Source organism: Williamsia sp. Y844, from assembly GCF_056786475.1.
The window spans coordinates 2,335,839-2,448,446 of record NZ_JBXCJB010000001.1; the positions used below are offsets into that span (position 1 = coordinate 2,335,839).

114 protein-coding genes, 1 tRNA gene and 3 pseudogenes (1 of these 118 cut by a window edge) are annotated in these 112,608 nt (G+C 63.0%); 42 read left to right on the top strand and 76 right to left on the bottom strand.

The window, feature by feature from the left end; translation table 11 throughout:
• Positions 1–1,585 precede the first annotated feature (1,585 nt).
• Together AC1TQG_RS10605 and AC1TQG_RS10610 are read right to left on the bottom strand one after the other, a co-directional pair.
• Positions 1,586–2,296: a lipoprotein LpqH gene (locus AC1TQG_RS10605; protein ID WP_482136871.1), complete on the bottom strand. Its 711-nt coding sequence runs from the start codon at positions 2,294–2,296 to the stop codon at positions 1,586–1,588.
• The gene (locus AC1TQG_RS10610; protein WP_482136872.1) at positions 2,296–3,441 is read right to left on the bottom strand and encodes an ATP-binding protein; all 1,146 of its coding nucleotides are present in this window, start codon (positions 3,439–3,441) and stop codon (positions 2,296–2,298) included. Before AC1TQG_RS10610 ends, AC1TQG_RS10605 begins: the two co-directional genes overlap by 1 nt.
• Before the next feature lie 203 nt (positions 3,442–3,644).
• Here AC1TQG_RS10610 and AC1TQG_RS10615 point away from each other — a divergent pair, with 203 nt between their 5' ends.
• Positions 3,645–4,397, top strand: a complete 753-nt coding sequence (locus AC1TQG_RS10615) for a hypothetical protein (protein ID WP_482136873.1) — start codon at positions 3,645–3,647, stop codon at positions 4,395–4,397.
• Between the two features lie 58 nt (positions 4,398–4,455).
• Here AC1TQG_RS10615 and AC1TQG_RS10620 read toward each other — a convergent pair whose 3' ends face one another.
• Complete coding sequence (locus tag AC1TQG_RS10620) at positions 4,456–5,943, bottom strand: PIN domain-containing protein (RefSeq protein WP_482136874.1); 1,488 nt, start codon at positions 5,941–5,943, stop codon at positions 4,456–4,458.
• 346 nt (positions 5,944–6,289) lie between these two features.
• Here AC1TQG_RS10620 and AC1TQG_RS10625 point away from each other — a divergent pair.
• From AC1TQG_RS10625 to AC1TQG_RS10635, 3 genes and pseudogenes are all read left to right on the top strand, one after another.
• A pseudogene (locus AC1TQG_RS10625) lies at positions 6,290–6,553 on the top strand (DNA cytosine methyltransferase); the annotation flags it as partial.
• Between the two features lie 54 nt (positions 6,554–6,607).
• On the top strand, positions 6,608–7,813 hold the full coding sequence (locus AC1TQG_RS10630) for a DNA cytosine methyltransferase (RefSeq protein WP_482137321.1): 1,206 nt from the start codon (positions 6,608–6,610) through the stop codon (positions 7,811–7,813).
• A 756-nt stretch (positions 7,814–8,569) separates the two neighbouring features.
• On the top strand, positions 8,570–9,325 hold the full coding sequence (locus AC1TQG_RS10635) for a TIR domain-containing protein (protein WP_482136875.1): 756 nt from the start codon (positions 8,570–8,572) through the stop codon (positions 9,323–9,325).
• Positions 9,326–9,338: 13 nt separating this feature from the next.
• Here the strand turns inward: AC1TQG_RS10635 and AC1TQG_RS10640 are convergent, their stop codons facing one another.
• From AC1TQG_RS10640 to AC1TQG_RS10655, 4 genes are all read right to left on the bottom strand, one after another.
• Positions 9,339–9,557, bottom strand: a complete 219-nt coding sequence (locus AC1TQG_RS10640) for a hypothetical protein (RefSeq protein ID WP_482136876.1) — start codon at positions 9,555–9,557, stop codon at positions 9,339–9,341.
• 8 nt (positions 9,558–9,565) lie between these two features.
• Positions 9,566–9,781, bottom strand: a complete 216-nt coding sequence (locus tag AC1TQG_RS10645) for a hypothetical protein (protein WP_482136877.1) — start codon at positions 9,779–9,781, stop codon at positions 9,566–9,568.
• A gap of 64 nt (positions 9,782–9,845) precedes the next feature.
• The gene (locus AC1TQG_RS10650; RefSeq protein WP_482136878.1) at positions 9,846–10,130 is read right to left on the bottom strand and encodes a hypothetical protein; all 285 of its coding nucleotides are present in this window, start codon (positions 10,128–10,130) and stop codon (positions 9,846–9,848) included.
• Positions 10,131–10,144: 14 nt separating this feature from the next.
• On the bottom strand, positions 10,145–10,399 hold the full coding sequence (locus tag AC1TQG_RS10655) for a DUF6349 family protein (protein ID WP_482136879.1): 255 nt from the start codon (positions 10,397–10,399) through the stop codon (positions 10,145–10,147).
• Between AC1TQG_RS10655 and AC1TQG_RS10660 the strand changes: the two genes are divergently transcribed.
• Together AC1TQG_RS10660 and AC1TQG_RS10665 are read left to right on the top strand one after the other, a co-directional pair.
• Positions 10,297–10,524: a tyrosine-type recombinase/integrase gene (locus AC1TQG_RS10660; RefSeq protein ID WP_482137322.1), complete on the top strand. Its 228-nt coding sequence runs from the start codon at positions 10,297–10,299 to the stop codon at positions 10,522–10,524. The genes AC1TQG_RS10655 and AC1TQG_RS10660 overlap by 103 nt on opposite strands.
• A 152-nt stretch (positions 10,525–10,676) precedes the next feature.
• Positions 10,677–10,976 carry a putative quinol monooxygenase gene (locus tag AC1TQG_RS10665; RefSeq protein ID WP_482136880.1) on the top strand — a complete coding sequence of 100 codons (300 nt, stop codon included), beginning with the start codon at positions 10,677–10,679 and terminating at the stop codon, positions 10,974–10,976.
• Between the two features lie 97 nt (positions 10,977–11,073).
• Here AC1TQG_RS10665 and AC1TQG_RS10670 read toward each other — a convergent pair.
• From AC1TQG_RS10670 to AC1TQG_RS10680, 3 genes and pseudogenes are all read right to left on the bottom strand, one after another.
• A pseudogene (locus AC1TQG_RS10670) lies at positions 11,074–11,328 on the bottom strand (Tn3 family transposase); the annotation flags it as partial.
• Between the two features lie 81 nt (positions 11,329–11,409).
• Positions 11,410–11,613 carry a hypothetical protein gene (locus AC1TQG_RS10675; RefSeq protein WP_482136881.1) on the bottom strand — a complete coding sequence of 68 codons (204 nt, stop codon included), beginning with the start codon at positions 11,611–11,613 and terminating at the stop codon, positions 11,410–11,412.
• A gap of 16 nt (positions 11,614–11,629) precedes the next feature.
• A complete protein-coding gene (locus AC1TQG_RS10680) occupies positions 11,630–12,073 on the bottom strand; it encodes a hypothetical protein (RefSeq protein ID WP_482136882.1) in 444 nt (147 codons plus the stop codon).
• A 29-nt stretch (positions 12,074–12,102) separates the two neighbouring features.
• Here AC1TQG_RS10680 and AC1TQG_RS10685 point away from each other — a divergent pair, with 29 nt between their 5' ends.
• From AC1TQG_RS10685 to AC1TQG_RS10720, 8 genes are all read left to right on the top strand, one after another.
• On the top strand, positions 12,103–12,381 hold the full coding sequence (locus AC1TQG_RS10685; protein ID WP_482136883.1) for a hypothetical protein: 279 nt from the start codon (positions 12,103–12,105) through the stop codon (positions 12,379–12,381).
• Between the two features lie 307 nt (positions 12,382–12,688).
• Complete coding sequence (gene nrdH, locus AC1TQG_RS10690) at positions 12,689–12,931, top strand: glutaredoxin-like protein NrdH (RefSeq protein ID WP_482137323.1); 243 nt, start codon at positions 12,689–12,691, stop codon at positions 12,929–12,931.
• A 226-nt stretch (positions 12,932–13,157) separates the two neighbouring features.
• Positions 13,158–13,784 (top strand): DnaB-like helicase N-terminal domain-containing protein, encoded by a 627-nt coding sequence (locus AC1TQG_RS10695; RefSeq protein ID WP_482136884.1) that lies wholly within the window; start codon positions 13,158–13,160, stop codon positions 13,782–13,784.
• A 6-nt stretch (positions 13,785–13,790) separates the two neighbouring features.
• On the top strand, positions 13,791–14,003 hold the full coding sequence (locus AC1TQG_RS10700; RefSeq protein WP_482136885.1) for a hypothetical protein: 213 nt from the start codon (positions 13,791–13,793) through the stop codon (positions 14,001–14,003).
• 79 nt (positions 14,004–14,082) lie between these two features.
• Entirely contained in the window at positions 14,083–14,460 is a 378-nt protein-coding gene (locus AC1TQG_RS10705; protein WP_482136886.1) for a hypothetical protein, read from the top strand.
• A 340-nt stretch (positions 14,461–14,800) separates the two neighbouring features.
• Positions 14,801–15,328 carry a CPBP family glutamic-type intramembrane protease gene (locus AC1TQG_RS10710; RefSeq protein ID WP_482136887.1) on the top strand — a complete coding sequence of 176 codons (528 nt, stop codon included), beginning with the start codon at positions 14,801–14,803 and terminating at the stop codon, positions 15,326–15,328.
• A gap of 463 nt (positions 15,329–15,791) precedes the next feature.
• A complete protein-coding gene (locus AC1TQG_RS10715) occupies positions 15,792–16,382 on the top strand; it encodes a hypothetical protein (RefSeq protein WP_482136888.1) in 591 nt (196 codons plus the stop codon).
• Positions 16,383–16,426: 44 nt separating this feature from the next.
• A complete protein-coding gene (locus AC1TQG_RS10720; protein ID WP_482136889.1) occupies positions 16,427–22,171 on the top strand; it encodes a DEAD/DEAH box helicase family protein in 5,745 nt (1,914 codons plus the stop codon).
• A gap of 58 nt (positions 22,172–22,229) precedes the next feature.
• Here the strand turns inward: AC1TQG_RS10720 and AC1TQG_RS10725 are convergent, their stop codons facing one another.
• The 7 genes from AC1TQG_RS10725 to AC1TQG_RS10755 form a co-directional block, all read right to left on the bottom strand.
• Positions 22,230–22,880, bottom strand: coding sequence for a hypothetical protein (locus tag AC1TQG_RS10725; protein WP_482136890.1), 651 nt, complete (start codon positions 22,878–22,880; stop codon positions 22,230–22,232).
• Between the two features lie 433 nt (positions 22,881–23,313).
• Positions 23,314–23,634, bottom strand: coding sequence for a hypothetical protein (locus AC1TQG_RS10730; RefSeq protein ID WP_482136891.1), 321 nt, complete (start codon positions 23,632–23,634; stop codon positions 23,314–23,316).
• An 86-nt stretch (positions 23,635–23,720) separates the two neighbouring features.
• Positions 23,721–23,912: a hypothetical protein gene (locus tag AC1TQG_RS10735; protein ID WP_482136892.1), complete on the bottom strand. Its 192-nt coding sequence runs from the start codon at positions 23,910–23,912 to the stop codon at positions 23,721–23,723.
• Complete coding sequence (locus AC1TQG_RS10740; RefSeq protein WP_482136893.1) at positions 23,899–24,294, bottom strand: HicB family toxin-antitoxin system; 396 nt, start codon at positions 24,292–24,294, stop codon at positions 23,899–23,901. Before AC1TQG_RS10740 ends, AC1TQG_RS10735 begins: the two co-directional genes overlap by 14 nt.
• A gap of 32 nt (positions 24,295–24,326) precedes the next feature.
• On the bottom strand, positions 24,327–24,533 hold the full coding sequence (locus tag AC1TQG_RS10745; protein WP_482136894.1) for a type II toxin-antitoxin system HicA family toxin: 207 nt from the start codon (positions 24,531–24,533) through the stop codon (positions 24,327–24,329).
• A gap of 46 nt (positions 24,534–24,579) precedes the next feature.
• Positions 24,580–25,392, bottom strand: coding sequence for a hypothetical protein (locus tag AC1TQG_RS10750; protein ID WP_482136895.1), 813 nt, complete (start codon positions 25,390–25,392; stop codon positions 24,580–24,582).
• A 233-nt stretch (positions 25,393–25,625) separates the two neighbouring features.
• Positions 25,626–26,480, bottom strand: a complete 855-nt coding sequence (locus AC1TQG_RS10755; RefSeq protein ID WP_482136896.1) for a hypothetical protein — start codon at positions 26,478–26,480, stop codon at positions 25,626–25,628.
• 339 nt (positions 26,481–26,819) lie between these two features.
• Between AC1TQG_RS10755 and mobC the strand changes: the two genes are divergently transcribed.
• Together mobC and AC1TQG_RS10765 are read left to right on the top strand one after the other, a co-directional pair.
• Positions 26,820–27,269 (top strand): plasmid mobilization relaxosome protein MobC, encoded by a 450-nt coding sequence (gene mobC / locus AC1TQG_RS10760; RefSeq protein ID WP_482136897.1) that lies wholly within the window; start codon positions 26,820–26,822, stop codon positions 27,267–27,269.
• Positions 27,266–29,173 (top strand): relaxase/mobilization nuclease domain-containing protein, encoded by a 1,908-nt coding sequence (locus tag AC1TQG_RS10765; RefSeq protein ID WP_482136898.1) that lies wholly within the window; start codon positions 27,266–27,268, stop codon positions 29,171–29,173. Before mobC ends, AC1TQG_RS10765 begins: the two co-directional genes overlap by 4 nt.
• Before the next feature lie 30 nt (positions 29,174–29,203).
• Here AC1TQG_RS10765 and AC1TQG_RS10770 read toward each other — a convergent pair whose 3' ends face one another.
• From AC1TQG_RS10770 to AC1TQG_RS10885, 24 genes and pseudogenes are all read right to left on the bottom strand, one after another.
• Positions 29,204–31,348, bottom strand: a complete 2,145-nt coding sequence (locus tag AC1TQG_RS10770) for a translocation/assembly module TamB domain-containing protein (protein ID WP_482136899.1) — start codon at positions 31,346–31,348, stop codon at positions 29,204–29,206.
• 402 nt (positions 31,349–31,750) lie between these two features.
• Positions 31,751–32,128 carry a hypothetical protein gene (locus tag AC1TQG_RS10775; protein ID WP_482136900.1) on the bottom strand — a complete coding sequence of 126 codons (378 nt, stop codon included), beginning with the start codon at positions 32,126–32,128 and terminating at the stop codon, positions 31,751–31,753.
• Between the two features lie 33 nt (positions 32,129–32,161).
• Positions 32,162–32,536 carry a hypothetical protein gene (locus tag AC1TQG_RS10780; protein ID WP_482137350.1) on the bottom strand — a complete coding sequence of 125 codons (375 nt, stop codon included), beginning with the start codon at positions 32,534–32,536 and terminating at the stop codon, positions 32,162–32,164.
• A 110-nt stretch (positions 32,537–32,646) separates the two neighbouring features.
• A pseudogene (gene nrdH, locus AC1TQG_RS10785) lies at positions 32,647–32,892 on the bottom strand (glutaredoxin-like protein NrdH); the annotation flags it as partial.
• Positions 32,893–32,910: 18 nt separating this feature from the next.
• Positions 32,911–33,633, bottom strand: a complete 723-nt coding sequence (locus tag AC1TQG_RS10790) for a hypothetical protein (protein WP_482136901.1) — start codon at positions 33,631–33,633, stop codon at positions 32,911–32,913.
• A 77-nt stretch (positions 33,634–33,710) separates the two neighbouring features.
• A complete protein-coding gene (locus tag AC1TQG_RS10795; RefSeq protein WP_482136902.1) occupies positions 33,711–35,030 on the bottom strand; it encodes a hypothetical protein in 1,320 nt (439 codons plus the stop codon).
• 88 nt (positions 35,031–35,118) lie between these two features.
• Positions 35,119–35,853, bottom strand: coding sequence for a DUF4913 domain-containing protein (locus AC1TQG_RS10800; protein ID WP_482136903.1), 735 nt, complete (start codon positions 35,851–35,853; stop codon positions 35,119–35,121).
• Entirely contained in the window at positions 35,850–37,616 is a 1,767-nt protein-coding gene (locus AC1TQG_RS10805; RefSeq protein WP_482136904.1) for a type IV secretory system conjugative DNA transfer family protein, read from the bottom strand. Before AC1TQG_RS10805 ends, AC1TQG_RS10800 begins: the two co-directional genes overlap by 4 nt.
• Positions 37,617–37,652: 36 nt before the next feature.
• Positions 37,653–38,225 carry a hypothetical protein gene (locus tag AC1TQG_RS10810; protein WP_482136905.1) on the bottom strand — a complete coding sequence of 191 codons (573 nt, stop codon included), beginning with the start codon at positions 38,223–38,225 and terminating at the stop codon, positions 37,653–37,655.
• Positions 38,225–40,222, bottom strand: a complete 1,998-nt coding sequence (locus tag AC1TQG_RS10815; protein WP_482136906.1) for a transglycosylase family protein — start codon at positions 40,220–40,222, stop codon at positions 38,225–38,227. The genes AC1TQG_RS10810 and AC1TQG_RS10815 overlap by 1 nt, the downstream gene beginning before the upstream one ends.
• 29 nt (positions 40,223–40,251) lie before the next feature.
• Positions 40,252–40,614, bottom strand: coding sequence for a hypothetical protein (locus AC1TQG_RS10820; RefSeq protein ID WP_482136907.1), 363 nt, complete (start codon positions 40,612–40,614; stop codon positions 40,252–40,254).
• Positions 40,611–42,617: a hypothetical protein gene (locus tag AC1TQG_RS10825; protein ID WP_482136908.1), complete on the bottom strand. Its 2,007-nt coding sequence runs from the start codon at positions 42,615–42,617 to the stop codon at positions 40,611–40,613. Before AC1TQG_RS10825 ends, AC1TQG_RS10820 begins: the two co-directional genes overlap by 4 nt.
• Positions 42,618–42,675: 58 nt before the next feature.
• A complete protein-coding gene (locus AC1TQG_RS10830) occupies positions 42,676–43,668 on the bottom strand; it encodes an SCO6880 family protein (RefSeq protein ID WP_482136909.1) in 993 nt (330 codons plus the stop codon).
• Positions 43,669–43,731: 63 nt separating this feature from the next.
• Positions 43,732–43,992 (bottom strand): hypothetical protein, encoded by a 261-nt coding sequence (locus AC1TQG_RS10835; protein ID WP_482136910.1) that lies wholly within the window; start codon positions 43,990–43,992, stop codon positions 43,732–43,734.
• A 34-nt stretch (positions 43,993–44,026) separates the two neighbouring features.
• On the bottom strand, positions 44,027–45,523 hold the full coding sequence (locus AC1TQG_RS10840) for an SCO6880 family protein (protein ID WP_482136911.1): 1,497 nt from the start codon (positions 45,521–45,523) through the stop codon (positions 44,027–44,029).
• Between the two features lie 59 nt (positions 45,524–45,582).
• Positions 45,583–47,130: a TrbL/VirB6 family protein gene (locus AC1TQG_RS10845; protein ID WP_482136912.1), complete on the bottom strand. Its 1,548-nt coding sequence runs from the start codon at positions 47,128–47,130 to the stop codon at positions 45,583–45,585.
• On the bottom strand, positions 47,124–48,029 hold the full coding sequence (locus AC1TQG_RS10850; protein WP_482136913.1) for a DUF8175 domain-containg protein: 906 nt from the start codon (positions 48,027–48,029) through the stop codon (positions 47,124–47,126). The genes AC1TQG_RS10845 and AC1TQG_RS10850 overlap by 7 nt, the downstream gene beginning before the upstream one ends.
• Before the next feature lie 2 nt (positions 48,030–48,031).
• Positions 48,032–48,724 carry a DUF8175 domain-containg protein gene (locus AC1TQG_RS10855; RefSeq protein WP_482136914.1) on the bottom strand — a complete coding sequence of 231 codons (693 nt, stop codon included), beginning with the start codon at positions 48,722–48,724 and terminating at the stop codon, positions 48,032–48,034.
• Positions 48,649–48,918: a hypothetical protein gene (locus tag AC1TQG_RS10860; protein ID WP_482136915.1), complete on the bottom strand. Its 270-nt coding sequence runs from the start codon at positions 48,916–48,918 to the stop codon at positions 48,649–48,651. The genes AC1TQG_RS10855 and AC1TQG_RS10860 overlap by 76 nt, the downstream gene beginning before the upstream one ends.
• A 27-nt stretch (positions 48,919–48,945) precedes the next feature.
• Positions 48,946–49,236, bottom strand: coding sequence for a hypothetical protein (locus tag AC1TQG_RS10865; RefSeq protein ID WP_482136916.1), 291 nt, complete (start codon positions 49,234–49,236; stop codon positions 48,946–48,948).
• A 45-nt stretch (positions 49,237–49,281) separates the two neighbouring features.
• Complete coding sequence (locus tag AC1TQG_RS10870; RefSeq protein WP_482136917.1) at positions 49,282–49,920, bottom strand: hypothetical protein; 639 nt, start codon at positions 49,918–49,920, stop codon at positions 49,282–49,284.
• A gap of 38 nt (positions 49,921–49,958) precedes the next feature.
• A complete protein-coding gene (locus AC1TQG_RS10875; protein WP_482136918.1) occupies positions 49,959–51,275 on the bottom strand; it encodes a hypothetical protein in 1,317 nt (438 codons plus the stop codon).
• A 17-nt stretch (positions 51,276–51,292) separates the two neighbouring features.
• Positions 51,293–52,315, bottom strand: a complete 1,023-nt coding sequence (locus AC1TQG_RS10880) for a DUF8176 domain-containing protein (RefSeq protein ID WP_482136919.1) — start codon at positions 52,313–52,315, stop codon at positions 51,293–51,295.
• A 280-nt stretch (positions 52,316–52,595) separates the two neighbouring features.
• The gene (locus tag AC1TQG_RS10885) at positions 52,596–54,191 is read right to left on the bottom strand and encodes a cutinase family protein (RefSeq protein WP_482136920.1); all 1,596 of its coding nucleotides are present in this window, start codon (positions 54,189–54,191) and stop codon (positions 52,596–52,598) included.
• A gap of 1,001 nt (positions 54,192–55,192) precedes the next feature.
• Between AC1TQG_RS10885 and AC1TQG_RS10890 the strand changes: the two genes are divergently transcribed.
• Entirely contained in the window at positions 55,193–55,645 is a 453-nt protein-coding gene (locus AC1TQG_RS10890) for a helix-turn-helix domain-containing protein (protein WP_482137324.1), read from the top strand.
• Between the two features lie 112 nt (positions 55,646–55,757).
• Here AC1TQG_RS10890 and AC1TQG_RS10895 read toward each other — a convergent pair whose 3' ends face one another.
• Positions 55,758–56,771 (bottom strand): GAF domain-containing protein, encoded by a 1,014-nt coding sequence (locus AC1TQG_RS10895; RefSeq protein ID WP_482136921.1) that lies wholly within the window; start codon positions 56,769–56,771, stop codon positions 55,758–55,760.
• A 794-nt stretch (positions 56,772–57,565) separates the two neighbouring features.
• On the opposite strand from AC1TQG_RS10895, the gene AC1TQG_RS10900 reads away from it, so the two are divergent.
• Positions 57,566–57,937 (top strand): hypothetical protein, encoded by a 372-nt coding sequence (locus tag AC1TQG_RS10900; RefSeq protein WP_482136922.1) that lies wholly within the window; start codon positions 57,566–57,568, stop codon positions 57,935–57,937.
• Between the two features lie 91 nt (positions 57,938–58,028).
• Here the strand turns inward: AC1TQG_RS10900 and AC1TQG_RS10905 are convergent, their stop codons facing one another.
• The 10 genes from AC1TQG_RS10905 to AC1TQG_RS10950 all read right to left on the bottom strand — a co-directional run bounded on the left by AC1TQG_RS10905 (position 58,029) and on the right by AC1TQG_RS10950 (position 65,986).
• On the bottom strand, positions 58,029–58,565 hold the full coding sequence (locus AC1TQG_RS10905) for a glutathione peroxidase (protein ID WP_482136923.1): 537 nt from the start codon (positions 58,563–58,565) through the stop codon (positions 58,029–58,031).
• 87 nt (positions 58,566–58,652) lie between these two features.
• A complete protein-coding gene (locus AC1TQG_RS10910) occupies positions 58,653–58,964 on the bottom strand; it encodes a hypothetical protein (protein WP_482136924.1) in 312 nt (103 codons plus the stop codon).
• A gap of 181 nt (positions 58,965–59,145) precedes the next feature.
• A complete protein-coding gene (locus AC1TQG_RS10915; protein ID WP_482136925.1) occupies positions 59,146–59,691 on the bottom strand; it encodes a phage tail protein in 546 nt (181 codons plus the stop codon).
• Positions 59,692–61,629 carry a putative baseplate assembly protein gene (locus AC1TQG_RS10920; RefSeq protein ID WP_482136926.1) on the bottom strand — a complete coding sequence of 646 codons (1,938 nt, stop codon included), beginning with the start codon at positions 61,627–61,629 and terminating at the stop codon, positions 59,692–59,694.
• A 5-nt stretch (positions 61,630–61,634) separates the two neighbouring features.
• Entirely contained in the window at positions 61,635–62,096 is a 462-nt protein-coding gene (locus tag AC1TQG_RS10925; protein ID WP_482136927.1) for a GPW/gp25 family protein, read from the bottom strand.
• A gap of 7 nt (positions 62,097–62,103) precedes the next feature.
• Positions 62,104–62,385 carry a PAAR domain-containing protein gene (locus AC1TQG_RS10930; protein ID WP_482136928.1) on the bottom strand — a complete coding sequence of 94 codons (282 nt, stop codon included), beginning with the start codon at positions 62,383–62,385 and terminating at the stop codon, positions 62,104–62,106.
• Between the two features lie 11 nt (positions 62,386–62,396).
• A complete protein-coding gene (locus AC1TQG_RS10935; RefSeq protein WP_482136929.1) occupies positions 62,397–64,103 on the bottom strand; it encodes a VgrG-related protein in 1,707 nt (568 codons plus the stop codon).
• A 5-nt stretch (positions 64,104–64,108) separates the two neighbouring features.
• Complete coding sequence (locus tag AC1TQG_RS10940; RefSeq protein ID WP_482136930.1) at positions 64,109–64,876, bottom strand: CIS tube protein; 768 nt, start codon at positions 64,874–64,876, stop codon at positions 64,109–64,111.
• Positions 64,873–65,313, bottom strand: coding sequence for a phage tail protein (locus tag AC1TQG_RS10945; protein WP_482136931.1), 441 nt, complete (start codon positions 65,311–65,313; stop codon positions 64,873–64,875). Before AC1TQG_RS10945 ends, AC1TQG_RS10940 begins: the two co-directional genes overlap by 4 nt.
• 43 nt (positions 65,314–65,356) lie before the next feature.
• Positions 65,357–65,986: a hypothetical protein gene (locus AC1TQG_RS10950; protein ID WP_482136932.1), complete on the bottom strand. Its 630-nt coding sequence runs from the start codon at positions 65,984–65,986 to the stop codon at positions 65,357–65,359.
• Positions 65,987–66,287: 301 nt separating this feature from the next.
• Between AC1TQG_RS10950 and AC1TQG_RS10955 the strand changes: the two genes are divergently transcribed.
• Both AC1TQG_RS10955 and AC1TQG_RS10960 read left to right on the top strand, forming a co-directional pair.
• A complete protein-coding gene (locus AC1TQG_RS10955; protein ID WP_482136933.1) occupies positions 66,288–66,707 on the top strand; it encodes a hypothetical protein in 420 nt (139 codons plus the stop codon).
• 135 nt (positions 66,708–66,842) lie between these two features.
• Positions 66,843–67,463: a hypothetical protein gene (locus AC1TQG_RS10960; RefSeq protein ID WP_482136934.1), complete on the top strand. Its 621-nt coding sequence runs from the start codon at positions 66,843–66,845 to the stop codon at positions 67,461–67,463.
• Here AC1TQG_RS10960 and AC1TQG_RS10965 read toward each other — a convergent pair.
• Genes AC1TQG_RS10965 through AC1TQG_RS10980 form a run of 4 tightly spaced genes read right to left on the bottom strand, consistent with a single transcriptional unit; the run spans position 67,429 to position 70,027 of the window.
• A complete protein-coding gene (locus tag AC1TQG_RS10965; protein ID WP_482137325.1) occupies positions 67,429–67,644 on the bottom strand; it encodes a DUF6760 family protein in 216 nt (71 codons plus the stop codon). The two genes, AC1TQG_RS10960 and AC1TQG_RS10965, sit on opposite strands and share 35 nt — an antisense overlap.
• Entirely contained in the window at positions 67,584–68,015 is a 432-nt protein-coding gene (locus tag AC1TQG_RS10970) for a hypothetical protein (protein ID WP_482136935.1), read from the bottom strand. The genes AC1TQG_RS10965 and AC1TQG_RS10970 overlap by 61 nt, the downstream gene beginning before the upstream one ends.
• On the bottom strand, positions 68,008–68,460 hold the full coding sequence (locus tag AC1TQG_RS10975) for a phage tail protein (RefSeq protein WP_482136936.1): 453 nt from the start codon (positions 68,458–68,460) through the stop codon (positions 68,008–68,010). The genes AC1TQG_RS10970 and AC1TQG_RS10975 overlap by 8 nt, the downstream gene beginning before the upstream one ends.
• 34 nt (positions 68,461–68,494) lie before the next feature.
• Positions 68,495–70,027: a phage tail sheath family protein gene (locus tag AC1TQG_RS10980; protein ID WP_482136937.1), complete on the bottom strand. Its 1,533-nt coding sequence runs from the start codon at positions 70,025–70,027 to the stop codon at positions 68,495–68,497.
• Between the two features lie 188 nt (positions 70,028–70,215).
• Here AC1TQG_RS10980 and AC1TQG_RS10985 point away from each other — a divergent pair, with 188 nt between their 5' ends.
• Positions 70,216–70,833 carry an eCIS core domain-containing protein gene (locus AC1TQG_RS10985; RefSeq protein ID WP_482136938.1) on the top strand — a complete coding sequence of 206 codons (618 nt, stop codon included), beginning with the start codon at positions 70,216–70,218 and terminating at the stop codon, positions 70,831–70,833.
• A 5-nt stretch (positions 70,834–70,838) separates the two neighbouring features.
• Here AC1TQG_RS10985 and AC1TQG_RS10990 read toward each other — a convergent pair whose 3' ends face one another.
• Positions 70,839–71,810, bottom strand: coding sequence for a cation diffusion facilitator family transporter (locus AC1TQG_RS10990; RefSeq protein WP_482136939.1), 972 nt, complete (start codon positions 71,808–71,810; stop codon positions 70,839–70,841).
• Positions 71,811–71,967: 157 nt separating this feature from the next.
• Between AC1TQG_RS10990 and AC1TQG_RS10995 the strand changes: the two genes are divergently transcribed.
• From AC1TQG_RS10995 to AC1TQG_RS11010, 4 genes are all read left to right on the top strand, one after another.
• A complete protein-coding gene (locus tag AC1TQG_RS10995; RefSeq protein ID WP_482136940.1) occupies positions 71,968–72,123 on the top strand; it encodes a hypothetical protein in 156 nt (51 codons plus the stop codon).
• A gap of 131 nt (positions 72,124–72,254) precedes the next feature.
• Positions 72,255–72,779, top strand: coding sequence for a DinB family protein (locus tag AC1TQG_RS11000; protein ID WP_482136941.1), 525 nt, complete (start codon positions 72,255–72,257; stop codon positions 72,777–72,779).
• A 37-nt stretch (positions 72,780–72,816) separates the two neighbouring features.
• Positions 72,817–73,209, top strand: coding sequence for an SRPBCC family protein (locus AC1TQG_RS11005; RefSeq protein ID WP_482136942.1), 393 nt, complete (start codon positions 72,817–72,819; stop codon positions 73,207–73,209).
• Positions 73,210–73,434: 225 nt separating this feature from the next.
• The gene (locus tag AC1TQG_RS11010) at positions 73,435–75,330 is read left to right on the top strand and encodes a hypothetical protein (RefSeq protein WP_482136943.1); all 1,896 of its coding nucleotides are present in this window, start codon (positions 73,435–73,437) and stop codon (positions 75,328–75,330) included.
• A gap of 5 nt (positions 75,331–75,335) precedes the next feature.
• On the opposite strand, the gene AC1TQG_RS11015 is transcribed toward AC1TQG_RS11010, so the two are convergent.
• The 6 genes from AC1TQG_RS11015 to gad form a co-directional block, all read right to left on the bottom strand.
• Positions 75,336–77,375 carry an ATP-binding protein gene (locus AC1TQG_RS11015; protein WP_482136944.1) on the bottom strand — a complete coding sequence of 680 codons (2,040 nt, stop codon included), beginning with the start codon at positions 77,373–77,375 and terminating at the stop codon, positions 75,336–75,338.
• Positions 77,372–77,980: a Pvc16 family protein gene (locus AC1TQG_RS11020; RefSeq protein ID WP_482136945.1), complete on the bottom strand. Its 609-nt coding sequence runs from the start codon at positions 77,978–77,980 to the stop codon at positions 77,372–77,374. Before AC1TQG_RS11020 ends, AC1TQG_RS11015 begins: the two co-directional genes overlap by 4 nt.
• A 3-nt stretch (positions 77,981–77,983) precedes the next feature.
• Positions 77,984–78,610, bottom strand: coding sequence for a response regulator transcription factor (locus tag AC1TQG_RS11025; RefSeq protein ID WP_482136946.1), 627 nt, complete (start codon positions 78,608–78,610; stop codon positions 77,984–77,986).
• 50 nt (positions 78,611–78,660) lie between these two features.
• Positions 78,661–79,956 (bottom strand): trypsin-like peptidase domain-containing protein, encoded by a 1,296-nt coding sequence (locus AC1TQG_RS11030; protein WP_482136947.1) that lies wholly within the window; start codon positions 79,954–79,956, stop codon positions 78,661–78,663.
• A 48-nt stretch (positions 79,957–80,004) separates the two neighbouring features.
• Complete coding sequence (locus AC1TQG_RS11035; protein WP_482136948.1) at positions 80,005–81,057, bottom strand: DUF6777 domain-containing protein; 1,053 nt, start codon at positions 81,055–81,057, stop codon at positions 80,005–80,007.
• A 127-nt stretch (positions 81,058–81,184) separates the two neighbouring features.
• Entirely contained in the window at positions 81,185–82,555 is a 1,371-nt protein-coding gene (gad, locus tag AC1TQG_RS11040) for a glutamate decarboxylase (RefSeq protein ID WP_482136949.1), read from the bottom strand.
• A gap of 133 nt (positions 82,556–82,688) precedes the next feature.
• On the opposite strand from gad, the gene AC1TQG_RS11045 reads away from it, so the two are divergent.
• The 6 genes from AC1TQG_RS11045 (at position 82,689) to AC1TQG_RS11070 (ending at position 89,420) form a co-directional block, all read left to right on the top strand.
• A complete protein-coding gene (locus tag AC1TQG_RS11045) occupies positions 82,689–84,047 on the top strand; it encodes an MFS transporter (RefSeq protein WP_482136950.1) in 1,359 nt (452 codons plus the stop codon).
• On the top strand, positions 84,047–85,540 hold the full coding sequence (locus AC1TQG_RS11050) for a pyridoxal phosphate-dependent decarboxylase family protein (protein ID WP_482136951.1): 1,494 nt from the start codon (positions 84,047–84,049) through the stop codon (positions 85,538–85,540). The genes AC1TQG_RS11045 and AC1TQG_RS11050 overlap by 1 nt, the downstream gene beginning before the upstream one ends.
• A 54-nt stretch (positions 85,541–85,594) precedes the next feature.
• Positions 85,595–86,848 (top strand): alpha/beta fold hydrolase, encoded by a 1,254-nt coding sequence (locus tag AC1TQG_RS11055; protein ID WP_482136952.1) that lies wholly within the window; start codon positions 85,595–85,597, stop codon positions 86,846–86,848.
• 98 nt (positions 86,849–86,946) lie between these two features.
• Entirely contained in the window at positions 86,947–87,927 is a 981-nt protein-coding gene (locus AC1TQG_RS11060; protein WP_482136953.1) for a hypothetical protein, read from the top strand.
• Between the two features lie 13 nt (positions 87,928–87,940).
• Complete coding sequence (locus AC1TQG_RS11065; RefSeq protein WP_482136954.1) at positions 87,941–88,693, top strand: class I SAM-dependent methyltransferase; 753 nt, start codon at positions 87,941–87,943, stop codon at positions 88,691–88,693.
• A gap of 175 nt (positions 88,694–88,868) precedes the next feature.
• On the top strand, positions 88,869–89,420 hold the full coding sequence (locus AC1TQG_RS11070) for a putative glycolipid-binding domain-containing protein (protein ID WP_482137326.1): 552 nt from the start codon (positions 88,869–88,871) through the stop codon (positions 89,418–89,420).
• A gap of 30 nt (positions 89,421–89,450) precedes the next feature.
• On the opposite strand, the gene AC1TQG_RS11075 is transcribed toward AC1TQG_RS11070, so the two are convergent.
• The gene (locus AC1TQG_RS11075; protein WP_482136955.1) at positions 89,451–90,410 is read right to left on the bottom strand and encodes a prephenate dehydrogenase; all 960 of its coding nucleotides are present in this window, start codon (positions 90,408–90,410) and stop codon (positions 89,451–89,453) included.
• A 94-nt stretch (positions 90,411–90,504) separates the two neighbouring features.
• Here AC1TQG_RS11075 and AC1TQG_RS11080 point away from each other — a divergent pair, with 94 nt between their 5' ends.
• The 4 genes from AC1TQG_RS11080 (at position 90,505) to AC1TQG_RS11095 (ending at position 92,093) form a co-directional block, all read left to right on the top strand.
• Positions 90,505–91,014: a tRNA adenosine deaminase-associated protein gene (locus tag AC1TQG_RS11080; protein WP_482136956.1), complete on the top strand. Its 510-nt coding sequence runs from the start codon at positions 90,505–90,507 to the stop codon at positions 91,012–91,014.
• A gap of 15 nt (positions 91,015–91,029) precedes the next feature.
• On the top strand, positions 91,030–91,488 hold the full coding sequence (locus AC1TQG_RS11085; RefSeq protein WP_482136957.1) for a nucleoside deaminase: 459 nt from the start codon (positions 91,030–91,032) through the stop codon (positions 91,486–91,488).
• A gap of 226 nt (positions 91,489–91,714) precedes the next feature.
• Positions 91,715–91,924 carry a CsbD family protein gene (locus tag AC1TQG_RS11090; RefSeq protein ID WP_482136958.1) on the top strand — a complete coding sequence of 70 codons (210 nt, stop codon included), beginning with the start codon at positions 91,715–91,717 and terminating at the stop codon, positions 91,922–91,924.
• Positions 91,925–92,002: 78 nt separating this feature from the next.
• Positions 92,003–92,093 (top strand) — tRNA-Ser (locus AC1TQG_RS11095).
• Between the two features lie 62 nt (positions 92,094–92,155).
• Here AC1TQG_RS11095 and AC1TQG_RS11100 read toward each other — a convergent pair.
• Entirely contained in the window at positions 92,156–93,148 is a 993-nt protein-coding gene (locus tag AC1TQG_RS11100) for an NAD-dependent epimerase/dehydratase family protein (protein WP_482136959.1), read from the bottom strand.
• Between the two features lie 176 nt (positions 93,149–93,324).
• Here AC1TQG_RS11100 and AC1TQG_RS11105 point away from each other — a divergent pair, with 176 nt between their 5' ends.
• The 7 genes from AC1TQG_RS11105 (at position 93,325) to AC1TQG_RS11135 (ending at position 99,825) form a co-directional block, all read left to right on the top strand.
• Entirely contained in the window at positions 93,325–93,939 is a 615-nt protein-coding gene (locus AC1TQG_RS11105) for a TetR/AcrR family transcriptional regulator (RefSeq protein ID WP_482136960.1), read from the top strand.
• Between the two features lie 332 nt (positions 93,940–94,271).
• Positions 94,272–95,618, top strand: a complete 1,347-nt coding sequence (locus AC1TQG_RS11110; protein WP_482136961.1) for an aromatic ring-hydroxylating oxygenase subunit alpha — start codon at positions 94,272–94,274, stop codon at positions 95,616–95,618.
• Positions 95,619–95,647: 29 nt separating this feature from the next.
• The gene (locus AC1TQG_RS11115; RefSeq protein WP_482136962.1) at positions 95,648–96,127 is read left to right on the top strand and encodes a hypothetical protein; all 480 of its coding nucleotides are present in this window, start codon (positions 95,648–95,650) and stop codon (positions 96,125–96,127) included.
• Complete coding sequence (locus AC1TQG_RS11120) at positions 96,124–97,410, top strand: cytochrome P450 (protein ID WP_482136963.1); 1,287 nt, start codon at positions 96,124–96,126, stop codon at positions 97,408–97,410. Before AC1TQG_RS11115 ends, AC1TQG_RS11120 begins: the two co-directional genes overlap by 4 nt.
• On the top strand, positions 97,407–97,616 hold the full coding sequence (locus AC1TQG_RS11125) for a ferredoxin (RefSeq protein WP_482136964.1): 210 nt from the start codon (positions 97,407–97,409) through the stop codon (positions 97,614–97,616). Before AC1TQG_RS11120 ends, AC1TQG_RS11125 begins: the two co-directional genes overlap by 4 nt.
• A gap of 41 nt (positions 97,617–97,657) precedes the next feature.
• Positions 97,658–98,413, top strand: a complete 756-nt coding sequence (locus AC1TQG_RS11130; RefSeq protein ID WP_482136965.1) for an SDR family NAD(P)-dependent oxidoreductase — start codon at positions 97,658–97,660, stop codon at positions 98,411–98,413.
• 44 nt (positions 98,414–98,457) lie between these two features.
• Entirely contained in the window at positions 98,458–99,825 is a 1,368-nt protein-coding gene (locus AC1TQG_RS11135) for an ABC transporter substrate-binding protein (RefSeq protein ID WP_482137327.1), read from the top strand.
• Between the two features lie 435 nt (positions 99,826–100,260).
• On the opposite strand, the gene AC1TQG_RS11140 is transcribed toward AC1TQG_RS11135, so the two are convergent.
• The 11 genes in view from AC1TQG_RS11140 to nuoF are tightly spaced (at most 48 nt apart) and all read right to left on the bottom strand, a layout consistent with a single transcriptional unit that may run on beyond the window.
• On the bottom strand, positions 100,261–100,740 hold the full coding sequence (locus tag AC1TQG_RS11140; protein ID WP_482136966.1) for a carboxymuconolactone decarboxylase family protein: 480 nt from the start codon (positions 100,738–100,740) through the stop codon (positions 100,261–100,263).
• Positions 100,737–101,834 carry an NAD(P)H-dependent amine dehydrogenase family protein gene (locus AC1TQG_RS11145; RefSeq protein ID WP_482136967.1) on the bottom strand — a complete coding sequence of 366 codons (1,098 nt, stop codon included), beginning with the start codon at positions 101,832–101,834 and terminating at the stop codon, positions 100,737–100,739. The genes AC1TQG_RS11140 and AC1TQG_RS11145 overlap by 4 nt, the downstream gene beginning before the upstream one ends.
• A 48-nt stretch (positions 101,835–101,882) precedes the next feature.
• Entirely contained in the window at positions 101,883–103,490 is a 1,608-nt protein-coding gene (gene nuoN, locus AC1TQG_RS11150; RefSeq protein ID WP_482136968.1) for an NADH-quinone oxidoreductase subunit NuoN, read from the bottom strand.
• Positions 103,487–105,052, bottom strand: coding sequence for an NADH-quinone oxidoreductase subunit M (locus AC1TQG_RS11155; protein ID WP_482136969.1), 1,566 nt, complete (start codon positions 105,050–105,052; stop codon positions 103,487–103,489). The genes nuoN and AC1TQG_RS11155 overlap by 4 nt, the downstream gene beginning before the upstream one ends.
• Positions 105,049–106,932 (bottom strand): NADH-quinone oxidoreductase subunit L, encoded by a 1,884-nt coding sequence (gene nuoL / locus AC1TQG_RS11160; RefSeq protein ID WP_482136970.1) that lies wholly within the window; start codon positions 106,930–106,932, stop codon positions 105,049–105,051. The genes AC1TQG_RS11155 and nuoL overlap by 4 nt, the downstream gene beginning before the upstream one ends.
• A 6-nt stretch (positions 106,933–106,938) precedes the next feature.
• Positions 106,939–107,238: an NADH-quinone oxidoreductase subunit NuoK gene (nuoK, locus tag AC1TQG_RS11165; RefSeq protein WP_482136971.1), complete on the bottom strand. Its 300-nt coding sequence runs from the start codon at positions 107,236–107,238 to the stop codon at positions 106,939–106,941.
• The gene (locus tag AC1TQG_RS11170; RefSeq protein WP_482137328.1) at positions 107,235–108,011 is read right to left on the bottom strand and encodes an NADH-quinone oxidoreductase subunit J; all 777 of its coding nucleotides are present in this window, start codon (positions 108,009–108,011) and stop codon (positions 107,235–107,237) included. Before AC1TQG_RS11170 ends, nuoK begins: the two co-directional genes overlap by 4 nt.
• 42 nt (positions 108,012–108,053) lie before the next feature.
• Positions 108,054–108,635 (bottom strand): NADH-quinone oxidoreductase subunit NuoI, encoded by a 582-nt coding sequence (gene nuoI / locus AC1TQG_RS11175; protein WP_482136972.1) that lies wholly within the window; start codon positions 108,633–108,635, stop codon positions 108,054–108,056.
• Positions 108,580–109,818 (bottom strand): NADH-quinone oxidoreductase subunit NuoH, encoded by a 1,239-nt coding sequence (gene nuoH / locus AC1TQG_RS11180; RefSeq protein WP_482136973.1) that lies wholly within the window; start codon positions 109,816–109,818, stop codon positions 108,580–108,582. Before nuoH ends, nuoI begins: the two co-directional genes overlap by 56 nt.
• Positions 109,815–112,220, bottom strand: a complete 2,406-nt coding sequence (locus AC1TQG_RS11185; RefSeq protein ID WP_482136974.1) for an NADH-quinone oxidoreductase subunit G — start codon at positions 112,218–112,220, stop codon at positions 109,815–109,817. Before AC1TQG_RS11185 ends, nuoH begins: the two co-directional genes overlap by 4 nt.
• Positions 112,217–112,608: the 3' portion of an NADH-quinone oxidoreductase subunit NuoF gene (gene nuoF / locus AC1TQG_RS11190; RefSeq protein WP_482136975.1), read on the bottom strand. The gene runs 934 nt beyond the window's last position; the window shows 392 of its 1,326 coding nt (coding positions 935–1,326); the start codon falls outside the window, past its right edge; it ends in the stop codon at positions 112,217–112,219. Before nuoF ends, AC1TQG_RS11185 begins: the two co-directional genes overlap by 4 nt.

The window sequence follows — 112,608 nt, forward strand, 5'->3', positions numbered from 1 at the left end:
CCGAGCACGACCGAGCCGAGCACGACCGAGCCGAGCACGACCGAGCCGAGCACGACCGAGCCACCAGCAGTTCCACGGGGCCCTGCCGACAATACGATCGCTGCCGCCGTGACTGAGCCGACCGCTCCTGTGCGAACTACCTCAGATGAGGGTCTATTTTTCGGTACGGCGCGTGCGCTTCTGTGTTCTAATAAGCCGCTGAGTCGGTTCGTCGGAAAGCGTTTCTTTACATGCGGCGTCTCGGGTTGGAAGTTCGTGCTTCGGGTGAAGACTCAGGCAGGGATAGAGGACGTCTATTGGGCAAAGGGGTTCTTCTATTTCGACCAACTGTCATTTGCAACCTCCATGAAGTCAAGTGTCCGAGTACGTATTTCGCAGCGTGTGTCGGCAGGGGTCCTTCCTAGCGGGACTCCCTTGCAAGCGACGATGCTCGCGACAGCACCGGACGGCAACAGTGTCACTCGGAGCCCGAGTACACCGGTGGTTGGTGCCGTGTCTGCCGTGTCTAGCCCGACTCAGTTGTTCGAGTTTACGCAGAATGGTGTTTCTGACACGCCAGGAACTATCCGGCACTTCCAACCGAATGTCGGAATTTCCCTGGGCGGTGATTTGTTCAGGGAGTTCAACTTCAATCAGGTTCGTTGCGACTCGCTGACATACATACGCGGTTCTGGTTGCGTAATGAGGCCCAATATTGACAATAAGAACGTCCCAGTCTTTGACTTGACCGCTGGGCCAAGTAACAATACTCAGCTCTACGACCATGTCCTTTGGGCGCAAAACTCTCTGCTAGCTGGGAACCCGGCCGCTGTAACCAACCCTTTGTCTACCGTGCGCGTTGAGAAATTGACGAGAATAATGAAGTCCGACTCCCAATACGGGAAGAATCGTTCCTACGCCTGCCCGTATAGGAAGAAATACTATAAACCAACTGTCACGCCGGTTGTAAGCTGCGACGAGTATCCTTTCGCTGCCACCAGGGAGGGAGCTGGGAAGTACTATCCAAACGGAGGCAGAACTTTCTACTTCTGCTCAATGACGAACCCACTCAGAGGACCGGCTGTGGGGCCACTCTTTCCTGATGGTGGACTTGTGGAAAACAAAGGCATACAAGGCTGGAGTTCGTGTTTCATCCCAGATTCGCAGAATAAGTCCGGCGGTGGATTAATGCCCTCCTTCTATGATAAGAACCGTGTTCTTGGTTACAATGAAGACCCGGATGGGTACGTCGTTTATGCTTACCATGCTTAACAGTTGGTAACGAAGGTGTTGGTTGATGACTTAGTCTCAACCAACACCTTTCGTGCGGTTCGGTATGAAGGTCATTGACTACTGGTGACAGCCCGGAGGCTAGCGATCCGAATGTCCACAACATCGGTGAGGGCTCGTCGCCTCGCTCACTCAACCACCAGCTCAGCAGGAGACTTCGCCTACTAAACAGGCAGGCCTGGCACTGGTTATTGGTGTGTTGCTTTGGGGGTGACCGTTGACGGCACTAGGCGGTGCAGGTTGGGAGCGCGCACGTTAGTGCGGCGCGCCGGTGCCGAGGCCAGCGTCTTGCGATGTGAAGCCCTTCGCGGTGTTTTCATGGTGTCGGGACTGGTGGCTGTTGGCACGTCGCTTTCGCAGCGACCGTTTTGGTGCGCGCGGGGTCGAAGGCATCGGGTGCGCTGCCGGTAATGGCATAGGTGTCTGGCGTTTCGCGTGTTGCGGTGGCGGATCCGGTGGGGCTCTCGCCTTTTACGTTGGCGACGTACACGATGTCGGTGACGTTAGGACCTACGGAGCGGATGATGCTGATTCGCTCGACGATCGGTGCAGGGCCAAGTAGGTCGGTCAGTTCGATCGTGAAGGTTCCGACACCGACTCCGGTGTTGTAGTCGTTGTAGCCGTAACCCTGGGTCTCGGCGGAAACGGTCACTTCGTTGCCATCTTCGCTTCGTGTGCAGGTCTGGGTGAACTCGATGAGGTTGAGTTGTTGGTTGTCCACGGTGCCTTCGACGGTTGCGCGGTGAAGCGTTGCTTCAGGGTCCGGCGGCTCGCTGGTCTCTATGTCCCATTCGACCTCGAAAGTGTTGCTTTCCGACACCTGGGGTGGTTCAGCTGGATCGCTGGTGCAGGCAGAGAGTATGCATGCCGCCGTAGCGATCGCGGCTAGGTTGAACCTTCTCATCTGATTCCCCTCAGAGACAGTGCGTATTCTGCCTGGAGCGATTATGCAGCACGCGGACTGCGGGCCGGAAAATCTTCTCCTTGTACGGTGACAAAACTGTGCCCGTTGCTGCATGCGGGTCATCAGTCTTCGTGTTGTCTTGCGATGAAGGCGGCCATGCCGGGAACCGTGAAGCTGATTCGGCCGCGTTCGGGGGCGTAGATGATGCCCTTGTCGATGAGGCTGGCTCGGTGTGGGCCGGCGGCATTCTGAGTGATCGACAGTGTGGCAGTGCGGGGTGCGGCTTCTCCGGTGTCGGCTATCGCCCGTAGATATTTGCGTTCGGCTGGGGTTGCTCGGTCCCATCTGGACGGGAAGAAGCCATGGTCGAGTTGCTCTGTGCCGATGTCGATGGCTGCCTCGGCATCAAGGCGGGTGAACGGGGAGCGGGGAGCGACATCCCACATCGCTGAGCCGAACTCTTGCAGGAAATAAGGGTATCCCTCGGTCGCTTGCACGATCATTTCCAGAGCATCCGCGCTGTAGCTGCCGCCCATTGACTCGGAGGGATCAGCGAGTGCATGGCAGGCCTGCGCGTGGTCGAGAGGGCCGATGGTGCGATACAGAAAGAGCCGTTCTGCGTAGGAGCGTGCCTCCGCGAGCACCGATGGCAGGCTCGGTAGTCCAGCTCCGATGACGTAGAACGGCCAATCTTCTTGGTTGGCGCGGTGCTGGGCTACCACGAGGGCAGACATCAGATCCTGATCGAGGTCTTGCATTTCGTCGACGAAGATCGCTAACGCTGTGCCGGTGCTGCGTACGGTCTCGCCGATGGATTCGATGATCTCTTCGATGTCGAAGGCCACGTCCTCGCTGGCGTGGGAAGGAGCGGCCATCGACACGCCGGCCACAGACAGCGAGGAACCCTCGATCAGGCTGAGAATCTTGTCGGCGCCCTGTTTGAAGGCGTGTTTGCGACTGTAGCGACGTAGCCCTTGCCGTAGTGAGGAGGCGAGTTGGCGGTGGTTGGTGCGGGCACCCGCTGAGGTGCTCTGCGCCTCCATGGCCACGGTGTACCAGCCGTGATGTTCAGCGTGACCGCGCAGGTGGGTGAGCAGGGCTGTTTTGCCGACCCCCCGAAGACCATGGAGGACCATTCCCCGCCCGTACTTGCGGGACTTCGCTCGAGCCACGAGCAAGTCGAAGGCCTCGATTTCGTGATCGCGACCCTGTAGAGACGGCGGCTTACGCCCGGAACCGGGTGTGTAGGGGTTCAGGGCTGGATCCATGGCGTCACTGTAACACTCTGTAACCCTGTATAAGCAATTCATTACAAATGCCTATATAGTCTTACGGAAGCAGAGTGTTGTCTCCAGGGCTATCGCAGTCTCGGGTGGTGTTCTGAAAACGAACCTTTTCGGAACGTGCCGAAGATGAGGGTCGTAGCCCCAACTTCTGGGCGGTTGCCTCGCGAGTACGGGAGAATCTTGGAATGGCAGGTGAAAGCGATTCACACGGAACAGAGGACAGTGATGGTCCTCAGGCTGGCGACGATGTGCTCTCCAACATTCCGCTTGGCACCGATGCGCGACGCAAACTATACGAACAGTTCGTCATGTGGGGCCCCGATCGCGAGGTAGTGCCGAATCGTTGGCTAATACGCCTTGGTGAGTCTGCTGAGAATCCCTCGAGCATCAAACCCTTGAGCATCAAACGCTCGCGCAGCAACCGGAGCTGGCTGAGGCGCGGGCCGGCGGCCAAGCTGCGCTCGTCTGTTGAGCGTCGGCTGGGCGAAACGCATTCCTCCAATCGGGATGCACTCATCGGTTTGGTCGCGGAGTCGGACTTACGCGCGTACGAGTGTCGACGCGCCAGCAGGCGTTGGCGACGCGCATACTTTTCGTTGGGTCTACCAGCTGCTGTGTTGGCAGGGGTCTCTGGTGCAGGGGCGTTGGCTGACGAGAGGCTGCGCATAGCGGCGGGGTTGATTGCTCTCGTTTCGGCCGGATGCTCTGCTGCTGCAACATTTTTGAGCAGTGACGTAAGAGCGGATACCAGTGATCAACTTGGAGCCGCGTGGCAGGAGCTTGCTGATGATGCGCGGATGGAAGTGCTCCGCACCAAAGGTCGGAGGGAGGCTGAGGATATCGCCGACACGCTTCTTGCTCTTCATCGACGAAAGAGCGCGTTGATGCGAGGAGATTTAGCAGTCTCCGGTCAGCCAGCCGCGCTAGCGGCCGATTGATGAGTGTGCCAAAGCGTTCGTTGATGGCACAGAGATCCGTATAGAGCCGGGTTCAGCCTCAATCCTCGGTCTCGTCGGTAGGGGTACCCGGATCAATGTTTGATGATCGATCCGTTGGACTTCCTGATGCATCGTCACTTGCGTCATCGGAGTCTTCTGTCGAACCCGCACTTTCGTCGAAGTCGGGGGCATTGAAGTATGCGGAGGTGTCGATCGGCGGCACTAGGTCTTTGAACATATGAGCGGTGTCGATCGATGGCACGAGGTCTTTCAACAGGTTGGCGGTGTTGCCGCCCAGGTCTAAGTCTCTGAACATTGCGGTGTTGCCGCCCAGGTCTAAGTCTCTGAACGCGTTGCCCAGGTCTAAGTCTCTGAACGCGTTGCCCAGGTCTAAGTTTCTGAACATTGCGGCGTTGCCGCCCAGGTCTAAGTCTCTGAACAGCACTGGATGAGTATTCGGATTCAGATGAAGGTATCTGTCGAAGAGACTGGAGTTTCGGAGCTGCTCCCATGCGGCCTTGCCGGGGTCGTCGGGGAGTGCTTCTACTGCATCGATTTCGAGTTCTTCAACGAGCCCTGTTGCATCAATGCTGACCCGAGCCGACACTCGTGACGGTTTTCGAATCTCGAAGTCGAGCGCGGCATGTACGCCGAGTTCGGCATCGGCGGCGATCTGTGCTGTCCAGGTTCCTCCTGGCCGGCGAGCCACGTCCTGGAACCGGAAGTCTGGATCGATAGCGGTTGAATCCGTGATCTGGGCAAACCTGGTGAAAAGTGGCAACGCCGCAGCCTCGGGGTCGAGCTCGAAGCGAAGCAGATGCTCCTTGAGAGTGGAGGCAAGATGATCTTTGTTCAGCTGGTCGATTAGGGCGCTGCGTCCCTGTTCGTCGAGAGGCGAGTACTCGCTTGCCAGGTGTGGCTCAAGTCGGTGGAGTCGATCTAGATACTTGACCTGGTCCTCGGTGCTGTCTGCTCGCAGATCGGCGAGCAGCTCTTCATGTAGCGGTAGAGGTAGGTCTTCGCGGCTCTTATTCCTTCCGAAATCGCCTGTGTTGTCACTGATGAACCAGACATCGCAACCGGGGTGGGTCCGCGCAACCTCGCGCACTGTATGCCAGATCAGGGCGTCGCGAAGACCATCCTTACTTCCCTTGTTATACGGCTTTCGACCGTCCGCTGCCCACTCGGCGAGCTCCATGAGCGAGATTGATTCGGGAGGTGGAACAACCTCTGCACTAAGCGCTTTCAGTTCGTCTCTGAGCTTCTCTGGATATGCCGCGACCGCGTCAGCGATGGCCTCAACCATCGAGGCTTGAGCCTCATTCTGTTTCAGAGCTTGGCAAAACCTGATGTCCGTAAGCGCTGCCATCTGCGCTACCCATTTCTCCTGTACCTTCTTGATCGTTTCCATGACGACCACTTCCGGGACTACAACGCGCAGGTTCCATTCCGCTGCGTTGTTCCGCAAGTCATCCCACTGTTTGCCGTACAAGTCGGGAGTCGGAACGAGGATGTTGGTGTCGAGGACGATGAAGGTTGGGCGCACAGTAGTAATTCTGACTCAATTGCGACAGAAGCATGCCAGTTGACTCTTCAGAGCTCGAATGTCTGCTACTACTCCGTAGTCGAGGGTGGAGTATGCAGGTCTGTCCGAGCTCCACGCCCTGGTCGATTCTCGTTCCAATGGTCGACGGTTGCGGGTAGCCAGCCGCGGTAGCGGCCTATGACTCCATCTTCGGGGGGAAGCTTGTAGCGCTTCAGGGTGTCTGGCGAAACTCCAACGCGCGCAGCGAATTCCGCCAAGCTTAAGTATCGGATCGTTGCCACAAAACAGATTCTAACCCATTGACCTTACCCCTACATAGGGTTAAGGTTGGGTCATGTTGGAACTTATGGACTGGTTTTGCGGGGCAGGTGGATCGTCGCAGGGTGTTGAGTCGGTGCCTGGTGTGCGTGTTTCGCGTGCGGCGAATCACTGGTCAAAGGCGGTCGAGTCGCATGCCGCAAATTTTCCCGAGGCTGACCACTACCTCGGGGACATTCGTCTTGCGCCGGTGGAGAAGTGGCCGGTCGCGGACTTGTTTTGGGCATCTCCTGAATGCCCGCAGTGGTCAGGGGCTCGCGGTAAGAAGCGAGACTTCGCCGACACCATGCAGGGCGATTTGTTTGACACTCCACGTGATGATGAGGCCGACCGCTCACGTGCCCTCATGGAGGAAGTCCCGATGTACCTCGCGGGCGTGATTGCTCGGGGTGGACGGGTGCGAGCGGGCGTGGTGGAAAACGTTGTCGAGGTGCGGGGTTGGGACCAGTGGGATCGCTGGATCGGTGAAATCCGGGCGCTCGGCTACCGCACTCGAGTTATTGCGATCAACTCGATGCACGCTCAGCCAGGTCGTACCGCACCTGCACCTCAGTCCCGAGATCGGCTGTATGTGGCCTACTGGGATCAGGGCCTCGGGCGAGAACCCGACTGGGACAAATGGCTTCGGCCCCGTGCGTTCTGCGACAGCTGTGAACAGTGGGTCGATGCCCTCCAGGTGTTCAAGCGACAGGGGGCGGATATGGGCCGCTACCGGCAGCAATACCTGTACCGCTGCCCAAATGTGGCGTGCCGCTACGCCGTGCTCGAACCGCCGGCGACCCCCGCTGCGCACGCGATTGACTGGACATTGCAGGGAACACGGATCGGGGACCGGGATCGACCGCTCGCGGAGAAGACCGTTGCGCGGATCAAAGCAGGCATCGACCGCTACTGGTCGAGTGATGCAGAACCGGCAGAAACCATCAGCGGGCGCAGCAGGGCACTGACAGTCCCTGTCGAGGGTCGGATCGGCAAAACCGCAGTTCCGGCGTCCGTGCCACTGCGCACCATGACCACCCGCAATGAGACCGGACTTGCCTACCCACCATTCATCACCGAATTACGTGGTGGGAGTAGTGATGTGCGCGCAGTGAGTGATCCTCTCGCCACCGTCACAGCCTCGGGCAACCACCACGGACTCATTACCAGCTACTACGGCAACGGTGGAACCGTCACTACTGCTGCACCTCTGCCGACGTGCACCACGGTCGAGCGGCACGCGCTGCTCATGCGCAACAACAACGGCGGGGCCGAGATGACCACACCGGTGACCGAAGTGGCACGCACCGTCACCACGGCCGGCCACCAATCGCTACTCGAAACCACGCACGTACCAGTGGATCTGGCTGACGTGCTGTTTCGGATGCTCGAACCGCACGAAATTGGGCGGGCGATGGCCTTCGCCGACACGTACGTCGTCCTGGGGAACAAGCGCCAGCGAGTCCGCCAGTACGGAAACGCCGTCACCCCGCCGGTCGCGGAAGTGATCGTGTCGGCCCTGGTCGAGGCAATTTCTGGTGAGACCATAGAGCGTTGGCCAGCGGTCGCTTGAGGATGTCAGACGTGCAAGATACGACGGCCCGACAATCGGCGGTCAGCGGACGGTAGGGAGGGAGCGAGGGTGGGTATGAATCTTGTTGATGTCGAGATTGGGCCTCGAAAGGTCGGAGGTCGCTACCGGTCGCACTATTGGGGGCACACCTACACGGTGCTGAGCATTGATCGGGGACCTGATCCGTCGAGCCCGACGTGGTCGATGACAGTCCGGGACGACGATTCTGGACAAACGCGCACGCACGGGACGGGATGGGATGACCGCGACACGGTGATCGCCGAAGGTCGCGGTCAGTAAGGGATTCAGAACATCGCGTGCGCTTGCGGCATGAGTCATGCCAGTCTGGGGCAGAATTGCTGCATGACTGCTCGGATGGAGCGCATCTCATGGTCTTGTCGTTGTGGCAGCAACGCGGGGAAGGTGAACAAAAGGTGCAAGAGATGCGGAACGCCGATCTCTCCATCCACCGAGACCAGGTCGCTGAAGTGGTCTGGGCATGTCGCCCCTGAAGTCGTGGCTACGGCCCTTGGCCTGCGGCAGAGTGATAATCGGGTCGAGGCGATCTTGAGTGCGAAGGCTTCGTTAGAGCGGTGTCGGGAAGAGGAAGCAATGAGAGTCGGTCTGAGGTTGTCGGGTCCGTTTAGCGCCGCGTTCAGTGGCGGGGGTGGACCGAGTCAGTCTCAGATCGACACTGCGCTACAGAGTGCGCTGATCGAATCAAAAAAGTACAAAGGAATCAATAAGCAGGCCAAAGTGTCAGGTGCCTTCGAGGACGCTGACGATGAGACAGCACGGGCGCTCGCAACGGAACTCGTTGATATTCTGCAATATCTTTTCGGTGATGATCCGAGCGACCGTGACATGCGCATGGTGAGGAAGATGCAGGCGGCTGTTAAAGCGGCCGGCGGGGAACTAACCGACTCCGGTGGACTGCGCTGGAACCATGTCGATGCTCCTGAGTCGAGCCGACACGAGCCAGTATCGAGTAGCATTACCGCTCCTAGTCGCCGTGCTGGTTCGGCGACGGTGACTGCCAGGTCCGCCCGTATAAGCGCGCCAGTGAAGGAGACCCCGACAGTGGCCAAAGACAGGATCTTCATCGTTCATGGGCACAACACCGCGTTCCGCCATGAAGTGGAGAACTGGCTGAATAACCGTGGCCTAAAACCGCTCACGCTCGCCGAAGAAGCGAGCGGTGGTAGGACTCTAATCGAGAAGTTCGAGCATTACGCAGCGCACGTCGGCTACGCGATCATCCTCGCCACTCCCGACGATGTTGGGCGGGCGGTTGCGGACACAGACCTTAAGCTACGGGCAAGGCAGAATGTAGTTTTCGAGATGGGCTACTTCCTGGGACAGCTCGGGCGAGGCAAAGTCGCTGTCATCACTGACGGCGACATCGAGCACCCCTCGGACATCAACGGACTTGTCTACATAGGCAGGCAAGGCAACTGGATGGAAGAACTGCGTCGGGAGTTCGGTGCAGCAGGCTTTATCCTGACACCCTAACGATCGCCCCTGCTTAGAGAAGGTCGTGGCGTTGGAGGACTTTGCGTAGGCCGCCGGGTGAGAGGTCGCCGGCCTTTTGGAGTTCGGTCCAGGAAGCCCCGGCCTTCTTGGCAGCGAGAATGTGGGTGTCGCGGTCTGCGAGGAGCTCGCTGACGGCTTGTTGGGCAGCTGAGAGGGCTTCGATGGAGCGGCGGAGCGCTTGGAGTTCGGTGTCTTTGGTTGCCTCGGCCACGGTGGGCACTATACCGGCCGAGTGCCTTGGTGTAGCTCGCGCGCGAGGTCGCTGAGTGTGGGGGAGCTGGTGCGTAAGGCTCGCTGGTAGGCGGCTTTGACCGCCGATGATTCGTTGATCGTCAGTTGGGCGTCGATGGGAAGCCTGGTGACCAGTGCTGCGATGGCGTCGAGGTTGAGCGGTGCGGATGGTTCGTTGATCAATGTGATCAATCTGTGGCGCATGGGTACCTCGACCGTGGATTGAGCTGGGTTGCAGAGGTTTTGAGTATCGCACCGGGATGTGACATCACCGTGTCGTGTAGGGCGGGCTGATACTCGCCTCGAGGAATGTGGCGGCAGATGATGAGAAGTCGTGGGGTTCGGGATCGGCGAAGCCAGTGTCGTGGGCGACGCAATGATGGAGCACGGCAAGCCTGGCCAGCGCGATACCGAGATCGGAATGGGTTTCGGTCCACTCGTTGACGACGTTGTCGGTCCACCACAACACGAACCCGTCCCTGGTTGGGATGACTTTCGCGAGCGTGTCGGGCAGGTCGGCGGTGACGATGGCGGGGGCTTGGCGGTAGTCCATGAAAAGTCCTTTGATCAGGCGGTATGGGCGAGGGAATGGGCGGCGACGTCGTAGCCACCCCAGGGGGATCGGCCAGGGATGGCGCGGGCACCGTTGTGATCGCGGTCGGTGATGATGGGCCAGCCTTCGGGCCGATCGCCGTAGAGGTTGGCAACGCGCCGCCGAACTGTTCGAGGCCCACACCGAGCACTACGACGACGGCCCGTACACGGTGCACCAGTTGCGGCACTCGCGGTTGACCCACGCGGCAGAGGACGGCACGTCCACACCGGTGCTGATGAAACTGTCCGGACATTCCTCGGTGCGAAGCCTCGCCAAATACGCCCGAGTGTCCGATGAGGGGTTGGTGCGGTATCAGGCCGAGACCGACCCCGCCGCGCGGCGGCGGAGGTGACTTGGCGCGCGCCCCCGCAGCGCGGCCGTCGCGCGGTCGGTCAGGTGGTTTGCGACAGTGGGCTCTGGGGCCGGTGGGAGAAGCACACTGCGCGGGCTTGAAAACGATTCCCAGGCGCGGGCAGTCGGTGGCTCGAAGTATTGTCTGACGACATGTTCATGATTCACGGTCGGCTCGGTGCCAAACCCGGCAAACGGGACGAGTTGCTGAAAGTCCTCGTAGAGGGCGAGCACACGGAGCCGATGCCAGGGTGTCGGCTCTACGTCGTTGCCATCGACGAGACAGACCCCGACGGCGTATGGGCAACCGAGATATGGGAATCCGAATCGGACCATACGGCTTCGTTGCAGCTTGACGTGGTCAGGGAACGAATTTCGCGTGCGATGCCGTTGGTCGACACCGCTGGTATCCGTCAGCAACGGCTGGATGCCCGAGCTGGGATTCCTGATTGAACCAAGGGCCCATCACGTGGCGTGGGCCGGGAGTCCGGTGAAGAGTCCGCTACTGTGCAGCGCGGATCAGAACGGATCGGCGGTCCGGTGTGGCTGGTCAGTCGTCTTCGTGAGCCTCCGGGTCGCGCAGCGGCCGGTGGTTGCCGCCGAGGTCGGGCAGATGGAAGGCGTAGTGACCGTCGATGCCGATGTGGCCGCGGATAAACGCCGACATGCGTTCGGCGTCGGGATTGAGCACCGGGTAGCCCTGAGCGCGTAGCTGGTCCAAGGCGCGGTTGCTGTAGACGGTGTTCCACAACACCACGCAGTTGAGCACCAATCCTAGCGCCCCCAGCTGGTCTTCCATGCCCTCGTAGGCTTGGAATGCCATGGGTTTCACGCTCGGCTTGGGCATCAGCGGCAGCCATGTCGAAGAGGTCGAGTTGGATGGTCATCAGTTGTCTCCATGAAGTGAGTGCAGGCGGATAGCGCGGGCGGCGTCGCTGCCGCAGGCCGGGCCGAACAGGTCGGTGTCGATCACGCCGACGACCTTTTCCCCGCTGCCTTCTTCGCCTAGGCGGGCGGCGTCGGTGGCGCTGCCGACGGTGAGGTCAGACAGGTAGGTGCCGTCGTGGAAGTAGACGCGGTAGGTGGCCATGATGTGGTCCTTTGGTTCAGTGGTCGGTGAGGGTGAGCAGGTCGAGTAGGTCTTCGGGTTGATCGATGGTGTCGATGCCGAACACTCTGCGCAGCAACTGAGTTGCCCCGATTCCGAGTGGATCGTCGCTGGCACGACACTGTCGCAGATCAGCGATCACGCTGGCGGGCAAGGAAACGGCGAATGCGGTGAGTTGGGCAGTGGTGACCACAACTTCGCCCCGGTAGGTGGGGTGGTAGTGCAGTCCGGAGGTGATGACGCCGTATGCGCAGCGGAATCCGCCGCGTAGCCAGTCCGGGCCTTCGCCCCGGCGCTGTCCGTTGGTGCTGCCGCTCATCGAGGTCATCAGTGCGCTGATGCCCCGTTTGGGGTCGATGAGGCAATCGAGCATCTGCCAACCAGTCACGGCGTAGCAGAGCCAACGCTGATCTTTGGTGAGTGTTCCGGAGGCTCTTCCCATACCGCTACTATACCAGGTATAGTGCAACCATGGAAGCAATCAAACCGACTGAGGCGTATGACTTTTACTTTGCTGCCGAGATGAGCGTGTGCCGATTTCCCGGATGCACGCATTCGGTGCCGCATGACGAAACGGCCAGATATTGCCGCTGGTGCCAGGAAGCGTATGGCCCATCGGGATTTCTCGACGATGACCTGGTGGAACTGTTCGCCGGGCCGCGCGCAGAGAGGGTGGGCTGCGAGTGCTGCGGAGAGTTGCAGATCTGCACCCTGACCGCGGCTGGATGGATGTGCATCGACTGTCAGTGATCCTGTGCGTCAATGCCGTTGGGGGTATTTCCGGATCACCCGACTGTCTCCAGGCTCCGGGGAGCGCGTCAAGCAGGCATGCGCCAATACCTGGCACGCGCTGCGCTTATTTCGCACCAGCTCTCACCGCCTGCAACTGGACACCCACCCCGGCGCCCAGAGGTCGGCATGTATCAGGAAATGACAGCCCTGAAATGCCCTCTGTGCAGGGATAACTCTAGTGAAAGTGGTTGCGGCACAACATAATTCACGATATCATGGATACATGAAGCAGGGCCAGTCGCACGAGACCGAAGGATTCGACACCATGACTGATGCAGCGATCACCGTCTACAGCAAGCCTGCGTGTGTGCAGTGCAACGCCACCTACAAAGCCCTCGACAAAAACGGGCTCGACTACCAAATCGTCGACATCACCGAAAACCCCCAAGCACGCGACTACGTCATGAGCCTGGGCTACCTCCAAGCCCCCGTCGTCGTCACCGGAAATCAGCACTGGTCAGGCTTCCGCCCCGACCACATCAAAAACCTGACCCGCACCGCAGCCTGAAAGGACACTGGAAATGGCTACTACAACTCCGGGGACGATGAATCCTGACACCAACGATTGCTGCCCCGTCTGTGGAGAGCACTTCAGTGATCCCCACGCTCCAGGCTGCGCGAACACGCCGGCCGACGAGGATTTCGACACAGAGGTCGACACCGCAACCAGCGGTGGGCGATCAACGCACTTACCGGCGTAGACACCGACACACACCACAGCAGGGAGCGAGACGATGGGCAATACGGCGAAAGGCTCCGAGCCCGAGCGTTCAGCGCAGGTGTTCGATCTGTACACCGGCGACCCTCCGGGACCGGAACTGGTCGACAGCAATGATCCTGCTGAGCAGGCCGAATCGTTCTTTCTATGCGCTTTGATGTGGGCAGACCGTGACACGGCATTGGCTGCCACCGAGTACGTGCGAGCGAGCGACTTTTACGGGCAGAGCGCGGCGGTGGTGTTCAGCATCATCCGCCAGATCCTCACCCAAGGCGGGGAAGAATCCCCCCATACCGCAGTCGCTGTGCTGAGCGAATTGCGCCGACGGGGACAGGCCCACACCGCCTCCCAGCTGACGATGCTGCTCAGCTACGTCGCAGACACTGCCACCGCCGCAAACCCCTGGTCACAAGGCCCTGCCATTTCAGGAGTCCAGGCCCCGGCCTATGCCGCCGGAGTTCTTGCGTTGGCGTACCGGCGGCTCTATCGAGCAGCAGGCGAAGGACTCATCCACGCCGCTGAAACCCTGCCCGAGGATCAACTGTTCGAGTACATGGCCCAGCATGGCCGCAAGGCCCGCGATGTGCGTGACCGGCTTGCAGCCCTGCGAGGAAACCCCGACGACATGCCAGCGGAGGGTTAGGCCGCAATGACCACCGGAGACAGCTCGCTCTACGCGCACGAAACCCCTGAAGACCGGGAGCGCATGGTCTACGACCTGCACTGCGGTGGCCGGCCATTGTCGGACCTGGCTGACATATTTGAAGCCAATGAGGCAGAGGTTCGTGCATGGATCGAGACGTACAAGACCCGCACCGACATCCAGGCGGCTGACGAGCAGCCGGGACTGTTCGACATCTGACAACCAAAAACTCACAGCTGCCGCAGGTGAGTAGTTATCCGACCCAGCCCGCGCTCTGACAAACCAGGGGGATTAAAAGATGGAATCGACGATCGAAATGCCAGGTGGCGAGGCTACCGTGACCGCGCTTGTTTACGTCATGCTTGGTACAGCTCTCTTGGTAGGGCTGTTCTGTTGCATGGTGGCGTTACGTGAACCTAACCGGGCTAAACGACATACCGTGTTCGCGCTCGCAGGTGGTGCGAGCGCGCTCTTTCTGGGCATCGCTCTTGGTGTACCGACCTTCGTCGGGAAAGGTCAGATTCCTGAGAGTGTCATCGCCCAGGTCATGATTTACGGCGCAGTCGGAGTTGCACTCTTCAGCGGTGCGGGCTGGCTTGTGACCTTGCGTAAGCCGTCACGAGAGCCATCCACGGTCGGTATGACGAAGCAACGCAAAGACGTTGGCGACGCGTGAGCATGTCGAAACGGGGAACGACGAACACCTTCCGTGGCATGTGATTCTGCGGCAAGAGCTTCGTGGTTTGCCCAGGTACTGGCCAAACGCGGTGGGGTGGGCCGCAGCATTCTGCACGTTGATAGCTGTTATCAGTGTGGGCTCGCTGGTAGTTGAGAGCTGGACAGCGTTCACCGGCGACAGCGGCACCAGTAGCGGCCGGGAAATGGCGAGCCAGGAGGCTATGGCCGGAGTATTTCTGGGAGCCTGCTCGACCGTTGGGGTCAGCGGGTTGGTGTGGTGGGACCGCCGCGTCAACAGGCTTGATCACCGCCCTCTATCTCGTCCGGGAACTCGGTGCGTGGCGACGTTCGCTGTCTTCGGCGTGGCGCTGGTTCTTGCTGCCGGGATCCAGATGTTTGCTCTTCCTGCAGGCGATGTGCCATCTGAGCGGTTGGGATGGGGAGCGGTGTGGACGCTTTCGGCAGGATTTATGGAAGAGCCCGTCTTCGCTGCACTGCCCACCGTAATTGCCAGCCGTTTTCAACGAAAGATGCTGGTTCTCGTTCCGCTCATCGCCTCTTCAGCGCTCTCGCGAGGAGTAATGCATCTGTACCAGGGATGGGAGCGAGGTGCGCTGGCCGTGGGCTGGGGAGCAGCGGCAGCGATCATCTACGCCATCGTGGGCTCATTGGTCGGACTGATCGCCGCACACCTACTCAACAACCTCACCGTCATTGCCTTAAATGTCACCGATGACTGGATCTGGGCGTGGGTGTGGGCCGGAGTTGTTGCCGCCGCACTGCTGTGGTCGATGACCCGCCGCCAAGAGCTGATCGTGGCGCTGTCGCCAAGGAGCACAACCTCGCTGGCGCTGGTGAAACAATGAGATTCAGTAGCGTTGTGCCGCTGTGCATTCGGGCGCAGTGGCTTTGATGTGCCTGCCGATCGTTGTGGCCGGGTGCGGCGTCGGACAAGTGCCGGGACCACGCCACCCCCAGTCGCTGCATCTGGGAATGGCTATTCAGCGAAGGTGATCCGGGTGGCTGACGGAGACATGACTGGTGCCGTGCTCGACTCCGGCATACCAGAACCAAAACAATCGGTACCGCAACGACTTTGAGTCTTCCGGAGTCGCAGCGCAGGCAAGGGAGGTGGGATTGTGGGGAGCTGTTGAGTCAGGCACTACACCGGGAGAGTGGTTGATAGTTCATGACGGCTGTTCGATGCTTGGGGCACTCTGCAACCAAATTGAATAGGCGTATCCAACATGGCTACCAGTAACTCTGCTGGTCGCGATGGCGACCAGTTGGATCTATTTGCCCAGCACAATCAGACAGAAAGTGGACATGATGAGCGAGGTCAGGGCAGCGGTCGAGACGAGATTTCGGACCGAGTTGGCCGAGATGGACCGCGCGACGTACGAGGACTTCGTGGTGGACAAGACCGCGGAGTTGGAACAGATGATCGCCGAGTTGACGGCGAGCACCGAGCACCAGGTGATCGCAACCTGGGAGCAGTCGATGGGACGGGCGGCGGACTATTCCGAACGGATGGGACTGCACAATCAAGCCCGGTCAGCGGCCCAGGAGCTGGTGTTGGAGCAGCAGCTGTGGGAGGGCTACCGGGCGGCGGAGGATCAGGAGTCGCCCGAGGACCAGGAACCGCCAGTCCAGTTACTACCGGCGATGGAGCGCTGGAAGCGTCCCGAGGCCAGCGAAGCGGAACCGGAGATCGAGCGGCTGACCGAGCAGGTGTGGCCGACCGAGACGACGGAGTTCCTGGGATTGGCGGGGGATCTGTTGCAGGCCCGCAGCGAGGACAACCTGCCGCTACCGATCGGCCCGGACGATCCACTGGCACAGGAACTCGGGACACTGGTGCGCGAGTATCAGGCACAACTCGACGCCGCCGTGGCGGAGCTGCGCGCGCGGCAGAGCTGACCGAAACCCAGGGACTGCTGTTTGAGTCCTTGGATGATTTTCGGATGCCGGTCGATCCGGCGGTCATCGATCCCGGTGGCACACCGTTGCCGGCCGACGCCGACCAGGTCGAGGCGTTGCCGCTGGTCAGTCAGGACGAGATGGGTGTGCCGCTCTCGCAGCTGGCGAAGGTGCGTACCCGTGAGGCCCGCCGTCCGGACGGCTCGAGGGTATGGATTCGCGCCACCCACCAGGTCAGCGGCCTGGAACCTGATCCTGATCCCATCGAGACGGCACCAGTCCAGGCCGAACCCGAGGCGTCAGAAACCCCTGTTGCGGTCGCTGAGGTGGCCACAGAGCCGGTGTTCGTACCGCCGGTACCGTTCATCCACCCTGGCGGGGTGTTGGTGCCCTCAGGGGAAAAGTCGCGGGCACGGGCCAACATTGCCGCCCTTGAAGTGGTGGCCACGTGTGAGCGCGAGGACCGCTATGCCCGCCCCACCGAGCAGCAGGTGCTCTCGGCGTGGTCGGGGTGGGGTGGTTGCCCGAACATCTTTGACACCAGCCGCAGCGAGTGGGACGCAGAACGCGACCAGCTGGTCTCGATGCTCACCGACCGCGAGTATCAGGAAGCGCGAGCCTCGACGCTCAATGCCCACTACACCGATCCGGCGATCGCCCAGGTGATGTGGGAGGCGTTGGAGCGCGCTGGTTTTGATGGTGGCCGGGTACTGGAACCGGGGTGCGGCAGCGGCAACTTCGTGGGATTGGCGCCGGAGTCGGCGACGATGGTGGGCGTCGAGCTCGATCCGACCACGGCCCGGATCGCGCATCTGCTCTATCCCGATGCCCAGATCCGCAACGAAGGTTTTGAGGTCACTCGGGTTCCCGACCACAGTTTCACCGCGACAATCGGCAACGTCCCGTTCGGATCGTTCACCGCCACGGACCCGGTCCACAACGCTGCCGGTCATCGCATCCACAACCACTTTCTGATCAAGTCGCTGCATCTGACCGCACCGGGCGGGTACGTCGCGGCAATCACCTCGGCCTGGACGATGGACGCCACCGACGACAAGGCCCGCCAGGAGATCCATCAGATGGCCGATCTGGTGGGCGCGGTGCGGTTGCCGTCCAACGCATTTGCCAGGGTTGCCGCCACCCAGGTGGTCACCGATGTGTTGGTGTTCCGCAAACGCGACGAAGGCCAAGAGCCACCGCATCCGGCGACGGTGGACTGGTTGCGGTCGGGCTCGACGATGGTCCCAGGCCGCGATGGCGGCGAACAGTTAGTGCAGGTCAACCAGCTCTTCGACCTGCACCCAGAGTTTGTGCTCGGACAGATGCGCGCCGATCGCAGCCTGTATCGCGACAACGCACTGGTGGTCGTGGCAGATGACCTCGAGGAGGTGCCACGCCAGCTCTCGAGCGTCCTGGCAGCTCAGGTCGATACCGCGCTTGGCAGGGGTCTGGGGCTGACCGCACGGCCACGTCCGGCCCGGGCGAGCACCTTTGAGGCAGGTATGGCCAATGCCCGCGAGCTGTATGCCAACCAGCGACCGATCGGGCGGGTGGAGTACGACAGCGAGAACGATCAGTTCGTGCGGCAGGGACTCGACGGCTCGGAGACGTTGACGATCCCTGGTACCCGGCGCACCGAAACCCGGCATTTGCTGCGGATGCGTGATGTGGCTGAGGCGACGATTGCTGCTCAACGCACCGACACCGACCTGGACACCCGTGAGGCGTTGCGTAGCGAACTGGGCACTTTGTACGACGCCTACGTTTCCGCCTACGGTCCGATCAACCGCTCGAAGATCACCGGCGGCAAGGAACGGACCCCGGTCGAAGCGCAAGCCAAACTCGAAGCCCTGGAACGGAAATGGCGTGAAGCCAACCGCGACGAGGACGGATTGTCCTACGAGGGGGTGTTGCCCGAGTCGGTGGCCGGCGAGTTGGAAGAAAAAGCGTGGCAGGCCTCGCCGCGGATTCGACGTCAAACCCATCTGGAGGCGTTGCGCCAAGACCCGTCGCTGGCTGCGCTGGTGGCGTTGGAACGCTACGACTCCGAAACAGGGGAAGTGTCCAAGACGGCGATCTTCTCCCGCGATGTGGTGGTGGCACCGACCGCGATGCGCTCAGCGCAATCGCCACACGAAGCAGTGTCGATCGCGGTGGGAGAGACCGGCGCAGTCGAGCTGGAGCGAGTGGCGCAGCTGCTGGGCACCGACACCGGTCAGGCCCGCGAGCAGATCCGTGGGTTGGTGTTCGCCGACCCCGATCAGAACGGAATGCTGGTACCAGCTGCGGTGGCGTTGTCGGGCAACGTCCTTGCCAAACACGAACGGGTGTTGGCAGCCGTGGCTGAGGATCCGGGCAATACCGATCTGGTCGAGTTCGAGGCGGCACTGGCGCAGGTGATCCCCGAGCAGAAACAGCCGGGACAGATCGGTGCGGTCAGTATTGGTGCGACCTGGATTGAGCCGAAGGACTATGCCCAGTTCGTGCGGGAGGTCTTCGGTGCCAGTGAGGTTTCGGTGGATCGGTCCTCGCAGGGCTGGACGGTCGATGTGCCCCGCTGGCAGCGTGATACGCCGTTGATGCGCACCGATTACGGTGCCGACAACGCCCATGTGGACAAGTCGATTGATGCGGTCGAGATGTTCGAGTTGTTGCTCAACCAGCGGCCGATCGTGGTGAAGAATCCGGCCAAGCTGCGCGAGGACACCGGAGCTCCCGAGGTTGATGCCCAGGCCACGATTTTGGCGCAGGTCCAGTCCCGCAAGGTGGTCGGGGAGTTCCGGTCGTGGTTGTGGTCGGATGATGCGCGCCGCGACCGGCTGGTCACCGAGTGGAACCGCCGGTTCAATTCGTGGGTACCGCCCAAACATGATGGCCGCTTCTTGCAGTTACCGGGACTATCCCCGGCGTTCACGCCGCACCCGTACCAGCGTGATGCGGTGGCCAGGATCGCTGCTGAGCCCACCGTGTTGCTCGACCATGTCGTTGGTGCAGGTAAAACCGGCACGATGTTCATGTCGGCGATGGAACTCAAACGCCGGGGTGTGGTGTCTCAGCCATGGATTGTGGTGCCCACACACCTGATTGAACAGTTCGGCAGAGAGGTCAAGCAGTGGTATCCGGCTGCTGATGTGTTGGTCGGCAGCAAAGGCATGTCGGCAGAGGACCGGCGCGTGTTCGTGGCCCAGACCGCGACCAGCAACTGGGACATGGTGATTGTTCCGGGGTCGGTGTTCGAGCGGATCAACGTCAGCCAGGAGCGTCGCGAAAGCTATCTGCACACTCAGCTCGCTGAGCTGGAGGACGAACTAGCCCAAGGTCGCGGTTCGATGAACCAGACCACGGTCAAAAAGATCGAAGCCGCCAAGAAACGGCTGACCAAGCGGGTCAACGATCTGCTGGCGCGTGACAGCAAGGACCAGGGGGTCACGTTCGAGCAATCGGGGTGTGACTATCTGTTCGTCGATGAGGCTCACGAGTACAAGAACAAGGCTCGGATGTGTGCGATCGAAACGTTGGCGCACACCGGGTCTCAGAAGGCCGAAGACCTGTCGATGAAGTTGGACCTGTTGCGTGAACGCGCCCAGGATCAGGCCCGCGCGTTGGGGCACTTTGTTCCCGTTGGGGCAGAGCGGGTGGCCGCGTTCTCCACCGGCACGCCGATCGCGAATAGTTTGTCTGAGGCGTGGGTGATGCAGCAGTACCTCCGTCCGGATGTGCTTGAAGCTGCTGGGGTGCGGTCGGTGACCGATTGGGCGGCGTCGTTCACCACGACCAAGTCCGACACGATTACCAATGCCACCGGTACCCAGCTCAAGGTGGTCACCACGGTCTCGGCGTTTGCCAATCCGCGTGAGATGTTCGCGATGGCAGCTCAATACACCGATGTGGTTACCCGTGCCCAGGTGCCGGCGAGTTTGCCGACCCATCCGGGACGGCAGATCGTCACCACCACACCGGGGCAGGAAGTCGCCGACTTCATCGCCGATCTAGAACACCGCCTCGAGGCGATGGACCCCAAGACGCCGCACTTGGACAACACCCTCAAGGTGCTTTCTGATGGTCGCAACGTGGCGCTCGATCCACGGTTGGCGAACCTGAGCCCGGATCCGGGCAATACCCGCAGCGATGCGGTGGCCATCCAGGTTGCCGAGGTCTATCACGCCAACGCTGACAACGAATACCTGACCGAATCGGGAACATTGTCCCCGACCAAGGGTGCGTTGCAGTTGGTGTTTTGTGACCGCGGCACCCCCAAGGCAGGGGGAGGGTGGTCGGCGTATGACGCGGTGCGTGAAGGGCTGATGGAGCGCGGAGTGCCGCGGGAGACGATCGTGTTCATCCATGATGCGAAGTCGCCGTCGCAAAAGTTGGAGCTTCAAGCCAAAGCCCGGTCGGGACAGATCGCGGTGCTGATCGGGTCGACCTCGAAGATGGGCACCGGCATGAACGTGCAGCAGCGGATGGTGGCGTTGCATCACATGGACGTACCGTGGCGGCCGGCGGACCTGGAGCAACGTGAAGGCCGAATCATCCGGCAGGGCAACCAGAACGCGAACATCAACATCTTCTCGTATGTCACCGCAGGCACCACCGACACCGTGATGTGGGCCAAGGTCGAGATGAAAGCGATGTTCATTGATCAGGCCAAGTCCGGGCAGATCGACCCGAACGTGACCGAGGTCGAGGACGTGGGCAGCGAGTCGATCGCGGACGCAGCGGCAGCGACGAAAGCCGCTGCGACTGGCGATGAACGGTTCATGACGATGGTGCATCTGGAGGACGAGGTGAAAAACCTTGATGCGTTGTCGTCAGCGCATTCGGATGCACGTCGCCATGCCCGCAGCATCGTGCGTCAGGCAGACCGCAAGATCCCGGAGTTGGAAGCTGACCGGGAGACGATGGAAGGGTTGGTCGCTGGGCATCAGGCGTGGACGGATGCGGGGAAGCCGTTCACGGTGGCCGGGGCGGCGTTCGCTGAGCGTCCCGACCGTGGCCGTGCGTTGCTGAACCGGGCTCAGCAGCTCCACACCACGCTCAAAGGTCAGGGCATGTCCAAGACGATGGTGTTGGCCGAGTTCGCCAATGGTGTGGAGGCCAAGGCGGCGCGGATCATGCAGACCGACGAGTTGTGGGTATGGCTCGATGTGCCGGGGCAACCGCAGTTCACGATGAAGCCCGAACAACTGTGGCCGCGCCAGGCCGCACTGGGTGAGGACCCGAGCGAGAACATCTCGGCGGTGGCCAGCGGGATCTGTACGCGGTTGGAGAATGCGTTCGAGCGGATGCCGGACAAGCTCGGTGGCATCGACCGGGAGATCGGGCGGTTGCAGCGCGAGATCGAAGTGCAGTCCCCGCGCATGGACGCTGTCTTTCCTCATGCCGCGCAGTTGCAGGCCAAACAGGTTCAGTTGCAGCAGTTGCGGATGGATATCCAGGCTTCGCAGAACACCCCTGAGGCGATCGCTGCGCGTGAGGCTGCCGATCAACGGCTCCTGGAGGCCGGCCGCGCACCGGGATGGTCGTTGATGCTCAACCCGACCAAGGCGATGGTTGAAGAGTCGCCGTTCCTGACCGCCGATGAGTTCACAGCAGCGGTGCAGCGATCGCACATGGTCGAAGCGTCGCGGTATGCACGCGATCAGCGCAGGCGCGGTGCGGTGCCGTCACCGTTGGAGGCGACTGCGGATCATCCACGGCAACAGTTGGAGCGGGGTGGGCCGGCGAGGGCAGTGCCGCAGGCAGATCGGTGGGAGGAACGGAACACCGGGCACAGCCCCACACGCTGACCGTACGTCGCACAAGTGATGCCCCGGCGATATTTTCGCCGGGGCATCATTGTGTTTGTCAGCGCTGTGCCTCGAGGTAACCGATCGGTCCTCCGCTGTTGACGGTGATGCGGCTGTTCATGATGGTTTGGACTCGGTCGTGCAGGCTGTCGTTCGAGTTCACGTGGATGAGCGGGTTGGTGGTGATGCCGTGGGCAGCGTGGTTGGCCGCGTAGCGGGGGCCGTCTCCGAGGCGGGCGAGTAGTGTGCCCGCGAAGTGATACCTGGAGCCGCTTTCAGTGGCTCGTTGGGAAGTGTTGATGACGCTGCGGATGTTGTACACCGCGACTGGGATGGTGGAGACGGTGACGGCGTAGAGCTGGTTGCCGATTACGCGCTCGGGTTCGCAGCGCCACCAGCGGAGCGAGGTGTCGGTGACTTCGTCGTCGGTGTGCTCGATGTGGAATCCGATCCATGTGCGGTCTTCGTCGTATGCCTCCGCGCGGGCGGCGGTGCGCAGAACGGTGAGTTCGCCGGATGCGACGGCCAGCATGGGACGGCATGCCAGTTTTTCCACAGTGTCGACGCTGATCGGTGTGGGCAAGATTCCCGCGGCGACCAGTTTGTCGAGTGAACCGCGGGAGATGCCGAGCCGTGCGGCCGCTGCATTGGGCTTGATCGTCTGGGAGAGCGATGCGGCGGTGTGGGTGTAGAAGGTGGGTAGCGCCATGATGTTGATTCCCCTTCGAGTCGGGTTGGACCTCGATGGTCCTTGCGTTGGTTCAACGCACCCCGACTGTATTGGTTCAACGCAGTGTTGGCAACTGGTCTGGCTTACTTAATAGGCAACTGATACCCGTGGCCGGGGCTTGGAGCGTCGTGGTCTGTGCAGCCTCGAGTACCGGGCCGGTTGTGTCAGTCGGTGCTCATTTCTTGATCCCAGCGCACGAGGTCAAGGGCGGAAGTGATGGCCTGGAGCGCAATGTCGGGGAGTTCGTCCACCCAACTTTGACGGATCGATGTGGCCGCTTGGTTCCCGATTAAGGCACAAAACAAGCGATGCCCCCAACCAATGAAGGTTGGGGGCATCGGCTGTTGTCTTGCAGATCCGGTTCTATCGGCGTTTCACTAGACGTGTGGGTGCCGCCATGAATGTGTTCATGTCAGAAACCTTCGGTGGTAGTGGTGTTTGCCGGTGCTGTTGCGCGGCGCGTCGTTCGACGGGTAGAACCGCCACGGCCGCGGGTTGTGCTCGCAACGGCGGGGATGCCGGCCTTTTTCAGCGCGGCGTCGGTAATGCCGAACTCGCTGGCTTGTTGGCGCAGCTGGAGATGTTTGGCCCGGGACTGTTCGAGTGCGTGTTCGCCCTCAAGAATTTCTCCGTAGGAGGCGGCGAGTTCGCGGACGACGCGTTCGCGTTCGCTTTGTTCGGCGAGCAATGTTGCTGCTGCGGCGTCGGGATCAAACCTGATTGCTGTGGACACAAGTGTCCCCTTTCACTCACTGGATCGATATTTGGTTGCAGAGATCTCCAGTGTTCCATGCCTGTCAGACATGGGGCGAGCGTTCGCTATTCGGCGAGTTGATCGACTGTGCCGCCGGTTCGGCGGGCGTAGTCGTGCGCGGCGTCGTGTTCGTCGGCAGTGAACGCCTGGACCGCGGCGGGATCGCCAGGGATACGGACGATCGCGGTTAATTCGCTGACCGGAACACGGCCGCGCTTGGGGGATTGTCGGCTGGCGGTTTGGTCAGGATTGGTCACTGGCGCTCTGGGCAGTAGCGAGTTGATGGGCGCGTTGTGATGAGATTCCGATGACTGTTCCGATGTCGCGGTAGGGGATCTCTTTGGCTGCGAGTTCACGAGCGAGCTTGCGGGTTTGCTCGCTGGCCTCGTGTTCGTACTGATCGGCCTTTGCTTTGAGTGCACGCACAGTCTCGGATTCAGAAGAGGCATCGATGCCGTCGATGACGATGTGCAGATTCACCGAGACAGTGGACTTCGCTACGTCGGTGTCGACGGCGATGTAGTCGATGGCTTCTGCTTCGGCGTCGGCGAGCCTGCGGGTTTGGGTGAGTCCGTCGATGGCTGGGATGGAGATCATCCACCACTTCCCGTCGCGGGTGACTTCAACGTCGTATGTCATTTGCTGTTCCTTTCGGTGACGTAGCGAGTCAATCAGTGGCAGTCGCAGGCGGCGATCACCTTGTTCACGTTGCGCATCACGCCAGGACTGATGCTTTTGTGGCCGTCAGGGATGGTCATGGCGTGCTGGCCGGTTGGGCAGGCCCATTTGCTGTGACTGCCTTTGGCATCACGCAGGCGCGTGAACCCGGCAGCATGCAATTGCTTGATCACTTTTCGGGTGGGCTGCTCCGCAATCATGACTATAGTCAACCCCCCTTGACTGAAACAAGTCAAGGGGGGTTGATCATCTTGGTTGATCGGCGCGTATGGAGTGTGCGAACTGAATCATGCGGTCAACAGTGTCCGCGAATTGGAGTGCTTCGGTCCGGCTGAAAGTGAGTGGGTTCTCGACGTAACGTGCGGGGTTGCGGTTTTGGTGGAGCGTTAAGAACACTCGTCCGAAGCGGGCTGGGATCTGACCGGTATCAACCTGATCTTGAACCCACTCTGCGCGCCGTCCGTGCTGGCGATTGTCGTTGAAGCCGTCGGTGTAGATCATTGTCATGACTGCCATCTCGGACGCGGCGAAGAGCGGTTCAATCGCGCTTTCAAGTCCGCCGTTCGTTAACCCCCAGATTGCAAGGTCCAGGTCGGAGCGTGCCTTGCCAAGAAGGTCGGAAACGCGCGCTGCGGTGCCTGCAAAGTCGAGCGTGACGCATCGGCCACCATCCATCGCGGTTGCGAACGCCATCCAGTTCAGTTGTGGGTCGATGCCGGCGGGGAGCAGGCTGATGATGTCGCCAACGGGAAATTCGGAGGGGGCGGCGATAGAGGCTTCGCTGCCAGCGATTGCCCAGAGGTGGACGTCGTGATTGATCACAACACTTGGTGGGTCACCGTCCATGATGACCAATGCCTGTCTGATGGCCTCCCGCGGAACGAACGCGCCTAGGGCTGGGGTGATCCAATGTTTGAACATTTGGTCTATGGCATTGGGAACGAGCATCGGCGAGAAATTTTCGTCGCCTTCTCGCGCTAGACCTTTGGTGATCACACTGAGGGGGATGTCACCACCTGCTGGCGGTGCCGGTGGGCTATTGCTCTTGCGCGCTGACATGTCCTGTACTCCCTGCCGAGTGGTCGTGCGGCCGCTAAGAGCGTAAGGGCGACGGTAGTCGAGTACCCCGCCGCTGCTCTCTTGGCCGGCGTAGGGGCTGCGATCGTTGGCCGGGTCGTGTCCGTGCCCGCGGCCAAAGGTCCCGCTTGTCCTCAGCTTGAGGCCGCGCAGCGGCCGATTCTCGGTCGCGCTTTGCGCGACCGTTTCTCACATCCTCCGCATAAATCTCCTGTTCACTCCAGGACGGATGAAGGTGCGGTCGTTGTCCGGCGGTGTGGGCGTTGGACGCCGATGAGTAGGTCGTCGTTCTCCATGCCGAAGTCTGCGGGGGCGATCTTTTCCGTGATCCAGAGAAGGCCACGTTCATCTGTGTTGAAAACGACGCAGCGCTGCAGAGTAGTTGAGGACATCTCCACCACGTCCTCATGTGTGATTTTTTGCCAGTTCGGATCCCGGAGATGCGGATTGCTGACTTTGTGCGCGACAAGTGTCAGCGTTTGGCCAGCGTCGTTGACGATGGGTCCGACTCCGGCGTTTGCAGCGCGAGTCTGTTCTTCGTCTTGCCAGTAGGGGTCGGTTCCAGGATCGGCGATGTAGAGGTCTACGTACAGACCGCCTTCGGGTGGTGCGGTAAATCTGCCATGCACACCGCGTTTCGTTGTGGTCTTTGAGAGGTTGACGGGGAGACCGTTTGGCGTGCCCTCGGTGAACATGTCGCTCGCAAAGCTGAACCGGATTACTCGCCGTACGCGCGAAGTGATGCTCGTTCCCGTGAATTTGATAGGCCAGTCGGTGTCTGTTGCAACAAGTAGGGACCCGTACGTTGCCTCGTCTTTGGCGATGAACGTGCTGTCAGGACCAAACCTCAATACGGGTGTCATGCCCTCCCGCTGATCGGGGCCGTGCAGGCTGATCTTTGTCTCGGACATCGCCTGGTTGTTGATCTTGAGGTAGAAGCTCGTCCGGTGGGCCCAGATTTTCCAATTGAAGCTGCAGTACTTGACTAACGTCGCCTCTTCTTCCCCGGTCCCGGTCTCTTGAGGGCGGTCAGTTACTACGAAGCTCACGGCCCCGATGGTCTCGTCCATTGGGCAAGTGTTCCAGCCGGCCGTGACAGTCACGCAGCGTGCGGCGCGGTTCGGCGGGCCGGGCGTTGTCCGTATGTGGCTGCGATACCCCCGGTTGTTCTTGGCCCGGAGGCCGCGCAGCGGCCGGTTCCGGTCGCGCTCTGCGCGGTCGGCCCCAAAAGATCCCGAGGTTCGGGTGAGATCTCCTCTGGACGGTAGACCACGAGAGCAAGATATGACTTAGGGGACCTAAGTCGTGGTGTTCAGCCTAGCTAGGGGCTAGGCTGAACACCAGAAGTGAAGAGGATTCCGCGCTTGGGGCGCGGCCTTCGGCACGGGACGGCAACGGTAGGGGTTTGCGTGACGGGCACAGCATCGGTGCGGCGGAAGCGTCAGGAGAACGTTCCGGGTGGGCGGACTGCGCCGCCGATCAAGGTGAAGTGCACCGATGAGCAGCGTGACTTGTTGCGGCTACGGGCAGCGGCGGAAGGTGTGTCGGTTCCTCGGTTGCTGGTTGAGTCCACGCTCAACCCGCAGTGGCGCGGGGAAGGTGTGGACGCGACGGTATCGCGACGGCAAGAGGCGTTGTCGGCGCTGGAGCAGGCGTCGGATGCGCGGAACTTGTTGGTCGCGATCGGTCGCAACGTCAACCAGATCGCTAAGCATGTGAACTCCACTGACGGTGACTTGCCGGATGAGTTGTCGGCAGCGTTGCAGTCGGTGGAGCGGGCGTGCGATGAGGTGACTCGCCGGATGCGTGAGGTTGGAGTCGGTCGGGCGAAACCGCCAGCGGGGAAGGCGAAGCCGTGAGAGGAAAGATCACACGCGGTCAGACGATGTCGGGTTTGATCTACTACTTGCAGGGGCCGGGAAAGCATAACGAGCACACCAACCCGCACATGGTGGCCGGCCGCGGTGGAGCTGTTGAGCGGTTCATGTGGTCCACCGATGGAACCGTCCGGATGCTGTCGAAAGATGACGCTGCGGCGATTGCCCAGGAACTGGACGAGCCACACGTGTTGCATGAGACAAAGGCTCCGTGGGTTGATCCCAAGCGGAAGAAAGCTGCACTCGCAGAGGGCAACAGCGAGGTTCAGGCCCGCAAAATTGCGCGGATAGAGGATGCCAACGTGTGGCAGTGTTCGCTGGCGCTGCGCTCAGACGAAGGCCCACTCGGTGATGAGGTGTGGGGCAAGATCGCCGAAGACTTCATGCGCGAGATGGGATTCGATTCGGCAGACGCGAACGATGCCGGGTCGCGCTGGGTGGCCATCCACCACGGCACCAGTGTCAGCGGCAACGACCACATTCACATCGCAGCCTCGCTCGTTCGCGACGACGGCTCGCTGGTGAAACTGTTCGTGCCGCCGGCCCCCGGAAAGAAGCCGTTGGGTGACGGACCGCGTTCCTCCCAGGTGATCCAAGAGTTGGAGCGCAATTACAACTTGCAGATCGACCGCGACGACCAATCGGTGTCACCGAGCTACCACCAGGCAGAGGTTGTTACGGCCGAAAAGATCCGCGAGCCAGCCGAAACAATCAACGAGGCCGAGCAGCGCGTGGGCGTTGACGCGCATACGAACCCGGCCGAGCAGGACAAGGCTGTAGCTCGTGGCCGCAGCGAGCCAATCCGGTTCGAGCTCGCACGGCGCGTGCGCGCCGCGGCTACAGCGGCGACAGGAGAAGCACGGTTTGTTGAGCTGATAGGCGCCGAGCCGAACGTGGTGATCCGGCCACGATGGGCAGAGAGCGGCAACCACGTCAGCGGCTATTCAGTCGGGCTGGTGCCTGCGGGCCGCGACAAAGACAGCATCGCCGCGAACGAGGTGATCTGGTACTCGGGAACGAGTCTGGGCCGCGACCTCACCATCACCCAGTTACGAAAGCAATGGGGTCAAGAAGATCAGCACCAGGCCAGCACCGCCCGCCGGCGCTGGCGCACACACTCGATCGGCGCACCCACGATTGATCCCGAGACGGCGGCCCCGGTTCGGGAAAAGTTGCCCTACACCATGCCCGAGGAACCGGAAATCGGCGTCGACCACACAGCGACAACAGATCCGATCGAAGTCCAGCGGCGACAGCTGGAACAGGCACGGCGAGAGCTGGCGGGCTGGACCGACTACGTCCGGTCGATCCCTGCCGAGGACGGTGAGCAGGTAGCGCGGGCAGCAGGCGTTGTGTCGGGTGTGTTTGCTGCGTGGTCGTCACGCACCGAAGTCGTGCCAGGACCGCTAGCCCAGGCAGCAAACACCATGGCGCGGACGGCTGGCCGCTCGTACAGCCGACCACGACCCATCATGCGGGCACGCTCATCCGGGTCGCGGGCGGCAGCAATGTTGATGCTGGCTTCAGCGCACACTGATCCGGCGATGGCGTGGGCAATGATCATGGGACAACTGTTGGCAGCGGTCGAAGCGATCGCCGACGCACAAGCAGCAGCAAACAACGCGGCCGCGGCACAACGACTGGCAGCACTCAGTGAGCAGCAACTGGCCGAACGGGCGATCCGAGTCCAGGGAGGGACAGTTGCTGTCCTTGAAGCTGAACCTGCTCGGCGCTACCGCCTGGAGGCGGACGGTGTGAGCGACTCGAAGATTTCACCTGCGGTCCGTGCGCCGCGAGGCGATGTTCCGGCATCGAGTCCGGCGGCGCGTCGTACAAGTTACGACGACATCATCCGTCGGCGCGGGGAGGGTGGCCGAACACGATGACGTGGATGCCGTGGTCGTGTGCTGCCTGGTTTATTCGGATCTTTTCAATAGCCCGGTCAGGCCAGCGATGAGGAGCGCGGCCATGACCCATGACAGCCCGCGCAGTATGAGCAGCATGGTGACGAGGATGCCATTGGTGGTGCGCCAATCGGTACCACTGGCGGGCAGAGGCAACGTGTTTGAAGCTGCAAGAGCGAGGCTTGTAGATGCGGTGAAGCAGGGATAGCTGACAGTGCCGGCCTGAAGCAGCGCACAGTCGGTGGTGCCGGTGATCTTGTCCGGTGCAGGATCGTTTGGGTCTTGCTCGTCGTGCGCTGCCGCGACGCTGTGGGCCAGCGCCGGGTTTGCGGGCACGAACGCATCTCTACTGAACCAGATCAAAGCCACCGTGCACACAAACAACACCAGCAGGACTCCGACACTGCGCAGCGGGCGGTAACCGTGTCCAGCGATCGCGTTGTAGACCGCACCGCCCCACCTGGTCGGCGATCGCCATGAGCTGCTGCGCGAGGTTTGAACCGCTGCATAGTGACGAAGCTGCCGGGCACCCGCGGGGTTGCCATGCCGGCCATACACGTCTGCGAAGGCGTGCCAGGGATCGGGATCGAATCGTATTGTCTTGCTGGTGCTGAGCCACGTCGTGAGCTTCTTGGAGTCGTTGGCAAGCTCGCCGTACAGATGACCGACACGCAATCCAGAAGCGGAAACTTCGCCGGGAGGTATGGCGGCGCCGGGAGTTGTCAAAGCGTCGATATTTGCGTTGGTGAGGCTGATTGTTGTTAAGGCAGTTGGTCGTAGTACCAGGTTGGCGATGGTTGTGGCGTTCAGGTTGACTACGTCGATCTCAGCGGATGTGAGTGTTAGATGGCCGGCAATGCGGGCGCCGGTTGCTTGGACTGATCCGGTGGCAGTGAACCCGTCGTCGACGTGCAGGCTGCCGTCGATCTTTGTGCTTTCGAGATGTAAAGCGACGCCACTGGGATTGTCGATTCGCGCCCCGCGCAGTGACAGTTGGCCGGTGATGTGGGCGCCGGTAAGTCGGATTGTTCCGGTGGCGGTGAATCCGGAGGTGGCGAAAATGCTTCCGATGATGCGGGCGTCATCGAGATGTAGTGCGGCACCCCGGTGGTTGTCGATTCGCGCCCCGCGCAGTGACAGTTGGCCGGTGATGTGGGCGCCGGTAAGTCGGATTGTTCCGGTGGCGGTGAATCCTTCGTCGGCGAACAGGTTTCCGTCGATTTGTGCGCCGTCCAGGTGTAAGGCAATTCCGCCGGGGTTGTCGATGGTTGCCCCGCGCAGTGCCAGTTGGCCCCTGATGTGGGCACCAAGGGCACGAACCTCACCCATGGCGGTAAATCCTGAGGCAGCGACGACACTGATCTGTGCGCCGTCGAGATGCAGCGCGCAACCCCGGGGGGCGTAGATAGCCGCGTCGGTTAGTGCAAGTTCGCCGGCGATGCGGGCGGCGTGAGCTCGTATTCTTCCGGCGGCGGTGAATCCGTCGGCGAACAGGTTTCCGTCGATTTGTGCGCCGTCGAGGTGTAAGGCAATTCCGCCGGGGTTGTCGATGGTTGCACTACGCAGTGCAAAGTTGCCGGTGATGCGGGCTGCTTGGGCTCGGACTGTTCCGGCGGCGGTGAATCCGGCGGCGAGCAGGTCTCCGTCGATTTGTGCGCCGTCAAGATTGAGGGCATTTCCTTTCGGGTTGTCGATGCGCGCACCGAACAGCACGAGTCGGCTGCCGAAGTGGGCACCAAGGGCACGAACCTCGCCCTTGGCGGTGAATCCGGCGGCGAGCAGGTCTCCGTCGATTTGTGCGGCGTCGAGGTGTAAGGCGACTCCGGCGGGGTTATCGATGGTTGCCCTGTGCAGTGCCAGTTGGCCCCTGATGTGGGCACCAAGGGCACGAACCCCGCCTATGGCAGTGAATCCCTTGTCGACGAACACGCTTCCGTCGATTTGTGCGCCGTCGAGGTGTAAGGCGACTCCGGCGGGGTTGTCGATGGTTGCCCCGCGCAGTGACAGTTGGCCCCTGATGTGGGCACCAAGGGCACGAACCCCGCCTATGGCAGTGAATCCGTCGGCATTGAGATTTCCGGCGATCTGCGCACGATCGAGGCATACCCCGGATGACAAGGTTCCTGGGAGATAGAGGCTGTGTAGATGACTGTCCATTGCAGTGAATCCATCACGTAATCGGCAGCGAAAAAGAGTGATCGGAAATGAAACGATCACGTTGTCCAAGTCGAGAAAACCCAAGATGTAGCCGCCGGAAATGATCAGACCTTTTGGATCCACAAACCCCGGTGGTTTGATCAGCGCTGCGCGCAACTGGTCTGCAGGGATCTGACGTTTCGCGGTAGGGAGCCCGCGGAGGCCAAGGGGAATCCCCTTGGCCATGCATCGGTGTAACTCGGCTACCCATGATGGAGTGTCGGCATCGTCGTTTGCCACGGTGTGGTGACTCCTTGGCGTTGGATGCCGGTGGTGGGTCAGAACTCTATCGGTTGCTGATGTGTGAACTTGGCAGGGCGGGGCGGTGTCGGAAACGGGAGTGTCTCCGACACCGCACCTGCCTCATCGGGAGTGGCCGCGCTGGGGAGCAGATTGCTGCAGAGCGGGTCGAGCGGTGGTGTGCGCCCGTACCGTTTTTGATTGATCGGCGATGGCGTCGAGCGCGGACGGTGGCTGGAGCGGTTTGCGGTCCTTGAGACGTTGTTGGACCCGCGATCCGAGTGTCGTGGAGAACTCTGCTTGTACCGCCAGGGCTTGGTCGAGATAGGCGCCGGCCTGTTTGCGTTCGCTCTCGGTGGATTCGGGCCGGATGATGACGTCGCTCGCTTGGGTGGAGGCGTGGTGGGCGTGTGATCGTCGGCGTTCGCTGTCGACGGATTCGGCGTTGGCCGCGGCGAGTGCCTGCTGGGCATCGCTGAGAAGTTCTGCGGAGGTGTTCACCTGGGCTACTCCTTTCTGGTTGGTGGGTGTGGGTTACGTGCTGATGCCGCCGATGAAGTACCAGCCGCTACGGGAGGGGATGGAGTTAGTGGAATAGAAGTAGTCAGTTTTCGGGATCATGGGCCTGTTGAAATCGTCCCGGCAGTGGTTGATCGTGGGGTACGGGCCGATGCCCTCGCCCTGAATGGGCATTGGAGCGGCGGCAGCGGCAACGCCGGTGCCCGCGAGTCCTGCCAGTGTGGCGGCCGCAGCTACGGCCATGGAGGCGGCGGCGGCCTTGGTGGGTGCTGTGGGGTCACCGTCCTTTCGGAGGAATTGGGGATTGGGATTGGGGTCACACTCGGCGCGGCCCGCTGTGGCGGCTTCGGTCGTCGAGTGCGGCGGTTCGTTCGATTGGCGGGGCGACAACCTGCGCCGGGATGGGGTTGTGGCCGGTGCCGGAAGCGGTGGCGCGGATCAGGTCGCCGGTGGCTTGTGCTGTCGGCCGGTGGTGATGGTGAGGCTGATCGCTGTCTGGCGGCCAGGGCCTTGATGTGGTCGGGGCGGAAGCCGGACCAGTGTTGGTTTTCGGTGACGACGACGGGTGCTTGGAGGTAGCCCAGGCTCATGACGTAGTCGCGCGCTTGGGGGTTTTCGGTGATGTCGACGATTTGGTAGTCGAGCCCGTTTTTGTCGAGGGCTTTGTAGGTGGCGTTGCACTGCACACACTCAGGCTTGCTGTAGACCGTGATTGCGGCACCTGTGTCAGCTGGTGATTGGGGCAGGGGCGCAGACACCGACCCTCACCCGCCCGCGATGGCGGCTGGCAGCAGGTCCGAGAGCCGGTGTTCGTGCCAGTCCCGGTAGCCGTGTGCGTCGAGGCAGACTGCTGTCGCGGGGTTGTCCTCGGGATCGTCGACGTGGACAAGTTTCACAGCAACCAGGTGTTTGACGCCCGCACGCGATATAGCCTCTGCATCCAGGCCGGGATGGGAGTGATGGATGATGGCCTGCACTACTTCCAGGCCCTGATCATCGCGGACTTGGCCTGCGAGCCACACGGCTTTGCGGGCGGCGTCGGCGGCGACGGCGAGTTCGTCGGTGATCTTGTCACGGTCTTTGGGGTGAACGGTGTTGTACCACACGGGATTGCCCTCGGTGTCGGTCAGCGCGAACACGGGCACGATCTCGATCTCGTCTTCGCCGTCATCGGTGCGGCGGCGCTTTTCCACTAGCTCGCCGGCGGTGTACAGCTCGACAGTGGGGGCGTCGGCGGCCGACGCCGAGAGCTGGCGCGCCTTATCTGCCACTGCCTGGGCGGCATCGGCCCGGAGCTGGTCCATGTCAACGTTGAGTTGTTTGCGGATCTCGGTTTTGACTTTGGGCCACAAGGATTTACCTGCGTGCTTGTTCTTCTCGCAGTATTTGAAGATGGCACTGGGTGTGTCGAACTGCCGCAGTTCGTCGGCGTGTTCGGCGACGAATTTTTTGGCCTTGTCCCATTCCTGTGCTCGCGATGTTGCCATGGCGGTACTTCCTTTTCACTTCGTTGGTTGCAGAGATTGCATGAGGTGCTGTGGAGGTTCTGTGTCTGCTGGGTGGTTCAGCGGGCTTGGTGTTGTTGCTTGTCGTTGATTTGGGTGAGGTTGCGGACCTGACCGGTGCGGTTAGCCGAACCGCCAACCTTGGCCGCAGCTCCAACTGCGGCCGCTGGAGGGTGGGCAGAGCTCAGGTCGGCGCTCATCCGTGCGGAGATGGCTTCCTCGGATGCGTCGGTGTTCTGGCGCACCCATGTTTCGGTGTTCTCGCGACGTTCCGCGCTGTCGTAGGGGACCGCCCGATCGCGGGCGAGCAGTGCCGCCGCCGAATCGAGCCCTGGACCTGTTGTCATCTGCTGTGCGGCCTCGGCGACGTCGCCCCAGGTGCCCTGGCCGGTGGTGGGGTCGGGCATGTTCAGCAGCGACGCAGCCAGTTCATCGTGGGTGACCGCGTCGTTGTCCTGGCCAGTCGTGTGCGGGAGATTGAGCAGCGGTGCCGACGGATCGTGTTGCTCAACCTGGTCGTTGTCGCGAGCCTGGGTGGCGGGCAGGTTGAGCAGCGGCGATGAGGTGCTAACGCCGGGGGTTTGGATCTGGCTCTTCTTCGCGAGCATTGCCCGGATTTCTTCGCGAGCCGCCACTGCCACTGGTGAGAGTTCGGCAGGGGCCTGGGAGGGTCCACCATCGGCTTCGATTTCAGCGTCGATCTGGGTGTCTTCGCGGTCGGCGTCCTTGACCAGGGACACCGCCACAGCCTGGGCAAGGGTTGAATCGGCTCCGTCGTTGCGTTGAGCGCCAGCACGTCGCTCTGCCTCGCGCTCAGCGCGTTCGCGGGGCGTCATGTACGCCTCGGCCAGTGCGGTATCGAGATCCTGGTCGGAGAGTTCAGCCAGGTCGATGCCCTTGTCTTTGCGGACGCGTTCTTCGATGACCTCGGCGGCGTTGATTGCTGCCCCTGACTCTTCGCGCCATTCCTGGGCTTGGCGGTAGGCGGTAGCGATTCCGCCGGGGGTTGCTTTGTCCCACCACGCATCTCGATCAACCCGGTTGAGTTGGTACTCGGCGATCCGGCGGGCCGTCTGGTGCCGTTCTCGGTCGGCGTAGACCTTGTCGCGGGCAGCATCGCGTGCAGCGGCAGCTTTATCCCGTGCGGCTTGCTGTAGTTGGCGTTGCTGTGCTGACTCTGCGGCGGCGAGCTCCCGCTCGGCGGCTTCGGCGGTGGCCTGGGTTTCGCGGGCCTGGCGTTCGAGTTCTTGCTGGCGTTGCTGCCGTACTCGCGCCCGATGCTGGGCCATCTGGGTGGCCATCATCATCCCCATCCGCAGCATTTTCCCTACGGTCTGGGACGCTTCTTGTTCGTGGCCGGTATCGGCTCCATCAGTCATGAGTATTCTCCTTGTGGTGTGTGGTGATCAGTGAAAACTGTTGTGAGTCAATCAATCACCTCCGATTTCTGGTGGGCTGCTTCGTGCGTCACAGGGTCAGCGACGATGGGGTGTCGGGGCGGGGATCGCCGCCGGCCGCAGGAGCGGCGGCGGGAATGGTGCCGTGGGCGCGTACGGCGTTGCTGACTTCGGCTGGAGTGGTGTCGAACAGCCCGGGTGGGGTGGGGTCACACGGCAGCGGTGGCAGCGAATCTTGGCTGTGTTTGGTGGCTTTGCAGCCCACCAGAGGCCCTGATGGGGAGGTCAGAGCGTTCATCAGGGGAAGGAGATAGTCGCGTTGCCAGACCGCTGGTCCGGTACCTGGATCGTTGCGCAGCACTTCGAACGAGAGCCACAACCCGGTCAGGGTGACTACGGCGGGCTCGTGTTCGAACCAGCGGGGGCACCAGATGTATTCGCGGCCGTTGATGACGTCGCGGCGGAATACGCGGGTGATGTAGCCGGTGACGAACGCATCGAGGGTGTCGAACTGGAGCTCGGGCTCGATGGGGTACACCAGGTCGGCGACGGCTTCGACCACGGCTTCATCGACCGCAGGGCCGCGGACTGCGGCTGCTGCGGCGCGGGCGATATCGGCCTCGAACTGGGCGAGGAGTTCGCTGCCTTCGATCGCTTCTTCGATGGTTCCTGCGGCAGCTGTCACCAGTGTCCCGGCAACGGTTTTCGCTGCCTTGGCGTGGAGCATGGTCGAGATTTGATCGGTCAGTGCTGCGACGGTGGCAGCACCAGGATCGGTGAAGGTGGCGGCGCTGAGGTCGGTCATTGTGCTGGTTCCTTGCTCAGGTCGATCTTGACTTTGTTGGCCACCGCTGCGGCGGCAGCCGCGGCTTTTTTGCCCAGGGCGGTCAAGGTGAAGTCGGTTGTTTTGACCACGACGGGTGCGGCGGAGCCGTTGAATGCGATGGCGCGGCCTTTCGGGATCGCTGCCAGTGCTGCCACGTCGAGGATGCGTTCGGTTTGGGTGCTGCGCGAGGTTGATCCGCCGCCACGCCCGGAGCTGCGCGAGACCGATTGGTACTGGTAGTTGCCGATCAGTTGGGACAGATCTTCAAGCCGGTCACGGGTTTTGGTGCCGCCGCCGTAGATGGCGATACCTGCGGCATCCCAGAGGGTGTCCCAGCCTTCTTTGCCGAACGCGGTCACGCCCTGACTCATCGACTGGAACATTGCCGACAGGAGGATGCCTCGAGAACCGTAGTGGGTGTATTTTTCGGGCATTGCTGGCCACCGGATCACGTTGCCGGCTTCATCGAGCTGGGCCACCAGCGGAACATGGAGCCGTCCGCCTTGTTCGGAGGCCAGGTTTTCAGCGGCCTCGCAGATCGCCACGGTCAGCAGTGAGGCTATGGGGCCAGCGGAGCTGCCGCCGTCGCTGCTGCCCTGGGAGAGCACGTAGGCGGTGTCGGTGGAGGCGACAAAGTCGCGGACCTCGAAGTGTGGCCGTCCATCGCGGGGATCGGTGATCCACTCTTGCACGGTGGACATGGTGAACACCGACGCCCAGTTCAGAGCGGTCTCGAACACGCCGCCGCGCTGGTCGGAAGGGGAGGCGACCGTTGCGCGTACTTCGTTGGCCAGTCGCGGCCAGCCATGACGATCGAGGATGTGCGCGGCGTCGCTCGCCGCAGTGTGGTCAGTGGTCCATTCGGCCACTACTGCCGCAGGCAACTTGTCGAGCGCGGCGGCGAGCAACAGGCTCTTGAGCAGGCGGGATGCTGCTTTGTGAAAGAACTCGGCGCTGCCTCCACCGGCGCCGGCCGATGAGGGCACTCCGCTGACAGCCAGCACGCTGACGGCTCGTTCGGCGCTGTCGTCGTCGGTGACGTACGACAAGGGGTTCCACCAAGAGTCGGGTTTGGCTTTGGCGATCTCTTGCAGGTCGAACAGCCAGATCCGGCCGCGCTGGGCACGGTAGTCGCGGGTGGCCTTGATCATGTGGTCGTACTTGTTGGAGGTGGCCAGCACCGGGCCGGGTGCGCTGAGGATGCCGGGGATGATTCGGGTGCGGGTTTTACCGCGCCGTGGACCCCATACGTCGACGGTGCAGGTTTCCCAGTTCGAGAACAGTCCACGACCACCGGTGACGGCGCGGCCTACGGGTAGTCCGGGGCCGAAAGAGGCTGGTATGTCCAGCATTTTGGATAGTTTCCGGCAGCCTTTGGCTGTGAGGAACTCGATCTCGCGGCCGCGGCCCATCAGGGGCGCGGCACGGTCAAAGACCCTGGTCATTGTGCGGCGCGAGTAGAGCCACAACCCAGCTCCGATGACAGCGAGCAGTAGCAACGTCAACAGGACGGCCACCGCAGTCATTGCGCCGGTCCACTGGGTGCGGCCCTGGGCGAGGTCGACGACCAGGGTCACGGGATTGAGCGCGGCGTCGGCTCCAGTCAGAAAGACCGCGCCGACCAGCACGAAAGCGATTGCTGCCAGCAGTGCAATCACAGCGCCGCCGAGAACGACTTCGGGTTCGTGTGTGCCAGCGCCCCTGCCAGGGGCGACTCTGCGAGGTGATCCGGTCATGCTCATGGCGTCTCCTATGGTCGATATCGTTGTCTGACAGGGCTATTGGCTGGTCGTTGTCGGATACGTGCTGACCTTCCATTGGCCGTCGGTGGCGGTCAGTTCGGTCTGGGCGGTTAGCGTGCGGTACGGGGTCGATCCACCATCGAGGTGCAGCACGGTTTGGATGACTGTTGCGCGGGCAACTGCGCGGGTCGGGTTGATGGAGGTGACCTGGATGTTCTCGACGCGGGCGGTGATCAGATCCCCGGAGGTGCGCCACTGATTCCATTCCGCAGACACCCGCACTTTGCGGTCTGGCTGTTGGGCTGAGGCCAGCGCTTGTCCGGTGAGATTCGGGATGGCGCGGGCAAGGGCGTCGGTGGGGGACTCATCGGTGACCGGCTCCCAGCTGAATACTGTTGTCAGTACCGAGGTCAGCGCAGTGTCGGGTTGCCCTTGGGGCAACCCTGGCGGCGCACTGTAGTGCTCGCCGTGCCCTGGGCTGGCGCTGTGGTCGCGGTCGTCTGGGGAGTCCGATCCGCACGCCGTCAGGGCCAGGGCTGCAAGCAGTGCCCCAAACAGCAGTGCTGCTATATGCGTTGTGTGGGAGCGGTTTTGATTCCGATTTGTCATCAGTCCAGCCCTTGATTGGAGAACTCGGTCATGTACCGCACGACCTTGGCGCCGTAGGGCCGGGTCTGGGTGTCGTAGTCCCCGCCCGAGGGTTCACCACCAGCGGAGAGGATCGCGCCGACGCCCGCGTTGTAGGACTCGGCGTAGAGCTTTTCGCGGCCTCCGTCGGCCGGTGCCTTCACCGTTCCAGCGGCGATCGCAGCATCGACTTGGCGTGCGTTGTCGCAGGAGTAGCGGCCCGCGGCCATCACGGCATCACCAATGTCGACCGGTGTAGCGGTGCCGTTGCCGTCGTCGTCTTTGGCCCAGGACGGATAGGTGTAGTTCATGAACTGCATGGGTCCTTCGGCGCCGTCCGGGGAGACCAGGGTGGCGTTGAAACCTGTTTCCTGCTTACCGATTCCGGCCAACAGCGCCGAACTGATCTGTGGGCACAGTTTCCCGGCCTTGCGGAACCACGGTTCATACTCTGGCGGCACCTTGCCCGCGACCAGGTTGTCGACCCCACCACCAGTTGTGTCGGAGGGGGCGCATTCGGTGGTCGAGCTGCTTGATCCGCCGGTGACACCGGGTGCGGTGTAGACCTCGCTGCCGGTAGGTATTCCGCCGCCAATCACGGTGATGTGCACGTGGTCGAAGTGGTTGGCGGTCTGGCCACCGCGGTCTTCCATGATGCTGGTGGTGCCATCAGCGGCGGTATAGCGCTGGCGCCAGATGGTGTACTCGACGTGGAAGAAATCCTTGTTGTCCAGCGCATACTTCTGGACCTGATCACCCAGGGCAATGCCGTCAGCCGCAGTGTAATTCGGGATCATCACGTCCACGGCCCGCCCGTACGGGTGATCAGTGAAACCGCCGCCGTCAGAACGCCAGCCGCCGATGGTTTGGACCTGTGGGAACTTCGCCGAGATCGCGCGGGCTACGCGGATTGCGTCGACCTGGAAGTGCGCTTCTGTTCCTTTGGAGGCAGGCAACGCAGGCAATGGGCCAGAGTCCTTGGCAGCGTTGGAGTCGGGTGCGCTGGCCTGTTTGGGGCCGGTGGCGGCGTTGACGAACGCCCCTGCCGGGGCCGGCTTTTTACTGGTCACCCCGGCTTCGACGGAGGTCACTGGCCATGCGGGCCACCCCTGGGTGCCCAGTACCTTGTTCGCGATTTCCATCTGTTGTTCGCGGGTGGCCTTGTCGGCGGTGGCTGCGTACTGGCCACCACCGTTCCCGGTCCACGTGGACGGGGCGAATTGGAGACCACCGAAGTAGCCATTGCCGGTGTTGATGGCCCAGTTGCCGCCGGATTCGAGCTGAGCAACTTTGTCCCAGTCCGCAGCGGTGACGATCGACGGATCAGACGGATCAGACGGTGCAGCAGGAGCAGGAGCAGGAGCAGGAGCTGGTGCGGCCATGACATCAGGTGCGGGACCGGCAACAACGGGCGTGGAGCCAGGTTCGATGCCCTCGGTGACCCACCCGGTCGGGTCGATGGCGGTACCACCACCGAAGTCGCGGTGACCGCCGTCCCAGACCGCGAAATGCAGGTGTGCGCCGCTGGACTGGCCATTGTTGCCGCGCTTAGCGATGAGCTGGCCGGCGGTGACGTGTTGGCCTGGCTTGACCAGCACACCGTCGGGCCACATGTGCCCGTACACGGTCGACCATTTGTGACCGTTGACGTTGTGGTCGAGCACGATCCACTGCCCGAAGCCGCTGGCATCTCCGGCGGCGATGACGGTCCCATCTGCGGCGGCGAAGATCGGTGCCCCTTCCGGTCCGGCCATGTCGATGCCCTGGTGGGCGGTTCCGTCGCGGGGGCCGAATCCTGAGCTGATCTGAAAGTCGGCTGTGTGCATGGGCTTGACCTTTTGGCCAGGCATGAGCGATCCGCCGGTGGGCACGTCGATGGCGGCGTCGGCAGGTGCACAGATGTCATCGTCACTGGCGACTGCGCCGAGGATAATTCCGCAGGCAGCAAGCATGGTGATCATGACCAAGATCAGGGCCATGACTCCTTTGGCTGCACCTGATTCGCCCACTATCGACCGCCGCTGGAGTGGCGGCGGGTCATGTCCGCCAGTTCACGGTTGATGCGTTGGGTCACGGCCAAGCGCGCTTCGAACTCGCGCTCACGCGAGCCGAGGGTGTCCTCGCGCCCGACGCCGGCGATCTTGCACCAGCGCAGGACAGTCGAGACGCCACACCCGATGTTGGTAGAAACATCGGTGGCCGCAGCCGAGACCGACATCCGTGTATTGCTCAGAAGCTCGCGGACCGCTGAGACCGCGAGTTGCTGTACCTCCACCGGGTGCGCGGACCTGGAGGGGTTGTGGGTGCCGAGGCGATCAGTCAAATCGGCCGATGGTTGTTGTGCGCCACCAGATGAAGGGTCGATGCTCACGCCACGGCCCCCTTGGCGATCTGCTTTTTGCTGCGACCGCGTTTGAACCGGCTGTTGGTGTTGTGCAGTTCCTCGCTGTGCTCGGTGGGGGTGAGCAACATTTGTACGGGAATGCCAGGCAGGTTGGCCTCACCGTTTTTGATGATGAACTTGCCCATGCCTGGCGGAATGGCGTGGGTGCTGCTCTGTTCGGGACGCACTCCCGAGTCCCAGTCGGCTTCGCTGACTTCGGGCACCACCGCGTCATCGACACCGCGCGGGGGAGTGGCCCATTCGGCCAGGGTCTGGGCTTCTTGTTCGTTGAGGTTGACTTTGCCTTCCATCAACCGGGCTTCTTCCATGGGCAGGGGGAAGCAGATAGTGGCGCGAGCGCGATCGAGGAATCCCATGGCGCGCTGGCGATCTTCCATCGAGTCAAAGGCTTGGAGATCTTTGACGGTGTGGGTGGTGAACAAGGTGCCGGTACCTTGTTTGCGCTGCACGCGGGTTACTTCGTCGACCCGCTGCACGATGCCGTTGCCGACTCCGAGGACCAAGGAGAACTCGTCGCACACCAGGTTGTAGTTGCGTGGTCCTTGCAGGCCCGCATCGGTGAGTTTGTGCGAGGCTTCCACCGCGGAGAATCCGTCGGACCAGCACGCCAGCAGCACTGCTGCGCGCAGGGCGTGATCGGAGTCGGGGATGTTGGACATGTCCACGCACACACCGAGGGCGTCGATGTCGATGGGTGTTTCGGTCTGAGCGTTGAAGATTTCTCCGAACTGGCCCGACACCATTTGATCGAGGGATTGGCGCAGGTTCTCGGTCAGCAGTAGGTAGCGGTCGATGGCTCGCTCGTCGCCGGGCCGGCGGCCCAGGGACCCGGAGGCGTCGAGAAGCTCTCGGGCACGCCCAAGTTCGGGATTGGTCCGTGCGTCGACCTCCATGTCCGTCTCCACGGCGTCGATCAGTGTGGTCGGTGCCTTGCGCAGCAGGTCCAGTACGTCGCCGGGGATCGGTGCGTAGGCGAGGTTGAACTCGTTGTGAGTGCTGTAGAGCACTCGCAGGGCTGTGGTCAGCAGGGTGCGTTCGTGTGGCTCGATCCGTTTGCCCGAGGAGATTTCCAGCAGGCCAATCGCCGCTGACACCTGGCGGGCGCGCATCTCGCGTTCGGCCATTTTGCGTTGCGCCGTGGGCAAGCGGGCAATCAGCTTTCCGAACGCACCCACCGCCAACGGGTTGAGCGGGTGCCCGAAACCCACCGCCGAGACCTGGGGGCCGTATTTGGCGCCGGTGTCCGGGTTGATGAGTTCTTCGCCGTGGGCATCGCGGGGAACCATTTTGCGCATGAGGTCGGTGAAGTCAGGGCGGTGATCGCCCATGATCAGCGGACGAACGCCGGTGGCCAGGTCGTACATGACTTGTCGGCGACCGAAGGTGGACTTGCCAAAACCGTTGAGGCCGAACACAAAGGCAGAGGGGGCGGTGATTTCTCCGGCCTCAAACCATTCCAGGGCCGAGAAGCCGACGATCGCACCGGTTTCCTGATGGATGCCGACCGGAGCACCGGCCAGTGGCGCAGAAGCGCCGACCGGGAACGGGTACAGGCCAGGCACTTGAGCTGTGGTGCCGCGAAACTCGGCAGGGCGCGAGACATGCGAGACCTTGCCGCCTCCCTTGCCTTCGTAGCCGCTATTGGTTCGGCGCAGCGCCGGGATATCAAACTCGATCGGCCGCCTGCTTGCAGCTTGAAGCGACTGTCGGCGGCGGGCGTCGTTGTCCAGCCGGGAGCGGGCGACAGCAGCTTTGATCCCTAACCCACCGAGCTGGGCCTGGTCCTCGAGGTCTTCGCGATGATCTTCGTCGTAGAGCTCGCGGAGCTTCTTCTTTTTGACCTTGGTTGCTGGTGGTGGTGTGGTCAGGGTGCCTGCGTTGAGTTCGAGTACACCGTCGGCCGGAGTTGGTTGGTCCTGCGGGTCGTTGTGGTGCCGTCCGCTGCGAGAAGACAGATCGGTAATTGTCATGCGGGCTACCTGCTTTCACGAGAGACCGGGGCAAGAAAGTGGGCCATGGTTGGAAGGGTTAGGACGACGCGGCGGGCCGGTGGCGGTGTTTGATGGGTTCGTCGTCGATCTGGCTGTGCTCGGGCAACAGCACCCCGATCCCGAGGCCGGCGGCGAACAGTTCGGCGTGCCGGTCGTAGCCTTTGCGGATGCCCAGGCGGGCGTAGAGCGGTAGTCCCTGCCCGGTGCCGTCTGGGCCGTGTGAGATCGGGCTGATCGACGGGGTGCGGCCCAGCGGTTCGGTGATGGTTGCGATGGCTCCGAACCGCTCCAGGCTCGGCGTGTGGAGTAGCGCTTCGGGCTGGTCGGGGTCGATGTCGGGGGACAGTCGGGTGGAGCGGTAGGTCACCGTGATCCGTTTGCGCGGCACTGCTGCGGACGGTGCAATCAGTCCCCGGATGATCGGAGCGTCGAGCACGTGCGGAGAGATGGTCCAACTCGATGAGACGAATCCGTCGTGGCACAGTAGGTTTCGCACTCGGTGTTCTTCCACGGGACCGACCTCGGGCCAGGACACCCCGGCGGTGTCGGTGATCTCGTTGTAGGCCGCGCACGCCAGGTCGAGCACGTCGCCGCTGTGCATCGGTGCCACCGACAGCCCGGTGCCCAGCAGCGAGCCGACTAGTGCAGGTAGGCGGGCTCCGACCTCGACGCCCATTTCAGCGGCCTCTTTGCGGGTGTCGTCGGCCACGGCAGCGAAAGTCACCGAGATATGGGCCCGGACAGCGATATCGGCGTCGGGATCAAGGTAGTGGTGGCCATCGGCGATGAGCCACTGCCTGCGACCGTCGATACTTGCCGGGGCGCTCTCCCACACCGCTGACAGCGCAACCACGTCCGGCGCTGAAGGCCCCATGGTGATGCTGTGATTACCGAAGAGATCGGCCCATTGCTCCGCGGTGCCTTCACAGTGCAGCAGCACCGTGTAATGGGCTGTCTGCTCGGCCTGGATCAGCGCGAACGTGTGCCCGCCAGCGGACGGGTAGTCGCCGATTGCCAGGTTCGTCGACACCTGCGGCAACCGTGCAGTAGAACGCCCCAACCGGCGCGAGCGGCGCACCATGGAAACCATCGCTCAGCCCTGCTGCGTCAGGTCGCCGGTGTCAACAACGCAGAGCCGTAGAGCCTTGCGTCCGGAGCGTCGTTGTGTGATGGCCAGTTGCACGACGTTCAGGGCTATCACCAGCAGGACGATCATCATCGTCCAGAAAGGCGGAAGGAAGGCTGTGGCCAGTAGAGAAATTGACGCTGTGAACAACAGGCTGAGAGCGTGCTGTTCGAGTAGCTCGGAGAGCGGGTGCGGGGCTGGGAGCTGGGACCGGTTGGCCGTATTCATGGTGATGTGTCCTTTTCTGTTGGGAGAGAAAGGGTTACGCGGCGAGTTTGTCGGAGACGGAGGATTCTTCGGCGAGGACGATGCCCAGGCCCAGACCAGCCTCGAAGGCTGCAAGTTGTTGGTCGTAGGCCGGTTTGAGTCGTGTGGCTGCCGCCAGACCGAGGTCGGTGACCAGGGTTTGGATTTTGCGGGTGTCTCCGTCGACAGGAAGGGTGGCGGTGACGATCATCGATACGCGGGTCAGGCCCGCACCGCGGGCCTGCTCCTGGCGGGCGGCTTCGCTGTTCTCCATACGGACCAGTGATCGTTCGTCGAGCTTGCCGACATGGGTGCGGATGGCGTTACGGGCGTCGTTGTGGTCTTTGTTGACCGTTCGCGTTGCCTCCGACGGCGTGTAGGGCTGGTAGACGAATGTGACTCGTTTACGGGGGATCTCAGCGCGAGTGTTGAGTAGATCGGTTAACACATTCGAGTCGAACGGTGCTTCGGGCTCACCGACCATGGTCCAGTTCAGTGATCGGGCAGCGTCATGCAGATAGAAACCGTGCTGGTCCGACGAGGACGCCGGTCCGCAATCTTCCCAGCGCAGCCGCATCGGCTCGCCGGTCATCAGGCCGGTTTCGAGGTCGAGTTCGTCAGAAGGGGAGAAGGATCGGCGAGCTACGGCGCACAGTTCGCGTTCGAGCATGGGACGCACCCGCACACCGGCGGAGTGCGCGTAGTCCAGAATGCGGCGGATACGCCGGGACACTTCATCGCCCATTTCGGTGGCCGAGCGTTTGCGGAACGCGGTGTCTGCCGCCCACGTGATCGCGATGCGCGCTTCGAGTTTGACCTCCGCAGACGGGATGTTCTCGACGCTTTCGATGATCACCTGGCGGGCGATGGCAGGGGCTTTGGGGTCCAGGCGCGATCGCATCAGCGTGGAGGCGCGCTGACCGGATTCGGGCAGTGTCTCGACGGTGATGGTGACCGCGACGAGGTCGGGTGATTGACCCAGGAAAGTCAGCATGTCGCCGAGGCGGGCGACCCAGCGGTCACGGGTGGACTGAACATTCCACTCCCCGCCCTGGGGCCATGACCGCAGTACCAGGGTGTAGAAGTTGCGTGCGGTCAGCTCGATCAGGGCGAACGGTGCGCTGCCATCTCCAGGGTGAAAGTCGAAGGTCCGCGATGTCGCCAATAGCCCTGGAGGTGGTGTCCCGATCGGGACTGCGCTAAACGGCCCGGACCGGTACATCGAATACCCGCGCCGCATTTCAGCGGCGACTGCGGCCTTGCCGATACCCACTTCCCAGACCGAGCGGCCACCGATGGACAACACCAGGGGCAGGAACAAGATCGCCAGCGAGAACGGGATGCCCAAGAACTTGACCAGCGGCGGCAACGGGGACATGAAACCGATAACGCACAGCAGCACAAAGCCCAACCCGAGCATGGTGGAAAACATCGTCAGGCCGAAAGCGCCCGACGAGCGGAACGCTTGGGCCGGCCGGTAGAGCAACCGTTGCTGTGATGTTTTGTCAGACATCAGTTTCCGTCCTAATGAGTGGATCGCTTGTTGGTGGTGAAGGAGCTCTAGGGAAGCCGTCAGTGGTCCATGGCGTTTTCGCCCCACCCGGACTGCATGCGCGGCTGCATGGAAACCGGGGGACCGCCGACGTCGGCCTCATTACCGATGGCCGAACCGGTGGCCCCGACTGCACCGCCGGCGCTCGAGCCCACACCCGCTCCTGTGAGGGCCTTTTGTGGTCCGCCCTGGTTGCCGTTGTCACCGCTGCTGGAGGAACCTTCGTTGCCGCCAGAGAGCGCAGGCTGAGCACCGGGACTGACCGACGGCGGAGACGACGCGGGACTGTCACCGCCGCTGGAGGAGTTGTTGGACGAGCTGGTGATTTGGCCTTGGGATTGTTGTCCGGACCTGGTGGCAATCGACGAGGTGGACGCTGCGCCTCCAGCAGCTGATGCGCCGCCGGTCGCGACAGCCCCGCCGACTGCTACCGCTGCGCCGACTGCGGCTCCGCCTGCCGCAGCACCGGAGGCGCCGGCGCCCATGGAACCGATCACCGGGGCAACCAAACGCATCAGGGACGGAAGGACCAATGCGCACATGGCCATGAGCACCATGCCCAATACGACCTGTTGATCGTTGTCTTTTTGGGCTGCACCTTTGAAGGCAATGAAGTAGACCATTGCCCCAACAGGTTTGAACAAAAGAAAAGCGACTGACCAGCTGATGAGGCGCTGGTAGGTTTGCGATCCTGGCCCGGTCCCGGAAAAAGATGCGGCCACCGGCAACACGCCGACGACCAGCACTAGCATCGCTTGACGCAGAATCAAGAACGCGATTTGAAGGAGCGCGCCAAGGAAGCCGAACAGGCCCAGCAAGCCCAGCGCGGTCGTGCCGAACGAGGAGCCGGTCAGCACATCTAGCCGGAGGAAGTTTTTGATGATGTCGCCGTCTTGACCGCTACCAATAGCTTCGCCGACGAGCCAGTTGGAGAAAGCGTCCGAGATCTGGCCACCGACGGTGATGAACAGGGGAATCACCGACATCGACAGGGCTGCGCGGAGCAAGATTTTGAAGCCGTCTTCGGCATCGTCTGCCAGGCTTCGCTTGCGGTCCATCATCATTCGGAAACCGAAAAACATCAGCGAAAAGGCCAACCCGACGACCTGGATTTGCACCATGTGGTCGTGAATGTCCTGCATCAGGCTGTTGCTGTTGTCCAGCTCAGGGGTCGGGAGTTTGATCCACCAGGTCAACGCCCAGCTCAGGACCTTCTGGTACGACTCCAGCAGGGAGTTGACGATCTTCTCGAACGATCCTCCGACCACTGAACTGGTCGCGTCACCTACTTTGTCCTTGAGGACGCCGCCAGCGAGGTCCAGGCCTTTTTCACAAGCAGCTCCGGTACCGGGGATGATGGTGCTGACAGCGGTGCACGCAGGGTTAGCAGCGGCTGGTCCGGCGCCACCGCTGACCATCGAACCGGCGGTGAACGCGAGCACAGTGACCACCAGTGCCAGGCACAGTCGACGCATCCAGCTCGCGGTACGGCATCGTTGTTGTGCTGGCTCCGCCGGTGTGAGCGCGGCCGCGGCCGGAAGCGTCGGTGCCTCGAGGGTGCTCACCATTGCGACCACCCGATCAGGTTGGACACGGTTGATCCGGTTTCGACGCCGTCGTTGGGCACCACCCATTTCCAGGTGCCGTCACGCCAGAGCACGTCGAACGCCACGGTCGTTGCCACTGCTCCGTCTGCACGGCCTTCGGCCAGCGGGACAGCGACTTGGATGTTTGCGTAATCAGCGTCGTAGTTCGAAATCTTCACCGCGACGGGCACATCAGACATGCTCAAGGGCATCTGCTGGCGCAACGTGTCGATGGAGTCGCGCTCGGGACCGAGCATGCGGTCCGCGGTGCCCTGGGACTGGGGTGTGATCACCGTACAGTCGGCCAGTAGCGCGGTGGTCTGTGCGCGCGTTCCCCAGCCAGCGCGCTGGTAGATCTGCCATACGGCCATGACCGCACCCTGTGGGGTGCGTGAGAATCCGGCGGGAACACCATCTTGGGACACGCTGGTGGGGCCGTCTGAGGTCGAGAACGGCAGCGGGAACCCGTTGACCCGCTGCCACATCAAGCCCTGGGGTGCGGCAATAGGTTCTGTGGCGGCGTCTGAGTCAGGTACTTTCGACGGTTTGTCGGTTTGCGGAAGAACCTGGCCCAGGGGATTGGTGGGGGTCTCCACCCGACGACCGTGCTGGTCAGTGCTCGGAATGCCGAAGGCGTTAGGCGGCAGCTCGGTGATCGGGGGTTGAGCTGTGGGTTGCCCGGTGCCTTGCGGGAAGCGGGGCGCCACAGCCTTGTCGTCGTCGCTGCCGCTGTTCAGTGCGACCAGGACGGTCCCGCCGATAATGGTGAAGATGATCAGCAGTGACACCAGCAGCGTGGTGCTTTTGTAGCCCTGTCGTTGCCGAACATCGAGCATTCGCTGCATGCGGGAACGGTCAGCATCAGGGTCGGGTATAGACATGGTCAGGCTCCTTCGATCCGCACTGCTGCGGGTGGAAGAGACGAGATCGACTGCACCGCAGCATCTTGGGTGGCGTCGGGAAGCAGCAGTCCCCAGTCGTTGAAACCGGTCCACACCACGGTGGTGTGGTTGACGGCCACCGACTGATCAGGGAACCGGGTGTACACATCGACGTTCGCGCGCTCATCGCTGTAATTCGTGACACTCCACCCGAGCACCACCGGCGCTTGATCTGCGGGCACGGGATCGGTGGTGGAGAGCTGGATTCGACTGGTGATGAACGCATCTCGGGAGGGTCCGGGCGCGAGTAGTGTGCGCGCGACCTGGGGCCATTGCTGATCGGTGGCCACCGACATGCGGATGGTGGCGTTGATCGCGGCCAGCGCCGCGCCTGTGGGGGAGCGATCAAACCCATGCGGGATCACTGGATCGGTCGTGATGTGCGGACCCTGGTCAGCAGCGGGGATCGACATTCCGTTGAAATTGGTCCAGGTCAGCGCCGATGGAGGAGTATCGAGCCGCACAGTGGGCGGTTGGGACGACTGCGGATCGCCGCTGCTGCCGTCGCCTCCGCAGCCAGCCAGCAGTGAGAGCGCCGCGATCGCTGCTAGCAGGGTTGCTACGACAGTGCGACGGCCGCTACGTCGCTGGCGATCGTGGCGACCCACAGACCGACGATGATTTTCGTGAACCACTCGACGCTGCCGAGGTCCATCATCGGCCGATCCCTGACCTTTTCGTAGGCGATTCCCGCGGCCAGGAACAGCAGATGCATTGCGGCGAAGAAGTTCACCAGGAACAGAACGTAGCCGCCGAGGGTTCGGATCGGATCCATCACGTCGGCGGGCACATCGACCGCTAGCACCATGATCGGTATGTCCGAGTCCATGAGTTCTCCTCGTTGTGTCGGTGTTCATCACGCCATCGCGGCGTTGATGATGGTGGTGGCCGAGGATGCGACCATCGTTCCGGCGATGGCCCCGACGCAGATCTTGACGCCTTTGCCGCCGCCGTGGTCAGTGACTTTGTCCCAGGCGAGATAGCCGCCACCGACGAGGATGGCGATGCCGGTGGCGAAGTAGACCAAGAAGGTGGCCCACCCGCCGAAGGTGTTCAGCTTCTCCGATAGTCCGGGGATCGGGACCGAGTCGTAGGCAACGTAGTTGATTTGGGTTTTGGCGTAGGCCACGGAGGTTTGAATGCTCATGGGTTTCTCTCTTTCGGTAAGGAGCGAGCCGGTGGACAGGTGTGGTCAGCGGGCAAGTGCAGCGCGGGCACGATCACGAAGGGCGCGCCCGAGCTCCAGAACGTCGTCGTGAACATGAAGGGCAGGGTCGAACTTCTTGGTGGGCAGCGCGTCAGGGCCTGCCGAGGGCAGCCCTGCAAGAGGGTGGTCGATCAGGTAGGGGTGCCAGTCGATCTGCCAAATGTGCTCGAACAGGGGCACCAGTAGGTCTCGATGCCGTCTCAACGCTGGGTCTGGTTTCCCCGCCAACTTTGACGGCTTGCGTTGTGCGGCAATCAACACCAGGCCCAGGAGCTGAACGTGACCAGGGGCGTGGCCGGTGTGGTACTGCCTTGCTGCTGCTTCTGCTGCAGCTAGGCCACGAGCTGATTCTCGAGCAACGAGAACGACAAATGGTGCCTCGTTGGGCCTGGCGGGCCACCGCTGGCCGCTGTCGCCGACGTGTTCGAGTTGGGCGGACAGCGTTGATACTCCCGCGCCGCCATGGCAACCCACGGCCCAGATCAGCGACGGCGGACCAGGGTCGGTGCGCCAGTCGAGCATGTCGCATTCAGGCGGAGGCTCTATAGCGCCCGCCGTGAACGCCAGGACCGGCAAAGGGCCAGTGTTTGGTTGCTCGGTATCGATGATCGGGGCCGTGCTCATCTACGTCATCCCCTCGTTGGTGAGGTTGCGGTGCTGGGTCATTGCTTCGCAGGTGCCACGGTCTGTGGGTAGGTGATCTGCAATCCGTCGATGACCTGGGTGAGTCCGTCGCCGACCTGTTTGGTGACCGTCGCCACCGCCTCTTTTGCCGGTTCCTTGAGCGGGCCGAGCAGCTCGTACGGTGTGGCGGCTTGCTGCGCGGTCCAGCCGAGGTTCATGTCTTGGCCAGCGACGGTGGCTGAGATGTTCACGTCCCCCACAGTGTTGACCGTGTAATCCACCGCAGGCAGACCGGCATCGGCGGCGCTGGCGGCATCGAGAACCAGCTCGTACTGGTTGGCGCCGGGATTGGGCAGGGGTGTTGGAGAGGGACCGCGCAGGAAGTCTTCCCACTGCCCGATCAGGTCATCCCACGGAGCGGCTGGGTTGGTGTCGGCGTCGCCGCCGCCGATGGCATAGCCCAGACCAACGCCGATTGCTGCGCCGATGGTGCCGGCGCCGAGTGCTGCCACGGCTGCCACTGCGGCGGCAACGCCAGCTCCAGCAGCTGCGCCGATTGCCGCGCCCGGGCCGATGTTGAAGGGGGTGGGTGGAACCACCGAGCCGATCGCGGCGCCGATACCCGTTCCGATGGGGACCGTGAACAGTGCGGTGGCGATGAAGACTGGGACGCCGACGCTGACCGCGGCGCCAACACCCCCGACGACACCGAACAGCACTGCGGTGGCCGCTTTTTGGTCCGCCTCAGCGTCTGAGAATCCGACGGAACGGTAGAACTGTGCGATCTTTGCTTCCGCCCATGCGGAATATTCGTTGATCGACACTGCGACGTTCTCGGGAATCTCTCCGCGATCGACGACCTCAGTGCCGATACGGATCTTGTCGATGGGCACGTGTTTGGGTGCCACTGGAGCGGTTGGCACTGGGGTGTGGAGCTGCGGAGCGGGTGGGGCGGATGGCCCCATGGGGGCGGGTTCTGTCCAGGCCACAGGGGGTGCTTGCTGTGGGGGTGAGGGCAAGATGCCGGTCGGGTACGCAGGTGCGGGGTCGGGTTCAGGGGCAGGGGCGGGTGCGGGCTCTGCTGTGACACCGCCCTGTTCGGGTGACGGTTCGCTGGTGACTCCACCCTGTTCGGGGTCCGCCAGGGCGGGGCCGGCGAGAATGCCGCCCATGCCGATACTGGCGACAACACCGGCGGCGATCAGACGTGCAGCGAAAGGTGTTCCGGTGCAAGGTGTGGCCGGATGCGGGGTAGAGCGGCGAGACGGTGAATACATTGCGGTGTAGTCCTTTTCAGAGGTTGTTGTATGGGTTTCGAGGCGATGTTTGTGCGTGGTGTCGAGGCCGGACGCCATGGGGCGGTGCGCTCCTTTTAGGTGGTGGGGTCTTTGGTGATGGCAGTGATGACGGTCTTGCCGTCGACCTCAGCGGTCTGGACCAGTTGTCGAATGACGACGGGTTCGCCTCCGCCAGGGGGGATCTCACTCAACTCCAGCGCCCACAGTCCGTTACCGCGTTCGGTGATACGAGTGCAGTAGAGGGTGTCGGGGGGAAGTTGGGTGTCGATGAATGCCTGCATCGACTCCGCTGAGCCCATACGGGCCAGCTCGGTGCCGTAGCTGCGGGCTTTGGCTCCGTTGCGTTCGACGTAGTAGGCGTGCTCAAACGCTTTGATGACGGCAGGGCCGCTGGTGGTTCCGCCTGGATCGCGGCCAGTGGTCACTGCCCCGTCAACACGGTTAGGACAGTCCGCGTCGGGGGCGGGCGGTGTGCTGGGTTGCGGTGGCGCGGTGGCCGATGGCGTCGGCAGTTCAGATTGATGGGCGGCAGGGCTGTCGGTGTCGCCCATCGTCACGATCGCTACAGAACCGGCGACCAGGGCGACGAGCACAACTGTCGCGAAGACGGCCGCCACGATCCATCGGCGGCGGCGCTCTGCGCGCACTGGTTTTGACCGCAGCCGACGTGGAGCAGCTGCCTCAAGCGGCTGCGCAGCGGCTACCGGCGCAGTAGCGGGGGCCGGTAGCAGCGAACCAGCGGGTTGCCCATCGTCGTGGACGACGGCAGGTAACTCCGCTGCCGCATCGGGGTCGTAGCTGTGAGCGGGGGCCTGCGAAACGGCTGTTGAGCGATCGCCGGCCGCTTCGAGATCCGCATGGGTAGTAAGCCATCCCGACACTGCGGGATCGCGTGACCACGCCGCATCAGGCGAGAGCGATGCTGGTTCTACCTGGTCTGCCTTGGGTAGGTCTTCAGGGCCCGAGACGGGAGCGTCGTCAGCGGGGGTGCTTGTATCCACGTCGGCGAGCCAGTTCGATACGGCGGGGTCGTCGAGCCAGGACGGGTCTTTGCTTGCGGGCGGATAGGAGTTTGCCGACCTGTCGCGGTCAGTCATGATCGGTAGTCCTTTCCCTGGGTCGGAGGGAGCTCAGCGCGTGAGGTGTCCGTTCTGCGACTGGAGTGGTGATCTGTTCGCCACCAGAGAGCGACCGACGTGCGTACACGCAGCGAGAACGGGCGGGGAGACAATGCACGCCGCCCGTGACCCAGATTTCCGACAACCTGATGGGTGGAGAACCGGGAGACGGTGCCCGGCAGAATCAGCTGCGACACGGTTGCGGTAAACAGCAGGTCAGCATGATCCCGATCCCGTTCGGCTCTAGCCGTCGCGCGGATCATTGTTCTGAGCCGGTGAGGAACGGGGGGAGGTCAGCGTCCAGGCTGGGCGTTGAACTGGGTACCGGCGACTTGCTACTGGACGAGGACACACCTGGGGTGGCTGCTGTGCTGCCTGTCGTTGTGGCAGGTGACCTGGTGGTGCTCGAAGGGGTGTCTCCTGCAATATCGTTGGCAGCAGCGATGATCCACTTGGCGACCAGTGCGGTTGGTGGTTCGCCACTAGGGGTTGCGGCAACTTCGCTGTAACTCGAATGCTGCTGCGCTGCATCCCAATACTTCAAAATCGAGCTGATCTGGAACAGGTCTCGGTTCGCGCCGATTTCGGCTTTGAAGGCGTCAAAGGCGTTGGTCACCCACCGTTTCTGAGTGGCCGGCGGGACAAGCGCAACGGCAGCTTCACCCAGTTTCGCGGCCAGAATTCCTACGATGGCAGGGGGATTGGTCGCTCCAGCTACTGCCAATGCAGTGATCGTTTGCGGTGTCGCAACAGTCTGAACGACCGTACGCACTGCGTTGAAACCGATAGTGCCGACCTTGATCAGCGCCGACAGCGCATCATCCATGTCAGGCAGCGGCGTGCGTGGATCAGATGCCGTCGCCAGACGCTCAGACAGAGTCTGGGACGGTTCATACGACAACGACTCCAGATTGTTCTCCGGCGCGGTGATGTCTTCGTTGATCACCGGGATAGCAGTTTTGACAGTGGTCATCGCAAGTGCTTCAGCAATAGTCGACAACGACTGAATCGGATCATCGGGGTTCAGTTCGCTCTGGCCTGCGATGTTGGTCACCAGATGTGCCAACGGTGCGCTCGCTGGTGCATCGCACGCGAGGTCGCCCTCGGTACACGAGGACAAATAGCGGCCAGCAATGGCCAGGTATGAATCGTCATCGACATCGGACTGTGGAGCGATGCCGCCGCCCGCAGGTGCCGAGTCGGGTAGAGCAGCGATCACCTGGTCGACCGCAGTCCCAGAAGTCCCTGGCACTGGAGACGGAGAAGACTGCCCAGGCTTGCCGGGAAACAGGGATGCCCCGGCCGGACGACCAGGGTCACCGAAGTTCGCCACCAAGGCGATTTGAGCGGGCGAAATGGCGGACTGTCCGGCAACGATGTTGTTCAGCAATACCCGCACGGCATGTGCGCCCTGCGAATAGCCAACGAAGCCGAACATGGTTGCCGGACAGTCGGTTACCTTCGCCTCCACGGACTTCTCGGCACTGGACACAGCGCCGTTGACCGACTCGGAGTATGGCTTCTTGCCGCCCGGTACCGCGCCACCGAACCCGGCGTCGTACGGGACATAGGCCCGGTCCATCACGTCGCCGGCCTCACGCATTGCCGGTGCAAGCACTCTCGACAAGAAACCAGCATCTTGTTTGGGGTCGGCGTCAGGGGAAGACTGTCCGGTGCCCTGGATGGCGTAGACCATGAGACCGGGGCAATCAGATGCGGCGACGGCATTACCTGTACCGGCGACCACGGCTATGGTCGTGGCTATGAGGACTGCGGCCGATGCCGCGACGACCGAGAAGAGACCTGCATACCCGCCCGACGATGACGTCTTCTTACTTGCGGTTTCGCGTTCCACTAGCTGCCCTTTCTGAGCTAGTCAGAAGCGGCGCTACGCACGCAGCGAGGGCAGAGTTCGGGTGGTTTCTTTTCAACCACCCGAACACCGCCTACGCTGGTAAGCGCTCACTTTGGTTGCAGAGACCTTGGTTCGGCCGCGAGGCCGATCAAGGAACCGATTGCTGAGCTTTCAGCGGCCCCCGGTGCGAACGCGTCGGATCTCCAAATCTCCGCGTTCGCGCCGGTGGGCTCGCCCTGTGCATCTTTGCTTTCCGCTGGGCACGCGCAGGACATATATCCAGAACGCGCACCGGCTGGGGACTTAGGCGCCGTGATGTGCCACGCCCACCTCCCCAGGATTGTTAGCCGGGGGAGTTAGTGGTGTGTGTGAGTCCTCACCAGTGCCTGACGCTAGGGCTCCGGAAGGCCAGCGGGCATGGACAACTCCTTCGGAGCAGAAGCTCTCGTGTGAGCCCGCATGCCCAGGTCTCCGACCGCACAGGACGCGAGCCTCAGTAAAGGCATCGGCGCAAATCGCGCCGCACAAGCCGATTGCATCTGCTCTGCGGTCAGTCAATGCCCGGTCCTTTGCTGTGACCGCAAGCTGGGCGACCCCACACCCTGGGCGCCGGCGCGTCGTGATTATTTGGGCTGCAAAAGGTGAGTCGCGCGGACCAGCACTGCGGAAGCGGACGCACGTATTGATGGTCGGGTGCGCTCAACGTTGGGGTGCTCCTGACAGGAAATTGGGGACGGCCGTAGGGGATTGATCGTCCGATGTCCTGCGCTACAAGCGGTGCCGAGATGGACAAGCACCGAGGACTCCTGGAGGGGCGCGCCTCTGCACTGTAAAGCAAATTGCGGAGGTTAGGCAATGGATCCACTTTCGCTCCCATTCCGTGATCGGCCTGGCGTTAGGAAACTATAACACGCAACTATAAAACACAGCACTGTCTAAGCGTATCCGACGGTTGAGTCAGACTTAGTGACGTTTCATACCTCGACCTGGAAGTGAACGAGATGCCGCGAAGTGGGGTTAGAGGATTTCGCGCGGATCGTTTACGGGACCTCAGGGTCCGCGCGGGACTGAGTGCGGATGACCTGGCCGCCAAGGTTGGCTCATCGAGGCAGGCGGTCTCGACCTGGGAGGTAGGGCGGAGCACTCCACCGCCCGCAATGTTGGGTCGGCTCGCAGATGCGCTCGATACCTCAGTGGCCGCATTGGTGCCCCTTCCGGCTTCGCAGGTCCGATTAGCTGACCTGCGCGTCCTGGCCGCCTTATCTCAAATTGAGGCAGCCAAACTGATTGATGTCTCCCCAACGCTGCTCGGCGAGATCGAGCGGGGTCGAAAGCCGCCTACTGAGGAGCGCGTCCGTGCGTTGGCGCACGCGTACGGAGTGACGGTCCGCTCTGTCGAAGATGCGTGGCAGCGAACCCAGCAGTTTCGGCAGACACGCGCTGCAAATATGTAGAAATACACGCAACTATAAAACATGCTTGTGGGTGCTGCGAGTTTGTGACGTGTATCTATTGCAGTCCACATACGTCTGTGGGCGTCTGGCAATAGTCGCACTATGGACATGTCTACGGCGGGAGACGCGTGATCGTGACTAACGCCGCCGTAGTTTGTCCGTGCAGTCGGACGGCCGTTGCGCGCAAACTGAGTGGCATCCACGATCCGTCCTCTGCTTTGAAGCGAATCCTTCCGTGGGTTTGCTCGGCATCAAGCTGGCGAGACATCTGCCGTGCCTTGAGCAAATCATCTGGATGAATGCCGGGTTCAGGTCTGCCGTCGACGCGATCCCAACAGAGCCCTGGAACGGGCGCGGAGTTGTACCAGCGCAAGAGAGTTAGCGTTCGCGGGTTGACTAAGGCTCGATAGGTTCCGGCCGGGGTCGAAGCCGTCAAAATGCGGTGTTCCAGGATGGTGGGTAGGGGTGCGCTCGCAACCATTTCGGCGGGGCCAACGTCGTGTGCGATCCCACGCATGTTGATCTCGGTTCCTTGAATGCCGCTGGTGCCGGTGGTCTCGGAGACTATTCGGCACGAAAGGCGCGTCGCACGTAGGGTTCCGTCGTCCCGTCGGATGGTCCACAACGCTTGATGCTCAGTGCCTGGCGCAGCCTGGATGATTTTGGCCAGTGCAATGTTTTCATCACGGTTTGTGACGAGCGGCAAGAACGCAGCCGCCAAGGATCGCTTCGCCTGCCAATTGAATGCCGGCGAGGCGAAGAGTTCCGAGAGGTCTTCGCTTCCACTTACTGTGCCGTGAGTAAGATTGACGACCCAAGCGCCTGCGGGTTCGCGTCTGGGCGGCTGCTCGTCGTAAGTGCCAATCCACAGCCAAATCCCGTGAAGACTGCCCGTGGACGTAAGCAGTGGTTCGGAAATTATTCGACGGCGGCCGTCGCCTATCGTTCTCTCGAGTCTTTTTGGCTGCGCCGTGACATCAGATATTGCGTGTAGTGCGGCACGCTTTGATTCGCTGCTACGGAGGATCCTGGGTAGTGGCGTGAACTTCTTAGGCGAAGAGCCCGCGGCTATAAGCGAAGGACTGCTGCCGCCAAAGGTTTCGATCAACAGCCAGTTGTTGGTCACGAAAGGTCCCCGATTGGTGGTCGACGAGGGGAACGAGGTCCATCCAACGCAAGGAAGGGTGCTAATGACGGTGTCGGCATGTGTGTCTGATGCGTCGGATGTCTAATATGTTCCGCGCCAGCGGTGGGCGATTCGAAGACTTGAAGGGGGCCCGCCGCCAGCGGAAGCGGATGAACCACGAGCGATCGATCTACGCTTCGGTGAGTTCGATGCGACTGTCGCTCAGTCATTTCGATGTGGGTGATTGACTTTCGTAGGCTTGGGGCGACGGCTCGTGGCCGCGGTCCCGTGAGCAATTGGTACTCAAGCTGAAGCCGCTGGCGGGGTCGACTCGCTGCGCTTGTCTTTTGTCGATCAGGGTGTGTCCCGCGGTATGCCTGTTCGAGGACTGCGCAGGCTGGATCACCGGCGCCTCTAGGTAGTCCTGAATGGCGCGGGGGTTTGCCGGCACATCGAGGAAGGGGGTCGCTGAGGCGGTTGACAAACGCCATAGTCGGCAACCGCCCTAAGTCGATCTACTTGCTCAACATTTACTCAACACTTTGGGTCTGGATCAGGATCGACGGTCTTGTACGGCGCCGGACACTTGATTCCCATAACTGCAGTTCACTGCTACACGGTTGGACTCTGTTGGATGCCCGCAGACGCACGAGTCGAGAACAAGAGGTTAGGGGTTCGAATCCCTTCGGGCGCACAACAGAAATCCCGGTGATGATCATCACCGGGATTTCTTGTATCTGCGACCGGGTGGGGGTCGATACGCGAATTGGTGTGATGTCAGCAACAATTGGGTGATGACCATCTATGTCTCGAGTCCGCAGATTCCCTACATCCTGACGTTCGAAGATACCGAGCGCGATGAGGTCGCCCGCGAGATCCAGCGCAGCATCGTCGGTGCCACCGAGACGATCGAGGTGCCGGGGACAACGGACTACCTCGAGGAGGTCGTACCCCCGTTGGTGATCGCACTCGACGCCCTCGATGCTGCGTTTGTCATCAACTGGGGGCAGGTGGCGTTTGTGGAGATCACCGAGGAAGATCCGAATGAGGTGACACCGGGAGCGGTCGCGCGGCCATATCTCGAACTCAGTACGTCGGACGGGGCCTTCGATGAGGGTGACGAGGAGTTCGAAGACGACTTCGATGAGGGCGCCGAGGCCGGGTAGTCCCGTACCCCGTCGAGATCGAAGCCACCGCGGTCATCAATTGACCGCGGTGGCTTCGGGTTTGAACTCGGGTGTCAGGTGACGCTTTCGATCAGGAAAGCACGCTCTCGAGATCCGCACTGATCTCTTCGGGCGTGACGGTGGGTTCGTAGCGCTTGATGACGGCGCCGTCGCGGCCGACCAGGAACTTGGTGAAGTTCCATTTGACCTCGTCGGTCCCGATTGCCTCGGGACGCGACTTCTTGACGTGGTCGTAGAGGAAGCCGGCGTCCGGGCCGAATTCTCCGGGTGCCTCGGCGCGCAGGTAGGTGAACAGCGGATCGGCACCTTCTCCATTGACCTCGACCTTGGCGAAGATCGGGAAGGTCACGTTGAAGTTGACGTCGCAGAACTCGGCGATCTCGTCTGCCGTTCCGGGCTCCTGGCCACCGAACTGGTTGCAGGGGAAGCCCAAAATCTGCAACCCCTTGTCCTTCTTGTCGCGGTACAGCGCTTCGAGGCCCTCGTACTGCGGGGTCAACCCGCACTTGCTCGCCACGTTGACAACCAGAAGAACCTGGCCCTCGTAGTCCTTCAGTGATTGTGTGCCGCCATCGGCAGTGGTGGCGGCGAAATCATGAGTGCTCATCGAGTTCTGTTTCCTCACATATGGAATCTGGTGGGCAAGTGCACTCCACGTTAGCGTGGAGTGCCCAGGTCGACGCGGCGATGCCTGTCAGCTGGGAACGAGCATTGCCTGTACGGCCGCGGCGAACTCGCGGCCGGGTCCGCCGAAGACCTTGGTTTCGGGAAAGTACATCGAGGCCAAGCCGCTCAACAGCGAACCGCATGCGCCCGGTCGCACCGCGACCGCAAACCACATCCCCATCGAACATCCCTGGATTGTTCGCGTCCAATCTCCGTGTTCGTCGATGGCGCCGGCGATGCGGAGTACTTCCTTCGGATCTTTGACCCCGGGCACCCCCTCCAGCTTCTGGACACTGGTCTGCTGGTCAGCGGGTGACGGCGGGTACGTGGTCGAGTGCATGGCGTTCTCCTGTGCGATGGAAGTCGGCCATTCGGCCAACATATTGACCGTCGCACGGGAGGGGCATGTTTGTTGCAGGTCAAGCCACTATTGATGGAGAATTAGTGCGCACTACCACGGATGTGGCTTCATTGAGCTAATAGTCACTGTGTCCAAAAGCATGGTGAATCACTAATGTTGTTCAGTTGGACTCTGAGGTCACCCGGACGTGATGGTGTATATGAGCCGGTTTCACCATCGCAACGACGGCGTCGAGACGGCGTTGATCGATGGTCGACGGGTCATCGACCCGCAATGTGACAGTGACTGCTACCTCTACGGCCGGGGTGCCGGTCGAGGTCGGGGTGGTTGAACTGACCACGCCCCCGGTCTCGTCGATCTCGGGCACCACGCCGAACGCGGCGGTCACGGAATCGCGCAGCCCCGTGACCGTCCCACGCCAGCGCAACGCCTCGGCACCTGCCGAGATCAGCTCGCGTTTTCGGTCCGCCTTTTCATGACCCTGCAGTGTCAGGCCGATCCAGCCGGCCAGCCAGCTCAGGGTGTCGGGAGGTGCGGTTGCCGGATCGAGATAGGCGGGAAAGGAATCGAGAACGAGGAATACCGGCGCGAGCATGTCGTCGAACGACTCGCAGAGTCCCTGGGCGTACCGGTCGTCGTGATAGATCCCCGGAAGCGTCCCGACAACCGGGATCGGGGTGTGGACAGATGCGAGTCGCCCGCGCATCTACAGCACCCTGGCCTGATGCTGATGTGAATGAACCAGGCCGTTCGGTGGCAGCTGGAGCCGGTCCGTCGGCTGACCGCGTCGGCCCGTGGCCGGGCCCACCGGAAACAGCTGGACGGCCACCTCGCCGCCCATGTCGATGCCGGGCACCGCTGCAAGTGTTGCGCTGATCTCCGGGATGCCCACCGGTCGTCCGACGGGCCAGCCGGTACCCGCGTGACCGCCGATGAGTGGATGCAGCATCCGGTACAGCGCGCGAAGCAAATCCTGCTGAACCACCTGCTTGTCGAAACCGGCCAGCGCCGAAACACTCACGACGGCGGTGAGCCCGATGTACTGCGGTGGCTCGAGCAGCAGGCGGGTGCCGATCAGTCGTCGGCGGTCGAGATACTCCTCGATCCGATCCATCGTCTCCGGCAGTGGCGTCAGATCCCCGAGCCGGATCTGGCCGAGCTCATCGGAGGCCACATGTGGCACCACCAGCACCCGCACCTCGCCGGCAGCAGCATCGTCGGTCAGACAGTGCACCCGTGCGATCTCCGGTGCCGCTTGACGGGTGAGCTCCTCGAAGTCCTCTGCGGTCACGGCACGTCCGCGTGATCGCAACACCACCGGTCCCCGGAGTTTGAGCTCTTCGACTGTCTCGGGTGCCGCGCCGCCGACCGCGGCGGTTCGGTTCTCCACCCGGGTGATGTACGGGACGCTGGTCTTGAGAACCCGGAGTTGGCCGGCACCGACGTTTCCGCGTGTTCCGCCACCGATCCGGTACTCGCGCAGTCCAAGGACCGCACCTTTTCGAGGAATCGCACCGAACCCGCGGACCGTGCCATCGGCGTTGCGGACCGACGGTCCGAACACGACCTCACCGGATACGGCATCGAGGTGGAACACCAAGTCGCCGTCGCCGGAATCGGCGAAGTCCTCGACCGCATGCCATTCGGTCCTCTCCTCACCATCGGTGACGGTGAGCGTCCCGGGCCGGGTGCCGGGTACGACGGGTTGTTGTTGCAGCGTGAACCGTTGTGCGGCAGTGCCGTCCGACAGTCCGAGGACCTCGCCGGTCACCGAGCGTGAATGAGCAGCGGCAACCGTGCCACCCACGGTGCACGCCGAGATCGCGTCGATGTGTGGCGATCTGGAATAGGTCGGCTGATCGGGAAGCGGTTCGAGGAGGCGGCAGCGCAGCCAGCCCGCGCGGTGGCCGGCGATCAGGGCGTTCGAATGATCCTCGGGCACATGGACGATGACATCCCCGGGCTCGTTGAATCCGCCGGTGTCGTCGCGGTCGAGGTCGCAGTCGACCCAACCCCGCTCGGTGAGCGCCTCCCATCGCAGTGGGGGCCGACGGGGGTCGACGCCCACTCCGGAAACCCGGCACGAGATCCGTAGCAGTACCGCGCAGGACGGCACCGGATTGCTCAGGCCGACGAGCAGTGCGTCGTCGGGGGTCGGCGAGGCGGAGAAGCAGTCGAACCCGCCATGTCCCAACGACAGGGTGCGGTCGATGACCTCGCCGCCCGATGGCGCCGAGAAGACCTGCTCTGACGAGCAGGGCACCACGTCCAGCGCGCGGTCGGTCGAAAACACAATGGGCTCTGCGATGTCGGTGCGGTCGGTGCTGACCTCGGTCGCAGCTCGTACGGTCACCGTTTGTGACTGCGGTGCCGACAGCCAGAACGTCACCTTGGTCCGGGCCGAGGACGCCGGACGCATCTCCAGGCCCAGTAGATCGAGGAACTCGAGGTAGTTGCGTTCGGGGACCCGGTTGAGGCGGTAGATGAGCTGGTCGACCATGTGCGCCACCGCTTCGATCAGCGTGATGCCGGGATCGGAGATGTTGTGATCGGACCATTCGGGGAAGCGCTGTCGCACCAGCCGGCGGGCGTCGTCCACGAGGTTCTGGAATCCGCGATCGTCTAGATTCGGGGCCGGGAGCATGACGGTCACCTGGCTTTCTGGCTGTCGGGGAGAGTGTCCGGGGAAACAGCAGTGGTGGAGTCTGGTTCGTCGGGGATGACATAGAACGGGAACACCAGGTTCCGGATGTCGTTGCGGCCGTGGATGCGATAGCCGACGTCGATGTAGAACGTCCCCGTGTCGGCCCCGTCGAAGTCGACGATCACGTCTTCGACGTCGATCCGAGGTTCCCAGTCCTCGAGCGCGGTGCGCACATCGCGTGCGATGGCGGCGGCGGTCGCCGATCCGGCGGGAGCGAAGATGTGATCGTTGACGCGGCAGCCGAACTCCGGTCGCATGGGGCGCTCACCAGGGGAGGTTCGCAGGATGATCTCGATGGCCTGCTCGATGTCGGTGCCACCGGTCGCCAGAGCGAACGCACCCGTCGGGTCGGTGCGGAGCGGAAACGCCCAGCCCGCACCGATGAAATCTGCTCCTGTCGTGGACATTTGAGTATCACCCGCCGATCAGGACAGTCGGGGCCCCGGCCACGATGGGTGCGCCGCACGCGGACAAGTCGCCGACCCGGGCCGCGGGGCGGCCGCCGATCAACACCGTCGGAGATCCGGGCGGAACGATGGCGCTGGGTGGATGCACCGCCGGCGGCGGGAACGAGCAGATGTGGGGTGTTCCGACGGTCGCGGCGGGGCGGCCCTCGATGAGGACGGTGGGCACTCCGGGTGGCCCGACGATCCCGGGATGTCCGGTGGGGTCTGAAACCCGTGCTGCAGGTGGCATGTTCGGTCCTCTCAGTTCAGCTTGATCGGGGTGCCGGAGATGGTGACAGGGCCCGACGCGGAGAGTTCTGCTGTGGCGCCCGCCTTCACCGAGACGCGTTGTCCACGGAGTTCGAGTTCGCCGGCACCGGCGTCGATGACCACGCCGGTCTTGCCCTCGATGTGGACCTTGCCGTCACTGTGCACGGTGACCACGGAACCGACGGCGTCGAGTTCGATTCGCACCGATTCCGAAGCGCTGGACAGGGCCACGCCTTCGGTTCGCCCGGCCTGGTCGTTCAGGTCTATTCGGTGTCCGAGGCGTGAGACAAATGAGCGGCGGTTGACCATTCCGGATCCCGAGTCGATAAGTGTGACCCCTTTGGCGTCCGGGGTGTCGACACCGTTGAAGAGGCCACCGAGCACATAGGGATGGTCCGCGTTGCCCTGCTCGAAGGCGACAAGTACCTCATCTCCGACCTCCGGAAGGATCAGCGCCCCGCGATCTTTGCCCGCACCGGGCTGGACTGTGCGGGCCCAGCCGCTCACGTAGTCGTCGGAGAGCTGCGGGAAGGTGAGTTTGACGCGGCCCGCGGACATCGGATCGTTGACGTCGGTGACCTGGCCGATGACGACGCCGTGGCCGACTCCGCTGCCGGGCGTGGCGGTCAGTCCCAACAGACTGCGATCATGACTGCTCGAGACGGTGAACGCGGTGGTGAATCCGGTTGCGGGGTCGAAACGGTGGCGGGCGCTGCTCACCACGAACTTGCCGTCGAAGGGCTGACCCAGGTTCTCCAGGGATACCGAGCTGCCCGCGCGGAGCTTCGGGTTTCCGTATGCGACGGCATCGATCTCGGCGAAAGCGCCTGCTATGGCGGCAGATCGGGCGGAGGCAGCGGTATCGGCCTCGGTCTGGGTGCGTAGACCGGAGTCGTTGCCGACGTAGACGGGGCTTCCGAAGGTCGACGCAAGTTGTGCGGGGTCGATCCCGGGCACCTGTGCGCTGGTGGTGGTGGCCTCCGCCGTCCCGATGATGGGGCGTTTGGTGGCCACGTCCCAGCCGCGCATCTCGACCTTGCTGACCTGCTGGCCGGCCGTCAGGGTGGACCGCAACCGCGTGATGTCGGTGCCGTACTGCAAGACCAGAGGATTCTCCGGATCGCCAGACGGCGCTGTGTCGGCGTGTGCCGGTGGCGCAAAGTCGAGCGCGCCGTCGCGGACGGCCACTTCGTACCCGATGTCGCGGGCCAGCGCATTCAGGAACTCCCAATCTGTCTGGCCGCGTTGCGAAATGTGCTCGAATACCGTTGGTGAGGATTCGATCCGGCCGACCTTCAGTCCGGCTCGCCGCGCGCATTGGGTGGCGGCATCTGCGGCCGTCGCCTGCGTGTACGAGGCTGTATGCCTGGCGCGAAACAGGCGGTGGGACTGGTCGTAGCCGCGAATCGTGGTGAATGTGCCCGACTTCTCGAAGTCTGCTTCCACCGCCGTCACCTCGCCGCTGATCAACTGCGCCGGTTCCGGATTGTGGTCGGTGACCACGGAAATCAGCACCACTGCGCCGATCTTCGCCCCGGCCTCGGACAGGACCGAGCGGCCCGAATCGCGGAATCTCAGCGTGAACGCGTCGGGCAACGTGGTGCTGGTGTCGACATGCGCCGACACCAGCGAACCGCTCAGGTCGGCCGGAAGTGCCGATCCGTCGATGGTGATGGTGAAGCCTCCGGTGGTTGCCATTGACGTCACCCCCGCGCCGCGGTGAGGTCGTCTTTGGCGGGCAGGCGGAGCACGGTACCGCTGGGCACCCGCATCGGATCGTCGATCTGATTGAAATCGGCGATACGCCGCCAGAGATGTTGGTCGCCATACTCGCGGAACGCCAAGCCGGCCAAGGTCTCCCCGGCGACGAGGACGTGGGTGCGGCGGGCGGAGGCCGCCCGCGACGTCGGATTCTGGCCGCCTTTGCCGCCGGGCATCTCCTCCAGTTCGACGGTGCACACGGCGCGGAGTGGCGTGCCGCTCGTCGAGAACAATGTGAACTTTGCGCTGACTTTGGTGATGAAGCCCGGAAAACTGGTCAGTCCACCCCATTTGAAGACCACCAGGGGTGGGATGGCGGTGGCCGTACCCGATGTCGACGTGGTCGGAACGCAGCACGACATCAGTTTGTCGACCTTCTCCATCACCGAGTTGTCCTGCTTCGCGCCGGCGTCGAGGAACATCTCCAGCGACAGCTTGCAGGGTTCGGCACCCATGAACTCGGCGGCCCCGGCCTTCGCAGCGCCCTTGGCGGGCTTGCTCTCCCACTTCGCCGATTTCGCGATCGTCACTTCCTTGGGATTGAACTGGAACTCGATCCCGCCGAGCTTCCCGCCCGGCTTTGCGCCGCCGGGCGCCTTCTTGGCCTCGAACAATTCGAGTTCGGCGTGCACAACGGATGGCGCGCCACCGCCGCCTGCCGAGCCCTTGGACGCCGGCGCCGCAGACCGCAGCGCGATGGAATCACTCATGCGGCACTGCCTTTCACTCCGGTGATACCGCGATGCGTCAGTTCGAGGGTCTCGGTCGCAACCTTGGGGGTGTCAGGATTCAAAGTGGGTCCCGTCCAGCGGACGGGCAGGACACCTTCGAGGGCCCACTCCGCGACGATCTCACCGGCAGAGTTCCTGGCCGCAATCGTTGCGGTTCCGGGCGTGTAACCACTCACCACATCGGTCACCCATTTCACGAGCTTGTGGCTGTCGTTCGAGACCGGCCGGGTCAGTTTGATGTTCGTGAACTTGATACGGGTCGGGAGTTGCCACACCATGCCGTTGTTGCCGCCCTCTTCACGTTGTTCCACAACAATTTCCAGACCGAGCCCCTCGCAACTCGCGAAGTCGCCGAGTGGTGCGCTGTCGACGTTGACGGTGAAGCAGACGCTCACCGCCGGATCGGTGTCGGTCATCGTCGTATTCTCCTGCCCGGTAATGGATGTCGGTGTTCGATGGTCATCGTTCGGTCAGCAATCCGCTTCTCTCGCGGTCAAGCCAGAGCTCGGCACGAAGGCGCGCGGTGAGGGGTTCATAGAGTTGCCGCGCCAGCTCTTCGATATCAGGTGCCGCGGTCGCCGGTGCGGCTGTGGGTGCGGCTGTGGGTGCGGATGCGGGAGGGGTCGCGGGAGCAGCGGACGCCGCGCTCTGCGCCACCGATCGGGCCGCGGACAGCGCTGATGCGGGTACACCCGATGCATCGGCCGCCGCCTGCGTCGCGCGATCGGTCAACCCTTCGAGTACACCGGCGGCATCGGGGATTCCCGGAAGGTCGGCAACGTTGGGAAGATTCGGGAGGTCCGGAGCCCCAGGGAGTTCGGGTATCTGCGGGATACCTGGGATGCTCGGCATACCTGGAATGTTCGGGATGCCTCGATTGCTGGGAAGGCCGGGAATGCTCGGGAGACCGGGGATCTTGGGGATTCCCGAACGGTTCAGAAGATCGGCGGGCAGGCCGCCCGGCATCTTCGGTACGTCCGGAACCGCGCGCTCCACCTGGTCTGCAGCGTCTGCCAATCTATTGGCCGGTGAGAACATCTCCGCCAGTGGGACCGGGTTCGATGGCAGCGACGGTAGCGATGGGAACATCGAACGCTGCAGGCTGGGTGCGAGACCTGATGTGTGCTCAGGTGACGTATCGACAGTCCGGGATACCGGGCGTCCGACAGTGCCTCGTCCGACAGTGCCTCGTCGACCCGGCGATGATGTCACGCGTTGAACGGACGGGATGGGGTCTGTACCTGTACTCGGAGTTGTTGGCGGGCTGCTGCTTTGAACAGGTTGCACAATAGCGGGTGGATTGAGGGGTGTATTGGAAGACGGCCGTGAGGTGGCACGCGTCCAGCTGGGTTGATACACAAGTGGGGGTTCGGGCACCGGGGGTGAAGGTGTGTCGGACGGCGATTGTGGGTCGGACGGCGATGGTGCGTCGGTCACAGTTCGCTGCATCGCGCTGCCCACTCCGCGAGAGGTGACGGGCGTGGTTGTTGTGGTGGTCGACGAACCGCCGACCATGCCGAAATCCCCACTGACCGTGCCCGAATCGCCGTCGATCGTGTGTACCGCGCTACGTGCATCGGGGGATCCGGGATGCCCCGTGTCACTCGCGGGCGTTGGTCGTGACGCAACCACTGGTGGTGGGGGAGCGAGACTGTTCATTCGAGGTGTTGCCGGTACGGCGGTGGGCGGGACCGCATCGGCGGAAGCTCGCTGGATTGTCCGGACCGACGAAGAATCGCCCGGCCTGATCGTGTGCACACTGAGCGGATCGGGTTGCGCGGTCGCAACACTGGCCCGCTGGATTAACTGATGGGCACGCTCGGCGGTCGTTGCGGCCCGCTGGAGGGTGTCTTCGACCCGATCGGTCGATGGTTGGGCCCGCTGGACGATATTTTCGGACCGCTCGATGGTCGGATCGGCACGGTCGGCTGCGGGTGTGGGGGCGGTGAAAGTTGTTGGGGCTGAGCGTTGGATGGGCAGGGTTGCCGCACGAGGCACCGGTGCGGTGCTGACCGGCAATGTGGCCGGTGCGGTGATGTCGTCTACGACCACTCCTGCCGCTACCGGTGGTGGGTTGTCGCTGTGTGGATCGAGGTCGGTTACCGTGGGCATCTCCCGGGTTGCCTGGCCTTCGGTGGGCGGCCTGGTGGTGACGGCCGGATCCGCGGGAATGGCCATGCGCTGCAGGGTCCCTCGAATGTCGGGTGCGGCCTTTGTCGATGGAGGCGACCGGAGGGCCTGCGTCGCTGTCGGTGTCGGCGCCGGTGCGGGAGTCCGGGCCGGTGTGGCCTCGGGGGCCAGCATGATCGGGTTGTCCGCCAGGTCGACGGTAGTGGACAGCGCATGCCCGAAACATGGATCTGCCGACGTTGTCAGTGATGAGGTGAACCCGCCGACGTCGGTGGTGGTAGCGATAGCTGATGTGGTCGTCGGGACCGGTGCGGGCAGGTGCAGGGCGCGCTGTACGGGGATCGCATGCACGGGCGCCGCGGGGGTGCGGGCAGTGCGCCCCCAAGGCCACCAGGTCGGCATCATCGGTTCCCTTCCTCGTTGTTCAGCGCAGTGATCTGTGCGACGTACTTCGCCCGCTCAGCGTGTTCCAGATCGAACAATTCGGCTCTGGCCCAATGGAAGTGGTAGGCAACGTACGAGACCTCGGCATAGAGTCGTTCGATCCCGTACGTCGCTATTCCCCCAGGCGCCCACCGGACAGGTCGACGGCGAACTCGGTCTTGCAGTTCGGACAGACCACGCCTGCGCGGGTGTGCCCCTCCTGGTTCACCCGCCGATACATGTCCTGCAGAAATGCCAGGTCTGTGGCAAACATGTTCTCCACCACGCCGGCGTGGACGTCGTCGATGCCACCGAGTCGGGTCACCACCCGACTGATCAGGATCACCGTGAGGTAGGCGGGGTTCTCGCGGACGCGGTCATCGCGTTGGGAGACCAGCTCGTCGCGGGCGGTTGCCAGTCGCATCGTGCCCTCGCGGTGGATGGTCCCCGCCGAATCGACAAAACCCCTCGGCAGCACAAATGCGAACTCGGTGCGCAATTCGTCGCCATCGGAGGAGTTTTCGCCGGAGCGGTCGATCACCGCGACAGCATTGGTTCTACGCACCGTCCACCTCCACGCGCTCGTAGGTGAGTACGAGCTTTTCGGTCAGCACACTGGTGTCGCCCGCTTTGAGGGAGTTGATCTCCAAGCTCTTGGGCCAGGCATTGGTGACCTTGTAACGCTTGACCGCGGTGCCCTCGTAGTCGTAGACCACGATCGCCCCGCCCTTGCGGACGTCGCTCATCTTGCCCAGTTGCGAGTCTTTGACCCACTTGTCGAAGCTGTTGTCCTCGGTGAGGGGCCGGGTGAGCGTGACTTCTCCGGCCTTCCACCGGCCGGGGAGCTTCTTGACGGTGTACTTGCCGTCGGCGGCGGTGTTCGACTTGTACTCGATCACATCCTGTTCCATCTTGAGGCCGGTGACCTCGGTGATGCTCTTGATCTGGATGCCATCGAATTCGAGCCCGAAGGAGTGGCCGACGGAGCTGTCGAATTCGGGTAGGGCCATGGTGTCACTTCTCTTTCAGCAGTGGTGAATTGGACTATTCGGCAACAAGACTGGTGCCGCCGGAGTACTGGGACAACCGGAAGATCACGAATTCGGCGGGCTTGACGGGCGCGACACCGATCTGACAGACCACCTCGCCGGCGTCGATGCCCTCGGCGGGATTGGTCTCCGAATCGCACTTGACGAAGAAGGCCTCGTCCGGCGTCCCGCCGAACAGGGCGCCGCGCCGCCACTCGTTGACGAGGAACGCGCTGATCGTGCGCCGGAGTTTTGCCCACAGCGCAGGATCATTGGGTTCGAAGACCACCCAGTTGGTGCCATCCAGGATGGACTCTTCGAGGTAGTTGAAGAGCCTGCGGATGTTCAGGTATCGCCAGGCCGGGTCCGACGACATCGTTCGGGCACCCCAGATGCGGATCCCGCGTCCGGGGAAGGCCCGAATACAGTTGATCCCCACCGGGTTGAGCAGATCATGCTCACCTTTGGTGATCTGGGTCTGCAGGGTCACCGCACCCCGGACAACTTCATTTGCAGGCGCCTTGTGGACGCCGCGGGTGTCGTCGTTGCGACCCCAGATCCCGGCAACGAAGCCGGACGGCGGGAGGAACCTCCCCTTGCCGGGGCTGACCCAGGGCCAGTACAGGGCGGCATATTTCGAGTCGTAGCCCGTGGTGTCCACACGCCATTGTTTGACCTGTTGCGCGGTGAGGTCCGGCGGGGTGTCCAGTATCGCCATCCGGTCGCCCATCAACTCGCAATGCGAGATCATCGCCAGCTGCACGGCTTTCACGGTGTCGACGTCGATGGCTCCCTGCTGATGGGCCGTCATCAGGTCTGGGATACACACCATCGTCACCTCGTCGATGGCCTCGAGTCCGGAGAAGCCGCTGCGGGCGGCCACATCGCCGACGTAGTCGTCGGTTGACAGCGTCGACGGGACGATTGCGGTGGGTGGCGGCACGACGAGTGTTGCGGTCTGGCCGGGGGATAGCTCGTCAGCTGATTTCCCGGAGACGGTGTCGATCTTGACGAGTTTCGACGCCGCGTTGACCACGGTCTTCACGCTGGTCTGCCCGCGACCGGTGGTGATCCCATTGTGTTCTTCGACAACCTCGTTACCGCGCCGGATGAGCAGCTTCATACTCCCCTCCGGAGGCGATTCGCCGTCGGCTTCGACGATGTCGACGCGCAGGCTTCCATCCACCGTGCCGGCATCGATTGCCGTCACCTTCAGATTTCCGATCTCGGCCTGCGGTACAGGCGATTCCAGTGCTCTGTTGCTGGATCCGTCGCCGTCAGACAGTGATCTTCCGATGCGGACGATGTAACAGTTGCCGCCGCCATTCTGGAAATAGGCGAATACCGACTGTGCCAGTGCGGCATTGCCGAGATATCCGCCGAACGTGTTGGTGAACTGTGTCCAGTTGCTCACCAGGGTTGGTGTGTCGAAGGGGCCGGATTCGGCGAGACCGACGAACGCGGCGACCGCGGTCCCCACCCCTTCGATGGGGCGTGATCCCGAATCGACTTCCTCGACGTACACACCGGGGGAGAGGTAGGAAGGCATTGCGACTCCTTGCTGGGCAGTTGATGTCCTGATCATTGCCGCGCTGGGTGGATGGCATAAGTGGCCTTCGGACTCCCATGAAGGCAGGACCGAGTGCACAAAAGGGCAGAGTTGTCCGACGACGTCGGACGCTGCCCGGTCCGGTCGTAATCTGGTGATAGAAGGCGACTTCGACGACTGGAGCAGTGATGGCCGATCACCACAGTGAACACGTGTCGGGTGTTGGCCCGGCCAGTGCCGGGCGACCGGAGCGGCGAGTCGATCCGGCTCGGACAGGTGGCATCAGCCGTGAGGAAGTACTGGGCAGCACCGGATTACGAGACCTGCAGCGTACCGCGGGCAATGCCGCCGTCACCGAGATGCTCGAGGGTAGGTCGCCGATCGACGGTGTCGTCGGCACGGGAGGCGGCCGGCCCTTGGAGCCTGAAGTACGGGTCGACATGGAATCACGGCTCGGTCATGATTTCGGGGATGTTCGCATCCACGACGACGGGGCCGCACATCGATCAGCGACAGCGGTCAATGCCCACGCGTACACCGTCGGATCCGACGTTGTGTTCCAGCGAGACCTCTACGACCCGAGTTCGACCAATGGGCGGGTGATGCTGGCCCATGAGCTGACTCATGTGGTGCAGCAACGTAATGGCCCTGTCGACGGGACTCCGACAGCCGACGGTGTCAGCGTCTCCGACCCTTCAGATCGCTTCGAGCGGGAAGCAGTCGCGACGGCTGAACAGGTGGCAGGGGCGAATGCGCGGCCAGTGCAGCGCGCCGGGGACGAGAGCGAGGACCTCGACAGCGATTGAGACCGTCAGGAATCAGGAATCAGATCGGGCTCGTCGGGTGTCGCGAGCGTCAACACGGCTTCGATGACACGCGGGTCGTTCTCTAGTTCGCCCTCGATTCGCCGTAGGGCGATGGCAACCGAGGATTCTTCGTTATTACCGGTGATGTCGATCGCGGCCACCAGGAATAGTGAAGCGGGCCCGGCATATTCGATGTGCAGGTAGGTGACCCGATCGACGTCGGGGTGGGCGAGGAGCCTGCGGAGCACGCGCTGGCGGGTTGCGTTGTCGACGGTCTGACCGAGTAGGAACCGACGATTCTGGTTGATGAGGACCACGGCGACCACACCCAGCAGGATCCCAACCAGGACAGAGCCCAGGGCGTCGTAGGTTGGCGAACCGGTGACCTGATTCAGGAACACGCCGAGAAATGCGATCGCCAGGCCGATCAAAGCGGCCGAATCTTCCGCGAACACGGCACGCAATGTCGGGTCTGAGGTCCGGATGACCTGATCCAGCAACCTGATTCGCCGTTTCTCCGCCCCTTTCTTGGCCTGTTGGTACGACCGCAGGAACGAGATGCCTTCGAGCACGGCGGAGAGGGCGAGAACGACGTATGCCACCCCGTATTCGCGTGCCGGCTCCGGTGACACCAGCTCGGAGATGCCGTGCTGAATGGAGACCGCCGAGCCGACGGTGAAGAGCCCGAACGCCGCGAACATCGACCAGATGTACGCCTCGTTGCCGTATCCCCGTGGATGCAGGACATCCCGGCCTCGGTGTGAGCGGCGTTCTGCGATCAGGAGCAGGATCTCGTTGCCGGTGTCGGCCCAGGAGTGCGCCGCCTCGGCCACCATGGAAGCTGATCCGGTGATCACTGCTGCACCGGTCTTCGCGATGGCGACCAGCAGGTTCGAGATGAAGGCGATGAGCACCGTCAGAAAGCTCTCGCTCTGGCCCGCTCCGGAAGAGTCGGTCCGTTCAGTGGGCTTCGCCATGTGAACCTCCCCTTCCGAGGGTATTCGCCGTCGACGGGTTGGGGAACGATCTCCAAATTTTCGACCCTTGCGCAACGGGATATGCCGAGCGGACCGGGCGACCATCTATTGACAAAAAAGTCCTTGTGCAAATAGTTGTTGGTGTTAGCGTGGCGACGTGGGTTCCTCAACGGCAGTGCAACCCTGCACCTTGAGCACCGCCCGTCTGGCCGCGATGAGCACATGGATCGACGACCAGCGCCGCGTATGGGACGACAGACTCGACGTGCTCGAGACGACCATCGACCCACGTGTCGGGGGCGAGTTCTCATGACCCAGACCGACCAGCGAGATCTGGTTGCCGAATATTCGAAGGGTTTCGCGGTCAGCCTCATAGCCCGCGTGGACTCTTACGTCGTTCCGCTTTCCTGATCCGAGGGGATCAGACATGCGGGGGAGGAGAAAATGACAAGCGCCTTGGACCCCGGCCGACCGTTCACCGGCAGTGAGCGAGAGCTGCTGGAGAACACCCTCGATCTCAATCGAGCGGGGATCGTGGCAGCCGTCGGCGACCTCACCGACAGTGAAGCGCGTGCGAAGTTGGTCCCTTCACTGACCACACCGATCTCGTTGATCAAGCATTGTGCGGCGGCCGAACGCATTTGGTTCCAACGAACACTCGCGGGCATGAGCGCCGACGATTGCGACGGCTTCGCCACCACCGGCGGAGAGGCCAGCTTCGGTGTCGCTGACGACGAAACCCTTGCGGACGTGATCGCCGAATACATCAGGGCCTGCGACCGGTCGAGACAACTCGCGGCCGGCCACGGCCTGGACGACACCGCCCAGCACCGCATTGCCGGGACGGTGAGCCTGCGATTCATCTACCTGAACATGATCGCCGAGGTCGCACGGCACGCCGGTCACGCCGATATCCTCGCAGAGCAGGTCCGTGCGCAGCGCCCCACCACCGATCGCAGTCTGGAATAGGCAAACCAGGTCCGCGCCGAAATGAAGGAGATGTGCAGTGCGTAGTCGTCACCTCAGCCGGGTGATCCCGGCCCAGCCCGCCAATGTCTACGAGTTTGCGGCCAATCCGGACAACCTGCCCAGATGGGCTGCAGGTCTTGCGAAGTCCGAAGTGACCCGTGACGGTGACACGCTGTTCGCGGACTCCCCGATGGGCAAAGTGGCCGTCCGTTTCGTTCCCCACAATGAGTACGGCGTCTTGGACCATGACGTGATCCTGCCTTCCGGAACGACGGTCAACAATCCCATTCGAGTGCTGGCCCATCCCGAAGGGTCCGAGGTCGTGTTCACCATCCGCCAAATCGACCTGAGCGACGAAGAGTTCGATCGTGACTGCCGGTTGGTGGAAGAAGATCTCGCTCGGTTGGGCGAACTTCTCGCGACCAGATGAGCTGCGCACGTGCGCTATGGGGTCCGTCGCTGAAGTTTTCGACGTAAGGGTTCAACCCCTCGGTGCCACACAAGAGCTCGAACTCCTGCCATCAGTGCCGAGAACCCTGCCCGTAAGGGCAACGTGTCTTGGCTCTTTCGTGATGGGACCACTCGTCGATGCCAGGCACGCTTGTCGCATGCGATGCGCAGAAACGGAATACCGAGTCAACGCCGGCGGTGGGCCATGAGCACCCTGGCCTGCCCAGAATGTGGATCCGGCAACGCGCCCGGCACCCAGTTCTGTGTGGAATGTGACACCTACCTGGGTTGGACGTCGGCGCGGGCAGCGGTCGCGCCATCGTCTGGAGCACCGCCCGCCGGGACCACGACGGCGCCGCGGACCTCGCCGGACGCCGGCCGAGTAGTTGTCCCGACTGTCGAAACGGGTACGACCACAGCAACTCTGGAACCTGACACCGGGGTGACGGTCGAGCTTCGGATGTACAACCCTTCTCCCATCGTCGACGGCTATCGCGTCGAGTTGCTCACGGCACCAGAGTGGTTGATGGTCGAGCATGGTGAGATCCGGCTGATGCCCCACACGGATTCGATGATCCCGGTGACGTTCGCCCTCGCCGAAGGGAGTGTTGTGGTGGCGCAGACGATCAGCGTGCCGCTGCGCGTGCGGTCTCTGACCGATCCGGAGAAGTTCACCGATGCCGAGATCGAACTCGTGATCCCGCGGGCCGGTCGGGCGGTGGTGCTCAGCGCACACCCCACGCTGGTCCGGCTCGTCGACGAGACGGCCGGGACCGCCCGCATCGATCTCGACAACACTGCCAGCAACTACCCGCAGACGGTGATGCTCGGTGGTACCGATTCCGAAGGCGTGGTGCGGTTTTCGTTCACCCCTCCCACGGTCGAGGTCCCCGCCGGGGGAACATCCAGTGCTGACATGCGTTTCGAGACCCCGGTACTCGACTACGGAACCCAGACCTCGCGCCAGCTCACGGTCACCGCCACCAGCGGCGAGGACTCGACCGATGCCCAGATCACGGTGAACCAACAGCGGTCGGCAGCCCCCGAAGACGTACCCGCGGAGCTGCGCCTGGAACCCAGCGTCCTACGGGTCACCGACTACCCGGCAGCCGACCTCGACGTGGTCATCGACAACCGGCGCGGCAGCGCCGACCGGCAACTCACCCTCGGCGGTCGGGACCCGGAGAACAAGGTTCGATTCAACTTCGCCACCACATCGTTGTACGTGCCTTCCGGGGAGATCGCGGTCGTCCGTCTGAGCGTGCAATCGACACCGCCGCCCGAGGGCGAAGAGGTCTCAAAGCCGTTCACCGTCATGGCCGCTGACGAGAATGAGGAACTGGAGGTGAGCGGCACACTGATGCTGATCACCTCGTCTTCCTCGATCACCACTGCGTCGTTACGGCTGCACCCGGCCAGAGTCCAGCGCCGGAACAGCGGATCGGCACGGTTCAAGGTCATCGTGGACAACGCCAGATCGACTCAGCCGCTCAATGTGGGACTCGCGGGATCCGATCCCGAGGCCGCGGTGCGATTCACCTTCAGTCCGGCACGTTTCGAAGTTCCGGCCGGACAATCGATGTGGGCGTGGTTGTCGGTGAACGCGAGCCAACCGGACCCGGGAGAGCAGATCGAGAGATCGTTGACCGTGGAGGCCTCGGACGGCAGGGACCGGATCACTGCCGAAGGCACACTCGTGCAACACACCTCGGACTGGATGCCGGTGGCACGGGTAGTCCTCACCATACTCGGTGGTCTCACCGCAATCATCGGTGCGCTCAGCCCCTGGACCATCAACCTGCCCGACTACTACTTCGACCGGCTCCTGAACCCGAGCGCCGAGGCGGACTTCGTCGAACAGACACAACCTGCGGCCCGCCTTGCCGTCCTCCTGCTCGCCGGTCTGATGATGTGGGGCATCACCGGGAAGACCGGCAAGCTGACCCGGACCTCGGCGATCCTGTTGGCCACCACGGTGATCGGCTACCTGGTCTACCTCACGGTGCAGTACGGCACCGGTGGACCGATGTACGGAGCCACCCTCGTGGTTGCCGGAGCGATCCTGGGCGGGCTCGGCGGACTCTGCATCCGCAATCGCTGAACGGGTCAAGGCCTGTCGGCCAGGTACCCACCGAACTCACGTTCACCGATCAAACGCCCGAGCTTACGATATTCATGAGCGATCGCCGCCACGACGTCGGCAGTGGTGATCGAACGTTCCTCCGCGGCGGCCCGATAGCCCGCCGTCACCGACGCTGATCGAATATTGCCGCCGGCCAATGTGAATGCCCGCGCGCAATGGTCCAGGTCGATATCGGGGCATACCGGTACCGGCGGCCGCAGACACCGCTGCCACAGATCGAGACGGGCGTCGCGGTCCGGTTGCGGGAAATCGATCAGGGCGTCGAGCCTGCGGGTGAATGCATCGTCGAGGTTTGACCGCAGGTTGGTCGTCAGCACTGCGAGACCGTCAAATGACTCCATCCGCTGCAACAGGTATGCGGTCTCGATGTTGGCGTACCGGTCCTGCGCGTCCCGAACCTCACTGCGCTTGCCGAACAATGCATCGGCCTCGTCGAAAACCAGCACGGCGTTGACCGATTCGGCCTCGTCGAAGATCTTGTCGAGGTTCTTCTCCGTCTCGCCGATCCACTTCGACACCACGCTCGACAACCCGACCGTGTACATCTCGAGTCCGAGGTCGGCGGCGATCACCTCGGCGGCCAAGGTCTTCCCGGTTCCGGATTCGCCCGCGAACAATCCGATCACCCCGCGACCGCGTGCACCGCCTCGGCGCATGCCCCATTCGGTCAGGACGCGGTCGCGGTGCCGCGCCCGGGCGGCGAGGTCGTGCAGCGAGCCCTCCACCGGTGCAGGCACGATCAGATCCGGCCATCCGACGGCCGGGGTGATCCGGCGGGCCAGGCGTTCGAGCCCGGCGGCGTTCTGCGCGCGGGCCCCGGCCTGCAGATGCGCCGCGGAGACAACGTGGCCTGCGGCGCCTGCTGCGACCTGTGCCGATGCCACCGCGCGACGTACCTGGACCGGCGTCAACGCGAAATGGCCGCCCACCTCCTCGGCGCGAACCGGGGCGGACGTGTCCTCGAGGGCAGTTGTCCACAGCGACAATCGATCCGACTCGGTCAGTCGGGGTGCGTCCAGGATGAGTGGAACCTCCTCGCACCACAACGGATTCCATGGTGCCCGTCCCACGATGATGACGGGGATGGTGAAGCGTGAGAGTTGTCCGAGGACCGTCGCGATGTTGTCGCCCACCGCATCGGCCGGTGCGAAGACCACCACCGCGCCACGGAGAAGGGCCTCCCGTCGGACCGCGACGAGCACTTCGGTGAGGTCCTCGGACCCGAACCGTTCCGCATCGATCCCGAGATCCCTGCGGCCGGCCGAAACCACAGCGGTTGCGGCCACCGCGGCACCGGCGCCCCCGGTCTGGTCGCGGATGTAGATGAGGGGGCACCCGCCGGCGATGGCCGCGGCAATGGTGTCGGTCATCGGGGTCGAGAAGTGGCCGAAGTCGCAGGCAACGCGATTCATGACCGGCTCGAAAGTGTTGTCGCCCAGAAGATGCGCGGTGACGCGATCGGGTACCCGCAGCGCGCGGGTGAGGAACGGCCTGCCGGTCTCTTCGACGTCGATCAGGCCGTGGTCGATCAGCGGCGCCCCGGGGGTCAGGCGCATCCGGGCCGTCACCGATATCGCCGCGACCCCGGCCAGGGTGAGGGCCAGATCAACCGTCGCCCGTCGCCGGGATACGTCATCGTTGAGATAGCCGTACAAACGCTCGAATCGTGAATCGAGGTCGGGAAGTAGGCAGATGACAAGCAGCTCGGTGTCGAGTTCGGACAGTCCTGCGGTCGTGTACAATTCACGTAGCCGGATCACCGCGCCGGACTTCTCGGCGGCCACCGCAGCCGCTTCGGCAGCGCCTCTGGTCTCGTCGTCGGCAGTGCCGGGATCCGGGTGGGGGCTCAGTAGTCGATTGACCGCGTCGTCACCGAGATACAGGCCACGAAACGGATCGTCCGGCGCCGGATCGTTGCTGCGCCGGTGGTGAACGACCTCCCGAATCCTGTTCTCCACCAGCTGTGCCCGGGACAGCAGGTAGCGTGCGCTATCGGTGCTCACGGCGACCGGCGATGGGTCTCACGGGACGGTGCGCCACCGAGGCCCTCGGCGACCACAATGGTGGGGTGGAGCACCGGCGGTCCGACAGGGAATGGGTGAGGTACCGCCAGCGGGGCGGTGATGACCACATCGAGTGACGGTTTCAGTTCTCCACCGAGCGCGCTCCACACGTCGGCGAACGACCGGTCCTCGGGAGGCGGCAGCGCCACCGACATCGGGACGGGAAGCCCGGTCGCGGCGAGGGTGCCTTCCACATGATGAGTCGGAATCGATTGGTATTGAAGGAAACACGTCAGTAACCGGGCCAACAGTCCGTGCTCGTCTTCGGCGCGTTGGGTCCATGCCGCCACCAGGTAGGACAGTTTGAAGTAGCGGGGCGGCAGGTGGCGGGCGGTGACGTGATTGCCCGAATACTCGTTGACCATACCGCTCTCCCGCCGCCGCAGATCCTCGCGAATGTCGTAGAGGAAAACGTCGACGGTGGGCCCGGTGCGTTTGCCCGCCCATTCTTTGGTTGGGGCGTCGAAGGTGACCTCCACGCCGGCACCGTGCAGTGCGTCCTCTTCGATGATGGCGCGCAGCGCCTGGTCGACATCGGCAATCACCGTTCAGATCAACCCCTCACGCATCGCATACGCGACCGCATGCGAGCGATTCCGCAGTTGCAATCGTGTTGTCACATCGTGCAATACGTTCTTCACGGTCCGCTCGGAGAAACATAGTTGACGTGCGATTGCGGTGGTGTCGAGTCCTTCGGCGACCAGTTTGAGAACCTCCACCTCGCGTTCGGACAGGCCGGAGAACCGGAGGCCGCGCGGGGCCAACACCTGGCGTTGCAACCGGCCGACCTGATCGAGCAGGCTGCCGAGCAGATCCGCCGGTACGACTCCGCCGCCGGCAGCAACCCGGCGTATCTGGGCGATCAGTGCGTCCGCGTTCGCGTCGGCGCGGCGTACCAGGCCGCTGACCCCGGATTCGGCGGCGGCCACGACGGTGGTGTCGTCGAGGACGCCGAGTACCAACATCGTTCGCGGAATTCCGCCTCGTTGCAGCGCGCGCAGGTTGCGTTTGACGGCGTCGTCGAAGCAGTCCGCGACCACAATCGCGACTTCGGCGGAATCCACGTCGGATTCGTCGACCAGTCGGATCTCTGGGCGCATGTGGAGTTGGCTGGCGACCCCGGCCTGCAGGATGGTGTCGTTCGAGTACACGTAGGTGAGGATGCGATGTTGCATGTGTCGACTCCTGGCTGACGATTGCGATGTTTGTGGTGGCTCATGGGTGGTCATTGTTGGGACTTTCCGCAACGACCGCAGAAGGTCTGTCCCAGACTGAGGTCGAATCCGCAATTGGTGCAGTGGATTCCGGAGCTCTGGGGAAGCGTCGCCGTCGATCCCGCACCACCCGGCGCCGGTCCGGCCGGAGCGGCACCCGCTATCGGGGATGGAGACGGAGGTGGCGCACCGGCAGGCAGAGCGCCCCCGGGGATATCGGCGCCTGGTCCACCGGTGCGGTGGGTGCGCAGGTAGTAGATCGATCCGGCGGCTGCGAGTCCGACCACGACAACACCGATGACCACCAGCATCCAGGGTTGAAAACCCCGAGAAGTCGTGTCGCCGGCCTGTTCTCGTTGCCGAACCGCATCGGTCCGCATGTCGAAGGCCTGTGGGTAGGTGGGTGCCAATTCGAGTGCGGAGTCGAAGTTCTCGACGGCAGCGGAGTAGTCACCTGCATAGTAGTCGTCGACCCCGGCGCGGTAACTGGCATCTGCCGGAGACAATTCGGGTTCCACTCCGGCATCGGCGAGCATTTCCAACAGTCCGCTGACCGGGGCGATGTAGTTGAAGGATTCTTCTTCACCGACGGGGGAGAAGCTGTTGATCCCCAACACCCGCCCGTCCAGGTCGACGGTGGGACCGCCGCTCATCCCTTTCGACATGGCGGCGCTCACCTCGTAGACAGGCGCCGTGTCAACCGTTTTGATCGCACTGATGGTGCCGCTCTTCGCAGTCGGTTCCAGACTGAAATCAGTCACCTCATCTGTGCTCTGGGGATACCCGACCGCCAACACCGCGGTACCGACCGCCGGATCACTTCCGTCTGTGAGTTCGGCCGACGGCAGGTTGTCGGCTTCGACCTTCAACAGGGCGACATCACCTTTGCCCAGCGGTCGTGCGTCGAGCACCGTGGCGGGAACGGGTTTGACGTTCTCGCCGGACTGGCCGGCGCCGAGTACCGAGACCGTGATGCCGCTCTGGTCTATCTCCTGGAGGACGGTGGATGAATCGGCGCCGGAGGCGTTGGCGATGTCGTCGGCGTGGAACGTGGCGTCAACACAATGACCGGCGGTGGCGATGTACCCGTCGGAGTTCACCACGAACCCGGTGCAGCGGGACACCGCCTGATAACCGCTCGCCGTCACCGCGGTCTCGAGGTAGACGATGGCGGGCCGGATCACCGCAGCAGCTTTGGTCTCCGGGGTGCTGGTGGGCTCTGCCGTAGCAGCACCGCCTCCGAACAGGCTCAGCGTGGCGGTGATCGCGGCGACTGCTGTGACTGCGGTGATCCGGTTGGCGTGCACTGGGTTTCCTTTGGCTTGTCCGGGAAGTTCTCTGCGAGAGAATGATTGCTATTCGGTGATGGGCGGTTGCTCGATCTCCACCTGCACATCGCCCTGTCCCTCGGTTCCGCCGGTGTCCGGAGATTCACTTTCTTGCCCGCCGCCATCGCCCTCGTTGCCGGATCCGTCTTCGTTGCCGGCTCCGGGAACATCTTCTGGAATGACTTCGGCACCGGGATCGTCGGCGGGTGCGTCCTGTTCGGCACTGGGATCCATCTGATCTCCGGTGTCCGCGGACTCGTCCGAATCGACAGCGGCGTCCCCTTGCTCGGCGGGATCCGGGCCGGTCTCGACGTCCGTCGTCTGACCTTCTGCGACGACGGCGCCGTCGACCACAGCAACTTCTTGGACGGTCATATTCGGCGTTGCAGTCGGAGCAGGGGTCACCGTGATGGCCAGCGCGGGGTCGAACTTCGGCCAGGCCTCGCCGACATAGGAGGCGGCCTCCCGGTCGGATTCGGGCTCGGCCAACGGATTGCCGCACTCGCATCGGACCTTGGGGGCACCATGACTGTCGACGAGGACTGCGGTCCCCGCCTGCAGAACCGATTGGAAAGGCTGTGCCTCGCCGTCGGAGTATCCGTGATTGGTCACGTTGGTGTCGGTGGTCAGGACAACGGGGGTCAACGCATCGACATAGGCCGTGGCATCGTCGGTGCCGACAACATCGGCCCAGGCCTGCGCCTGCTCCGGATTGGACGCGAGAAAGCTCTGGAGCTGTGCGCGATCGCAGACCGACAATTCGCTGGAACCGCCGTACAGGCCGGGCTCGTCGCCTGACACCTTCGAGGTGTCTTCCCCGGCAAGCGGGGTGACCGTCGTCGAATCAAGTGTGTCGGCGGTGGCGGAGAGATCAACCGGCGCGGTCACCGACTCGGTCCACGGTGAATCGCCACTGGACTGAGAGGCCTCGAGGACAACCTGATTCGCCTCGGACGGCACGTCTTTGGAACAAGCCGCGACGATCATGACAATGCCTGCGACGAGTACTGCGAGAGTCACCGTCGACGACTTCAGGAGAACCAGAAGTGACGTTTGCGAGGTGCCGGTTTGTCGGGACATGCACTGATCGTGGTCCGGCGGTGTGTCCGAAACGCGAGTAGCGCACTACCCGAATATGCGAGGGCCTCTCACCACTGGGCCGGGTATGACCGTGGCGACCCGGGTAGTCGCCGTCTGCGCGGCCCGCTCAGTGTGCGAAGTGTTTTTTCTGAGGGAGGTGGCCGCTGGCCTTGAGCTTGCGGAGGTCGGACATGACCTGGACGAGGTGTTGGTGCAGGACGCGGGCCATGTCGCGGGAGAAACCCTCACGGACGACCACTCGCAGAACCGCCAGGTCGGTGACGTTGTCGGGCATCGTGTAGGCAGGCACCTGCCAGCCATAGGCGCGCAGGGCGTGACTGATGTCGAACGCGGTGAACTCACAGGATTCGTGGAGTCTGAACGTCACAACCGGGATGGCCGAACCGTCGGTGATGATCTCGATCTCGTCTTCTTTAGCGATTTCCGCGGCGAACCACTGTCCGGTTTCGGACAGCGATTTCATGATGTCGGTGTAGCCCTGACGGCCAAGGCGCAGGAAGTTGTAGTACTGCCCGATGACCTGATTGCCCGGCCGCGAGAAGTTGAGGGTGAAGGTCGGCATGTCGCCGCCGAGGTAGTTGACCCGGAAAACGAGGTCCTCGGGCAGCCACTCGCGGCTGCGCCAGACCACGAATCCGACGCCGGGATAGGTTAGGCCGTATTTGTGTCCGGAGACGTTGATGGACACCACCCTGGGGACACGGAAGTCCCATTCGAGTTCGGGATGCAGGAAGGGGAGTACAAAGCCGCCGCTGGCACCGTCCACGTGGATCGGCACGTCCACGCCACCGTCGGCGGCCAGCTTGTCGAGGGCGTCGGCGATGGCTTTGACGGGTTCGAGTTCGCCGGTATAGGTGGTGCCTGCGATGACGACCACGCCGATGGTGTTCTCGTCGACGGCGTCGACAACCTGTTCGGGGGTGATGACGTATCGCCCCTTCTCCATGGGGAGGTAGCGCGGTTCGACCTCGAAGTAGCGGCAGAACTTCTCCCACACCACCTGCACATTGCTGCCCATGATCAGGTTCGGCGTGCCGGACGTCGCGGTGCGCTTGGCTTTCCAGAGCCACTTCAGGGCCAGGCCGCCGAGCATGACCGCTTCGGAGGAGCCGATGGTGGACGTGCCGACGGCGGTGGAGGCATCCGTCGGAGAGAGGCCCGGCGCGTTGAACAGATCGGCGACGATGGCGACACAGCGTTCTTCGATGGCCGCGGTCATCGGGTACTCGTCTTTGTCGATCATGTTCTTGTCGAACGTCTCGGCCATCAGCTTCTCGGCCTCGGGGTCCATCCAGGTGGTGACAAAGGTGGCGAGGTTGAGGCGAGAGTTGCCATCGAGCATGAGTTCGTCGTGGATGAATCGATACGTGACTTCAGGATCCATCGATTCGTCGGGCATCCGCAGGGCCGGTATGCCCGAAACCGCAAAGCGGCCGGTATAGGCGGGAGTGATCACTCCGCGGTCGTCGTCTGACATCTCAGTGAACTCCATCGTTTGGCAGATGAATGGGAAAGGCTGAGCGTCGAGCCACCCGATATTACCGCCGCCCCCGCCGATCAGCAGGGGAATCAGGCAACCGCATACCGATTTCAGGGCTTACTGTATGAGCGTGATCGTGCGACCAGAGACCCGTGTTCCCGGCCTCGACCGCGGCGTGGTTGCCGGGTATGCCGCAGGCAGTGTCGGAACAGGCGGGTTTGGTGTCCTGCCAGGACTGGTACTTGCGTACTACCTCACGGACACATTGGGTGTGGCCGCGGCGGTGGCCTCACTGGTGGTGATCATCCCGAAGATCGCCGACGTGCTCCTCGATCCTTGGATCGGAGCGATCAGCGACCGGATGGTGGGCCGCGACGGTAATCGCGTGCGGCTCATGCTCATCGGTGCACTTGCCCTGCCGTTGCTGTTCATCGCGATCTTCTCGGTGCCGAGAGTCCTCGGACCGGCGGCAGGTGCGATCTGGGTGCTGGTGGCCTTCCTGCTGGCTGCGGTCGCCTACAGCCTCTTCCAGGTTCCCTACATCGCACTGCCTGCAGAACTCACCGCCGACTACCACGAACGCACTCGGCTCATCTCGGTGCGCATCGCTGTTTTGGCCTTGACAATTCTGTTGGTGGGCGCCGGTGGTCCGGCGATCCGTGACGGTCTCGGCGGCGGCGCCGCGGGCTACCTCGTGATGGCTGCCGTGGTCGCGGCGGTGATCTGTGCGGGAATGCTTGCCGCGACACTCGGAGCGGCCCGAAAAGCATTGCCACCGACGAAGTCCGGGCCGGAAACCTCCACCTGGGTGGCCTACCGGGATGGTCTCGATGCGTTGCGCGACGTCCGGCGGTTTCGAGTGCTTGTGACGGTGTTCGTGATCCAGGCGCTGGCAACGGCCGTCATGCTGGCAGGTGCGCAGTATGTGGCGACCTATGTGCTCGACAACGAAGGCGCTCTGAGCATCCTGTTCGCAGCACTGGTCGCGCCCGCACTGTTGGTGATGCCGCTCTGGTATCGCCTGGCCCATGCCCGTGGAAAGATGACCGGATTGGTCTGGGCCTCAGCGATATTCATGTGCGCCACCATGCTGCTGACGTTGCTGGTCTGGGTACCGGGCTGGTGGGTGTATCCGGTGGTCGGCCTCGCCGGGGTGGGATACGCCGGGATGCAGGCGTTTCCGCTGGCAATGCTGCCGGACGTCATCGACGAGGATGCGCAACGGAGTGGTCGCGAGCGGGGCGGCGCTCTCGCCGGTGTGTGGACCGCCACCGAGACCGCGGGCCTGGCACTGGGCCCGGCCGTGTTCCTCGGGATCCTCGCGGTATCCGGATTCGTCTCGTCGGACGGGGACGATCCAGTCCCACAACCCGACTCGGCCGTCACGGCGATGGCGCTCGCATTCTCGTTGCTGCCCACCGCGTTGGTCGCCGGAAGTCTGTGGGTGCTCCGCGGCTATCGCGACACCACGGTGGAGGAGGGGAACTGATGACGCCGGAGAAAACGATCGCAGACCGGGGTGCGTCAGTGCTACGACGGTTGGAAGACCTGCGGGCACAAGACGCACCTACCCACGGCGGCCGGATCCTGTCCTACGTCTACGACAGCGGGCTGGCCGAACTCGACCGGATAGCCGCCGATGCCGGTCGCCAGGTGCAGCCGGTGAACGGCCTCGACCCCACGGTGTTCACCTCGGTCGCGGTGATGGAGCGCGAGTTGATCGCATTCGGCCGCAACGTATTCCATGGTGATGACACCATGGTCGGAACGGTGACCAGCGGCGGTACAGAGAGTTGCCTGCTGACGGTCAAGGCGGCCCGTGACAATGTTGCCCGTCCCCGCGGCACCGGTTCGCTGGTGATCGCGAGCACGGCGCACGCGGCCTTTGTCAAAGCTGCGGAGCTGTTGTCGCTGGAGCTGATCCGGGTACCGGTCGACCCCGGCACCACACGGGTGAGCGCTGCCGCCATCGCTGCAGCGATCCGCGAGGACACGGTCCTGGTGGTGGTCTCGGCCCCCAACTATCCAACAGGGGCCATGGACCCGGTCGCCGACGTTGCGGAAGTGACGTCGCAGCAGGGTATTCCGCTGCATGTGGATGCCTGCCTCGGTGGATTCGCCCTGGCCTGGTGGGAGACCGATGACATCCCGGTGCCACCCTGGGACTTTCGCGTCTCCGGGGTCACAAGCATCTCTGCGGACCTCCACAAATATGGCTACGCACCCAAAGGTGCATCACTGCTGCTTCACCGCGATCGCGACCGACACCGGGCCCAATACTTCGGAATCACCGACTGGCCCGGCTACCCGGTCGTCAACCCGACGCTCCTGGGCTCGAAGTCGGTGGCGGGGACGGCCGCGGCCTGGGCGATCACCCAGACACTTGGCGTCGAGGGTTATGCCGCGCTGGTGGCGGGGATCCGGCGTTGCACGGCCGCGCTGCTCGAGGCGATCGAGAGTATCGACGGACTGCGCGTGGTCGGAGAACCGTTCGGTCCGGTCTTCGCGGTCGCGGCGGACACTGCCGCGTCAGCGCCGGTGGATCCGCACCGGTGGGCAAATGCGGTGCGTGAACGCGGATTCACCCTGCAGATGCAGCCATCGTTCACCCAGGCCGATGGTTCGGTGTTGCCTGCGACCACACACTTCACGGTGACCCCGGTGACCGAAGCCGTCCTCGATGAGCTGGTCGCGGCTCTCGGCGACGGGGCTGACGCCGTGCGGGGACAGTCAGCTGCCGGGCCGCCGGAGGCGTTGCGAGATCTTGCCGCCGCCATCGACCGTGAGGACCTGGCGGTGACCGATATTCTGGCACTGCCGAGTGCTGCCGTCGGCGAGGCGCTGGCCGCGGCCGGGCTCGACCCGCAGGGCGACGGCGAGCTCGACATGGCGACCGTGCTCGCGGCCGTCGAGGCATTGCCGCGTGAGGTCACCGCCAAGCTGTTGGTGGAGTTCCTCGCAGGTCTGGTGGCCCCGAAATGATCACCGTGAACATTTCTCTTCCGGCGGGCGATGTTCACCGGTAGCGTCCACCGGGTGTCGCAGCCCAGACGTTTCGGTGCCCTGTTCGTCCTGCTCACCATCGCCGCCGCCGGGGTGATCACCGCGGCACCGCCGGTTGTCGCTGCGCCGGCGGACTTCTACGACACGAGCTCGGTGACGCCGGGTGACCCGGGGACGGTTGCGCGACGTGAGGCGCTGGTGCCGTTTGGTGGGCTGGGCTCGGGACATCGGGTGCTCTATTCGACCACCGACACCTTCGGTGCACCGATCCTCGTCTCAGGCACCTCGCTCGAACCGGATGCGGCGTGGACCGGTCCTGGCCGGGTGCCACTGGTGGTGATCGGACCCGGAACACAGGGGCAGGGCGATCAGTGCGCACCGTCGAAGAACTTCGAAAAGGGATTCGGGACAACCGATATCGGCGGCGAGACCAGCATCCAGGCCAACTATGAGGGATTCTTTGCCGCGAGCTTTCTCGCGCAGGGATTCCGGGTCTTCGTGACCGACTATGTGGGGCTGGGAACCCCCGGCGTGCACACCTATGCAAACCGTGCGGAATCCGCGCACGCGATGCTCGACGGGGCGCGCGCAGCGTCTCCCGGAACCGGTCCGGTTGTGCTGTGGGGGCATTCGCAGGGCGGAGCTGCCACCGCAGCCGCGGCCGAGCTTGCGCCGGAGTATGCGCCGGAGCTGAATATCGCTGCCGGATATGCGAGTTCGCCACCGGCAGACCTCGTAGCGGTGCAACGGCATATCGACGGCACCGGGCTGATGGCGGCAATTGGCTACACCATCAACGGATTTCTGGCGCGCTACCCGGAATTGCGCGACCCATTGGATGCGCATCTGAACGACCACGGTCGAGCCGTGCTCGCCGATGTCGCCCAGCAATGCCTGCTCGACTCCCGCAATGAGTACGGAAAACAGAGCACCGCCGGATGGACCACCGACGGACGCCGGCTCGATGAGGTGATCGCGGACCTACCGGTGGCCAGGGCCGTGGCCGACGAACAGCGGATCGGCCGCCGAACGCCCGCCGCGCCGATCATGGTCACCGGTGCGGAGAACGACGACTTCATTCCCTACGCGCAGACTGTTGCGCTGGTCCGCGACTGGTGTGCCCGAGGTGCGAACGTCGTCCTGAACACCGACCGGATTCCCGCGATCAATCCGGGTAGCGGCAACAACCACCTCGCTCCGGTGGTCGCCGATTACCCCGTTGGCCTGCAATTTGTGCGCGACCGGCTGGCCGGACTGCCGGTCGAGGGTAGCTGCGCCACCGTCTGATCCAGGTGGCGGAGTTGATCCGCATCGGCTGGGCAACGGCACAAACTTCAAGCGCCGGTAATGTCTGAACCCTGACCACCGACGTGAGGAGTGCACGCATGGGTCCCGGAAACGGAAACGATCCCGAGAATCCTGACCAGCCGACTTGGGGTGGCGGGCAGGATCCTGCGCAGCCGCAGCAACCATATTGGGGCGCGCCACCGGACCAGCAAGGCCAAGGGCCGAGCGGCACCACCCAGATGCCATCGCAGGATCCTCAGTACGGCCAAGCGCCGCAGTACGGTCAGGATCCGCAATACGGCCAGGCGCCTCAGTACGGTCAGGATCCGCAGTATGGCCAGGCGCCTCAGTACGGTCAGGATCCGCAATACGGGCAACCCCAATACGGTGGCCCTCAATACGGTGGCGATCAATACGGTGGCCCTCAATACGGCGATCAGTCCGGCGGGGACCAGTACGGTCGGCCGGTTGTCGGTGGCCAGCCCGCCTACAGCCAGCAACCCGACTACGGCCAGCAATACCCGAACGCACCGTACGGCGGAGGCGGCCCTCCCTATGGTGAGCCGCCGTACGGCGGCTACGGAGCCGGTGGTCAGCCTCCGGGCAATGGCGGAAACAAGAAGGCCGCACTGATCATTGCGGCTGTTGTGGCCGTTCTTGTGCTCGTCCTTGGCGGCATATTCGCAGCGGTGGCGTTGTCCGGCGACGACGATGACGATTCGACCGCCGGATCGTCGTCGACCGCCACATCGACCGCAACATCGGCCGATGAGACCGAAACCGACACGACCACAACAAAAACCACCACCACAAGCGAAGAACTGTCGGGCAACGTCACATATGAGGTCACCGGCAATGCCTTCGTGATCACCTACACAGATGCCGAAGGTGTCGAGCAGACAGACGACGACCCGACAATACCGTGGACCAAGTCGTTCGAAGGAAATCCGGACGAGCCTCTTGTTCTCGGTGCGATCGCAATCGATGGCAGTGATGTCACGTGCACGATCAAGGTCGGTTCGAAAACGGTTTCCGAGGAGACGGGCCCGCTGGCGGCTTGTGTGAGTCTGGACTGGTGAGGCAACAGAACTCGTGACCGATCCGGACAAGCGCGCGCAGATGTCGACCTCATTCGGGGAACAGGCGCGTGCGTACAGTCAGGGACGACCCGACTATCCGGCCGCGGCCGTCGTCGAACTGCTCAACCCGGGCGCGCGGGTCGTCGCTGACATCGGTGCCGGCACAGGCAAACTCACCGCATCGCTGATCGAATCGGGTCGGACGGTGTACGCGGTGGAGCCGGATACGGGGATGCTCGATGAATTGCGGGCGCAACTGCCCACGGTGCGCGCGCTGTCCGGAACGGCCGAGCAGATCCCGTTGGCGGACAACACCGCTGACTCACTCGTGTTCGGTCAGGCGTGGCATTGGGTCCGTCCAGACGAGGCGGTGGCCGAGGCAGAGCGGGTTCTGCGGCCCGGCGGCACGGTGGGATTGATCTGGAACATCCGCGACGAATCCGTGCCGTGGGTGCGCGAGTTGACCGCGATCGTGGCGGCCAGCGAAGCCGAACGGTATGTGGCCGCAGGCGTACCCGAACTGGGCGGTGGATTCGGGGCCTTGGTACACCGGGTCTTTCGATGGGACCGCACATTGACCGCCGGACAATTGATGGCCATGGTGGCCTCGCGTAGCCCGGTCATCACCGCCACCGGCACCGACCGGGCCCGGATATTGGCGGAGGTCGAAGTGCTGGCCGGACAGGTGGCCGATGAGACCGGGACCATCGTCCTGCCCTACCTCACACATACCTACCGTTCTGAATTGAATCCGCCGCAGGCATGAGCACCGCTCGAGCCCGATCCGGGCGACGTGTTGAGGGTCTGATCGGAACTTATCCCCGGTTGGGTCGATAACCGACAACCCGGTCGCCTACCGTGGAGTCGTGAGTTCCCCAGACGTGTCCCAAGTGCCCGCTGAGCCCGCGCCCACGGTGGCAGGCAATGGCGACTTCAAGACCATGATGACCTGGCGTGGCATCGGTGCCGAACGCCTGGAGCAGGTCCGGGTGACGGTGACCGGCAAACGGATCAAGGCCTATGGCCGGATCATTGCCGCGGCCACCGCCGATCACGAGGCATTCAGTGCGTCCTACGACCTGATCACCACGGACGCCGGTCTCACCAAGCGACTCTCCTTGCACCTGGTGCGGGCCGGTGGCGACACCCAGATCTCCATCACGCGTGATGGGCAGGACGTGTGGCTGGTCCAGACCGCTCGCGGTATGCAGCGCAGCGACTTCGGCGGTGCCCAGGATGTCGATCTGGCGTTGAGCCCGTTCTTGAACGCGCTGCCGATCCGTCGCCTCGGACTACAGAAGGCGTCCACGGCTCCCACCACGGTGCCGGTGGCATACCTCTATATTCCGTCTGGCGAGTTCTCGGCGGAATCGTTGCAGTACACCCCGGGCGAGGCCGGTATCGACATCGTCTCGCCGATGGCACAGGCCACCATCACCGTCGACGACAACGGATTCGTCCGTGACTATCCGGGCCTGGCCGAGCGCATCTGATACCGGGCACGCGACTTCACGCTTGCAGAACTAGCCGGTCCAGATGGCCCCGTCGCGGGCCGCGTTGCGCAGCTCGGCCTCCCAGCCGGGCGCTCCGATGGACACCGACGTCGGCGGTCCGTCGACTCCGTTGACCCTGTCGTAGTGTTTGCGGGCCCGATGCCCGTCGGCCACAAGTGTCTCGACGGTGCCTTCGTCGCGCAGTTGGTCGCGCGCATACGTCAGCCGATCGATGGTCTCGCTGAGCGCGATCAGCAGCTCAGTCGAATTCGCCTCGAGCATGGCCCGCTGGGCCGTCGGCGAGGTCCCGGCCACGCGGGTGACGTCTCGGAACGACCCGGCCGCCAATCGCAAGGCCAACTCGCCCTCACCCGCGCCGACGACGGCGGTGACCGCGGCCGTCAGGTGCGGCAGGTGCGAGATCCCGGCAACGGCCCGGTCGTGTTCGTCGGAGGCCGCCGCGACCACCCGTGATCCGACATCGAGAGCCAGGCGCGCGACGGTCTGCCAGACCTGCGGATCGGCGCCGTCATCGGTTCCGACCACCCACACCGCGCCGGTGAACAGTTCGGGGTCGGTGGCAGGCCATCCGGACTCGGACGTGCCGGCCATCGGGTGTCCACCCACGAACCTGTGGGCCAGGCCGTGGGCGTGCGCCGCGTCGGCAACCGGCTGTTTCACGCTGACCACGTCGGTCAGTGGACAGTCCGGGGCGTGCTCGGCCACTTGTCCGACCAGTGCGTCGATCGTCGGGGCCGGGGTCGCCAGCACGATCAGAGCAGAACTGTCCGCGGCCCGGAGTAGCGTCGCGACCAGATCGGACGAGGCGTCGAAGCCGTCGGCGACGGCGGCGTCCACCGTCTCCTGGGACCGGTTGTATCCGAACGCGGTCCGACCGGCGGCCGCCGCCGCGCGGAGGAGGGAACCGCCGATCAGGCCGAGGCCGAGAACGCAGATTTGTGGCCGATGTGTCGGAGCGGTGTGTGTCACCTGTTCAGATTCGCATATTGCGGCTTCCGGCAATGCCGGGTGGCGCTGGTCAAGGGAGTTGGGTTTACCCGCGCCGCCCGCTACCGTGACCGCTATGGCTGGTGCGCGCGCGGATGAAGTAGATGGGTTTGCCATTGCGGTCGTCCGAGAGGACGGCAAGTGGACCCTCACCGCATTGGACAGTGACTCCCTCGGTGAACTGACGGAGACCGAAAACCTCCTGCGTGGCCTGCGTAGTGCGGGCGCGGTGTTCGGCCTGCTCGATGTCGACGACGAGTTCTTCATCGTTGTGCGTCCGTCGCCGTCGGGAACCAAGCTGTTCATCTCTGACGCCACCGCGGCCATCGACTACGACATCGCCGCCGATGTGCTCGAAGTCCTCAACGTCGACATCCCGGACATCGATCCCGACGAACTCGCCGACATCGAGCCGTGGGAAGAGGGTGATCTCGCGATCCTCTCGGACCTCGGACTACCCGACTCGGTGATGAGTGTGATCGTCGGCGACACCGACCTTTATGCCGATGAGCAGATCGGGATGATCGCAGCGCGGTTGGGCTTTGCCGACGAGCTGGCGAAAACCCTTGAGCATCTGGGTCATTAGACCCCTGGGGCGAGCATGAGCACCGATGAGCAGTTGATCGAGGCCGCGCTCGCCGCAGCCGCACAGGCCGATCCGCGGGATGTCCCGGTGGGTGCGGTGATCTTTGACTCCGAGGGGCGTGTGATCGCCTCCGCGGCGAATGCACGTGAAGCCACCTCTGATCCGACGGCGCATGCCGAAGTCCTTGCCATCCGTGCGGCTGTCGCTGTGCTGGGCGATGGCTGGCGGCTGACCGGATGCACCATCGCCGTCACTCTCGAGCCGTGCACGATGTGCGCGGGCGCGATCACGCTGGCTCGGTTGGAGCGGCTGGTGTTCGGTGCCTGGGAGCCCAAGACGGGCGCTGTGGGATCGCTGTGGGACGTCGTCCGCGACCGTCGCAACACCCACCGGCCACAAGTGCGTGGCGGTGTCCTGGAGGACAGGTGCGCCGAAGTGCTGCGCGATTTCTTCGCCGCCCACAGACCTTCCTGAACTGCTTCCGGCTCGCGATCTACCTGAAACGGGCGTCGAACCGGCGTGGTCGGTTGGTCAGATCACATTCGCGGCCTGCTGTGACGGCCGGACGGTGGCCAGATCAACCCGAAGGTGGCACGTTGGAATTTGGTACCCGGGTGTTTACGGGTACCCCTCGGCTGGGTATGCGACTTGCATGCCGAAGAACACGGCCATCTGATCGAACTTCAGAGGGAGGATTGTCATGGGTGTTAGCGACGATGCAAAAAACAAGGCAGAAGATCTCAAGGGCCGCGGCAAAGAGGCCGCAGGGAGCCTGTCCGGCGATGACGAGCTGAAGGCCGAAGGCAAAGGCGACCAGGCCAGCGCGAGCGCCAAGCAGAAGGTCACCGATGCTGCCGACGCGGTCAAGCACAAGGCAGACGACCTCAAGAACAAGCTCACCGGCCACTAGAAGTCGGCGCAGACTGCAAAAACCGGCCCTGACCAGCCGATTGCAGTCCTAGGCCACCGCTGCGGTAATGTCTTCCGCGGTGGCGTGTCCGAGCGGCCGAAGGTGCAGCACTCGAAATGCTGTGTACGGTGACCCCGTACCGAGGGTTCAAATCCCTCCGCCACCGCCATAGAAATCCCCCCATCTTTCAGGTGGGGGGATTTCTTGGTTTTCAGTGCGTTCGGGGCGGGATCAGCCGATGTTGTTTGCGCGGTAGAAGGTGACGGCCTTACGTACCGAATCCTCGAATGGCGTGGTCTTCCAGCCGAGTTCGCGTTCGGCCTTACTGTGGTCCAGTGCGCACATGTAGTCCCACATGTTGAACGCCCGTCTGACGAAAATGATGTCTCGCCGGATCAGTTTTCCGATCACCTGGAGGGCTGACGCACTTGCCAAGACCACAGGCAGTGGCAATCCGAGCCACGGGGCCCGTTTCCCGCCGGCCGCTGTTGCCAGGGTGTGCAGTTCGCGCGAGGTCATGTATGTGTCAGAGATGATGTAGCGCTGCCCATTACGGCCATGGTGCATCGCCAGCACCATGGCTTCGGCGGCGTCGTCGATCGCGACGACCTCGTGCCGCAGACCGCGGAAGTAGAACGGTGCCTTGCCGGCTGAGATCCTTGCCAACATGCCGCCGTGCGGGGTCGGCTGCCAGTCGAGAGGGCCGTACGGGGTGGAGATGCAGAGCGCAACCGCAGGTAGTCCCTTGTCCGAGGCATAGCTCAGCACCAGGTTCTCTGCGTCGACCCGACACTGTGTGTACGCGCCGCCTTCGTCATACCAATTGAACGGATCGTCTTCGGTGACCGGTATGCCGTCGGTGCGTACCGCGAGTGTCGCGATGGTGCTCATGAAGACGAACTTCTCGAGGTCGGCGTCGACCGCGACATCGAGAACATTGCGCAATCCGTCGACGTTGGTGCGAAACAGCGGCGCCGGATCTCTCAGCCACGCCCGCGCATCAACAACGCAATAGAAGACGACGTCGCACCCGGCCATCGCGGTGCGCAGGGCCTCGACGTCCCAGACATCGCCATAGCATCGCTCGACGTCCAGGTCCTCGATGCCCTTCACGGAACTGGTCTTGCGAAGCATCACCCGGACGTCCTCGCCACGTTCGACCAGTTTCCTGGTCACGTTCGAGCCAACGAAGCCGCTGGCCCCGATCACCAATTTCTTTGCCATTGAACGCCTTTGCGTTGTCGATCGACCCGCGACTGGCGTGGGTCGGAGAGGGGAGGCAACACGATTTGATCGATTGATCAATCGACTGCCTATGATGCGGGTCACATTGTGACGTGTCAAGGGGTGGCGTGTGGCGGGTTCCGATCGGTCACCTGTTCGTATGCGAGGATGGGCGAATGGTCGAACGTTGGACACGCGAGCGACGTCTCGAACACACTCGTGGTCTTTTGTTGGATGCGGCCGAAGAGCTGTTTGCGCGCAAGGGTTTTGGCTCCACGCCGCTGGAGGACATCGCGGAAGCCGCGGGGTACACCAGGAGTGCGATCTATTCACACTTCGGTACCAAGTCCGAGCTTTTTCTCGCCGTCATCCAGCGTAGTCGCGAGCGGTTCCTGGATGGCTTCACCGACCTGATCGCTTCCCTGCACCGGTTGGATGATCTCAATCTCGATGTCCTCGCGGACCGTTGGCGCGAGCTGAGCCTGAGTCAAGACGGTCCGGATCGGGCCGCGCTTGGATACGAGTTCACTCTGTTCTTGCTGCGCAATCCCGATGCCCGCGAGCGCGTTGCGGCCCAGCGGCTCGAAGCGATCCGGTCCTTGGGCGAATACATCACCAGGGATGTCACGCGGATCGGCGCCACCCTGACCATTCCGGCTGAAACGTTGGCTCATGTGATCATCGCGACCAATGATGCAGTGACACTCAACAGCAGCGTCGACGACGAAGACCTCTACCGCCCCTTTTTGCAGCTGGTCGTCTCCAGCATCGTGCCGCCCAACGGCGGATAGATGCCCTGGGCCGCTGTCGGCCCGACCCGAAGTCCAGACCACCCGCGGTTCCACCGCGGGTGGTCTTCTTCTTGGATAAGTGCTTTCTCACCTGCGGAAACACTCACTCAAGAACACTCTTGCGCTTTATGTACAACTTTGTACAATAGTGCTGTGGATCACAGTCACCCCTGATCCCGGCCACAACACGTCAGCCCACGTTCAGATCGACATCTCGCCACGAAGGTTCACAGAGTGCGCACCGGCCAACTGGTGGCGCGCGATGACCGCACTCGCGTATCGATGTCGCTCGGACCGCTCGGCTGCCACCACCGACGAAGAGAGCTGAACAAATGGAAACAGCGAGGACCGGAGAATGGGTCGACGAGGCCCGCGGGCTTGCCGAGTACGAGTCCCATGGATTTCCCACCGAGATTCCGAACTCCGAGTACACCTCTCCTGAGTTCCAGGAGCAGGAGCGCGACAAGATCTGGATGAAGGTCTGGCAATTCGCCGGTCGCGTAAGCGAATTGCCCAATGTCGGCGACTGGAAGGAATACAAGGTCCTTGACCAGACCTACATCATCGTGCGCGGCAAGGACGACCAGATTCGCGGATTCGTGAACGCATGCCGGCATCGTGGAAATGTGTTGTGCCAAGGCACCGGAAACGCCAAGCGTGGATTCCTCTGTCAGTACCACCTGTGGTCTTACGACCTGGAAGGCAAACTGCGCGGCATGCTTCGCGAGAATGCGCAGGGTGACATCGACAAGGATGACCTGTCGCTGGTCTCGGTGCCGGTGGATACCTTCGGCGGCTTCATCTTTCTCAATCCTGACCCCGACGCTGCGCCGCTGTCGGACTATCTCGGCGCGGAGGTTTCCAAGCTGCTGGAGCCGTACGCACTCGAAGAGATGACCACGGTCATGAACGTGCGAGAGCGGATCAATTGCAACTGGAAAGTTGTCATGGACGCCTTCGAGGAGGGCTACCACATCTCAGGTATCCATCCCGAACTGCTGAATGTCATTGCGCTGGACCCAAAAACGAGTCGGTACCGGTTCTTCGAGAACCACAGCGTGGCCTGCGCGCCGTTTGATGTTGCCAACTCGATCTCTGCGGATGACGAGATCATGGGAATCAAGGCCCTCCCGGAAACCTTCCCGGGAACCGCGGCGGTATTGCCGCGCTTTGATGAGCTGGTCAGCGCCTACCAGGATGCGGATGGGAAAGTCAGCTTCCCGGAAGGGGTGACCGGCCGGACGATCTTGCAGCAGGCCACCCGCGACACCTTCACCGGCATGGGGCTCGATGTCAGTGGGCTCACCGACGCACAGATGAGTGACAACCACGGCTGGGTGCTGTTCCCGAACTTCTTCATGACAATTCGGGCAGGTGAGGCGCATGTGGTCATGGCGGTCCCTGATCCCGACGGCGATCCCAACAGGTGCATCTGGCACGTGGCCAGTTTCATGTGGCTGCCGGAGGAGTTGCGAGATGTGTACAAGGCAGAGCTGGTCGAGGTCGATGAACCCGGCAGTTACAAGTACTTCCTTGCGCTGCAGCAGGACTACGAGCAGATGCCCAGGCAGCAGCGCGGATTGAGGAACAAAGGGCTCAAGTACATGTCCTTGGTCAGAGAGGAAATCGTCGTATCCCACTTCCACTCTGTTCTGAACAAACACATCGCCGGTCTGTGAATTTTGAAATGCCTCGAATTGGAGAAGAAATGCCAGTGTCTTTGAAGGACGTCAATGATGTTATCGACAACTACACCGGGCTATCGCGCAAGGCTTTGGAATACGGTCTCGTCACAAAGGGGATCGTGGCAGGAGCAGCTAAGGAGCCCGGGTTTTCGGTCGATAGTTGGGCTCCCCTTGCTGACCTGATCGCGGTTGACGTCTTCGAGCGTGTGGGCAACTTCAAAGAGGTCATGAACTGGACCGACTATGTGAACTTTCTGACCGCCTGGGCCGGAAATGCCGACTGGGACTGCTCATTCAAGCGGGTCACCGAGAGCGGGAGCACCGTATTCCTGGAGCTCGAGGAGCGCAGCACGATCGGGGAGTTCAAGAGCGTGGTCAACTCCGTGTCGGTGTACGAATTCGACGACTCGGGAAAGGTCACACATATCGACGTGTATCTGCAGATGGCGCTGCCAGAGGGCGACATGTTCGGTAGCTATGAGGGGGTGACGATTTCAGAGTGAGTGCACCCGAGAACCTCGATGAGGTCGACTTCTTCATCGACAACGAACTGCTGTCGGATCCGTACGACTATCTCGCGGCTGTCCGCAGTGAATGTCCGGTACGGCGAGCGAGCCACCATGACGTGGTGATGATCACCGGCTACGAAGAGGCCCTGGAGATCTACAACGACCCCGCACGCTTCTCGTCGTGCATCTCGGTCGCCGGACCTTTCCCCGGCTTCCCGGTACCCCTTGAGGGCGATGATATTTCGGAACTGATCGAGAAGCATCGCCACCAGCTGATCATGAATGATCAACTGCCCACGATGGATCCGCCTGTTCACACCGCCCACCGGGCGCTGCTTTTGCGGATGATCACACCAAAGCGGTTGAAGGAGAACGAGGAGTTCATGTGGAGACTGGCGGATCGCCAGCTCGATGAGGTGCTCGTCGATGGCCGCTGTGAATTCAACGGCGGATTTGCCACACCGTTCGCGATGCTTGTCATTGCCGATCTCCTGGGCGTTCCGGAGGCCTCGCACGACGAGTTCCGCGACGCACTGCTCAGTGGAACGACCATCGGGAGCAGCACCGGTGACGCGATGGAGCATTCCCCGCTGGGGTATCTCTACGAGAAGTTCACCGAGTACATCGAGGACCGTCGAAGTGCTCCGCGCGGCGACGTTCTGACCGGTGTCGCCTCGGCAACATTCCCGGACGGGAGTGTTCCAGAGGTGTCCGATGCGGTGGCCGTGGCGGCGAATCTCTTTGCCGCAGGCCAGGAAACGACGGTACGTCTGCTCAGTTCGGCCGTGAAGATGATCGCCGAGGACGCCGAGCTCCAAGCCAGGTTGCGGGCCGACCGCAGCCTGCTCCCGGCATTCATCGAGGAGGCGCTGCGCTACGAGAGTCCGGTGCGTGGCGATTTCCGGTTGTCGAAGGTCCCGGTGAACGTCGGCGGAGTCGATCTGCCTGCCGGGACCACCCTGATGCTGATCAACGCGGCGTTGAACCGGGATCCCCGAAAGTTCCCCGAACCCGACGTATTCGACGTTGATCGGTCGAACGCGCGGAGCCACGTTGCCTTCGGCCGCGGAATCCACAGTTGTCCGGGCGCACCTTTGGCCCGGGCCGAGGCCGTGGTGAGTTTGGAGCGCCTACTCGACCGGACTGCTGACATCTGGATCGACGAGGAGCATCACGGTCCCCCCGCGGATCGCCGGTACAGCTACCTTCCGACGTTCGTTCTGCGTGGCCTGACCCGCTTGCACATCGGGTTCAGTCCGGCCGGTCACGGTTCGTGATCCTGCACGTCGACTCCGATCGGTGCGCCGGCCACGGTGCATGTGTTGCCACCTGCCCCGAGGTCTTTGCCTTCACCGACGACGGCTATGCGGAGGTGGTGATGGATCGGATTCCCGACGAACTCGCCGAACTGGCGGGTCAGGCCCAGAGTCATTGCCCGGAACAGGCAATTCGACCGGGACCGTCCACCGCTGGGGCGGAATAGAAAATGCTCATCCGATTCAGTGTTTGAAAGGACTACAGATCATGCCCTTTGAGGGAACCACCGCAGTTGTGACCGGCGGTGCGTCGGGTCTCGGCCTTGCCATTGCCGAGGGCCTGATCGCCCGCGGCACGCAGGTCGCCATCTTCGACGTCCAAGCCGAACAGCTCGAACTCGAGGTCAAACGTCTGCGAGAAACGGGGGCCACGGTCAACGGATACGTCGTCGACGTGTCTGATCGCGGCAAGGTCCGATCCGCAATGGAACAAGTGAGATTCGACTTCGGCCCGGTGCTCATCTTGATCAACAATGCCGGGATCGAACAGTTCGGAAAGTTCGATGAGATCTCAGACGAGTTCTGGGATCGCGTGATGGCGATCAACCTTCGCGGACCGTTCATCTGTACTCAGGAAGCGCTACCCGACATGAAGGCGGCGCAGTGGGGACGGGTTGTCAACATTTCCTCGTCCAGCGCGCAGGGCGGACAGTCGCAGATGGCGGCCTACGTCAGCTCGAAGGCCGGGTTGATCGGTCTGACAAAGAGTTTGGCGCTGGAGCTGGGCAGGTACGGCATCACCGTCAACACGGTTCCGCCAGGAATGGTGGTGACGCCGTTACTGGAGAAGGCAATAGCGGAAGGACGTTTCACCGCCTCGCTGGAACACTTCGCCAAGATCACCCCGGTCAAGCGCGCCGGCCGTCCCGAAGACATCGCGAACGCGACAGTCTTTCTCTGCCAGGACGAGTCGTCGTACATCACGGGCCAGGTCATCGGTGTCAATGGTGGTCGAAGGACATGAGCACCGTGTACATGAAAGGAATAACGAACGTGAGAAGTCATCGAATGGTGATTGCCCTGATGGCATCCGTGCTGCTTGTGGCCGGATGTAGCGACCGCGGCGGCAGTACCGAGGAAGCCGGTGGTGGAGGCGGTACGGCTGCCGCCGACACTGTTTCGAGCAGTTTCGGCGATCTGACTGATGTCTGCCAGGAAGGTGACGCGAAAGGCTCACCGACGCAGGGGGTGACCGATGATCAGATTCAGGTCGGGGTCTTCTCGGATGTCGGTTTCACCAAGAACGAGGAATTCGTCGCCGCCGCAAAGATATTCACCAGCTGGTGCAATGATCTGGGTGGCATCAACGGTCGCGAGATCGTTGCGAACATCCGCGATGCCAAACTGATGGATGTCCGCAAGCAGATGGTGGAGGCCTGCGCCACCGACTTCGCACTTGTGGGTGGCGGTGCCGGACTCGACGGTCTCGGGGTCAAGGAGCGGTTGACCTGCGGGTTGCCGACATTCACAGCCCAGGTCGCTCAAGTCACCTCCGCCGGTGCAGACCTGGAGATCAGTGCCGATCCGAGCCTGACACCGGGATACGACCCCTATTACGGATTCCGATCATGGCTCATCAACGATGCCTATCCGGAGTCGAAGAACGCGGTCGGCATCATCAACGGGGACTCACCGGTGACCAAACTGATGGGCCAACAGGCAGTTGAAGCCGTGGAGGCGGCAGGCGGAAGTTTCGTCTACAACGACCTGTATCCGGCGATGGGTGTCTCGGACTGGACCCCTTATGCGCAAACTCTCAAGAGCAAGGGTGTGAAGGGGTTGATCTGGTACGGCGAGTTCCGGCAGTTGGCCAAACTCGAAGCCGTGCTGACCTCGATGGACTACAAGCTCGATTGGATCGACACCAACAACAGTGCTTATGGCGAAGAGTTCATCGGCCTGCTGGGTACGTCTGCCGAGGCGCAGAACAATTATCTGGATTTGGGCGGCAACGCACCGTTGAACAGTGATGCCCCGGCAATCAAGGAATTGCTTGCCCTGCAGGCGAAGTACGCCCCGGACTCGCTGTTGACGCTGCCGGCGATCAGGGCCATGTCCTCGTGGTTGCTCTTCGCGAAGGCGGCGGCCTCGTGTGGCGACGATCTGACCCGAACCTGCGTCTATGAGGCGGCCAGGTCTGAGACAGCCTGGACCGGTGGCGGTTTGCATGTGCCGCAGAACATTTCCGAGCCGGTCCCACCGTCGCCCTGCTTCAACGTCGAGGTGGCACGGCCCCAGGGCTGGGAAGCCGCGGACTTCGGACCGGACGTCGATGGCCTCTACCGCTGCGATGTCCCGCCGCTGAAGTACACGACCGACTTCGGTCAGCCGATGACACTGGCGGACGTCGGAAAGAGTATGGCCGACATCAAGTAGGTGCCGAACTGTTGCAGGCAGGGGTCCTGGGCGCCGTGGTCTTGCGGTTGTCCGATTTCCCGTTACACTTGTGCTCTGCATCACAGAGGGAACGTCGTATGGATCGAATCACAGCCTGATTCTTGTCCAATGCAACCCCTGCTTTGCTCGCTCGGTGATGACTGACCGCATAGGAGAAGGTTGCAGTGGACGAACGCCTGTACTACTCGAATCCGCCGATGGATCCCTCGACCCTTGTCAGGGAGAGCGGGGCCAGGCTCCATGCCATCGTCTTGTCGCAGAAAAATCGGTGGCGTATCAAGCTGGCCAGTTCGGACTTCCGATCGATAGTCGGGCTTCCCTGGGTGGTCTGATCGCCCGAAGGCTTCGGCGTCGGCAAGATTTTGCGCGGATTGCTTTTGCCACGTTGATCGGGTGCGGCAGCAGTCGCTGAAATCAGTGGTTCGGCAGTACGCAGGCGGTGTCCAGGCCGAGAACATGGTTGAGGCGACCAAACGCCAGCCACGAACCCAGGCACATGCTCAGCTCCACGATTTCGCGCTGGTCGTAGGCGGCAGTCATCCGCGACCAGAACTCGTCGTCGAGCCCGTGATGGTCCACGGCGTACCGCTCGGCGTACTCGGCTGCCAGACGGGTCCGGACGTCGAAGGCGTCAGTGGTGCGCCAATTCTCGACCGCCTCATCGAAGGTCGGTTCGACCTTCACGCCGTCCCGCTCGGTCCGCCAGTCCTGGCAGAATACGCAACCGTTGATCTGGGCGATCCGGAGGCGGGCCGCCTCGAATTCCCGAAGTCCCAGCGTGGAATCCGAATAGACCTTCATCGAGAAGTTGGCCGCCGCCCCACCGATCGCCGGCACCATCTCACCCCACACGTAGGTGATCGGGTCTTTGCCGTCGGGTACGTCGATTCTCATGTCGATGTCTTCCTCTTCAGTTTGCCGATAGCCGGCGTGAGTGGAACGTCGAGTGCGTCGTACAGGCCGGGGCCGGCCGCGCGGAGCCAATTGATCGAGTTCACCAATCTGCCCACCGCCGTGGCATTTCCACCGGCGGCACGGTTGCCACCTTCATCGGTCGCCTCGACATTGATCTCTATCCGCGGGCGTCCTTCGATGATCACCTTGTGTGCGCCGTCCCCGCCGTCGGGTGGCATCGGCCAATCCGGTGCGCAGGAGGGGTGGATCCGGGTGATGTGTTCGATGACGATCAGCGGTTCACCGTCGGTGATGCCCTGGATCTCGAAACGTAGAGCTCCCTGGGTGCCCGCGACGAACGTGCCCATCTGCGCGGTTTCGATCGTGGTTTCCAGTGGCCGACGAAGAAGGGTTTCCCGGATCTCATCCACCTCGACCCCGAGGGCGCGGGCTATGAGCCGAATCTGTCCACCCCACACCATCGTTGGAACACCTTGCGCCACCATCGGTGGGTCGTAGTCCATCGGTTGCCCCATCCCGATGAGATAACGCACCGAGTCGGGCTGGTCGTAGGTTGTGTAGTCGAAGATCTCCTGGCAGCGGACCTGTTCCACGGTCGACGCCAAACCGCTCGCGAGGATCGGCAGGATGTCGTTGCCCCACCCGGGGTCGACGCCCGATACGAAGAGGGATCCACCGCCGTCGTCGATGGCGGCCAGTACGGGGTCGCGCAGCTCCGCGGGGGCAGAGGTGGGGTCGTAGAGCGCATAGAGCGCCGGGCTCACCACCGTCGCACCGACCCGGATCGCCCGGATGATGTCGGAGAGAGCGTCATCGGGTCTGATGTCGCCGGACGCCGCATAGACGACGGACTCGGCCCCGGCCAGGGCCTTCTCGATATCGTCTGTGGCCATCACCCCAAGGCTGCGGCCGACGTCGGCGATGTCGCCGGCGTCTCGCCCGACCTTGTCGGGGTTGTGCACAATCACTGCGGTGAGTTCGAGGTCAGGATGGGCGTCGACAGCGCGAATCGCCGCCCGCCCCACATTTCCGGTTCCCCACACCACGGTCCGTACCGCGCTCGGACTACTCATCAGGCCAGAATATAGAACACGTTCCACTTTATCCGGCGGTCCGAGATGTCAGCGATAGAACACCGCGGCATTGTCGGCGAGGTCGAGTAGCGGTTGCGGGAAGATGCCGATCAACACGGTGGCGGCGGCGCTGATTCCGATGGTCACGGTGGTCGCGAGATTGGGTGCCACCACCGTCGGGGCATCGGAATCGGGTTCGGCATCGGGCTCGGTGAAGAACATCAACCCGATCACCCGGATGTAGAAGACCACGGCAATCGCACTGCTGAGTACACCCACGATCACCAGCGGTACGGCTCCGCTTGAGGCGGCAGCTTCGAATACCGCGAACTTGCTGACAAATCCACTGGTCAGCGGGATGCCGGCAAAAGCCAGCAGGAACAGAGCAAACACTGCTGCCACCACCGGTGACCGGCGACCGAGTCCGGCCCACCGCGACATCGCGGTCACCTCGCCCGCACCGTCCCGGACCAACGTCAGTACCGCAAAAGCTCCGACCGTGCTGAAGCCGTAGGCCACCAGGTAGAACATGGTCGACGACAAGCCATCTCGGCTGATCGCGATCACACCGGTGAGGATGAATCCGGCGTGGGCCACCGAGGAATACGCCAGCATCCTCTTCATGTCGGTCTGGGTGATCGCAACAACGGAACCGAGCACCATGGTCGCGATCGCGACCGCCCACATCACCGGACGCCAATCATCTTTGAGGTCTGGTAGCGCGACATAGAAGACGCGCAGGACCGCACCAAACGCAGCGATCTTGGTGGCCGAGGCCATGAAGGCGGTGATCGGGGTGGGAGCGCCCTGATAGACATCGGGGATCCAGTAGTGGAAGGGCACGGCGCCGATCTTGAAGAGCAGCCCCACCGACACCAGCCCGGCACCGATCAGCGCCAGAGTCCGATCGGCGGTGTCGGCGTCGACGGCTGCCGCGATCTCGTCGAGCTGGACAGACCCGGCGTACCCGTAGAGGAACGCGGCGCCGAACAGGAAGAACGCTGACGAAAAGGCGCCGAGTAGAAAGTATTTGAGCGCTGCCTCCTGCGACAGCAACCGACGTCGGCGGGCCAGCGCGCAGAGCAGATACAACGGCAGCGACAGCACTTCGAGGGCGATGAACATCGTCAGCAGATCGTCCGATGCCGGGAACAGCAGCATCCCGCCGACCGCGAACATGACCAGTGGGAAGACCTCGGTCTGAATGATCCCGGCCCGCGTTGCGGTGTGCTCGTTCTCGCTGCCGGGTACGGTCGCGGCCGCAGAGGTGAACGCGTCCAGGACACCTCGTCCACCCGATGTGGCGGTGCCCACCCCGGCGGCCGCTGCGACTCCGACCGACGTCCGCTGCGCGATGAGCGGGATGACCAACACCGACACGACCAGGATGGTGCCCTGCATCAGCAGCGCGGGGCCGTCGACGGCAACGGCACCCACCGCTGCCGATGCACTGGTACCGGCAAGTGCCACAACAGCTATGAATGCCGCTGCCAAGCCTCCGATGCTCAACACCAGCTGCCCGCCATAGCGATACCGGGCCGGTGCAAAGGCCTCGACCAGCACGCCGACCACCGCCACCCCGAACACGATCAGCATCGGTGAGAGCTGGGCGTATTCGATGGACGGGGCCGGCAACACGTCTACAGCGGAGTTCATCGTGGTCCTCCGTCGGGTACGGCGACAGCGGGCGCCGGATCTTGTTCGTCGATGACGGTCAGGGTGTGGCCGACAGCGGGATCGATCACGTCCAGGACAGGTTTGGGGTAGATGCCGAGCGCCAGCAGCAGGGCGATGAGCGGTGCCACGACCATGAGCTCGCGTCGCTTGAGGTCGCCTATCCGTTCGTTGCCCTTCGACACCGGTCCGGTCATGATGCGCTGGAACATCCACAGCACGTAGAGGGCAGCCAGGACCAGGGCGATCGAGGCGCAGATCGCGGCCACCGGATAGCGGGTGAAAGTGCCGATCAGGACCAGGAATTCGCTGACAAAGGGCCCCAGGCCCGGTAGCGACAGGGTGGCAAGCCCTGCGACGAGGAACGTCCCGGCCATGACCGGAGCGACCTTCTGGACCCCGCCGTAGTCGGCGATGTTGCGGGTGCCGCGCCGGGTGACCAGGAAGCCGGCGATGAGCATGAGTGCGGCCGTTGCGATCCCGTGGTTCACCATGTACAGCGTCGATCCGGCTTGTCCCTGGCTGGTCAACGCGAAGATGCCAAGGATGATGAAGCCGAAGTGGGAGATCGACGTGTACGCGATGAGTCGCATCATGTCGGTTTGCCCGATCGCCAGGATCGCGCCGTAGACGATGCCGATCACGGCAAGGGTGATGATCAGGGGTGTGAAATACCTTGTGGCATCGGGAAACAGCTGGACGCAGTAGCGCAACATCGCAAACGTGCCGACCTTGTCGACAACGGCCATCATGAGCACGGCGCCGGCAGGTGTCGCCTGAACGGCCGCGTCGGGCAACCAGGTGTGCAGGGGCCAGAGCGGGGCCTTGACCGCAAAGGCGAACATGAACCCGAGGAACAGCGCCTTGGCCACGGTGGGATCGACGTCGAGTGCGCCCGACGAGATCGCGGCAACGATCTCGCGGAAATCGAAGGTGCCACCGCCGTGATCCACGGTGACCACGTACAGTCCGATCACCGCCGCCAGCATGACCAGACCGCCGACGAGGTTGTAGAGCAAGAACTTCACCGCCGCGCGCGTGCGTTCTCCGGCTTCGCGGGGACTCCCGAATCCGGCGATGAGGAAGTACATCGGGATCAGCATGGCTTCGAAGAAGATGTAGAAGAGCAGGATGTCGAGTGCGGTGAACGAGATCATCACCATCGCCTCGACCAGGAGCATCAGCGCCACGTAGCGGTGTGTGGCCCGTCGTCGTTCCGGGTCGGCGTCATGCCAGCCGGCGATCAGCAGTAGCGGCAACAAAACTGCCGTCAGGAGCACAAGAGCCAACGCGATCCCATCGATTCCCAGCGCGTAGCTCGCGCCGAAAGCCGGTATCCACGACCTGGATTCGACGAACTGGAACTGCGCACCGCCGGTGTCGAAGTCGATCGCGAGGCCGATGGCGATGGCGAGTACCACCGCCGAGGTGGCCAGGGCGATCCACTTCACATGCTCGCGCATCCGCGGTGGCATGCTGAGGATGATGACAGCGCCAACGGCGGGTACCGCCCACAACAGTGTCAGCCAGGGAACGTCGCTCACCACACCCTCACCACCATCATCATCGCGACCACCAGGGCGGCGCCGGCAAAGACCGACAGCGCGTACGAACGAACAAAACCGGTTTGGAGGTGACGCGCGCCACCCGAGAACGCCGACACCGCAGTTGCAACGCCGCGAACGACGCCGTCAACTCCCTTGGTGTCGACCACATCCAGTGCAGTGGTGAGCTTTTGGCCGGGACGCATGAACACTTCCTCGTTGAATGCGTCGCCATAGAGGTCCTGGCGGGCGGCCTTGGTCAACGGTGTCACGTCGTCGGGGGCGACGTCGGGAATGGTGCGCCCGGCGTACTGGCGGTAGGCGATCCCCACCCCGACGAGCACCACGGCCAGGGTGCTGACGGTGATCACCCAGACCGGCACTCCGAGGTGTCCGTGGTGTTCCCCGACAACGGGTTCCAGCCAGTCTTGCAGCGAGCTGCCGAGTACCAGGAGTCCGCCTGCTCCCGCCGACCCGAGGGCAAGCACGATCATCGGCGCGGTCATCAGTGTCGGCGACTCATGGGGGTGCGTGTCGGCTGCCCACCGCCGGTCCCCGAAGAAGGTCAACAGCATCACGCGTGTCATGTAGTACGCGGTGATCCCGGCGCCGAGCACCGCCACGGTGCCGAGAATGATGCCCTTGGCACCACCTGCCGCCCAGGCGGTTTCGATGATCTTGTCTTTCGAGAAGAATCCGGAGAACGGTGGGATGCCGATGATCGCGAGGTATCCGAGCCCGAAGGTGACAAACGTGATCGGCATCAGGGTCCGCAGCCCGCCGTACCGGCGCATGTCGGTCTCGTCGTTCATGCCGTGCATCACCGAACCGGCGCCCAGGAAGAGCCCGGCCTTGAAGAACCCGTGGGTGATCAGGTGCAGGATGGCGAACGCGTACCCGGCCGGGCCCAGCCCGGCAGCGAGGACCATATAGCCGATCTGGCTCATGGTCGATGCGGCCAGTGCCTTCTTGATGTCGTCCTTTGCGCAGCCGATGATCGCGCCGAAGAGCAGGGTCACCGCACCGACGATCACCACGCCCAGTTGGGCATTCGGCGCCAGATTGAAGATCGGTCCCGAGCGGGTGATGAGGTACACGCCTGCGGTGACCATGGTGGCCGCGTGGATCAGCGCGGAGACCGGGGTCGGGCCCTCCATGGCATCACCGAGCCAGGATTGCAGCGGGACCTGAGCTGATTTTCCGCAGGCCGCGAGTAGCAGCATGAGTCCCAGTGCGGTCAGTGTTCCTTCGCCGGCCTCGCCGGCGCCACCGAACACCTCGGAGAAGCCAACCGAGCCGAACGTCGCGAACATGATCATCATGCCGATCGCCAGGCCCATGTCGCCGACCCGGTTGACCACAAAGGCCTTCTTCGCGGCGGCTGCCGCAGCGGGCCGTTCGTGCCAGAAACCGATCAACAGGTATGACGCCAGACCGACTCCTTCCCAGCCCAGGTACAGGCCGAGGTAGTTGTCGGCGAGCACCAGCAGCAGCATTGCCGCCAGAAAGAGGTTCAAATATGCGAAGAACCGGCGTTTTCCAGGATCGTCTGCCATGTAGCTGACGGAATAGATGTGGATCAGCGACCCGACGCCGGTGATCAGCAGAACAAAACACATGGAGAGCTGGTCGAGCTGTAACCCGAAGTCGACCTGCAGTTCTCCGACCGGAACCCATGTGAACAGGGTCTGATCCATCGAGCGGTCGTCGGTGGATGTGCCGAGCATGTCGAGGAACAAGACGACACCGAACACAAACGACGCCAATGCCATCAGGCAGCCGAGTAGATGTCCCCATCGGTCGGTGCGCCGACCGCCCAACAACAGAACCGCTGCCCCCGCGAGGGGCAGTGCCGGAAGGACCCAGATGAGTTTGTCCATGGCGGATCAGAGTTTCAGCAGATCGGCGACGTCGACCGAGGTCGAGCGACGGGTGCGGAAGATCATCATGATGATCGCCAGGCCGACAACAACTTCCGCGGCGGCAACGACCATGGTGAAGAACGCGATCACCTGGCCATCGAGATTGCCGTGCATGCGGGCGAAGGTGACAAACGCGAGGTTGCAGGCATTGAGCATCAACTCGACACACATGAACACCACGACGGCGTTGCGGCGGACCAGAACACCGGCGGCCCCGATGGTGAACAGGAGCACCGAAACATAGAGGTAGTTCTCCGGATTCATGATCGGCGCTCCGTGTCGCGGATTGCGGGAGACGGACCGGTCGGGTCGCGGGGAACGAGGACGTCGCTGACCGATAGGTCGGAATAGGAACCATCGGGTAGGCGCGCCGGCATGTCGACCGCATTGTGGCGGGCGTAGACACCGGGATTGGGCAGGGGTGTGGCGCGTTCACCGTCGCGGAACCGGTTGATGGACATCTGCCGCTGGGTTGCCTTGGGGACGAGTCGTTCCCGATGGGCGAGCACCATCGCGCCGAGGGTGGCGGTGATCAGTAGCGCGCCGGTCAACTCGAATGCCCACAGGTATCGGATGAAGATGATCTCGGCCAAACCCTCGACGTTGCCACCCGCGTTGGCGTCCTCGACTCCGGCAAAGGCGGTGACCGAGGCGCTGCCGACACCGGCGATGATGAGGATCCCGAATCCGAGCCCGGCCACGATTGCTCCGAGTCGTTGTCCCCGAAGGGTTTCGACCAGTGAATCCGTCGAGTCGACTCCAACGAGCATGAGGACGAACAGAAAGAGCATCATCACCGCGCCGGTGTACACCACCACCTGCGCGACGCCGAGAAACATCGCACCCTGTGCGATGTAGAAGACGGCAAGGATGATCATGGTCATCGCCAGGAAGACCGCCGAGTACACCGCTTTGGCCGAGCACACCACGCCGAGGGCGCCGAGGACGGCGATCGTGCCGAGGATCCAGAACTGCACCGCCTCAGCGGTTGACGTCTCGGTCAGCGGCTGCGCGGCAAGTGTCGATGCGGACAACAGGCTGTTCACTGCGATTCTCCTTCGGGTCTCATCGGCGGGGCGTCACCGGGGCGTGCTCGGCGGCATCACCTCACCGATGACGTTGCCGCGGTAGTAGTCCTCGTCGGTGCTCCCGGGTGCCATCGCGTGGGGCGGTGGCGTCATACCGTCGGCGAGTGGGGCGAGCAGTTGGTCTTTGCCGTAGATCAGGTCGGCCCGGTTGTCGTCGGCCATCTCGTAGAAGTTGGTCATCGTCAGAGCGCGTGTCGGGCAGGCCTCGACGCACAACCCGCAGCCGATGCACCGCAGGTAATTGATCTGGTAGACAACGCCATAACGTTCGCCCGGTGAGTAACGGTCGTCTTCGGTGTTGTCGGCGCCCTCGACGTAGATCGCATCGGCCGGGCAGGCCCAGGCGCACAATTCGCAGCCGATGCACTTCTCCAGTCCGTCGGCGTACCGGTTGAGTTGGTGGCGCCCGTGATATCGGGCGGCCGTGGGATTCTTCACCTCGGGGTAGAGCTCGGTGTTGTTCTTCTTGAACATCGACAGGAAGGTCACACCGAAACCGGCCAGGGGCTCGAGTGGGTTACGCATCGCTGCTCTCCTTGATCGGTGGGACCGGGAATCCGCCCGCCATGGCATCGAACGGTTCTATACGTTCGACGAGTTCGGGTTCGGCGCGACGGCGGTCGCGCATGCCTCGGAAGACTCTCCACAGGACCGCGATCAGGGCCAGTGCGACAACCACCCCGGCCACGCTGATGACGGCGGTGGCGCTGCTGTATCCCTCGTTGCGGAGCGCGCGGACCGTGGCGACGACCATCACCCAGGCCAGGGAGACCGGGATGAGGATCTTCCAGCCCAGCGCCATGAACTGGTCATAGCGCAGCCGCGGCAGGGTGGCGCGCAGCCAGATGAAGAAGAACAGGAATCCCCAGACCTTGGCCACAAACCAGATCAACGGGAACCATCCCGAGTTGGCGCCATCCCAGATCGAAATCGGCCAGGGTGCATGCCATCCGCCGAAGAACAGGGTTGCCGCCAGCGCCGACACGGTGGCCATGTTGATGTATTCGGCGAGCATGAACATCGCAAAACGCAGCGACGAATACTCGGTGTGGAAGCCGCCGACGAGTTCACCCTCGGCCTCCGGGAGATCAAAAGGCGCACGGTTGGTCTCACCGACCATCGAGATCACGTAGACCACAAACGAGGGCAGCAGCAGAAATACGTACCAGGTGCCGTCCTGCGCCGCGACGATGCCCGAGGTCGACATGGTCCCGGCGTCGAGGAAGACCGCGGCGAAGGTCAGGCCCATGGCGATCTCGTAGGAGATCACCTGCGCACTCGACCGCAGGCCGCCGAGGAGGGGATAGGTCGATCCGGACGACCAGCCGGCGAGCACGATCCCGTAGACCCCCACCGACGTGACCGCGAGGATGTACAGGACGGCCACCGACAGGTCGGTCAGCTGCAGTGGTGTCTGATGCCCGAAGATCGATACCTCGGGACCGAACGGGATGACCGCATACGCCATGATGGCCGGTACCACCGAGATGATCGGTGCGAGTAGATAAATGGGCTTGTCGACCCCGGCCGGGATGATCCCTTCCTTGAGTGCGAGTTTCACCCCGTCCGCCAGGCTTTGGAGCAAACCCATCGGACCCACCCGGTTCGGACCGACGCGGGTCTGCATCCAGGCCATCACCCTGCGCTCGGCGAGTATGCCGATCAGGACGGTCAGCAGCAGGAAGACGAAGATCGCCAGGGCCTTGATGACGATCAGCCACCACGCGTCGTGGCCGAAGGCGGACAGGTCGGTCATGAGCGTTCCACCCTGGCTGCCGGAGTGATCTGGACGGACTGTCCCACAGCCGGTCCCAGGGTCGAATAGACCGAGCTGCCCGGGGAGTTCAGTGGCAACCACACGACACGATCGGGCAGGTCGGTGATCTCCAGCGGCAGCGTGATGGAACCGCGCTCGGTGCTCACCGTGACCAATTCGTCGTCATGAAGGCCGTTTTCGGCAGCGGTGGCCGCCGACAGCCGCACCACCGGACGCCGAGCGGTGCCTGCCAGGTGCGGTTCACCGTCCTGCAGGCGCCCAGAGTCCAGCAACATTCGCCAGCCGGCCAGTACCGCTCGTCCCGGTGAGGTCTCGGGTACGCAGGCAGATGCTGTTGCAGAGTGTGTTTCGAAGGCGCCGTCCCAGGCCCCGAGCCGACCGAGTTCGTCGCGTGAACTGGCCGCGTCGGGAAGGTCGATGTCCCGGCCCATCTGGCGGGCGATCGCATCGAGGACTCGCTGATCGGGCATCGCGCCGTCACTGGGCAGGGCGGCTTCGAACGAGCGTGGACGTCCCTCCCAGTCCACGAACGTGCCACTCTTGCGAACCACGGGCGATACCGGGAACACGACGTCTGCGTGGTCGGTGACGTCGCTTTCCCGCATCTCGAGGCTCACCACAAACGGTGCGGCGACAAGCGCGGCCAGCGCCGCGTCGGGATCGGGCAGATCGGCGAGCTCCACACCGCCGACCACCAGCGCCTCGACATCCCCTGCTGCGACGGCCGAAAGGATTTCGGCGGTTTCGAGCCCCGGCGTAGGTGGCAACTCGGTACCCCAGATCTGGCGCACCTGGGCGCGTGCGATCCGGTCACGGACCGGTCGGCCACCGGGCAGGAGGTTACCGATCGCGCCGACCTCGAGTGCTCCCCGTTCACCCGCCCGTCGCGGTACCCAGCCGATCGATGCCCCGGTGGCGTCGGCGAGTGCGCCCACGGCGGTCAACGCTCCCGGAACCTGGGCCAGCCGCTCGCCGACCAGGATGACCGCGCCCGGCTCACGAAGTAGGTCGGAGCCCTGAAGTTGCTCCAGCGCAGCAGGTTCGCCGCCGGGCGCGACCTTGACCAGGCCGCCCGACATCTTCCTCAGGCCATTGCCGGCAAAGGGCGCGATCGAGATCACGGTCAGTCCACGTTTGCGGACCGCCTTGCGCAGGCGGAGGAAGATGATCGGCGATTCTTCTTCTGGTTCGAATCCCGCGAGCAGAACGGTCGGCGCCTTCTCGAGATCGGAATAGGTCAGGGCCATCGGGCGGCCGGCGATCCGGGAAGCCAGGAAGGACGCCTCTTCGGCCGAATGCGCCCGGCTTCGGAAGTCGACGTTGTTGGTGCCCAAAGCCGCTCGGGCGAACTTCGCGTACGCGTAGGCGTCCTCCGCGGTGACCCGGCCACCGACCAGTACCCCGGTGCGGGTACCTGCCGACTTCAGACCGGCCGCGGCAAGGGCAACAGCCTGCGGCCAGGATGCGGCAACCAGATTGCCCTCGGCGTCTCGGATCAGCGGCGTGGTGATCCGGTCCCGCGACGTCTCGTAGGTGAAGGCCCATCGACCCTTGTCGCAATTCCACTCTTCGTTGACCTCGGGGTCGTCGCCTGCCAGCCGTCGCAGCACCTTGCCCCGCCGGTGATCGGTGCGTTGCGCGCAGCCATCGGCGCAGTGCTCGCACACACTGGGGCTGGACACCAGATCAAAAGGGCGGGCCCGGAATCGGTATGCCGCCCCGGTCAGTGCGCCGACCGGGCAGATCTGCACGGTGTTACCGGAGAAATACGATTCGAAGGGCGCATCTTCGGCGATCCCGACCTGTTGCTGGGCGCCACGTTCGAGGAAGTCGATGAACCGGTCACCGGCAACCTGATCCGAGAACCGGGTGCAGCGCGCACACAGCACGCAACGTTCGCGATCGAGAAGGACCTCCGATGACAACGGAATCGGTTTGGGGAACGTACGTTTGACGCCCTCGAACCGGGACTCGGCCGCCCCGCTGGACATGGCCTGGTTCTGCAGGGGGCACTCACCACCCTTGTCGCAGACCGGGCAATCGAGGGGATGGTTGATCAGCAGCAGCTCCATGACGCCGCGCTGCGCCTTTTCCGCAGCCGGGGATGTCAGTTGCGTCCGGACCACCATCCCGTCCGAGACCGTGGTGGTGCACGAGGCCAGGGGTTTACGTTGGCCCTCGACCTCGACAAGGCATTGTCGGCAGGCGCCCACCGGATCGAGGAGCGGGTGGTCACAGAATCGGGGGATCTGCACGCCGATCAGCTCCGCGGCGCGGATGACCAACGTGCCCTTGGGAACTTTGAGTTCGGTGCCGTCGATGGTGATCGCGACCAGATCGGTCGCGGCCGACCCCGGGGCCGAATTATTGGTCAGGGTCATGGGGCACCTACCTGGTCGAACAGCGTGGAGCCGGCCGGTTCGAACAGCGTGGACCTGGCCGGATCGAAAGGACATCGGCCACCGTGGACGTGTTCGATGTACTCGTCGCGGAAGTACTTGAGGGAGGACATGATCGGGCTGGCCGCACCATCGCCGAGAGCGCAGAACGATTTTCCGAGGATGCTGTCGGAGATGTCGAGGAGCTTCTCCAGATCAGCGGCGGTGCCGGTGCCGTTCTCCAGGTCACGCAGAATCTGGACCAGCCAATACGTGCCCTCGCGGCACGGCGTGCACTTTCCGCAGGATTCGTGGGCGTAGAACTCGGTCCAACGCAGTACCGCTCGGACCACGCAGGTGGTGTCGTCGAAGACCTGTAATGCCTTGGTAC

Excerpts from the sequence above, each read along its gene's own strand:
- AC1TQG_RS11035 (WP_482136948.1), bottom strand. The coding sequence starts at position 81,057 with ATGTCCCGACAAACCGGCACCTCGCAAACGTCACTTCTGGTTCTCCTG.
- nuoL (WP_482136970.1), bottom strand. The coding sequence starts at position 106,932 with ATGGACAAACTCATCTGGGTCCTTCCGGCACTGCCCCTCGCGGGGGCA.
- AC1TQG_RS10925 (WP_482136927.1), bottom strand. The coding sequence starts at position 62,096 with ATGTCCACGACAGGAGCAGATTTCATCGGTGCGGGCTGGGCGTTTCCG.
- AC1TQG_RS10650 (WP_482136878.1), bottom strand. The coding sequence starts at position 10,130 with ATGGACTACCGCCAAGCCCCCGCCATCGTCACCGCCGACCTGCCCGAC.
- AC1TQG_RS10890 (WP_482137324.1), top strand. The coding sequence starts at position 55,193 with ATGCCGCGAAGTGGGGTTAGAGGATTTCGCGCGGATCGTTTACGGGAC.
- AC1TQG_RS10770 (WP_482136899.1), bottom strand. The coding sequence starts at position 31,348 with ATGGACAGTCATCTACACAGCCTCTATCTCCCAGGAACCTTGTCATCC.
- AC1TQG_RS10975 (WP_482136936.1), bottom strand. The coding sequence starts at position 68,460 with ATGGCCCTACCCGAATTCGACAGCTCCGTCGGCCACTCCTTCGGGCTC.
- AC1TQG_RS10825 (WP_482136908.1), bottom strand. The coding sequence starts at position 42,617 with ATGACAATTACCGATCTGTCTTCTCGCAGCGGACGGCACCACAACGAC.
- nuoK (WP_482136971.1), bottom strand. The coding sequence starts at position 107,238 with ATGAATCCGGAGAACTACCTCTATGTTTCGGTGCTCCTGTTCACCATC.
- AC1TQG_RS11000 (WP_482136941.1), top strand. The coding sequence starts at position 72,255 with ATGACAAGCGCCTTGGACCCCGGCCGACCGTTCACCGGCAGTGAGCGA.
- AC1TQG_RS10745 (WP_482136894.1), bottom strand. The coding sequence starts at position 24,533 with ATGATTGCGGAGCAGCCCACCCGAAAAGTGATCAAGCAATTGCATGCT.
- AC1TQG_RS10940 (WP_482136930.1), bottom strand. The coding sequence starts at position 64,876 with ATGAGTGATTCCATCGCGCTGCGGTCTGCGGCGCCGGCGTCCAAGGGC.
- AC1TQG_RS10685 (WP_482136883.1), top strand. The coding sequence starts at position 12,103 with ATGGAAGCAATCAAACCGACTGAGGCGTATGACTTTTACTTTGCTGCC.
- AC1TQG_RS11110 (WP_482136961.1), top strand. The coding sequence starts at position 94,272 with ATGGAAACAGCGAGGACCGGAGAATGGGTCGACGAGGCCCGCGGGCTT.
- AC1TQG_RS10870 (WP_482136917.1), bottom strand. The coding sequence starts at position 49,920 with ATGAGCACGGCCCCGATCATCGATACCGAGCAACCAAACACTGGCCCT.
- AC1TQG_RS10985 (WP_482136938.1), top strand. The coding sequence starts at position 70,216 with ATGGCCGATCACCACAGTGAACACGTGTCGGGTGTTGGCCCGGCCAGT.
- AC1TQG_RS10790 (WP_482136901.1), bottom strand. The coding sequence starts at position 33,633 with ATGGCAACATCGCGAGCACAGGAATGGGACAAGGCCAAAAAATTCGTC.
- AC1TQG_RS11025 (WP_482136946.1), bottom strand. The coding sequence starts at position 78,610 with ATGCAACATCGCATCCTCACCTACGTGTACTCGAACGACACCATCCTG.
- AC1TQG_RS10990 (WP_482136939.1), bottom strand. The coding sequence starts at position 71,810 with ATGGCGAAGCCCACTGAACGGACCGACTCTTCCGGAGCGGGCCAGAGC.
- AC1TQG_RS10860 (WP_482136915.1), bottom strand. The coding sequence starts at position 48,918 with ATGGACTCGGACATACCGATCATGGTGCTAGCGGTCGATGTGCCCGCC.
- AC1TQG_RS10900 (WP_482136922.1), top strand. The coding sequence starts at position 57,566 with ATGACCATCTATGTCTCGAGTCCGCAGATTCCCTACATCCTGACGTTC.
- AC1TQG_RS11105 (WP_482136960.1), top strand. The coding sequence starts at position 93,325 with ATGGTCGAACGTTGGACACGCGAGCGACGTCTCGAACACACTCGTGGT.
- AC1TQG_RS11135 (WP_482137327.1), top strand. The coding sequence starts at position 98,458 with ATGGTGATTGCCCTGATGGCATCCGTGCTGCTTGTGGCCGGATGTAGC.
- nuoN (WP_482136968.1), bottom strand. The coding sequence starts at position 103,490 with ATGAACTCCGCTGTAGACGTGTTGCCGGCCCCGTCCATCGAATACGCC.
- AC1TQG_RS11100 (WP_482136959.1), bottom strand. The coding sequence starts at position 93,148 with ATGGCAAAGAAATTGGTGATCGGGGCCAGCGGCTTCGTTGGCTCGAAC.
- AC1TQG_RS10810 (WP_482136905.1), bottom strand. The coding sequence starts at position 38,225 with ATGACAAATCGGAATCAAAACCGCTCCCACACAACGCATATAGCAGCA.
- AC1TQG_RS10720 (WP_482136889.1), top strand. The coding sequence starts at position 16,427 with ATGCCGGTCGATCCGGCGGTCATCGATCCCGGTGGCACACCGTTGCCG.
- AC1TQG_RS10945 (WP_482136931.1), bottom strand. The coding sequence starts at position 65,313 with ATGACCGACACCGATCCGGCGGTGAGCGTCTGCTTCACCGTCAACGTC.
- nuoH (WP_482136973.1), bottom strand. The coding sequence starts at position 109,818 with ATGACCGACCTGTCCGCCTTCGGCCACGACGCGTGGTGGCTGATCGTC.
- AC1TQG_RS10795 (WP_482136902.1), bottom strand. The coding sequence starts at position 35,030 with ATGACTGATGGAGCCGATACCGGCCACGAACAAGAAGCGTCCCAGACC.
- AC1TQG_RS10835 (WP_482136910.1), bottom strand. The coding sequence starts at position 43,992 with ATGAATACGGCCAACCGGTCCCAGCTCCCAGCCCCGCACCCGCTCTCC.
- AC1TQG_RS10695 (WP_482136884.1), top strand. The coding sequence starts at position 13,158 with ATGGGCAATACGGCGAAAGGCTCCGAGCCCGAGCGTTCAGCGCAGGTG.
- AC1TQG_RS10850 (WP_482136913.1), bottom strand. The coding sequence starts at position 48,029 with ATGTCTATACCCGACCCTGATGCTGACCGTTCCCGCATGCAGCGAATG.
- AC1TQG_RS10910 (WP_482136924.1), bottom strand. The coding sequence starts at position 58,964 with ATGCACTCGACCACGTACCCGCCGTCACCCGCTGACCAGCAGACCAGT.
- AC1TQG_RS11060 (WP_482136953.1), top strand. The coding sequence starts at position 86,947 with ATGGGTCCCGGAAACGGAAACGATCCCGAGAATCCTGACCAGCCGACT.
- AC1TQG_RS11185 (WP_482136974.1), bottom strand. The coding sequence starts at position 112,220 with ATGACCCTGACCAATAATTCGGCCCCGGGGTCGGCCGCGACCGATCTG.
- AC1TQG_RS10915 (WP_482136925.1), bottom strand. The coding sequence starts at position 59,691 with ATGCGCGGGCGACTCGCATCTGTCCACACCCCGATCCCGGTTGTCGGG.
- AC1TQG_RS10675 (WP_482136881.1), bottom strand. The coding sequence starts at position 11,613 with ATGGCCACCTACCGCGTCTACTTCCACGACGGCACCTACCTGTCTGAC.
- AC1TQG_RS11145 (WP_482136967.1), bottom strand. The coding sequence starts at position 101,834 with ATGAGTAGTCCGAGCGCGGTACGGACCGTGGTGTGGGGAACCGGAAAT.
- AC1TQG_RS10950 (WP_482136932.1), bottom strand. The coding sequence starts at position 65,986 with ATGTTCCCATCGCTACCGTCGCTGCCATCGAACCCGGTCCCACTGGCG.
- AC1TQG_RS11090 (WP_482136958.1), top strand. The coding sequence starts at position 91,715 with ATGGGTGTTAGCGACGATGCAAAAAACAAGGCAGAAGATCTCAAGGGC.
- AC1TQG_RS10605 (WP_482136871.1), bottom strand. The coding sequence starts at position 2,296 with ATGACCCGCATGCAGCAACGGGCACAGTTTTGTCACCGTACAAGGAGA.
- AC1TQG_RS10680 (WP_482136882.1), bottom strand. The coding sequence starts at position 12,073 with ATGGGAAGAGCCTCCGGAACACTCACCAAAGATCAGCGTTGGCTCTGC.
- AC1TQG_RS10800 (WP_482136903.1), bottom strand. The coding sequence starts at position 35,853 with ATGACCGACCTCAGCGCCGCCACCTTCACCGATCCTGGTGCTGCCACC.
- nuoI (WP_482136972.1), bottom strand. The coding sequence starts at position 108,635 with ATGCCATGGCGGGCGGATTCCCGGTCCCACCGATCAAGGAGAGCAGCG.
- AC1TQG_RS10845 (WP_482136912.1), bottom strand. The coding sequence starts at position 47,130 with ATGGTGAGCACCCTCGAGGCACCGACGCTTCCGGCCGCGGCCGCGCTC.
- AC1TQG_RS11115 (WP_482136962.1), top strand. The coding sequence starts at position 95,648 with ATGCCAGTGTCTTTGAAGGACGTCAATGATGTTATCGACAACTACACC.
- AC1TQG_RS10750 (WP_482136895.1), bottom strand. The coding sequence starts at position 25,392 with ATGTCAGCGCGCAAGAGCAATAGCCCACCGGCACCGCCAGCAGGTGGT.
- AC1TQG_RS10665 (WP_482136880.1), top strand. The coding sequence starts at position 10,677 with ATGTTCATGATTCACGGTCGGCTCGGTGCCAAACCCGGCAAACGGGAC.
- AC1TQG_RS10980 (WP_482136937.1), bottom strand. The coding sequence starts at position 70,027 with ATGCCTTCCTACCTCTCCCCCGGTGTGTACGTCGAGGAAGTCGATTCG.
- AC1TQG_RS10865 (WP_482136916.1), bottom strand. The coding sequence starts at position 49,236 with ATGAGCATTCAAACCTCCGTGGCCTACGCCAAAACCCAAATCAACTAC.
- AC1TQG_RS11130 (WP_482136965.1), top strand. The coding sequence starts at position 97,658 with ATGCCCTTTGAGGGAACCACCGCAGTTGTGACCGGCGGTGCGTCGGGT.
- AC1TQG_RS11080 (WP_482136956.1), top strand. The coding sequence starts at position 90,505 with ATGGCTGGTGCGCGCGCGGATGAAGTAGATGGGTTTGCCATTGCGGTC.
- AC1TQG_RS10740 (WP_482136893.1), bottom strand. The coding sequence starts at position 24,294 with ATGACATACGACGTTGAAGTCACCCGCGACGGGAAGTGGTGGATGATC.
- AC1TQG_RS10875 (WP_482136918.1), bottom strand. The coding sequence starts at position 51,275 with ATGGCGTCCGGCCTCGACACCACGCACAAACATCGCCTCGAAACCCAT.
- AC1TQG_RS10705 (WP_482136886.1), top strand. The coding sequence starts at position 14,083 with ATGGAATCGACGATCGAAATGCCAGGTGGCGAGGCTACCGTGACCGCG.
- AC1TQG_RS10815 (WP_482136906.1), bottom strand. The coding sequence starts at position 40,222 with ATGGCCCTGATCTTGGTCATGATCACCATGCTTGCTGCCTGCGGAATT.
- AC1TQG_RS10935 (WP_482136929.1), bottom strand. The coding sequence starts at position 64,103 with ATGGCAACCACCGGAGGCTTCACCATCACCATCGACGGATCGGCACTT.
- AC1TQG_RS10755 (WP_482136896.1), bottom strand. The coding sequence starts at position 26,480 with ATGGACGAGACCATCGGGGCCGTGAGCTTCGTAGTAACTGACCGCCCT.
- AC1TQG_RS11010 (WP_482136943.1), top strand. The coding sequence starts at position 73,435 with ATGAGCACCCTGGCCTGCCCAGAATGTGGATCCGGCAACGCGCCCGGC.
- AC1TQG_RS10630 (WP_482137321.1), top strand. The coding sequence starts at position 6,608 with ATGGAGGAAGTCCCGATGTACCTCGCGGGCGTGATTGCTCGGGGTGGA.
- AC1TQG_RS10715 (WP_482136888.1), top strand. The coding sequence starts at position 15,792 with ATGAGCGAGGTCAGGGCAGCGGTCGAGACGAGATTTCGGACCGAGTTG.
- AC1TQG_RS11140 (WP_482136966.1), bottom strand. The coding sequence starts at position 100,740 with ATGAGAATCGACGTACCCGACGGCAAAGACCCGATCACCTACGTGTGG.
- gad (WP_482136949.1), bottom strand. The coding sequence starts at position 82,555 with ATGTCAGACGACGACCGCGGAGTGATCACTCCCGCCTATACCGGCCGC.
- nrdH (WP_482137323.1), top strand. The coding sequence starts at position 12,689 with ATGACTGATGCAGCGATCACCGTCTACAGCAAGCCTGCGTGTGTGCAG.
- AC1TQG_RS10725 (WP_482136890.1), bottom strand. The coding sequence starts at position 22,880 with ATGGCGCTACCCACCTTCTACACCCACACCGCCGCATCGCTCTCCCAG.
- AC1TQG_RS10920 (WP_482136926.1), bottom strand. The coding sequence starts at position 61,629 with ATGCTCCCGGCCCCGAATCTAGACGATCGCGGATTCCAGAACCTCGTG.
- AC1TQG_RS10805 (WP_482136904.1), bottom strand. The coding sequence starts at position 37,616 with ATGAGCATGACCGGATCACCTCGCAGAGTCGCCCCTGGCAGGGGCGCT.
- AC1TQG_RS10615 (WP_482136873.1), top strand. The coding sequence starts at position 3,645 with ATGGCAGGTGAAAGCGATTCACACGGAACAGAGGACAGTGATGGTCCT.
- AC1TQG_RS10645 (WP_482136877.1), bottom strand. The coding sequence starts at position 9,781 with ATGCGCCACAGATTGATCACATTGATCAACGAACCATCCGCACCGCTC.
- AC1TQG_RS10905 (WP_482136923.1), bottom strand. The coding sequence starts at position 58,565 with ATGAGCACTCATGATTTCGCCGCCACCACTGCCGATGGCGGCACACAA.
- AC1TQG_RS10840 (WP_482136911.1), bottom strand. The coding sequence starts at position 45,523 with ATGTCTGACAAAACATCACAGCAACGGTTGCTCTACCGGCCGGCCCAA.
- AC1TQG_RS10610 (WP_482136872.1), bottom strand. The coding sequence starts at position 3,441 with ATGGATCCAGCCCTGAACCCCTACACACCCGGTTCCGGGCGTAAGCCG.
- AC1TQG_RS11050 (WP_482136951.1), top strand. The coding sequence starts at position 84,047 with ATGACGCCGGAGAAAACGATCGCAGACCGGGGTGCGTCAGTGCTACGA.
- AC1TQG_RS10700 (WP_482136885.1), top strand. The coding sequence starts at position 13,791 with ATGACCACCGGAGACAGCTCGCTCTACGCGCACGAAACCCCTGAAGAC.
- AC1TQG_RS10930 (WP_482136928.1), bottom strand. The coding sequence starts at position 62,385 with ATGCCACCTGCAGCACGGGTTTCAGACCCCACCGGACATCCCGGGATC.
- AC1TQG_RS10880 (WP_482136919.1), bottom strand. The coding sequence starts at position 52,315 with ATGACTGACCGCGACAGGTCGGCAAACTCCTATCCGCCCGCAAGCAAA.
- AC1TQG_RS11070 (WP_482137326.1), top strand. The coding sequence starts at position 88,869 with ATGATGACCTGGCGTGGCATCGGTGCCGAACGCCTGGAGCAGGTCCGG.
- AC1TQG_RS11085 (WP_482136957.1), top strand. The coding sequence starts at position 91,030 with ATGAGCACCGATGAGCAGTTGATCGAGGCCGCGCTCGCCGCAGCCGCA.